Below are 115,343 nucleotides of genomic sequence, written 5' to 3' on the forward strand. Positions count from 1 at the left end.
GCGCGGCAAGCCCGCCGTGATCCGCTGCGACAACGGTCCTGAGTACATCAGTGGCGCGTTGCTGTCCTGGGCGCAGCGGCATGGCATCCGGGTCGAGCACATCCAGCCGGGCAAGCCGCAGCAGAACGCCTACGTTGAACGCTACAACCGCACCATCCGTTACGCCTGGCTCGCCCGAACCCTGTTCGACACCGTCGACCAGGTGCAGGACAAAGCCACCCGCTGGCTATGGACGTACAACCACGAGCGTCCGAATATGGCGCTCGGCGGCATCACGCCTGCCATGAAGTTGGCGATGGCCACTTAGCTCCACTTCTGGCGACCGCTAGAAGTGGGGGGATTACCGAGGCTCGCCGCCCTTCCGACGCTATTTCTCTGCCATTGGGGCGCGGGGCGGGGCACATCGAGATGTCGAGCAGCATGGCGCCCATCGCCCGTGGGCTGGGACTGCTGGAAGCCGAGGATGCCAAGCCGCATCGCGAGCCGCGTTCGGTCTCCGAGCTCGCGGAGGAGGCCAGCGACGAATGGGGAGTCGCTGTTCAAGCGGATTCCGGCTTGGCGAAAACACTCCACGTAACACTGGACCTGCTGCAGTGGATCAGGGAACGCGTGGCCGCCTTCGCCGAAGAGGCCCGGCTGCGCCCGGACCTCAACGAGCTGCTGCGTCGGCTGCGGCGCTTCAAGGCAGCGACCACGAAATTCGCCCGCCGGCTGCTGGCCGTGCGTCGCGCCGAGAAGCTGCACCACATGGCCGAGAACGCGTGGAACGACTTCGTTGCGAACAATCCCGAGCCCGGTCCGTCGTGGATGCAGGGGGACTGGAAGCAGCGGCGCGGGCGTCGGTTGAGCACCCTCGAAGCCCGAGTCACAGAGCTGGCCGATGCAAGGGCCAGGGTGAGCGCGGAGGAACAAGCGCTCTGCGAGAAAGAGGCGTTGGCCAGTGCGGCGCATCTGGAGGTGTGGAGCCGAGACATGCTCCAGCGCTATCCCTTGGCACTCGACATGGCGAATGAACCCGATGAGCCGCGTCCAAGCCCTGTCATCGTCGCACCTCCTGGGCCGGCCTACGTTCCCCGGCCGCCGCGCTTCCACTGAAACCAAAGAGCCCCGCAGTGCGGGGCTCAATGTTTATATGCTCTCGGTAGACTCAGTGAAGGGTCGGACGCTTCTTGCTGCGGACTGGGTCCAGGTGTGCGTCCTTGTTCTTCCGGCCCGCGCGCCATTCGTCTATCGATGGGAGCTCTCGAACAATGACAGCCTCGCGTGTGCGCACGGCCGGCGAGGGCCGAGGAGGAGCATGGTCCAACGATGAAGTGGCGTTGCTTCCGCCCGGGACGTTCTTCTGGCTGTAGACGATCAGTTCGCCAGCGGAGGCCCAGGCATTGCAAACATTTCGCTGGCGCGTGAGTGGCTCGTCCGAAAGGGTTTGGCTCATCAGCCCGGCGAGCAGTTGGCCAGCGATTTCGAGTTGTTTGGGATGGGTGGTCATGAAAACTCCTACGTGTGTGGGGAAGTCCTCATCCAACCAAGAATCGCCACTTCCGCAAGAGCTCGCTTCGAGCCGTATTTCACAAATTTGAATACGGGCGAAGATTTCAGCCTGCCTATGCCTATTTCTGACAAAGGAGCCGCCCCACCGAAGCGTCGGAACGGGGTTGACCCTGCTTGATGCGGGAAGGCGAGTGGGAAGGCGGACGGTGCAGGTGCCACTCCACTGGGGCTTGTCCAGGCCTCCAGCTATCGGAGACCAGCCCTAGTGCGAAGCCTTGAACCGCTGCCGTCCGCTTGGCTATGATCGGGTATCACGCGGGGTATCACAAAAGGTATCATTTTGGATCACCCGCCCCTGGGATAAGCTAGGAAAATCAATCGGTTGGCGCGAAGCGATTCTGTTCCCATCGCCCGCTCCATATCCGGCAGTGGCATCTGACGACCTTGTCCGCTGGGCCAGCGCGGATTGCTCGATATCCGATCCGTCCTAACTGAATTGCTTATCTTCTGGGCCGGTCGCTGCGCGATTGCGCTTACCCACTGACATGCAATTTCAGGGCGCAGCCCAGGCCTATTGCAGTCGATGGCAACGATTGGTTTTCAGCTGTCGGTTTTTAATCGCGGATCGGATGTTTTCGTCGGCTACAACCGATTGCTACGGTGCCACCGGACATAGCATTTAGTGTTTGGACCGGCATCGATTGCAGCACGCTTGGAGCGAATAACGCCAGTTGCGCGCTTCGCTATTTCCTTGCCCATGGTCAGGAACCTCCTGATTGAGCGGGTTCGCGGCGATGGGCATAGTGGCAGCCATCATCGAGCGAGCAGCATGACGACCACGCACCCTCAACTCATCGGCGCACTACTCAAGGGCATGCGACGCGCCGAATCCGCGCGTGCAGCCTCTATCGCGTATTGCGCCGGGTTGGCCGGGCAGATGAGTTCTGGTTATGGCACGCCGGACGATGCCGACAAGGTGCTGGAGATGTTCGCGCTGGACTCCGAGCAGATCCGCGAGCTGGGGCTGGTGGGCGTGGAAGAGCTGGGCGAGGCGGTCTGCCATGCCTGGTCCATCAACGCCGGCGAGCCGGATCGAGTGGATCAATGGTTTTCGGCACCCAGGGTCGAGTTCGTCGGCAAGCACTGCCGCGAACTGATCCGGGCCGGGCGCATCGGGCCGGTGCTGACCATGGCCCGCGAGCATGCCTTGTTGCGCCATCGCTGACCGCAGCCAGACTCGGGCGCGCCCTGCCGCTTTACGCTAGCCGGCGCAACGGCAATACTCGCTGACCCCTCCGACCTCAGTTTTGCCAATGCGCCAGGTTCCGCCCGCTTCACCCTCCGCCGCTGCCAAAGCCCAATTGCTGGAAGAGCTGCGCAAGCTCGAGCAGGAAGAAGCCCAGCTGAAGTATGCCCAGACGCTGGAAGCCTTCGACCAGGTGGTCGAGGTGCTGACCCAGTTTGGCAGCCGCTTCAATGCCAAGCAGAAGTCCCAGATCGCGTCGCTGGCGATGACCGGCAAATCCAAGGGGCCGTTGTCGTCCACGGGCGAAGTGGTGGCCAAATACTGGATTCCGCATTCCGGCGAGACCTGGTCCGGGCGCGGCCGTACACCGCGCGCGTTCAAGGCGTGGGAAGGCACCAGCTCCTACAAGGAATGGAAGGCCAATCATCCGGACAAGCGATTCCCGCTGTATCCGGGTTGAGTTTTTGCGTATTCAAGGTCTGGCTAAGGGCGCGGTGGTGTCCGGCGACCCACGGCCTTTGCGCACCGGGTTTTTATCGCCGTAAATGCCGCTGTATTCGAGCTGTTGCCGAATCATGTGATTGACGCTGGATGTGATCACGTTTGCCGATCTCGCCGCACTCTAGGCCTTAGACGGAAAGTTGCGCGTCCAGCTTGGTGCAGCGACGTGGTGGTTTGATACATTGCTGCGGTCAGCCAGCGGGTTTTTTGGATAGATGTACTCGAAGTGCGCGATTCCCGGGTGCGGTTGTTTCGAATTTTTGTCAATTCGTTGATTGGCTATCGATGATAACGATTGATGATTCGATACGTGTTGCGCCAGCCAGCATCGCCATATCAGTCGTTGATGCCAGACCACTGCCTCAAGCGCTTTAGCCGAAAAAGCAAAGCGAAGCGCTGTCTGCGATTGCGGCGTTGCCAGGAACGATTCTGCTTGCGCCGCGCTCGACGCGGATCTTGGGTGTTTCCAGCAGGGTTGTAATCGCACACGAAAAGCAGCGGCGGCGCTTGCATAGCGACAGCGCAGATCCGCTTCAAACAAAGCATCCAGCGCAAATGTCCAAGCAATAAAAAACCCGCTGCTCGCCGGAATTCCGGCAGGCAGCGGGTTTCGCTTATCGCTACAGGGCTACTGGTCGTTCTTGCACTCGAATACCGACACGCTGCGCGGCGGGGCCAGGAATTCGCTGGCGCCAGCTGGCATCATGTCCACTTCCAGGGCTTCGTCGGTCGAGAGTGCCAACTTCCAGTGCACCGGTTCGTCGGTCGAGGGCAGGGTGAAGGTCACGCCTTCGTGGTAGGCGTTGATGACGATCAACAAGGTGGCGTCGTTAGCCAGCTCCTTGACGCCGGAGGTCTGCGCCTTGCCTTCCAGCAGCAGTCCCACCGAGCGCGCGCCGGCGTCGGTCCAGTGCGCGTCGTCCATTTCGATCCCGCCCGGATTGAGCCAGGTGAGATCGCGCAGGCCCGCTTCTTCGTTGTACTGGCCGTTGAGGAAGCGGCCGCGCGACAGGATCGGATAGCGCTTGCGCAACTGCGTCAGCGCCTTGACGAAGTCGGTCAGGCGGCCATCGGTCGGGTCGTTTTCCCAATCCAGCCAGGTGATCTCGTTGTCCTGGCAATAGGTATTGTTGTTGCCGCCCTGCGACTGCGCACGCTCATCACCGGCGAGCATCATCGGCGTGCCCTGCGAGAGCAGCAGCGTGGCGAGCAGATTCTTCATCTGCCGCTCGCGGATCTGCAGCACGTCCGCATTGTCGGTGTCGCCTTCCTCGCCGTAATTGCAGGAGCCATCGTTGGACGAACCGTCGCGGTTGTCCTCGCCGTTGGCCATGTTGTGCTTTTCGTTGTAGCTCACCAGGTCGCGCAGGGTGAATCCATCGTGCGCGGTGATGAAGTTGACCGACGCCCACGGGCGACGACCGCGACGATCAAACAGATCGGCCGAGCCGGTAAAGCGCGTGGCGAATTCGGCGAGCTTGCCATCCTCGCCCTTCCAGAACTCGCGCGCGTTGTCGCGGAACTTGTCGTTCCATTCCGACCAGCCCGGCGGGAAGTGACCGACCTGGTAGCCGCCGGGGCCGCAGTCCCAGGGTTCGGCAATCAACTTGACCTCCGACAGCAGCGGATCCTGGTTGCACGCATCCAGGAAGCCGCCACGCTGATCGAAGCCGCTCGGCTCGCGCCCCAGGATCGTGGCCAGATCGAAGCGGAAGCCGTCCACATGCATCTCGCCGGCCCAGTAGCGCAGCGAATCGTTGACGAACTGGATCACCCGCGAATTACTCAAATTGAGCGTGTTACCAGTGCCGGTGTCGTTGATGTAGTAACGCTTGTCTTCGGCAAGGCGATAGTAGCTGGCGTTGTCAATGCCCTTGAACGACAGCGTCGGGCCCAGCTCACTGCCTTCGGCAGTGTGGTTGTAGACCACATCCAGGATCACTTCCAGGCCCTGCTTGTGCATGGCCTTGACCATGTCGCGGAATTCATCGCGATGCCCACTGGACAGGTAGCGCGACTTCAGCGCGAAGAAGCCGATGGTGTTGTAGCCCCAGTAATTGCGCAGGTCCTTGTCCAGCAGATGCTGGTCGTCTAGATACGCATGCACCGGCAACAGTTCGACTGCGGTGATGCCCAGGTCCTTGATGTATTGCAGTACCTGCGGCTGTGCCAGGCCGGCAAAGGTGCCACGCACGGCTTCGGGTACCTGCGGGTTGCGCATGGTGTAGCCACGCACATGGGTCTCGTAGATCACCGTCTCGTTCCACGGCGTGAGCAGGCGTGCGTCGTCTTCCCAGTCGTAGGTGTCTTCGACCACCACGCACTTGGGCATGAACGGTGCGCTATCGCGCTCGTCGAAGCTCAGGTCGCCGTCCGGGTGACCTACGGTGTAACCATAGAGTTCGTCCGCCCAGATCAGGTCGCCATCCATCTCGCGCGCATACGGGTCCATCAACAGCTTGTTGTGGTTGAAGCGGTGGCCTTCGGTTGGTTCATACGGGCCATGCACGCGGTAGCCGTAGCGCTGGCCGGGTTTGACGTCGGGCAGGTAGCCGTGCCAGATCTCGTTGGTGTACTCCGGAAGATCCACCCGCACTTCGGTGCCCTGTTCGTCGAACAGGCACAGCTCCACGCGCGTGGCATGCGCGGAAAACAATGCAAAATTGGTGCCCTGGCCATCGAAGACGGCGCCACGCGGAAACGGGCGTCCTTGGCGGATGCGGGAGGGGTTGGCGTAAGCCGCGCTTGCTGGACGTCGCATTGAGAGTCTCGGGTGCGCCGGCATGCCGGCATTGAGGGGACTCAAGCATTGCGGGTTCAGCTGTGCAAGACGCGTCACGACGACAGGGGGGCGGCGTGAGGGAGGTCGATACGGCGCGCGGCTGCCGATCATTCCTGGCGGTGGTGGCAAAACGAAGCATGCCGATGCGGGTGAGCTGACGCATTGAATCGAACGCATCTGGTGCGCTGCGTGTGCGATGGTCGCCAGACAACGCAGTACTGTGCAGCGCCTCTCCCGAAGCACGCATGCGCGTGCTTGAGCGCTGCGCAGCGGCCCTGCTAGCATCCAGCCGGTTGAAGCGACGCAGCGCACGCAGTCTCAGAGCTGCCTTGCTGGGTCGCTTCCGCTTCCCATTCTCGGGGCCGTCGCACACCCGTCGAATGCAACGTGCAGGGCAGGGATGCTGCCCGCCCGTGCAATCGACCGGCAGACCTACGGACTTGGGTCACTCCGTCATCAGACTCCGACCATGTCCAGGCCGCGCCGTACACCTGCCGCGATGAAAATCGCCATTCTTTCCCGCAACAGCAAGCTGTATTCGACCCGGCGGCTTATCGAGGCCGGGCGCAAGCGTGGCCACACCGTGCGCATCCTCGACCCGCTGCGCTGTTACATGCGCATCGCCGCCGACGGCTTCAGCCTGCACTACAAGGGCAAGCCGATCACCGGGTTCGACGCAGTGATCCCGCGCATCGGCGCATCGGTCACCCGCTATGCCACCGCCGTGTTGCGCCAGCTCGAATTCATGGGCACCTATACCCCCAACCCCTCCGACGCCATCCTGCGCTCGCGCGACAAGTTGCGCGCGCATCAGTTGCTGGCCGCGCAAGGCATCGACATGCCGGTGACCGTGTTCGGCGACAACCCGGACGACACCCAGGACCTGCTCTCCATGCTCGGCCCGCCGCCGCATGTGGTGAAGTTGAACGAGGGCGCGCAGGGCGCCGGGGTGATCCTCACCGAGAAGGCCAGCGCCTCGCGCGGCGTGGTCGAGGCGCTGCGCGGGCTCTACGCCAATTTCATCGTGCAGGAATTCATCGGCGAGGCCGAAGGCGCGGACCTGCGCTGCTTCGTGGTCGGTGACCAGGTCGTTGCCGCCATGCGCCGGCAGGCGGCCGAGGGCGACTTCCGTTCCAACCTGCATCTGGGCGGCAGCGCCGCGGTGGCCCAGGCGACCGAGCAGGAGCAGGAGGTCGCGGTCCGTTCCGCGCGTGCGCTGGGCCTGGCCGTGGCGGGCGTGGACCTGATCCGTTCCACGCGCGGGCCGCTGGTACTCGAGGTCAATTCGACACCCGGACTGGAGGGCGTGGAGGGGGTCTGCGAGGTGGACGTGGCGGCGGCGATCATCCAGCACCTGGAGCTGTCGGTCCGCTGATCGGGGCATCAGCTTTCTTATCGAAAATTTAACGAAAATCTAATCCTTTCCTCGCTAGCCTCACCCGACCGTAGCTCCGCTCTCGGCAGTGACGGTGATCGGGATGAACTTTTGGCCCAAGTGCGTTGTCGCACTTGGGCCTTTTTATGTGGCGGCTTGCTGCCCCCAGGCTTCGCGTCTACATTCGCTGATGTTAAATCGCTCAGGCACACAAGGAGGCGGCATGACAAGGCAAGTAAGCGTTAGATTGCTGCTTATTGTGGCCGGTCTCTTGAACAGCCCTGCCCATGCAGCGGTGGTCGATGTAGACAAGCGGTTCAAGCCGCAGGCGGAGCAGGTGCTGAGCGATCCGCACAAAGGCCAGAAGCACTCCGAGATCAGTCAGGGTGAGCGCGCTAAGGTGACAACGGCGCTCGATCGCATTGAGGCCGCGTTGGAGGCGCCGCCGGGTGTTACTGCCTTGCAGTCGAGCCAGGGCACAGCGTTGCAGAACGATCAGGAGCTCATCACCCAGATTTTGACCATGGCAGGCGAAGATGGTCGGCCAACCGCCGGCGCGCGCGTGCACCTGGTTCGCAGATCAGTACCAAGCAGTGTCTGAACGCCGCCGAGTGCCGCCCTCAGATGGCTGTGAGTCAACACAAAATTTCTCGGCGCCAGCGCCAAAAATTGCTTAACGAATGAGGTTCCAGTGCGAATTCTAGTAATCGAAGACAACAGCGATATCGCCGCCAATCTGGGCGACTATCTCGAAGACCGCGGTCACACGGTGGATTTTGCTGCCGATGGCGTGACCGGGCTGCATCTGGCCGTGGTGCATGAGTTCGACGCCATCGTGCTCGATCTCAACCTGCCTGGCATGGATGGCATCGAAGTGTGCCGCAAGCTGCGCAACGAAGCGCGCAAGCAGACCCCGGTGCTGATGCTCACCGCGCGCGATTCGCTGGACAACAAGCTGGCCGGTTTTGACTCCGGTGCGGACGACTATCTGATCAAGCCGTTTGCATTACAGGAAGTGGAAGTACGGCTCAATGCGCTGTCGCGTCGTGGCAAGGGCGTGCACACTCGCGTGCTGGAAACCGGCGATCTGGAATACAACCTGGACACGCTGGAAGTGCGTCGTCGCGGCAAGCTGCTGCAGCTCAACCCCACTGCGTTGAAGATCCTGCAGTCGCTGATGGAAGCCTCGCCGGCCGTGGTCACCCGCCAGGAGCTGGAAACCCGCGTCTGGGGCGAGGAGCTGCCGGATTCGGATTCGCTGCGCGTGCATATCCACGGCCTGCGCGCGGTGGTCGACAAGCCCTTCGACGTGCCGATGATCCAGACCCGTCACGGCATCGGTTATCGCATCGCCTCGCCCGATGCCTGAAAGCAATAACGGCGCGCGGCCCGCGCGCAAGCGCGGCCGCTACAGGCGGCGTCTGCGCAGTCGCATCATCCTGTCGTTCGTGTTGTTGGGCTTCTGCCTGACCACGCTGTTCGCCTTCGCCACCAACTGGGCGCGCTCGCGCGTGGAAAACCAGTTGGTCGAAGACGTGATGAACCGCAATATCGACGCCTTTGCGCAGCGCTTCTACTCCGACCCGCTGCGCAACCCCGACCTGCCGGTGCAGCAGATGCGCGGGCGCGTGGTCAAGAGCGACAAGTTCGACGCGCTGCGGCTGGAACAGCCGGAGTGGTACCAGCTGCCCGACGGCATCCACACCATTTCCGGCGTGGACGACAGCGGCAACGCGTATTCGTACAAGCTTGCGGTGCGCAAGACGCCGAGCGAGTGGTTTTTCCTCGCCTACGACATGACCCAGACGCTCAAGGGCGAGATCCAGCTCAAGCGCACGCTGATGCTCTCGGTGCTGGTGTTCAGCGGCTTTTCGCTGTTGATCGGCTGGTGGTCCGCCTCCAAGGTGATGCGCCCAGTGTCGGACCTGGCCGCGCGCCTGCGTGCCTACCGCGGCGGCACCAGCGAGCCCAAGCCGCTGGCCGCGCACTTCCCGGACGACGAAGTGGGTCAGCTCGCCGAAGCGCTGGACGATTACTCGGCCCGCCTCACCGAAGTAGTACAGCGCGACCGCGAATTCAACGCCGATGTCAGCCACGAATTGCGCACCCCGCTGGCGGTGATCCGCGGCGCCACCGAACTGCTGCTCACCAAGCCCAATCTCGACGAAAAGATGCTGCAGCGTCTGCAACGCATCCAGCGCGCCGAACTGCAGTGCAGCGACCTGATCGGCTCGCTGCTGCTGCTCTCGCGCAACGAGCGCGGGCAGGGCAGCAGCAATGTCGCCAAGGTGGCCGAACAGCTGATCGACGCCCACCGCGCCCAGCTCGGTGGCAAACCGCTGGAGCTGCTGCTGGAAGGCGAGCGCGACCTGGTCATCGACGCGCCCGAATCCGCTCTGTCGGTAGCACTGGGCAACCTGATCGGCAATGCGGTCAAGTACACCCAGGACGGCCAGGTGCGCGTGCGCGTGCTCGGCGATGCGGTGGAAGTGATCGACTCCGGCCCGGGCCTGAGCGAAGAGGACGCCGCCAAGCTGTTCCAGCGCGGTTACCGCGGCACCCACGCCGGCCACTCGCAAGGCGGCGGCATCGGCCTGTCGATCGTCAGCCGGCTGTGCGACCTCTACGGCTGGCGCGTCAGCGTGCGCCCAGGCCAGGAGCGCGGCGTCATCGCAACACTGGCGTTCCATCGCTAACCAACCACCCGCGCTTTTGTAGGAGCGCACTCGTGCGCGAGGGCTTTACCGACAATGCTTCACCCGGCGATTGATTGCAGTTCTGTAATCATGAAGCGCACCACCGTCCGCGACGGTCTCCCACCTTCTACCGCGTCCCTCGACCAGATCACAGACTGGCTTTCAGATCTTCCAGCGTGACGGCCAGCAGCATGGGATCCAGCGGGGAAGGTTCGAAGCCGATGCGCTCGTAAAACGCCTTGGCGTCCGCCGACAGTGCATGCACGAGCAGCCCGCGAATGCCAATGGTGTCGGCCGCATGCAGGATGCGCTTGCCAGCATCCTGCACAAGGGCGCGGCCAAACTCTCTGCCGTGCAGGGATTGGTCGACAGCAAGCCTGCCAAGCACCACCACGGGGATCGGATCCGGCATATTGCGACGGAAGCGGCCTGGCGTCGCGTCCATGGCGACCGCACTCGAGGCCAAGGCGTAATAGGCCACCACGCGTTCATCCTCGCAGGCAACGAAGGTCCGTGACGCACCGGTCGCCTGATTTTTCAGGGCGCGGCGCTTGAGCCAGTGGTCCAGGCTCTCCACGCCCGATGCGAACGGTTCGACCCGGTGATGTGCTGTCAGCGGTTCCGGCGCCGATACCGTCATGCCTTCTCCCAAGGAGCGGGGGTCTGCATCGTCTTGCGCAGGCGCGCGTTCGGCTGCGGCGGCATGTCCAGCCGTGCCAGAAAGGCGGCGTAGGCGTCCGGGCTGGCCGCGATAAGGGTCTGGTCCAGCAAGGCTTCCTCGGCAGCCGAGCGCGCCGCGTCCAGCACGAAATCGGTGCGGTTCTTCCCGCGCGCCTTGGCGGCCTGGTCGATCAGGTTGCGTTCCTCGGGCTTGATGCGGAGATTCAAGGTTTCGCGCTTGCCGGGCGTAGTGCTTGGCGTGGACATGGTGTTGCCTCCTGCAGGTCGATGTAGTGTAGCTCCTCCGTAATGTCGATGTCATTACGATGATGTGTCGCTCGTTCATTGCGAGGGCGCGCGCTCCACCGTCACCACCAATTCGCCCTCGCGCGCAGTGATCTGCAGCTTGCAGCCAACCGCAAACCCCAACTGCTCCAGCCAAATCCCGCGCAAGCGCACGCTGGGAATCCGCTGGCTGTGCGGCCGGCCGGGTTCGGCCTCGTAGAACGCATAACCCACCGTGCAGCGCGTGGGCGTGCGCGCCTTGCGGGGTGGGCGCGGCGGCAGATCGTCCACGCGGCGCTTGGGGCGATGGTCGAAGTCGAGGTTGTCCACATCGAACTTGGGCGACGGAACCAGCCGCACCGGCTGTGCATCGATCGCGTGCTCAGCTGGCTTGGCGGTACCGGTGCGTTTGGCAGTCGGTTTGGAGCGCTTGGCGGTTGAAGACCGGGCCCGGCTCATCGCCTCACCTCCGTCAGCACCACGGAGCGACGACGCCCACCAATCTGCAGTATCGATACATTTGCCATGACGACGCCTCCTTCGAAGAACAGGCACCGTCGCCGGCCGGCGACGGGATGTCGGGAGGTTAGAAACCGCTCATAGCCGGCGGGCGTATTCCTCCCGAAGGAGTGTTGTATTAGCCGCCCTCCCGACGCAGGCATCGCGTCGGCTTGCGCCTGCGAACAGGCACAAAAAACCCACCAGTTTGACGGAGGTGGGTACCGCTATGAGAGGAGTTTCTACGCTCCTTGAGGCAGAGGTTGCTACTGGTTGTTTGCAATGTCAATTGCAGGGAAGTAAATCAGGCGAAAGGTGACTTTCCTGATTCGGTATTCGAATGCATCATGCTATTAGTGGCGCATGCCACATGTACCGGCAGGCTTGCTGTGCAAGAGCATTGGATTCCATGCATTGCATCCAAACCATTTTTCACTGCCGGTAATGGTGGCCGGTTGGCTGTGGCTCATATCGAATGCGGGAGTGTCACACGTTAGTTCTCGATTCGATGTGTTTGAAGCGCCGCTCTATAAGTCGCATCCAGTCGTTGCGCGTGTTGCGCCAACTGGTCCGTATTGCCCTCATTGCTTGCCACATCATCGGCAATGGCCAGTCGTTGTGCGCGAGAGGTTTGTGCTGCAATCATCTGATCGGCAAGGGCTGACGTACTGCCGTCGCGCTGCATCAGGCGGGCGTGTTGAAGCGCAACCGGTACATCGACGACCAGGATGCGGTCGAGCCAGGGATAGGTCGCCCGTGCCCCTGCTTCAGCGAGTAATGGGATTGCCACGACGGCGTATGGGTGATTGGCCGCTTTCGCCGCGCGCTGCAATTCGGTGCGAATGGCAGGATGGGTGATCGCTTCGAGCGCCTTCCGCTCGGTTGGATTGGCGAAGACGATTTTGCGTAAGGCTTGCCGATCCAGCGTGCCATCCGGCAACAAAATGCCCTGGCCAAAGCGGTTCGTGATGGCATCGAGTATGGGACCAGGCGCCACCACCTGCCGCGCCACGATATCCGCATCGATCACCGGCACGCCCAGCTTCTCGAACTCGGCGGCCAGGGCGCTCTTGCCGGATGCGATGCCGCCGGTCAGGCCGACGATGAAGTCGCTCATCGCCGTGCCCGGGTCAACGCAGGCCTGCGAAGTGCAGGTAACCGTCGACTATATCGTTGCCCCAGAAGAACACCACCCAGCCGGCGATGGCCAGGTAGGGGCCGAACGGGATCGGGGTGGCACGGTCGCGGCCCTTGGCCACCAGCCAGATCGAGCCGAGGATGGCGCCGACCAGCGAGGAAATCAGGATGATCGGCAGGATGCCTTTCAGCCCACACCAGGCACCGAGCGCGGCCAGCAACTTGAAGTCGCCGTGGCCCATGCCTTCCTTGCCGGTGAGCTGCTTGAACAGCCACCACACCGTCCACAGCGAGACATAGCCCACCGCCGCGCCCAGCAGGGCAGGCTTGGCCGGCATGTAGAGGTTGTCCATCGAGCCGACCAGGCCCAGCCACATCAGCGGCAAGGTCAACTGGTCCGGCAGCAGCTTGTGGCGCAGGTCGATGCCCGACATCGCCACCAGGAAGCAGCTCAGCACAATCGCGCCGAAGCCCTGCCAGCCGAAGCCGAAGCGCCAGACGCTGGCAACGCATAGGATCGAGGTCAGCAACTCCACCAGCGGATACTGGAGGGAGATCGGCTTGCCGCTGTAGCGCGATTTGCCGCGCAGCATCAGCCAGCTGAAGAGCGGGATGTTCTCCCACCACTTGAGCTTGTCGCCGGTGACCGGGTCATGTGACGGCTCCACCACGATCCCTGGCGGCGGTGGCTCATAGATGTCCGGCAGCTCCAGGATCTCGCGCGCATCGCGCCGCCAATGCCACTCCATGCGCTTGGGCAAGCGCAGGATCACCACGTTCAGGAAGCTGCCGATCAGCAGTCCCAGTCCGGCCGCGGCGGGAAAGCCGAGACCGGGATGCTGGTCGAGAAATGCCATTACGTCTTAACCCACCACTGCGCCAAGTTTGAAGATCGGAAGATACATGCCGATGACCATGCCGCCTACGATGGTGCCGATGAATATCATGATCATAGGCTCAAGCAGGCTGCTCAGTGCATCGACGGCATTGTTGACTTCTTGCTCAAAGTATTCAGCGACCTTGAACAGCATGGCATCCAGCGCACCGGCCTCTTCGCCAATCGCAGTCATCTGAATCACCATGTGCGGAAAGAGGTTTACTTGCTTCATCGACAGATTGACAGGGTAGCCCACCGATACGTCGTCTCGCATCCGCAGGACTACTTCCTCGTAGACCTTGTTACCCGTCGCGCCTGCGACGATTCCCAGCGCTTCGACCAACGGAACGCCTGCCTTGAAGGTAACGGCGGTTGTTCGTGCGAATCGGGCAATCGAACTGTCGTGCATGATCTTGCCAATGACCGGCACCTTTAGAACTAGACGATCAAACAGGTGTTGCATTCGGGGTGAGCGCTTGTAGGCCATGGTCAGCCCTACCGCCGACCCAACGATCACCAGCAAGATTGGGAGCCACCAGGAAACCATGAATCGTGAAAGATTCACGATCATTTGGGTGAATGCAGGTAATTCCGCACCGAAGCTGGAGAATACTGTCTCGAACTGTGGTACCACCCAAATCAGCAATATGGAACTGACGATCAACGCTACTGCCATCACCATTGCAGGATAAAAGAGGGCTTTCTTGATCTTGCCCTTCAGTGCTTCGATATTTTCCTTATAGGTCGCCACAGTATCCAGCACGGTATCCAGCACGCCGGCGCTTTCGCCGGCACGGACCAGGTTGCGATAAAGCTCGTCAAACTGCACCGGATGTCTGCTAATCGCTTCATTGAGCGATGATCCGCCCTCGATGTCGGTACGGATTTCGCCAACCATCTTTCGCATGCGGGGATTTTTGGAGCCCTCGCCGATGATTTCCAGGGTGCCGACCATCGGGACACCGGATTTCATCATGGTCGCAATCTGGCGACTGAAAAATGCGATGTCCTTAGGTTTGATCGGCTTGCCGGTTGCGCCAAACAGCGGCTTGGGTTTTGTTTTGACAACAGTGGGATTGATCCCCCTGCGGCGGAGTTCGGCGCGCAGCATGTTTGCATTGCGAGCCAGCTCATCCCCCTTCATTTTGACGCCGCGCTTGTCTGTCCCCTCCCAGACGAAAGACGTCATCGCATTTACCCGATTGGCGGGTTTAGCCCCCTTCTTCACGGTACTGCCCAGTGCTGACATTGCCAAGTCTCCCCACGGCACCCCATGCCGGTGTATGTGATGATGATAGCGGGTCACGCACGTGCTGGCACGAGCAACGATATGCCGTCATCCTTCTCTTCAGTGCAAACCTTGCTGGCCATGCTCCGCCGCGTAAGCGTTGATTTCTTTGAGCATTGCGCGCAGAGCGGCGCCGCGTGATGCGCCCTCCAGCTCGCTTATTTGGGTGTACCGCGCGCGGCGCATAACATCCCAGAATGCGCCTTTGGCGGAATCGAGCTCACCCGCTCGGAGAAGAAGTTTCACATGAAATAGTGCAATGGTCGGATCCGGGCTCCGCGACCAGGCAACCCTTGTCTGTCTGAGAGCATCACGCCAGTCTCCCGCTTGGTCATGCGCAAGGGCTGCGTTGTAACGGAGGGACCATTTCGCTTGGGAGGACTCGCGCTGTCCCGTCGCCCGTGCAAGGACATCTTCGATCGTCTCGGCTATCACCGCCGAGGTGACGCGGCCGCAGCCATTACGTGCATGGATCTCCATGAGGTTGGAAATGGCGTAGGGCAGCACCGGATTGATGAAGGCTGGGGACTGACGTCCGGCTTGCCGCAGAAGTTCGGGATCGCTGTCGCTTTTCAGATGACAGTTCAGCACAGTGAGCTCCACCTTTCCAATCGTAGCAAGCGCAGGGTCCGCGTTGGCGGCCAACTGCTCGAAGACCCGATACGTATCTCCGATTAGCCCTGCCTGCATCGCCGCAAAACCGAAGGCGACGTGAGCTCGTGCCGAATTTGGGTGGGTTTCGATCGCTGTCAAACTGATGCCCAGTGAGGTCTGCCAGACCATGACCCTCTGCCATGTCTGGATGCTCAGCACCATGATGAATCCGCCGGCCAGGGTCCACCCCAGCATACGGACCTTCATCCCCGACTTGTCCAGGTGACGAAGCGCGGCTGCGGCGAGGTCGATGAGCATGAGCCAGAGGCCGAATTGAGGCAGGTAGTTGCGATGCTCATAGTAGAGCTCGATCGGCACGATGCTTGCTTCGACCGAGTGCGCCACCAGAAACCAGAACCAGCCGACGAACGTCGCCGGAAGGCGCTTGCGCACGCGCCAGGCAACCACACTGATCAGAATGAGCCCGGCGACCGAGAGCAGGGTCGACACTGGGCTGAGCAGGCTGCTTGAGATGGCGATATCGTCGTTATAAATGCCCATCGCCGGCGAGTAAGGAGCGACGAGCATGCGCAGGTACTGCCAGAGCACCCGTGGCTCGGTCAGCAGTCGCTCGGTAGGGGTCATGCCCCACTCAAGCATGGCAGCCTCAAGTGGCTGCCAGTAGTGGTGCAGTACCAGCGGGAGGGCCAGTAGCGGTACTGCGACGAATACCAGATAGAAACTTTTCAATACCCAGGGCCAGTCGCGCGGCTCCTGGAACCACCCGAGCTCGACCACCAGGCACAGCCCGATGAGCACTACGGCACTCTGTTTGCCCTGGATGCCTAGCAGGGTCAGCAGTGGAATGCCGAGGAATTGAAGTACCAGGGCTTGGGTTGCCTTAAGGCGCCCTGCCAGCATGCGGTTGCGGATGGTTGCGTAGAGTGTCACTCCCAATAAAGGGAATATGGCGGCGATTTCGCTCATGCGCTGCACGACATACAGCACCGTGCTGACATTTATCGGGTGCAGCAGCCAGAGGCTGCAGATCAGTGCGGCGATCAGCCCGGCATGACCTGCGAGGTTGCGATCGCGGGCAAGGAGGCGGCGGAACAAGACATAGGCGATCCAGGCGCATAACAAATGCCCGAGTAGATTGCCTAGCTTGAGGGAGGTGCTGGAGTCGCCGCCGATGGCGACATTCAATGCCAGGCTGGCCATGGCAAGCGAGCGATGGAGCAGCCAGTTACCGTTGCCGGCGGCCATGTCCCAGAAGCCGATCTGTCCCTGATGCCAGGATTGCACCAATAGCAGATGCTGCTGATCGTCCATCAGGAAAGGACCATTTAGCCCCGGCCAGTAAAGTATGGCGGTCAACAGCGTCATGCCGAGCAGCAAGATTGTCGGATTACGGGATATCTTGTCCATTGGCATTATTCTCGAGCAAAAAAAACCCCGGTTTCCCGGGGTTCTTTGTCAAAGCGTACCTATTACTGCTTAGTGCCCTGGCAGGAACCCGGACGGTACTTGGACTGCACGCTGCCACCGCAGGTCCAGTCGACCTGGAAGGTGGACGCATTCACCGTGCCTGTCAGGACGATATTACCGGTCGCGCCCGACACGGTGCTGACTGCGGTGATCACGCAGCCGCTGTTGCTGACACCGCTAACGTAGGTCGACGATTGGCTCTCGAGCACGCTGGTGCTGGGGCAGTTGCCGTTATTCGCAGCGACATACTCCGAAATGGTAGTGCGGCCCGACGACGCTGCCAGCACGACTTCCGAGACCTTGGCCTTCTTGGTGTAGTCTGAATAGGCCGGCAGCGCAATGGCGGCCAGGATGGCAATGATGGCGATCACGATCATCAGTTCGATCAGGGTGAAGCCCTGTGCATTCTTCTTCATGAGTTCAATCTCGGCTGGTTGGATAGGACGGATGAGCGCACGTGGATCTCCCTCGACTGTAGGTTGATCGTGGCATGCAGAATCACCACGTCTGGATTTATGCATGGACTGTGCCAACTCTTGCGTCGCTCGCCAGGGCGCGGTTTGGCTGGAGACACAACTAGCGGGCGGTGAGAACCGTCCGTCCGGGGGAGTCACAGAGTGACAAAAAATGTCAGCTGCCAAGCATTTTCAGGTCAGTGGTGCATCTGGTTCACACCACTTATGCTGTCGACGACCGGTGTACATCCGTTGGCACTGGCGTCATCTGCAGGCGTGGCGTGATGTATCGCGAAATATTACTGATTTTTTTTGTGACGTGTTCGACCATTGGCAGTCAGTTGCTCGTCAAACGCGGACTGGCGCAGGTGGCCGCGAGGACTCCGTCACCCGAAGGCTCAGCATGGCTGATCGCGGCAGTGCTTTCGCCCAGCGTAATCACCGCGGTGGCAATCCAGGGCATTGGCTTCATCGTCTGGATGCTAGTGGTCCGCCAGGTCAAACTGGGAGTGGCATTCGCGATCTCCGGGGCATTTTTCTATCTACTGCTCGCGTTGCTGAGTTGGCTGCTCTACGGCGAGCGCCTCGCACTGTGGCAATGGGTAGGACTGGTGCTGATCTCCGTGGGTGTGGCCTTGGTTTCCCTTAACGCACAGGGGGGGTGAGGTGGCGTCACTTGCACTCAGTCATGTCTTCGTCGTTCCGGCATATGGGGATTCGCCGCATTTGGAGGTGTGTCTGCGCTCGCTGAGTACGCAGTCCTCGCCATCGCCGATATGGATTAGTACCTCGACGCCGACGTCCGCTATCCGACAACTGGCGGATCGGTTCGGCGCGACCCTGGTTGAACATCACAGCGAGCGTCGTGGCATCGGCGTGGACTGGAATCTCGCGTTGACAGCCGTGCCGGCAGGTTGGGTGACGCTAGCGCACCAAGATGACGTCTATCTGCCTGACTTCGCCCGCGACACGAAAGCGGCGATGGAAGGTGCGCCGGACGCGTCGCTTATCATGACCGGCTATGGCGAACTGGTCGGGGAGTCTACGCGGCAGATCACCTCGATGCTTGTGGTCAAGCGGCTATTACAGGAGCTAGCGTTCTTCGGCCTGTCGGTTCGGCGCTCCAGGGCAGCAAAGCGACGTCTGCTCATGTTCGGGTGTGCGGTGCCGTGTCCATCGGTGACGATGCGCACTCCGCCAAGCTGGGGTGCTTTCAGGGAAGATTTACGCTTGAATCTCGATTGGGATGCCTGGACGCGGGCTGCGGATCAACCGGGAAGTTTCGTGCGGATCAAGCGTGTTTCGATGTTGCATCGTGTCCACGCAGAAAGTACGACGACCGATGGCGTGCTATCGGGCATGCGTGCCAAAGAGGATTTGATGATGTTCTGCCGCTTCTGGCCGCGCCCGATTGCCACCTTGTTGGCCTGGATCTATCGTCTTTCCTACAGTGCTGGGACGTGAGCGTGTCTGCAACGACTGTGTACGTCCAAACGGGCGAGGCGCGATTGGAGACGCTGCGATTGGCGATCGTGATTCCGTGTTACCGGGTCAAGGCGCACGTGCTGGACGTACTGGCAGCGATTCCGTCAGAGGTTGGGTCGATTTACGTGGTCGATGACCATTGCCCGGACGCGAGCGGCGACTTCGTGCAACAGAATTGTACCGATGACAGGGTCGTCGTCGTCCGCAATCCGGTGAACCTAGGAGTCGGGGGCGCCACCGTGGCTGGGTATCGTGCGGCGCTGGCAGGAGATGCCGATATCATCGTCAAGATGGATGGTGACGGCCAAATGGACCCGGCTGCTCTGCTGGAGCTTATCGGGCCGATCGTGAGAGGCGAGGCCGACTATTCCAAGGGAAACAGGTTCTATGATTTGACGCAAATCCGTCACATGCCCGCTGTCAGAATCGTGGGCAACACGGCCCTATCCTTTTTGACCAAGCTTTCGTCCGGGTACTGGGATATCTTCGATCCGACCAATGGCTATACGGCGGTGCACGCCAGCGTGCTTGCGCGCCTGCCATTGGACAAGATCAGTCGGCGGTACTTCTTCGAGAGCGACATGCTGTTCCGGTTGAATACCATTCGCGCGGTCGTGGTAGATGTCCCGATGGACGCGCGCTATGGAGACGAAGTCAGCAACCTCAGTATTCGGCGGATCGCCGTGGACTTCTCCATCCGCCATTTGCGAAGTTTCGGCAAGCGGATATTCTACAACTACTTCCTGCGGGACTTGTCGCTGGCCTCGCTTGAGCTCGTCGCTGGAATGGCATTTCTCGTGTCCGGTGCGTTGACCGGTGCATTTTTCTGGCTGCAATCAGCGCAAACGGGCTACTTCAGTTCAGCGGGCAGCGTCATGCTTGCGGCGATTCAGATCATCGTGGGCATCCAGCTGATTCTCGGATTTCTTGCCTACGACATCGCATCGGTTCCGGTGCGGCCATTACATGTCTTGCTGCGGGGAGCGGCATTGCGCCGGGAGGGACGGCATGAGTGAGTTCGGCGCTGCTTACACGGAGTATCAGGTAAACCGGAGTCGGCTCAGGAAGCTGGTGCGCAGAGCCTACTTGCGTAGTGCGCAGGCATTGTTGCGTGGGCCAACGCTGGACTTCGGGTGTGGCGTCGGCGAATTGCTGGAGCGTCTTCCCAATGGGTCGAGAGGGATGGAATACAACCAGGCGACTGTCCGCTATTGCCGTGAGCGTGGTCTGCCTGTGGATCACTACGATGGCGAGAGTGACGATTGGAGTCTTCGATTGTTGACCGGCGGCGCTCGTTTCGAGTCGATGGTGATCAGTCATGTGCTGGAGCACCTGGAGCAGCCGCGGGAGGTCTTACGAAAGCTCGCTGCCGCTGCTCGCCGGCTCGGTGTACGACGGATCCTAGTAGTGGTGCCGGGGCAGAAGGGATTCGCGTCCGATGCCACGCATCGGACTTTCGTCGATGCCGAGTTTCTCTCCCAGCCGGAATTGCTGGCAGATGCCGGATTTCGGTTAAGCCGACGGCGGTACTTTCCGGGCAATGTGCGCGTGCTGGGGGACTGGTTCCCCCACCACGAGTTGCAAGTGCTTTTCGTTGCCGACGCCTCAGATCCGTAGCGCCGAGGAGCGATCGGCTTTGCCGCCATTGTCGATACCTCACATTGGGCGGCACACTACTAATGCAGCCAATTGAAAAGGTCCACAAATCCATGAACACCGCTGTTACGACGAATCTAGTCGGTATCACGGGAATCGCTCGGCGCCTGGTGCAGGACGGTGCGATTGACGAATCCGCCGCTCGCGGCGCCATGGACCAGGCTGCGGCCGCCAAGATCCCGCTTCCTCAGTGGTTTGCCGAAAGAAAACTGGTATCGGCAGCGCAGCTGGCGGCGGCCAATGCCGTGGAATTCGGCATGCCGCTGATGGATGTGTCCGTGTTTGACGCAAGCCAGAACGCGGTCAAGCTGGTCAGCGAAGAGTTGCTCCAGAAGCATCAGGTGCTGCCGTTGTTCAAGCGCGGCAACCGGTTGTTCGTGGGGGTGAGCAACCCGACTCAGACCCGGGCACTGGACGACATCAAGTTCCATACCAATTTGGTGGTCGAGCCGATCCTGGTCGATGAGGATCAGATCCGTCGCACCCTGGAGCAGTGGCAGGCCAGCAATGCGTCGCTTGGCTCATCGCTCGGTGACGACGATGAGGGGATGGGCGACCTGGACGTGTCGGCCGGGGACGAGGACATGGGCGCCGGCGGGGATGCCGGGGTTGATGCCAAGGGCGACGACACGCCGGTGGTGAAGTTCGTCAACAAGGTGCTGGTGGATGCGATCCGGCGGGGAGCCTCCGACATCCATTTCGAGCCCTATGAGGACGACTACCGGGTGCGCTTGCGCATCGACGGGCTGCTGAAGAATGTGGCCAAGGCACCGGTAAAGCTGAACCAGCGCATCGCGGCGCGCCTGAAGGTGATGTCGCAGCTGGATATCGCCGAGAAGCGGGTGCCGCAGGACGGGCGCATCAAGCTCAACCTGTCCAAGACCAAGCAGATCGACTTCCGCGTGAGCACCTTGCCGACCCTGTTCGGGGAGAAGGTGGTGCTGCGTATCCTGGACGGCAGCGCGGCCAAGCTGGGCATCGAGAAGCTGGGCTACGAGGCGGACCAGCAGAAGTTGTTCCTGGAAGCGATCCACAAGCCGTACGGCATGGTGCTGGTGACCGGGCCGACCGGTTCGGGCAAGACGGTGTCGCTGTATACGGCGCTGGGCATCCTCAACGACGAGACGCGCAACATCTCCACTGCCGAGGACCCGGTCGAAATCCGTTTGCCTGGCGTCAACCAGGTGCAGCAGAACAACAAGCGCGGCATGACCTTCGCCGCGGCGTTGCGCTCGTTCCTGCGCCAGGATCCGGACATCATCATGGTCGGCGAAATCCGCGACCTGGAAACGGCCGAGATTGCGATCAAGGCCGCGCAGACCGGCCACATGGTGTTGTCCACGCTGCACACCAACGATGCGCCGCAGACCATTGCGCGTTTGATGAACATGGGCATTGCGCCGTACAACATCACCTCGTCGGTGACGCTGGTCATTGCGCAGCGTCTGGCGCGGCGCCTGTGCAACAACTGCAAGCGCAAATCGAGCCTGCCCGAGCATGCGTTGCTGGCGGAAGGGTTCACTGCAGAGCAGCTCGCTGCCGGGATCGAGCTGTACGAAGCGGTCGGTTGCGACGAGTGCACCGAAGGCTACAAGGGCCGTACCGGTATCTACCAGGTGATGCCGATGACCGACGAGATTGGTGCGATTGTGCTGGAAGGCGGCAATGCGATGCAGATTGCCGAGGCGGCGCAGAGTATCGGCATCCGCGACCTGCGCCAGTCGGCGTTGGTCAAGGCCGCGCACGGGGTAACTAGCCTGGCCGAGATCAATCGCGTAACCAAGGACTGAGGGCCGGGAATCGGGAATCGGGATTGGGGAATCGGAGAAGCTGGCTACAGCGGTAATCCTTTTCCCCCCAAGCTTTTGCTCGACGGTTTTGAGACTGGGCAAAGTTGCGAAGGCCAAAAAAACGGCGCTTCCTCGTAAGAGGAGCGCCGTTTTTACTAGGAGAACAGCATCCGCCCATGAATGCCGTCCTCTAAGGTCTTCGAGACGTAGAGGCCAGAACAGAGCAGTCAAAGCAATTAACCACGGTCAACCCGCTGTTACGATTCCCGATTCCCCAATCCCGACTCCCGGCCTTTTACTCCATCCCTAACTTCTTCAATTTATAACGCAAGGCCCGAAACGTGATGCCCAGCTGCGCAGCAGTCTTGGTCTTGTTCCAGCGGTTTTCTTCCAGCGCCTTCTGGATCGCGGCGCGCTCCAGTTGCTCGATGTAGGAGGGCAGGGCGGCCGAGGCGGGGTCGATGTCGACCACCGCTTCGCGGGGTTCGACGGCGGCGCTGCCGGGAGTGGCGGCCAGGCGGTGGCCGCCGTGGGCGGGCAGGCGCAGGTCGGTGGCACTGATCTGGTCGTCTTCGGCCAGGGCCAGGGCGCGTTCGAGGATGTTTTCCAGCTCGCGCACATTGCCCGGGAAGCCGTACTGGTCCAGCGCGTCGAGCGCGGACTGGGTCAGCAGCGGAATCGGCCGGCCGTGGCTATGTGCCAGGCGCGCGATGATGGCCGCGGCCAGTTGCGGCAGGTCGCCGCCGCGTTCGCGCAGCGGCGGCACACGCAGTTCGATGACGTTGATGCGGTAGTACAGGTCATGGCGGAAACGGCCGTCGGAGACCAGGTCGCCCAGGTTCTTGTGGGTGGCCGAGAGGATGCGCACGTCCACCAGCGACTCGCTGGAGGCGCCCACCGGGCGCACCGATTTTTCCTGGATCGCGCGCAGCAGCTTGACCTGCATCTGCAGCGGCAATTCGGCCACTTCGTCCAGGAACAGCGTGCCGCCATGCGCGGCCTGGAACAGGCCGGGCTTGTCGGCATGTGCGCCGGTGAAGCTGCCCTTCTTGTGGCCGAAGAATTCGCTTTCCATCAGTTCGGCGGGGATGGCGCCACAGTTGACCGGCACGAACGGGCCGGCCGCGCGTGCGCCTTGTTCGTGGATGGTGCGGGCGACCAGTTCCTTGCCCACGCCGGATTCGCCGACGATGTAGACCGGCGCCTGGCTGCGCGCGACCTTGCCGATGGTGGCGCGCAGGCTTTCCATTGCACTGGAGTCGCCGAGCAGGCGGCTGGCCTGTTCCGGCGGCGGCGGTGGCGGGGCAGGGCGGTCGCGGTTATTCAGTTCCAGCGCGTGCTTGACCAGGCCGCGCAGCACGCTGATGTCCACCGGCTTGCTGACGAAGTCGAAGGCGCCGGCCTTCAAGGCTTCCACCGCCAGGTCCATGCTGCCGAACGCGGTGATCATCGCCACCGGGGTCTGCGGATAGTGCTTGGCGATTTCGGTAACCAGCTCGATGCCGTTGCCGTCAGGCAACCGCATGTCAGTCAGGCACAGGTCGTAGGGATTGTTGGCCAGCAGCTCGCGCGCTTCGGCCAGGTTGGCGGCGGTGCTGATGCGCAGGCCCATCCGGCCCAGGGTGAGAACAAGCAGTTCGCGAATGTCACGCTCGTCATCGACAACCAGGGCACTTTTCGGTTCGTTCATGTGGCGCACGATAGCCCACGGCGATGACAGTCGACAATTGCCGGCCGAGTCCGGGCGTAACGATTCACGTGATCACACGATGGTGCGCGGGCTAAGCACGATGCGCAGCAGCTGGCCGCACGGACACGATCGCAGTGCCATTGCAGGAAGCTGCGCAACTGGCTTGCTCCAGGAGTGACGCGACGGTCCCGCTCATTTCCCGAGCAGGGTATTGGGCACCTGCAACAGGATCCGGAAACACGCACCGCCGCCGGGCACCGACACATAGTCCAGTTGCGCCTGGTTGGCGCGGCACAGCTCCTGGGCGATATACAGGCCCAGCCCGGTGCCGTGTTCGGAGGTGGTGTAGAACGGGCGGAAAAGCTGTGCGGCCACTGTCTCGGGGATGCCGGGGCCGCGGTCGACCACATCGATCACCGCCATGCGCTCCAGGCGTTCGACGCGCAGCTTCACCCGCGCCGGCTCGTCCATCCCCCGGCCGTACTTGAGCGCGTTATGCACCAGCGCGGTCAGGATCTGGTGCAGGTGCTTGGGGTCGACCAGGGCATGCACGGAAGGGCCTTGAATGCTCGCTTCCAGGATGTCGGTTTCCATCGACAGGGTCTGCCGGTACTCGACCACGAAGCGGCGCACGAACGCGGCCAGATCCAGGTTGTCCGGGCTTGCGCGTTCGCGCCGGGCCAACGCGAGCACGCTTTCGACGATGCCGTTGGTGCGCTGACATTGCTGGTGGATGATCTGCAGCAGGCGGCGGTCGGCATCGCCGATGTCCGGGGATTCTTCCAGCAGCTGCGAGGCGTAGCTGATCGCCGCCAGCGGGTTGCGGATCTCGTGCGCCAGGCTGGCCGAAAAGCGCCCCATCGCCGACAGGGTGAGCGATTCGGCGCGCCGCGACACCACGCTGGCATCGTCCAGAAACACCAGCACCAGGTCGCTGTCGGCGAGCAGCCGCACGAAGCGCGGCTGCACTTCCGGGCGATCGGCGCCCAGTTGCAGCGGGGCTTCTTCCTCGCGCCAGCCGCTGCGCCAGCGCTGCAGGCGGCGCGACAGTTCGGGCGTGAGCGCGGCCAGCGACAGGTCGACCGGCGCATTGCGCTGGTCGCCATCGCCGAGCAGCGCCAGCGCCGCCTCGTTGGCCAGGGTGATGCGGTTGTGGGTGTCGACCACCAGCACGCCGGTGCGCATGCGGCGGATGATCAGTTCGTTGATCTCGTAGAGGTTGGCGACCTGCGCGCCGCGTTCTTCGGCCAGTACCTGGTTGCGGCGCGCACGCGAGCCGATCTGTTCGCAGATGAAGGCCACCGCGACGTAGCTGGTGGCGAACATCGCCAGCTCCGCGACCGGGCGAGCGGCGCCGCCGCCTTCGAGCAGGGTCCACAGGTATTCCAGCACGATGGCGCCGCTGGCGAGCACCGCGATGCTCATGCCGTAGCGCAGGCGCAGCAGGATCGAGGCAGCGGCGACATTGAACAGCAGCATCATCGCGATGCCGGCGCTGGCGCCGGGCAGCGCATGCGTGGCCAGGGTCGCGGCGGCGATGTCGGCCAGCACCGAACAGAACACGGTGGTGGTCAAACGGCGCTCGCTGCGGCCCCAGAACAGCAGCGGGATCGCCACCGATAGATAGCCGATCGCCACGCCGGCCGCCAGGCGCGGGTAACGCGGCTCCGGGATCGCGTCGGACAGGGGGCTGAACACCAGGGCGGCGATCAGCCCGGCTACCAGCACCCGGTACAGCGAAAAGAAGTACAGCTCGCGCTGCGGCGCGGACTGGATCCGGTCGATAAGCGATGGGCTGGATGGCAAGCCGATTCCCCGCTGGAGCAAGCCGCGAGTATAGGCAGGTGCGCGGCCCGCGCAGCGCTTGCGCACAGTGCCGGGCTGCGTGCAAGCGGCGCAAACGGCGGGCCACCCGCGCCGACTTTTGCGCCGCACGGCGTGGTCGGCCACAATAGGCGGCCCGTTCGCGTCTCTTGACGTGCCGCTCAGGCGGTCTGCGTTGCACGCAGCGGTCGTTTCCTTTTCCCACGGTGACGCATGAATTTCCACGAATACCAGTCAAAACAGCTGCTTGCCGAGTACGGCATCCCCGTTCCGGCCGGCAAGGTCGCGGCGACCCCGGACGAAGCGGTTGAAGTCGCCAATTCCCTGGGCAAGGGCCCCTGGATGGTGAAGGCGCAGATCCACGCGGGCGGTCGCGGTAAGGCTGGCGGCGTCAAGTTCTGCAAGACCACCGACGACGTGAAGGCCGCAGCGGCCAAGATGCTCGGCACCAAGATGTCCACCTACCAGACCGCCGGCGTCGAGCTGCCGATCAACCTGGTGCTGGTGACCACCGCCGGCGAGATCGTCAAGGAGCTGTACCTGTCGATCCTGGTCGACCGCGGCACCAAGACCATCACCTATATCGCGTCCAGCGAGGGTGGCGTGGAGATCGAGCAGGTTGCCGCCGAGACGCCGGAGCTGATCCACTCGCTCAACGTCGATTTCGTCGAAGGCGTGCAGGGCTACCACGGCCGTGATTTCGGCTTCAAGCTCGGCCTGACCGCCAAGCAGGCCGGCCAGTTCGCCAGCATCATGGTCAACCTGTATCGCCTGTTCAACGAAAAGGATCTGGCGCTGGTTGAAATCAACCCGCTGGCGATCCTGGACGACGGCAACCTGTACGCGCTGGATGGCAAGTTCGACAGCGACGACAACGCCGCGTTCCGTCAGAAGCAACTGGTCGCCATGCGCGACAAGACGCAGGAAGACGAGACCGAAGTGACTGCGTCGGAGCTGGACATCAACTACGTCACCATGGACGGCAACATCGGTTGCATGGTCAACGGCGCAGGTCTGGCCATGGCCACCATGGACGTCATCAAGCTCAACGGCGGCGAGCCGGCGAACTTCCTGGACGTGGGCGGCGGCGCCAACAAACAGCGCGTCATCGAGGCGTTCAAGCTGATCCTGTCCTCGGACAAGGTCGAAGGCATCTTCGTCAACATCTTCGGCGGCATCGTCCGCTGCGACATGATTGCCGAGGGCATCATTGCCGCGGTCAAGGAAGTGGGCGTCAAGGTTCCGGTCGTGGTGCGCCTGGAAGGCACCAATGTGGAAGAAGGCAAGCAGCTGCTGCGCGACAGCGGCATGGCCATCATCCCGGCCGACAACATCAACGACGGTGCCAAGAAGGTCGTCGAAGCTGTCAAGAACGCCGCCTGATTCACGACACCGAAGGAACTATCCATGTCCGTTTTGATTAACAAGAACACCAAGGTGATCGTGCAGGGCTTCACCGGCCAGCAGGGCACCTTCCACGCCACTCAGATGATTGAGTACGGCACCCAGGTCGTCGGCGGCGTGACGCCGGGCAAGGGCGGCACCACGCATATCGACCTGCCGGTGTTCAACACCGTGGCCGATGCCGTCAAGGCCACCGGCGCAGACGCGTCGGTGATCTACGTGCCGCCGCCGTACGCGGCCGATGCGATCCTGGAAGCGGCTGCGGCCGGCATCAAGGTCATCGTCTGCATCACCGAAGGCATCCCGGTGCTGGACATGCTGCGCGTCAAGAACGTGCTGACCCGCTCGCATCCGGATACCGTGCTGATCGGGCCGAACTGCCCCGGCGTGATCACCCCGGGCGAGTGCAAGATCGGCATCATGCCGGGCCACATCCACAAGCCGGGCAAGATCGGCATCGTGTCGCGTTCGGGCACCCTGACCTATGAAGCGGTCAAGCAGACCACCGAAGTGGGCCTGGGCCAGAGCACCTGCATCGGTATCGGTGGCGACCCGATCAACGGCCTGAACTTCGTCGACTGCCTCAAGCTGTTCAACGAAGACCCGCAGACCGAAGGCATCATCATGGTCGGCGAAATCGGTGGCGACGCCGAGGAAGCCGGTGCCGAGTACATCAAGCAGTTCGTGAAGAAGCCGGTGGTCGGCTTCATCGCCGGTGCGTCGGCTCCGGCCGGCAAGCGCATGGGCCACGCCGGTGCGATCGCATCGGGCGGCAAGGGCACTGCCGAAGGCAAGTTCGCGGCGATGGAAGCTGCCGGCGTCAAGACCGTCCGTTCGCCGGGCGATCTGGGTGCGGCGATTGCTGCGCTGGTGAAGTAAGCACGCCGCGCGCGCAAGCGCGTAGCGTCGGAGAGGCCGCCTTCGGGCGGCCTTTTTTTTGGCTAGCCATTCGTGGCTAGCCACCAGTGGCAATGGCCGACGTGGCCATTGCCACTGGCCAATGGCTGGCTGGTGCCAGCGTCTTCGCAGGCCGCCGTTGCCTGTCGCGACTTGGCGGTGGATTCGATCGGCTTGCAGCGTTCGATTCAAAGCTCGTGCTGCTGCGCATTGTGCTCAAGCAGCAGGTCCACGAACGCGCGCACCTTTGCCGGCCGAAAGCGCGTTGCCGGGAACACGGCGTGGATGCCGCCGGACGGCAACTGCCACTGCGGCAGCACCTGCAGCAAGCGACCGGCAGCCAGATCGTCGGCGACCACATAATCGGGCAGCACCGAGATGCCTGCGCCCTGGCACACCGCCTCGCGCACGGCGAGGGTGGCGTCGAGAAAGATGCCCGGTTGCACGTCCACACTCTGCGGCGCATGCGTGGCGTGCGCGAATTGCCAGCGCTGGTGATCGCGTAAGGCAGTGTTCGCCACGAAGGGCAGGGTGGCGATGTCCTGCGGCGATGCGATTCGGGCCAGCTGCGCGGCCATCGCGGAAGGCGCGACCAGCAACTGTCGAAACGTGCCGATCTCGCGCGCCTGCAGGCTGCTTTCGGCCAGCCAGCCGACGCGGATCGCAAGCTCGATGTTGGCCGTCATCAGGTCCAGGGTCTGGTCGCTGAGGATTGCGTCGACCTTGCAGGCCGGATAGCGCCGGGTGAAGGCCGCGATCGCCGGCACCACCACGCGCACGCCGTAGTCCAGCGGGGCGGTGAGCCGGAGCAGGCCGGAGGGTTCGGCGGCGGTGTCGGTCAGGGCGTCGAAGGCGTCGTCGGTATCGCGCAGGATGGCCGCGCAGCGCTGGTAGAACGCCTGCCCGAGTTCGGTGGTGCGCACCTTGCGGGTCGTGCGCACCAATAACGAGGTGCGGCATTCGCGCTCCAGGCGGGCGACCTGCTGGCTCACCACCGCCTTGGTGATGCCCAGGCGCTCGGCGGCTGCCGTGAACGAGCCGGTGTCCACCACTGCGACGAAATAGGCAAGCCGGCGCAAATTGCCAAGGCCGCCTGGTCCGGTCTCGTTTCGATTGTGTGTCTTTGGCATACGGTATGTTTATGGCGGATGGATTTAAGAGTCAACGGCGTGAGCCTAGGATGCCTTCCTCGCCACCGGATGCCGCTGCCATGTCCACGACCCGCTGTGCGGCTGGTGCTATGGCGCCACCACCGTGGTGTCGGCGTTGCATGCACGGGCCGATGTCGCGCTGCAACTGCTGCCAGCCGGCCTGTTTCTGGGCGCTGGCGCCAGGGCGATGGACGACACGTTCGCCGGCTACGCCTGGTCCAACGATCAACGCATTGCGCAGCTGACCGGCCAGGTTTTCAGCGCTCAGTATCGGCAACACGTGCTCGGCGATCGTCAACAGCGCTTCGATAGCGGTCCGGCGACGTTGGCACTGACCGCGGTGGCACGTATCTATCCCTCGCGCGAATTGCAGCTGCTGGGGGCCATCCAGCGGGCGCGCTATGTCGAGGGTAACGATGTGACCGCGCTGGACACGCTGGTGGGCCTGCTGGAATCGCTTGGGCTGGAGCAGGCCGCAAAGCAGATCGCCGCGCCGGATGCGCAGCTGCTGGCGCTGACACAGGCGCGCATCGACCAGGCGCTGGCGCTGTTGCAGGAATTCGATGTGCGCGGCGTGCCGACGTTGGTTGCGCAGTCGTCTGGCAAGCGGTGGTTGCTGGATGTCGGGGCGGGTTATGGGAACCCCGATTTAGTCCTGCGGCAGTTGGATGCTTGGCATTAGGCGTCTGGGTGACTGGTTTCTCGCTATGGGGTTGGCTTTCTTGCAGCTGACCTTTCCCCACACACGTCTCCGGTGATTTGGCTGTTTTCCGCCGCACCCTTACCCCAACCATCGCCATCCCCAAAGGCCATAACCAATGCCAACCCGACGAGACGTCATCAAAACCCTGGCTGTTGCGAGTGTCGCGACCGCCATCCTTGGAGCGAACAACGCCATGGCTGCACAGACCACACTGACCTATCAACATTTCCCCGCCGGCGAACACGGGTTCTTCCGCGCCCCTGTACTGATTTCCGGCGCCCGCGATGCGGTGCTGATCGATGGCGGCTTTACGCTGCCCGACGGCAAGGCGTTGGCCGAGGCCATCGGTGCCAGCGGCAAGACGCTGACCACCATCTACATCAGCCAGAGCGACCCGGATTACTACTTCAGCCTGGCGCCGATCAAGGCTGCCTTCCCCAAGGCGCGCGTCATCGCCGCCTCTGCAACCATTGCCGCGATCAAGGGCAATGTTGAAAAGAAGCTGGCCACCTGGGGGCCGCAGCTGAAGGAAAACGGCCCGCAGCGCCTGGCCGACATCGTGCTGCCGGAGGCCTTCGACGACCACGCAATCACGCTGGAAGACCAAGCGCTGGAAATCGTCGAGGCCGATGGCCTGGCCAATCGGCGCTATGTGTGGGTGCCTGCGCTCAAGGCCATCGTCGGTGGCGTGCTGGTGTTCTCCGGCACGCATGTGTGGACCGCCGATACGCACGGTGCCGAAGGGCGTGCAGCCTGGCGCAAGACGCTGGACGGCATGGCGGCGCGTTCGCCGTCGGTGGTGGTGGCCGGCCATCTGGTGCCGGGTGCGCCCACCGATGCCTCGGCCATCGCCTACACGCGCGATTATCTGCTGGCCTTCGAGGAAGAGCTGGCCAGGCACAGCAACAGTGCCGACCTGATCAAGGCCATGACCGCGCGCTATCCCGATGCCGGCATGACGGTGGCATCGCAGATCGGCGCCAAGGTTGCCACCGGCGAGATGCAGTGGGGCTGATGCGATGACGATGCAGCCGGACATCATCCGCGCTGGCGACGTGCGCGCAGTGGACGAAAAACACTGAGACAGCAGTAGATCCCTGCATGCAGGTGCGCTTCTGGAATAATGCAGGCTTGGCGGCGACGCCGGTCTGCATCCCGGTCTCTTGCGGGATGCGGCGCAGCCACGCCTTCCCAGCTGCATTCGCATAGGCCTTCCAATGTCCCAGACGCTCCGCATCGCCATGGCCCAGTTCGACTTCCCGGTCGGTGCCGTGGCGCGCAATACCGATCGCATCATCGACTTCATCGCGGCAGCGCGCGATGAGTTCGATGCGGACATCGTGCTGTTTCCCGAGCTGGCGATCAGCGGTTACCCGCCGGAAGATCTGCTGCTGCGGCCCGGTTTTCTGGCCCATTGCGAGGAAGCGCTGGCGCGCATCGCCGCCAGCACGCGTGGGGTCGTGGCGGTGGTCGGCTGGCCGCAGAGTGCCGGCAGCGTGGTCTACAACGCGGCCAGCGTGTTGCGCGACGGGCGTATCGAGGCGACGTACCGCAAGCGCGAATTGCCCAATTACGCAGTATTCGACGAGCGCCGCTATTTCGACGTGGACCCGGATGGCGACAACTGCGTGGTCACGGTCAAGGGCGTGCAGGTGGGCGTGGTGATCTGCGAGGACCTGTGGTTTGTCGAGCCGTTGGCCAGGACCGTGCAGGCGGGCGCCGAGCTGGTGCTGGTGCCCAACGCCTCGCCCTACGAGCGCGGCAAGCATGCGCAGCGTGATGCCTTGCTGGCAGAGCGCACCCGCGAGAGCGGGGCGGCGATTGCCTATCTCAACGTGGTCGGCGGGCAGGATGCGCTGGTGTTCGACGGCGCGTCGGTGGTGGCCGATGGCGACGGCACCGTGCATCCGGCCGCCGCCGCGTTCGTCGATCAGTGGCTGGTGGTGGACTACGCTGCCGGCGAGCGCAGCTTCACTCCGGTGGTGTGGGTGGACGATGGCGACGAAAGCATGGATGCGCTGGCCTGGCGCGCCGTGGTGCGCGGCTTGCAGGACTACTGCCGCAAGAACGGCTTCAGCAAGGTCTGGCTGGGCCTGTCCGGCGGCATCGATTCGGCGCTGGTGCTGGCGATGGCGGTCGATGCGCTGGGTGGCGACAACGTCACCGCGGTGCGGCTGCCGTCGCGTTACACCGCCAACCTGTCCAACGATCTGGCCGACGAGCAATGCCGCGCGCTGGGCGTCAAGCTGGAAACCATTGCGATCGAGCCGGCGTTCGAAGGCCTGCTCGCCGCGCTGGGGCCGATGTTCGAAGGCACCCAGCCGGACATCACCGAAGAAAACCTGCAGTCGCGCAGCCGTGGGGTGATCCTGATGGCGCTGTCCAACAAGTTTGGCGGGCTGCTGCTGACCACCGGCAACAAGAGCGAGTACGCGGTGGGGTACGCCACCATCTACGGCGACATGTGCGGCGGCTATGCCCCGCTCAAGGACCTGTACAAGACCGAAGTGTTCGGCCTGGCCAAGTGGCGCAATACCGTGGGCGGGGCTCCGGTGATACCGCCGGCCGTGATTTCGCGCCCGCCCTCGGCCGAGTTGCGCGACAACCAGACCGACCAGGATTCGCTGCCGCCATACGATGTGCTGGACGGCATCCTGTACCGCTACGTCGACCAGGAGCAGTCGCGCGATGACATCGTCGCGGCCGGCTATGCCGCCGACACGGTCGAGCACGTGCTGCGGCTGGTGCGGCTCAACGAATGGAAGCGCCACCAGGCCGCGCCCGGGCCCAAGGTGTCGCGGCGCGCGTTCGGCCGCGAGCGGCGTTACCCGATCACCAATGGCTATTCCGGCCAGTAGCCCGAACGGCTATTGCGGTCGGTCGCCCGTCGCATCGGCTGCCGCTGCGGTGGCCGGTGCTTGGGCGAAGCGGGTGAGCAGGTCCAGAGTCGGCTTGGGCCGGGTCAGGTCGTACATCAGGCCGAAATGGCCTTCGGCGCCCTGGATGGTGGTCTGGTCCAGCAATTCGTAGACGTTTACCTCGGACACCACGTCGGCATAGTTGTCGCGCACGTTGCGCAGCAGCTGCGCCAGGCTGTCGTAGCAGCCGCGGTCGCCTTCCGCACCGCCGGTGGTGTTGCCGGTGTAGATCTCCGCACAGTTGAGCTCGTTGAAAAATACCGGGGTCTTGTAGGTCTGCGCTGCCGTGCGTAGTTGGCCCAGGTACAACGCGCTCCAGTAGCCGGCATCCTGGTGGAAGGCGTAATAGTGGAAGCTGATGTGGTCGAAATTGAAGCCGGCCGCCTTGGCCTTGGCCAGGAACCACAGCGAGCCATTGCGGTCGCCCGGGCAGCGTGCGTTGGCGCTGCGGTCGTCGCTGTTGCAGGCGGTGATGTTGATGGTGAAGCGCAGGCTGGCGCCCAGTTCGTTGGAGGCCTGGCGCATGCCCAGGTACATCGTGGTCATTGCCGCGATGCGCGCATCGGCCTCGGCGCGCACCAGATCCTGTTCGTTGCCGATCTCCCACACCTTGATGTCGGTCGCATAGCGGCGTGCCAGCTGGTAGCCGATCTCGCGCGACATCGGGTAGACCATCGGGCGCAGCGTGATGCCGTACTTGCGCGCCAGCGGGACCAGCGCATCCAGCGTTGCGTAATCGCGCGGGTCCACATCGAAGCGGTAGCTGCGCAGATTGCGTGCGGCCAGCAGTTGGAAGCGGGCCTCGGCCTGGGCCATGGAATAGCCGGGGCGATTGTCGTGGGCGTTGACGCCGTAGACGATGGGTGCCGCAGTGGCGGTCGTGGTCATCGCCGCCAGCAACAGGGCGAGCAGGAACGGGACGATGCAGCGGGACATGCGGCCTCCTGGGTAGGTGCCAGCGGGGAGTCGGATCTTCTTCGAGGTGCAGTATAGGCAGCGCGCAGGCGCGGTTCGGTGACCTAGTGCCAGGTCTGGCGAGGTGCGCGCAACGGCCGCACGCAGGCGCGCTCGGGCGGTGCGAGGAAGCGTGGGACGCGGGCACGTAATGCTGGATCGCCGATCTGTCGCTCGATCGGACCTGGCCATCCTCAGGTACCGCAAGCGCCTGCGGCAATCAGCCGCGACGTCGCCACAGGCGCGTTGCCGCATCCGTATTGCCGCAATAAAAAAGGGGCCTTGCGGCCCCTTTCTCATCACACCGGCGGCTGATCTCTCAGTCGCGGCTCATCTGTGCATTGCGCTGACCGGTGGCGGCGGACTTCTCGCCGGCGAACGGGTTGAGCTTGCGGATGGCCCACGGGTACTTGGGCCAATTGCCGGTCAGCCACGGATGCTGCGGGCTGTTGAGCTCCAGCACGCGGCGGGCGTCGGCGGCCAGGGTCTTGTTGCCCAGGTGGGTGTAGGCCTCGGCCAGCACCGCCACCGCGTCGTATTGGTAGGCGCTCTGCGGATAGGTTTCCAGCAGGTAGTTGGCACGACCGGCCGCCGACACCCAGGCATTGCGACGCAGGTAGTACAGCGCGTTGTCCAGTTCATGCTGGGCGAACACGTCGCGCAGCTCGATCATGCGCTTGCGTGCATCCGGCGCGTAGCGGCTGTTCGGGTAGCGGTCGGTGACGGTGTTGAAGTCGTTGTAGGCCTGCTGCGGCGAGGACAGGTCGCGACGGCTCGGATCCAGCGACCACACGCGGCGCAGGAACACCGTGTCGCGGTTGCTGTTGGCCAGCCCGCGCAGGTAATACAGATACGAGATGTTGCGATGGGTCGGGTAGGTCCGGATGAAGCGGTCGACGCTGGAGACGGTGTCGTCGTGTTTGCCGGCCTTGTACTGGGCGTAGGCGGTCTCGATCATCGCCTGCTCGGTGTACGGGCCGTACGGGTACTGGGCGATCAGGCGCTTGTAGCTGGCTTCGGCGCCGGCCCAGTTGCCTTTCTCCATCAGGCCGTGGCCCTTGCCGTAGAGCTGCTCGACCGGCATGCCCTCATCGGGATTCTTGTCCTTGGCGCCGCGGTGGCAGCCGGTGACGACGAACGCCATGACCAGCATGAGGGCAATCAGGCGCGCAGGCGCGGAAAACGTGGACCGTCGGATCATGGTCTGGGCAGGACGCATCAGGAAAACGAGAGCGCGATGATAGCCTAGTGGCCTGTCCGGCGACTGACTCCCGCCGCCCGGACCCCCAAATTCCCGCTTTTGCCTGAGTGCCTGTGTCCATGTCCGACCCATCTGCCGACCCCCTCGACCCGTCCATCCGCCAGGCCATCGTGCCCGACAACGCCGCTGGACGCCGTTTCGACGCGGTGCTGGCCGAGCTGTTCCCCGAATTCTCGCGCTCGCGGTTGTCGGAGTGGATCAAGTCCGGCGATGCGCTGCTGAACGGGGAAATGGCGCGCCCGCGCGATACCTTGCGCGGCGGCGAGAGCGTGCAGGTGCAGGTGGTGCTGGAAACCCAGACCCAGGCCGCGCCGCAGGACATCCCGCTGAGCGTGCTGTACGAAGACGACCAGGTGCTGGTGATCGACAAGCCGGCCGGGCTGGTGGTCCACCCGGGCGCCGGCAACCCGGACGGTACCCTGGTCAACGCCTTGCTGTTCCGCGACCCGGCGCTGGCGGCAGTGCCGCGCGCCGGCGTGGTGCACCGGCTGGACAAGGACACCAGCGGCGTGATGGTGGTGGCGCGCACCGTGCAGGCGCAGACCGCGCTGGTGGAACAGCTGTCCGCACGCGATGTGCATCGCCAGTACCTGGCGGTGGTGGTGGGCGCGCTGGTCTCCGGTGGCACCGCCAATGCGCCGATCGACCGCCATCCGCGTGATCGGCTGAAGATGGCGGTACGCGACGACGGCCGCGATGCGGTCACCCATTACCGCCTGCGCGAGCGTTTCCGCGCGCATACCGCGCTGGAATGCCGGCTGGAAACCGGGCGCACCCACCAGATCCGCGTGCACATGGCGCACCTGAAATCGCCGATCGTCGGCGACCCGCTGTACGGCGGCGCGCTCAAGCTGCCCAAGGGCGCCAGCGACGAACTGGTGCACGAGCTGCGTACCTTCAAGCGCCAGGCATTGCATGCCGAAACCCTGGAATTCCTGCACCCGGTCAGCGGCGAGCCGGTGCGCGCCAGCGCGCCGGTGCCGGCGGACCTGCAGCGTCTGATGACCGCGCTGCGTGAAGACAGTGCGCGCGCCGCCGAGCTGGCACGCCGCTGACATGGCCGCCGCCGCACCCTTCGTGCTGCCGGCCGACTGGCCGGCGCCGCCGCGCATCCATGCGCTGACCACGCTGCGCTACGGCCTGGGCGGCTCGCTGGCGCCGTTCGACACGCTCAACCTCGGCAACCGCCACAGTGCCGAGGGCGACGTGCCGGAGCAGGTGGAACGCAACCGGGCGCTGCTGGTCGAGGCGTTGGCACTGCCCGGCACCCCGCAATGGCTGCGTCAGGTTCATGGCGTGGAGGTGCTGCGCGTCGGTGCGCCCGGGCCTGCGCCTGGCGAGCGAGCGGGTGCTGCGGGCACTGCCGCCCCAACAGCGCAGGAGCCGGTCGCCGACGCAGCGGTGACCGCGGTGCCCGGCGTGGTCCTGGCCATCCTCACCGCCGACTGCCTGCCGGTCGTGCTCGCAGCCAGCGATGGCAGCGAAGTGGCTGCCGCGCATGCCGGGTGGCGCGGCCTGGCCGACGGCATGCTGGAGCGCAGCGTGGCGGCGATGCGCACGCCGCCACAGCAGGTGAGGGCCTGGTTGGGGCCGGCAGCGGGACCGCAGGTGTATGAAATCGGCGAAGACGTGTTCAACGCCTTCGTCGCGCACGATGCGCAGGCACACGCCGCGTTTGTTGCGACCCGCCCGGGGCATTGGCTGGTGGATCTGTATGCGTTGGCGCGTCAGCGCCTGCAGCGTGCCGGCGTACCGGCAAGTGCCATTCACGGCGGCGGGCTGTGCACCATTTCCGAGCCGCAACGCTTCTTCTCGCATCGGCGCGACCGCCGCAGCGGACGCATGGCCACGCTGGCCTGGATCGCGCCCTGAGCACGCCGTTGTTTGCGCAGGTGCTGGGGCCGGACGCGTTCGCGCAACTACCTGCGCCGGTGCGCGCGCTGCATTCGGTGCAGCAGCGGCAGACCTTCGCCGGCCGGGCAAGGATTCAACGCGGCACGCATGCGCTGGTCCCGCTACTGGCGTTGCTGAGCCGGCTGCCGCGCAGTGGCGAGGTGGAGGTCGAAGTGGAGTTTCTCACCGACGCGACGGGCGAGCGCTGGCATCGGCGGTTCGGCGGCTTGCCGATGTATTCGCGGCTGTGGCGCGATGGCAACCGCTTGCGCGAACATCTGGGCGCAGTGCGCTTTGAATTCGCGCTGCGCGCCGATGCGCAAGCGCTGTATTGGCAGGCCACCCGGGTGTGGGCATTGGGCTGGATTCGGTTGCCTGCGCGCTGGTTCGAGCAGGTGCGTTGCCGCGAGCATGCCGACGCCGGGCGTTACGGATTTCTGGTCGACGTGCACCTGCCGCTGGTCGGCCCGTTCATTCGCTACGAGGGCTGGCTTGAACCGCGTTGATCCACCGCTCGTTGAATCGTCTCAGCTGGAGTCGTCTCGGTTGGAGCCTGCTCACTCGAAGCCATCTCGTGTGGGACCGCCCGGCCTTAGGCCAGGTGCCGTGCCCGCGACCATCGTGTTCGATGGCGTGTGCCTGCTGTGCAATGGCTGGGTCATGTTCCTGCTGCGTCACGATCGACGCGGGCGTTATCGCTTCGCCGCACTGCAGGGCCAGGCCGGGCGCGCGCTGTTGCGGCAACACGGCCTGGATCCGGACGATCCGTTGTCGTTTCTGCTGGTGGATGCCAGCGGTGCGTGGACCGACAGCGATGCGATCGTGCGGGTGCTGGCCGGGTTGGGCGGCTTCTGGCAGCTGGCAACGGTGTTGCGCCTGGTGCCGCGTAGCGTACGTGACATCGGCTATCGCCTGATTGCCCGCAATCGCTATCGCTGGTTCGGTCGCACCGACCATTGCATGCTGCCGACGCCGGAGCAGCGCGCGCGGTTTCTCGACTAGCGCCGCAGCCCGACGTAGGAGCGCCCCTGGGCGCGATGGGGCGTTACCGGGAAAGCCTCATCGCGCCCAGGTGCGCTCCTACGGTGATTCCGTGTCGGCGGCTTACGCTGCGGCGTTTCCAAAATCTGCGCGCACTGCCTTCGGGTTGCCGTCGTGCGCGGCTTGCAGGCGGAAGATCGACACCGCATCGGCCAGTTCCACGGCCTGTTCTTCCAGGCTGCGTGCAGCGGCGGTAGCTTCTTCCACCAATGCCGCATTGCGTTGGGTGACTTCATCCAGTTGCGCGACGGTGCGGTTGACCTGCTCGATGCCGCTGGATTGCTCGGCGCTGGCAGCGGTGATCTCGCTCATGATGTCGGTGACGTGTTTGACCGAGCCGACGATCTCGCGCATGGTCGCGCCGGCGCGATGCACCAGGCCCGAGCCCAGCTCGACCTTGTCGGTGGAGTCGGCGATCAGCGTCTTGATTTCCTTGGCCGCATCGGCCGAGCGCCGCGCCAGGGCGCGCACTTCCGAGGCGACCACCGCAAAGCCGCGGCCCTGTTCGCCGGCGCGAGCGGCTTCCACCGCGGCGTTGAGCGCCAGGATATTGGTCTGGAAGGCGATGCCGTCGATGACGCCGATGATCTCGCCGATCTTGCGCGAGGCGGTGCTGATCTGCCCCATGGTGGCCACTACATCGTCCATCACCTGGCCGCCGTTCTGCGCGACTTCGCCGGTGCCCACCACCAGCCGATTGGCCTGCAGCGCGCTTTCGGCGTTCTGCTTCACGGTGGAGGTGAGTTCTTCCATGGAGCTGGCGGTTTCTTCCAGATTGGCCGCCTGTTGCTCGGTGCGCTCGGACAGGTCGGTGTTGCCGGCGGCGATTTCCACCGCCGCGCGGCGGATCGTGTCCGATGCGATCTGGATACCGCCGATGATCTCGGTCAGCCGGGTCACGGTCTGGTTGGTGTCGTCGCGCAGACGCGCAAAGATGCCGTGCGCATCGCCATCCACGCGCTGGGTGAGGTCGCCTTCGGCCAGTGCACCGATCACGCGCGCCAACGCGCCCAGGTGGGTCTCCACTGAGTCGTAGATGCGGTTGATGCCCTGGGCCAGCGACAGCAGCACGCCGTCCATGCCGTCGATCTGCATGCGCCGGCTGAAATCGCCGGCCGCGGCGGCATCGATGATCTGGATCAGCGCCTGCTCGGCGTTGACCTGCGCGGTGACATCCATCCACTGCGCGATGGTGCCCAGCTTGGTGCCGTCGGCGGCGATGATCGGGCTGTAGACGAAGTCGATCTGGCGGCCGAAGAACGGCGCGCGCACCGCCTTGGAGGCGGTCAACGCGCGCATGCGGTCGATCGCGGCCTGGCTGTCCGGATAGATGTCGCCGATGCTGCCGCCGACGAAACCTTCGGCATGGAAGCTGGGGCGGAAGCTCTGCACATCCGGCTCGATCAGCTTGAGCATCGCGAGCAGCTTGCGGTTGGCGAACAGCACCTGTCCGTCGTCGTCGGCGATGCGGATCATGGTGTCCAGGTCGTCCAGCGCCTTGATCACGAACTGGCCATGACGCAGGCCCTGTTCCATCACATCCAGGCGGATGGCCAGCTTGTCCTGGGTCGCCTGCAGGGCGTGCAGCAACGGCGCGAGTTCGCCGGAGGCTTTGCGCAGATCCAGACGCTGGAAGCGCCCGTCACCGATGGCCGTCACCGTGCCGACCGCCTGTTCCAGTTGCGCGACGTTGCGACGGCGCGACCACCACCACAGCCCGGCACTTGCCAAGCCCAGCACCAGCAGCGCCGGCAGCAAGCGGCCCAACCCGGCCCAGACACCGCCGGGCAGCAGCGTGGCGGCGTAGAGCGTGAGCAAGGCCAGCAGCCCGATCTGTGCAGCGGCAGGCAGCCATGTGGTCGTGGTGACACGCGCAAGGTTCCGGCCGAAAGGCGGGCGGGAGACGGCGGTGGCATCGGGTGAGGGCGACATAGGCTGAGTCCAACGGAGTGATTCGAAGTAGGGAGCGGCGTCCTGCACTGCATGGGCTGCTATGGGGTATCGGCGGCCGAGCCCGAATCATGACCGCGTGAAATCGCCGTTCGTCGGAATCTGTCGACCAGACCGCTGAAAATGCCGATGTAGTTGATTTGGAAGCGTTTTCAGTCTGGTTTAGTAAGTCGTGAGACCATAGTTTGCGACGTGATGGCGCTTTCCGGATTGTAAATTCCACGTGAAATATGAGGCGGCCTAAGAGTGGCTTATCCGAGCATCGCAGCCTTGGAACCCACGCCGTGCCGCATGGCCGTGACTCACCAGCCGCACCCTCCGTTTAGCGCGAAGAGGAGGCATCGAAGAGCAGGGAATGGAGAATGGAGAATCGGGAATCGGGAATGGGGAATGGGGAATCGAGCGCACCATCGATCCCGCCCACCGCTGGAAGGCGACAGGAAAGCGCTTTTCCAATTCCCGATTTCCCATTCCCGAATCCCGAATCCCCACAAAAAAAAACCGGCCATCTCACGATGACCGGTCTATCGATGCCTTACACGCTGACGCTGCGCCGGCTTACTTCGCCGGCTTGGCGCCCGCGTCGTCGGGCAGCGCCCAGGCGATCACGCTGTCGCCCGACTTGGTTTCCATGCGGTCGTGCCCACCCACGGCGGCCACGATGTACTGCTTGCCGTTGATGGTGTAGCTCAACGGAGCGGCCTGCGGGCCGGCCGGCACGCGGGTCTCCCAGACCTGCTTGCCGGTGCGGGTGTCGAAGCCGCGCATGAAATCGTCCAGGGTCGCGCCGATGAAGGTCACGCCGCCGGCAGTGGCCAACGAGCCGCTGTTGTTGGGCGTGCCGATCTCGAACTTGGTCTTGGACGGGATGCCCATCGGGCCCTGGTCGTAACCGGTGCCCAGCGGACGCCGCCAGATCACCTGCTGGGTGCGCAGGTCCACGCCGGAGATATAGCCCCACGGCGGTGCCACGCACGGCGTGTTGAGCGGCGACATCCACGGCTCCTTGCGGGCGCCGTAGGCCAGGCCCTTCTGCGCCATGTAGCCGGGCGTCTTGCTCTTGCCGTCGAACACCGACACCACGCCCAGCTCGTTCATCTTTTCGCGGGTATAGACCTGCAGGGTGTAGGGCAGGCGATTGCTGTTCATCACCATGATGCCGCGCTGCAGATCGACCGAGACGCCGCCCCAGTTGATGCCGCCGTGGTTGCCGGTGAAGGCCAGCGAGCCCTGCAGGGTCGGCGGGGTGAACATGCCTTCGTAGCGCAGCTGCTTGAACTGGATGCGGCAGGCCAGCTGGTCAAACGGGGTCATGCCCCAGGCGTCGGATTCGATGATGGTCTCGTACTCGCGGCTCGGCGCGCCCACGGTATTGGGCATGCCCGGCGAGATCGGCTGCGTGGCCGCAGTAAAGTCGCCGTGATCGGTACCTTGCGGCACGGCGATCTGCTTGACCGGCATGATCGGGGCGCCGGTGGCGCGGTCCAGCACGAACACCTGGCCGGACTTGGTGGCCTGGATCACCGCCGGACGGGTACCGCCGCCAGCGACCGGCCAGTCGACCAGGTTCGGCTGCGGGCCGATGTCGTAATCCCACAGGTCGTGGTTGACGGTGCGGAAGTGCCAACGCTCCTTGCCGGTGGCCGCATCCACGGCAACCAGCGAAGCGGTGTATTCCTCATCCTGCGGGGTGCGGCCCTTGCCGAAGAAATCGCCCGAGGCGTTACCGGTCGGCAGATAGACCAGGCCCAGCTCGTCGTCGGCGGACATCAGCGACCACACGTTCGGGGTCGAACGGGTGTAGGTCTGCCCGGCCGGCGGCTCGGCGGTAATCGCCGGGTTGCCCAGGTCCCAGGCCCAGCGCAGCTGGCCGGTGAGCGCATCGAAACCGCGCACCACGCCGGACGGCGCATCGCCTTCCTGGCCGTCGCGCACCTGGCCGGTGGGCTGGATCACTACACCGCGCATCACCACCGGCGGCGAAGTCGGGCCGACGAAGCCCGGCTTGGTGTTGCCGGTGCCAGCGTTGAGGTCGACAAAGCCGTTGGTGCCGAAGCTGGTGCACAGCTTGCCGGTCTGCGCGTCCAGCGCGCCAAGGCGGCCATCGACCATCGGCCAGAAGATCCGCGTCGGGCATTCGGCGGTGCCTTGCGGCGCCTGGTAGTACGACACGCCGCGGCAGGTGGTGGCGGCAACGCCGGCCATCGCCTTCGGGTTGGTCTGCGGGTCGAAGCGCCAGCGCTCCTTGCCGTTGGCCGCTTCCACCGCGATCACCTTCTGGGTCGGGGTGCAGATGTAGAGCAGCTCGCCGACCTTGAGCGGGGTGTTCTGGAAGGCGTAGCCCAGCTTGGAGCCGGCCGGCTTCAGATCGCCGGTATGGAATTCCCAGGCGACCTTCAGGTCCTTGGCGTTTTCCGGGGTGATCTGCGCACCGGGCGTGTAGTGGTTGGACAGGTTGGAGCCGGCGTATGAGGTCCAGTTGCTGGCATCGTGATTGGCCGCGACGTTGCCGTCCGGGCTGGGCACGTTGGAGCGGCTGAACGGCGTCGCGCTCTCGGCCGGCAGCTTGGAGGCATCGGCCAGTTCGACATTGCGCGGCACCAGCAACGGCCACAGGATCAGCGCCGCGCCCAGGATCGGCAGCACGCCGGTCACCAGGCCATAGCCCAGCCCCGACAGCGGCTGCATGCGGCGCCGTGCCACGCCCCAGAACGGCAGCAGCACCAGGCCCAGTACCGACATCCAGGCCAGACGCGGGATCAGGCCCCAGCCATCCAGGCCCACTTCCCACAGCGCCCAGGCGATGGTGGCGGCCAGCGTGGCGCCAAACAGCCACAGGCCGGCACGCTTGCCCAGCGCCAGCAACACGCCGGCCAGGAACAGGCCGATGCCCGCCAGCAGGTAATACCAGGAACCACCGACGGCGACCAGGCGGCCGCCCTCGTAGGCAAGCACCGCACCGAGCACGGCGATCACCACGGCATAGACCACCAGCAACCAGGTGCCTAGTCCACGTTTTGAGGATTGATCAGTCATTTTGAGATGTCAGGAAGGACCCAGGCACCGGCAGACGGTGGCGAGTCGTGGAGGGAGAAAGATCACAGGCTGGCAAAGGGCGGCCCTGATCTAACAAAAACGTCCTGAAACAAGAACGTCCGGATATGAACGCGCAGCCCCTCCCAGGGTCCTCAGCGCTACTCATGTGAATATTTTAGACCGCAACGACGCTCGTGTCCGTGACGGAATAAGAACCAGCGTTCCAGGCTGTGCGTCTGGAGCGTTGAAATTGCTCAAATCCGATAGCGCAGGAGCGTGGTGTGGGTGTCAGGCGGTCTTGGCGGCAATCGCGTGGGCCGATAAATGCGTGATCCCGCTGTAGCTCTATTTTGCTATTGACTCAACTGGTGAGTCGGGAATTCGGCATTCGGGAGTGGAGATTGGTGGAAGCCTGGATTTTTTCCACTTGGCGCGTTTCCACTTGTACGGGCAAACGTACCCTCATCCCCCTTCGGGCACCTTCTATCGATGGGAGAAGGGATGCGCCGCCAATACGCGGCGCATCTGTGTGCTAGTAGCGTGTGTGTGCGCAGGCAACGTGATGCTCGTAAAGCGCGAAAACCGGATTCAAATATCGGCCAGCGCCTGCAAATACCGCTGGCGCCAGTGGTTGATGTTGTTCTTGCGCAGATGATCCATCATCGCCCGCCAGCGCTCGATGCGCGTTGCCAACGGCATGCTTGCGGCGGTGGCGATCGCATCGGCCACGCCGTCGAGGTCGTGCGGATTGACCAGCAGCGCTTCCTTCATTTCATCGGCGGCACCGGCCAGCAACGACAGCACCAGCACGCCGGGATCCTGCGGATCCTGCGCTGCGACAAATTCCTTGGCGACCAGATTCATGCCATCGCGCAGCGGCGTGACCAGACCGACCGAGGCGGCGCGATAGAAACCGGTCAAGGTCGCATGGCTGAAGTTCTGATTGACGTAGCGTAGCGGCGTCCAATCCGGCTCGGCATGCCCGCCGTTGATATGGCCTGCGATCTGCTCAAGCTGCCCGCGCAACCGGCGATATTCGTTGACATCGCCGCGCGACACCGGCGCGATCTGCAGGTAGGTCAGGCTGCCGGACTGCTCCGGATAGCGCTCCAGATAGCGCTCGAATCCCTGGAAGCGTTCCGGCAGGCCTTTGGAATAATCCAGCCGGTCCACGCCGATCGCCAGTTGCCGGCCGCGCAGGCTTTCGCGCAGGTCGCGCACGGCCTGCTTGCCGACCGAGGCCTTGGCCTGGTTGGCGATCAACTCGGTATCGATCCCGATCGGGAAGGCCGCGGCACTGAAGCGACGCCCGCCTGGGCCCTCGACGATGTCGCCGTCCAGGATGCGGCCGCCGCCGAACAGGCGCACATAGGCCTTGAAGCGCTCGGCGTCGCGCTGGGTCTGGAAGCCGACCAGATCGTAGGCGTAGAACGTGCTGAACAGGCGCGCGTGATCTGGCATCGCCTGCATCAGGTCGGCCGAGGGCATCGGCACGTGCAGGAAGAAGCCCATCTTGCAGCCCACACCCAGCTCGCGCAGCATCGCGCCCAGTGGAATCATGTGGTAATCGTGGATCCACAGGGTGTCGCTGTCCTTCAACAACGGCGCCAGCTTTTCAGCGAAAAGCCGATTGACGCGCATGTAGCCTTCGCGAGTGGCGCGGTCGTAATCGACCAGGTCCAGGCGGAAGTGCAGCAGCGGCCACAGCGTGCGATTGGCAAAGCCGTTGTAGTACGAGTCGATGTCGCGCTTGTTGAGGTCCATCGTGACGAACTTGATGTCGCCTTCGGTCTGCTCGTGCATGCCGCCGCTGTCACCGCGCACGGTCTTGCCGCTCCAGCCGAACCACACACCACCGCGCTCCTTGAGCGCAGCCAACAAGCCCACCGCCAGGCCGCCGGCACGGTTTTCGCCGGGCACCGCAACGCGGTTGGATACCACCACCAAACGACTCATGACGCCTCCTGCCAGCTGCGCGACAAGCGCATCGCTGCAATGATCAAACCCACATGCGAATAGGTCTGGGGGAAATTCCCCCAGGCTTCGCCGTCTTCGAACGATAGATCCTCGGACAGCAAGCCGAGGTGATTGCGGCGCGAGAGGATGCGTTCGAACAATTCACGCGCCTCCTCCTTGCGACCGATCGCGGCCAGCGCGTCGATGTACCAGAACGTGCAGATGGTGAAGCTGGTTTCCGGCTCACCGAAGTCATCCGGTGCGATGTAGCGGTACAGCGCGTCGCCATGCTTGAGCACGAGGCCGACGGCTTCGACGGTGCGCACAAAGCGGCTGTCGTCGTTGGCGACGATGCCGATATCGGCCAGCAGCAACAGCGATGCATCCAGGCGATGACCGCCCAGCGTATCGGTGAAATGACCGCGTTCCTCGCTCCATGCCTCGCTCAGCACGCGCGCGCGGATGGTGTCGGCGCGCTCGCGCCAGTAGACGCTGCGCTCGGGTAGCACCAGCCGGTCGGCGATCTTGGACAGGCGATCGCAGGCAGCCCAGCACATCGCGGCGGTGTAGGTATGCACTTCGGCGCGGCCGCGGAATTCCCACAGGCCGGCATCGGGCACGTTGTGCAGCGCGAATGCGCGCTCGCCCAGCGGCTCCAGGCGGCGGAAGGTGTCCGCATCGCCTTGATCCTTCAGGCGCAGATCGAAGAACAGCTGCGTCGAAGCCAGCACCACGCTGCCATACACATCGTGCTGCTTCTGGATCCAGGCCAGGTTGCCGCGCCGTACCGGGCCCATGCTGCGATAGCCGTCCATCGTCTCGACTTCGTGCTCTTCCAGCTGCGATTCGAAACCGATGCCGTACAGCGGCTGCAGGGTGCCGTCGGCGGTGGCGATGTTGAAGATGTAGCCGATGAACTGCTCCATCGTGCGCGTGGCGCCCAGGCGATTCAGCGCACGCACCACGAACGCGGCATCGCGCAGCCAGCAATAGCGGTAATCCCAGTTGCGCGGGGTGTTGGGCGCCTCCGGGATCGAGGTGGTCATCGCTGCGATGATGGCGCCGCTGTCTTCGTACTGGCACAGCTTGAGCGTGATTGCGCTGCGGATCACCGCTTCCTGCCAGTCGAGCGGAATCGACAGATAGCGTACCCATTCGCGCCAGTATTCCTCGGTGCGTTCCTGCGCTTCCTGCACGTAACCGGTGAGCGAGCGGGTCAGCGATTCGTCCACCCCCAGCACCAGATTGACCGGGTGGCTGAGTACGAACGGCAGGCCGTCGCGCACGAAGCGCACCGGCACATCGGTGGTCAGGCGCAGCGTGAATTCGGGCAGCACCCAGCGGATGTGATTGCTGCCCCAGGTGGTTTCCGGGCTGCGGCCACCCCAGTCTGCCAGCGGGCGTGCGCGCACGATGATGCGCGGGTTGCCGGCGAGCGGGCGAATCTGCCGGATGATGCTGACGGGCCGATAGAAACGCCCGTTATTGCGCCAACGCGGCGCGAAGTCGATGACTTCCACTTCGCCGCCGTGGTGGTCGCGCAACACGGTGCGCAACACGGCGGTATTGGGCAGGTAGTGCTGCTCGCTGCTGGCGAAATCTTCCAGCTCCACGGCGAAGTCGCCGCCTTCGCCCTTGGGCGAGAGCAGCGAACAGAATGCCGGGTCGCCGTCGAAGGCCGGCAGGCAACTCCACACCACACGTGCCTGCCGATCGACCAACGCGCCGAAGCTGCAGTTGCCGATGACGCCCAGATCCAGGTTTGGCTCGGTCATGGAGTGCGAACGATCCTTTTGAAGAGAAGAGGGGAAGGCGCGCTGTGCTCAGGCCTGGCGCGCGTTGCGTTGCAGCCACGCATGCACGTCGGCGGTGCCGTCGACGCGAAAGCGCGCGCTGGTCTGGGCGCGATCGCCGACCAGCACGCTCCAGCCGCCGAGGCGATTGGCTGCTTCGAAACCGAATTCGTCGGTAAGGTCGTCGCCGACGAACACCGGCGTGCGGCCGGCGAATGCGCCCTGCTGCATCAGTTGTTCCACCGCCAGGCCCTTGTTGCTGCCTTCGGGGACGAATTCGACCACGTGGTCGCCCGGTTGCAGGCGGTACCCGGAAAGCTGGGCGATTTCCTGCTGCGCAAAGGCGAGCACGTCGGGGCCTGCCAGCGGCTGCGCGCGCCAATGCAGCGCGACGCTGACGCCCTTGTCCTCGACCAGCACACCAGGATGTCGATGCGTGAGTGCGGCGGCGCGTTGGTGCAGGCCATGCAGCCACTCGGAGGTGTCCTGCGGCATCGCCGCGCGTGCAGCGATATCGCTGCGAAGTTCGTGTCCGTGCAGGCCGGCGGCCGGGAGCAGCAGCGGCGCGAACAAGGCGTCCAGTTGCGACAGCGGTCGTCCGCTGACCAGTGCCACTGCGCCATGCAGGCGGTCACTTAACTGGCCGATGGCCGCGCGGACCTCGGGCAGGAGCCGCACAGCCTCGGGGCTGTCGGCAAAGTCGATGAGGGTACCGTCCACGTCCAGAAACAATGCGCAGGCATCGTCCAGCAATGGCGGCGACGGAAGGGGGGAGTGCACGTCTGCCATGGCGCTAGTGTGCGCAAGGCGATGTGATATTCAGGTTATGCAACAGCGGGGATTAGGGATTTGGGAGTGGGGATTGGCGATGCGCCGCCCTTGCCAATCCCTAATCCCAAATCCACCCATCCCGGCGTCAGAACGAGTAGCGCACCCGCCCGTACCAGTACGCGCCATTGCTGCCGATCGGCGAGAGCACGTCGTAGGGCAGGTTGCCGAAGTAGGCGATGTCGTCGATGGAGCGGTCCGAGTAGTTGTCGAGAATGTTCTGGCCGCCGATCGCCAGCGTCCATTGCGTGCCCAGGTGATACTCGGCTTCCAGGTCCAGCTGCCATTCCGCGCCGTAGGTCTGGCGTGGCACGAAGCCGCCGCCGAAGTCGAACACGCGCGTCGCGCTGCCATAGCGATTGACGCGGGTCTGCAGGTTCCAGTGCTCGTTGTTCCAGTTGGCGGCCAGCGCGGCGCGTGTACGTGGCGCCGCATCGGTGAGCGTGTTGCTCTCTTCAACACCGAACAGCACGTAGTCCGGGTCCAGCGCGAGCAACTGCGCCGGGGTGCCGATGACGTTCTTCAACTCGGTCTTGGCGTAGCTGTAGGTACCGGTCAGCAGCAGGTCGCCGCCGAAGGCGTACTGGCGCCAGTTGCCGACCAGCTCGGCGCCGCGGGTGCGCGTATCGGCGGCGTTGAGGAAGTAGCTGGCGCTCTGCACGCCGGCAACGGCGAAGTTCTGCTGCACGAAGTCGGTCAGCGTGGTGCCGGTGATGTCTTCGGACAGCGCGATGCGGTCGTCGATATCGATCTGGAAGAAGTCCAGCGACAGGTCGAAGTGATCGCCCAGCTGGCTGGTGAAGCCCAGGCTGTAATTGAGCGATTTTTCCGGCTTCAGATCGGTGGCGCCGAGCGCGCGTGCGATCGGGTTGTTGACCGACAGCAGGCGGCCCTGGGTCAGGCGGCCGGCGGCATCATAACCGGTGGACGTGGCTTCGTAGCCGATCTGGCTGAGGGAGGGCGCACGCACGTTGTTGGAGACCGCCCCGCGCAGCGCGAACGCCGGGGCGAAGGCATAGCGCGCGGCCAGCTTGCCGGTCCACTGGCTGCCGAAATCCTGGTAATGCTCGTAACGGCCGGCCAGGTCGGTGGAGAACTTGTCGCCGAACTGGCTGGACACGTTGGCATAGGCGCTGGCGACATTGCGCGACAGGTCGGCCTCGTCCTGCGGGGTCAGCCCGCCGCCGGCCTGCGAGCCGGTGGGGCGATCGGTGAACGGGCCGGCCGCATAGCTGGCCGGGTCGCCGGCATGGGTGCGGTATTGCTCGCGGCGGAACTCGGCACCGGTGCAGAAGGTGTGGGTGGCGCCGGCTGCATCGAACACGCGGGTCAGATCCAGGTTGCCCACGGTCTGCGCAACGGCGAAATCGCCGGTCTTGAAGCGCGTGGTGCTGCTCGGGCCGAGTGAGGCGTTGAGCGAATTGCGCAGCCGGTAGGTGAAGTCGTTGCGGCCGTAGTTGACGCTGGCGTCGTAGTCCCAGTCGCCGAGCTGCCCACGCCCGCCGGCGACGATCTGCAGATCGCGATTCTCGCCTTCGGAAATCGGGCGGTAGCCGTTGGGGTAGATCTCACGCCAGTTGGCGCTGCCATCCGGGTAACGGAAGTAATTGGCGCCTTCGGTGTCGCGCTGGTTGTAGGTGCCGAAGGCGTAGAACTCGCCGTTGGCGCTGAAGGGGACCTTGGTGTTGAGCCAGGCATTCAGGCCCTTGGTGGCGCCATCGCCGAGCACATAGTTGCGCCGGCCCGCCAGGGCCAGGTTGGCCGGGGTCTGTTCTTCGAACGATGGAATCTGGTCGAAGCCGGCCCGATTGGTCGCTTCGCGATTCTTCAGCTCCAGGCCGACCTTGAAGAAGCCGCCGTCATCGCCGAGCAGCGTGCCGACCTTGGCGCTGGCATAGCTGGTCTGGCCGTCGGTGACGCGGCGATTGATCGGCTCCACATCGGTGTTGTAGGCGCCGAAGCTGGCTTCCAGCTCGCCGCGCTCGGGGTTGTCGTCCAGGATCACGTTGATGACGCCGGCGATCGCGTCCGAGCCGTATTGCGCGCCGGCGCCGTCGCGCAGCACTTCGATGCGCTTGATCGCATTGATCGGGATGGAATTGAAATCCACCGGCGTGGTGCCCTTGCCGATCTTGCTGTCGGTATTGACCAGCGCCGAGGTATGCCGGCGCTTGCCGTTGACCAACACCAGCACCTGATCGGGCGAGAGCCCACGCAGCTGCGCGGCGCGGATATGGTCGGCGCCGCCGGAGTTGGACTGGCGCGGGAAGTTGAACGAGGGCAGCAATGCCTGCAGCGCGCTACCGAGCTCGCCATTGACCACGCCGGCCTTGCGGATGTCCTCGGCGGTGAGCACGTCCACCGGGACGGTCGATTCCAGCACGGTGCGGTCGCTGGCGCGGGTGCCGGTGACGATCACGGTGTCCAGCGTGGTGGCGCCGGTGGCGGCCTGCTGGGCCTGTGCATTGGCGCTCAACGCGGCAGCGACGGCCAGGCCGATGGCCGAAAGGGTGGGGCGGGTCATGTCTCTCTCCTGCAACAGCAACTGCGAACGCGCCGCGCGGTCGGCATCCGGCCGGGCAGGGCGCAAAGGGGTTCGGATCGTCCACATTCATCCGGATGGAGAGATATTATCGCGTTGTTCAGGCGCGTGCGAGATGGCACAGTGCGCGCACGCCGGCATCAGCTGATGCCGGCCCTGCATGAGCCCGCCCCTGATCCGTCGTAAACGTACCCGTTGTGGAGAAGTCGATGAAATTGCTGCCGTCCTGCCTGCTTGCCGCCATGCTGGCGCTGTCTGCCTGCGCCACCACCCCCGGCGGCGCGCCGGGCTCGACCACTGCCAGCCTGCAGGGCGATGCGGCGCGGCCGGCGACGGCGCGCGGTTGGGTGCGCAGCGAGCTGTACTTCGGCGTGGGCGAGGAGACCGGCCCGGCCGATCGCCCGCAGACCCGCACCATCGACGACACCCAATGGCGCGCGTTCCTGGACAAGGAAGTGACCCCGCGCTTCCCGGACGGCTTGACCGTGTTCGATGCCTACGGCCAGTGGCTGTTTCGCGGCGCCAAGGAGCCGAACCGGCTGGGCACCAAGGTGCTGGTGATCCTGCACGAGGACACCCCGCAGCGGCGCAACGACATCGAGGCGATCCGCCTGGCCTGGAAGCAGGCCACCGGGCACCAGTCGGTGTTGTGGTCGCGGCAGGCGGTGGAGGTGTCGTTCTGAGTGGCGCCGCTTGCCGCGGCCGCCGTACCTGCGGTGCGACCGCGGCGTGGGCAGCGGCACCGGCGAGTGCTGCGCGTGCGGTGCAATGATGCGCCGCATCCGTGCCTTTACAGCGGGCAGGTTCGTGCTGGGCGAGCTGCCAGACCGGGTGACCATGCGCCTTGAGGATCTGCGCCGGCTGCGTGTGCGCGCTGCCGGCGTGTGGCTGTCGACGGCGCTAGCCGGCCTGTCGTTCGCGGCGATGGCGCGCGACACCAGCGTGCAGGTGACGATCGATGCGCACACGCATGCCACCGCCACGCTGGTCGGCGAACGCCTGCATGTGGTGTTCACTCCGGGCGGCAAGGAGCAATGGCTCGACGCGACTGTGGACGACGGCGAAGGCGGTGCCGGCGTGGACAGCGACGACTACAACTTCGACGGACACCCGGATCTTGCGGTGTCGGCGATGCTCGGCCAGGTCAACGAGGCGGTGCTGGTATTTGTATTCGATCCGGCGCAACGGCGCTTTCGTGCGCTGACCGCGCCCACGCGCCCGGCAGTGCAGTGCGAGGGTTTCTTCAATCTGACGCCCGACAAGCAGCAGCGCAGCCTGACCAGCTCCTGCCGCAGCGGGCCGATGTGGTACACCGATGTGTATCGCTACGCGGCCGATGGGCGGTTGTATGTGGCCAGGACACAGCAGCCGATCGCCTCGCCCGACATCCAGACCTTGCTGGATCCAGGCAGCGACGATGGCATGCCGCTGTCGGTATGGCCGCGCTATGACGCGCGTGGCGTGCGGGTGTCCAGCGCGATCGGCACCACGCTGGACGCGCCGATGCCGGTGCAGTTGCACGTGCAGGTGGCGCGGCTGCCGCTGTACGCTACACCTTCGGCAACCAGCACCAAGCGCTATCTGGTGCAGGGCGATCGGGCCGATGCGCTGGATGTCAGCGCCGACGCCACGCGCGTGCAGGTGCGCTATCGCAGTGCCAACCGCGGCGATATCGTCGGCTGGATCGAGGTCGAGGCGGCGATGAAGTAGCGTGCGTCGCTACCTCAAGGCCGCCGCGCACAGGGCTGGCAGGCGCAGTCGCGGCGACACGCTCTGATCCACCGTGGCGCTGTCGCGCGTGATGAGCAGCGGCTACCATCGGCCGATCCCCACGCTTCCTGGCTCCCATGTCGGCCCCTTCCTCGCGTACTGCGGCATCGCCGCGCTGGTTCGTCGCCGGCGACCTCAATGGCTTCTTCGGCCTGGTCGTCGACAATCTCTCCATCCTCGGTTTCATTGCGATGGCACTGGTCGGGATGTTCCAGTTCCCGGCCGAGGTGGTGTTCGGGCGCATGTTTCCCGGCACCGCGTTTGGCGTGCTGGTGGGCAACCTGCTCTACACCTTGATGGCGCGGCGGCTTGCCGCACGCAGCGGGCGCGACGATGTCACCGCAATGCCGCTGGGCCTGGATGCGCCGACCAGCATCGGCATGGCGCTGTTGGTGCTGGGCCCGGCGTTCGTCGGCTTCAAGGCGCAGGGGCTGGACCCGCAGGCGGCCGCCATCGCCACCTGGAAACTCGGCATGGCCTCGCTGGTGGTGATGGGCCTGCTCAAGCTGGTGCTGTCGTTCGTCGGCGAGGCGGTCACGCGCGCGCTGCCGCGTGCGGCCTTGCTCGGTTCAATCGCCGGCATCGCGCTGGTGCTGATGGGCCTGTTGCCGCTGCTGGAAACCCTGCGTTCGCCGGTGGCCGGCTTCGTCACCCTGGGCCTGCTGTTGTACGTGCTGCTGGCCAAGGGCCGGCTGCCGACCAAGTTGCCTGGCGTGCTGGTGGCGTTCGTGATCGGCACTGCGTTGTATTACGGGCTGGGACTGGCGGGCCTGGGTGCGCCGGGCTTTGCGGTGCCTGCGTTCACGCCGCCGAAGATCGTGTTGCCGTTACCGAACCTGGGCTTCATCGACGGCCTGCCGGCCACCGTGGCGTATCTGCCGTTGCTCCTGCCGTTCGGCCTGTTGATGGTGGTGGGCGGCATCAATGTCAGCGAGAGCGCGCGCGCCGCAGGCGATGACTACCGCACCCGCGACATCCTGCTGGTGGAAGCCTTGGCGACGCTGGTCGCCGGCGTCTGCGGCGGGGTGGCGCAGACCACGCCGTACATCGGTCAGCCAGCCTACAAGCACATGGGCGCGCGCTCCGGTTACACGTTGCTGACCGGCCTGTTCGTCGGTATCGGCGGCATGCTCGGTGTGATCTCCGGGTTGGTGCAGTGGCTGCCGCTGGCGGTGCTGGCACCGATCATCGTGTACGTGTCGATCGACATCACCACGCAGGCGTTCCAGGCCACGCCCAGGCAGCATGCCGGCGCGATGGTGCTGGGCTTTCTGCCGTCGGTGGCGTACCTGCTGACCATCAAGGCGCCGGGCTGGATCCCGCCGGATCAGCTGATCGCACTCACCACCAAGCTCGATGGGCACGGCCTGCCGGAGTTGGCGGTGATCTTCGCGTTGGGCAATGGTTTCATCATCACCGCGATGCTGTGGATCGCCGCAGTGGCGGCGATGATCGATGGCCGGCTGCGACGCGGTGCGGTGTTCCTGCTGGTGGCCGCCGGGCTGACGCTGTTCGGCCTGATCCACTCGGTGGACCCGCGCGGCGGCATCTATCTGCCGTGGTCGCTGCACGGCCTGTCGCGCGTGATCAGCTGGCAGTTCGTCGGTGCCTATGTCGCGCTGGCGGTGACCTTGCTGCTGCTCTCGCTGCTGCCCGCACGCAAGGACGTAGTGCAATGAGATCCTGCTCGGGTGTATTGCGCGTGGTCATCGGTGGCGCGCTGTTGCTTGGCGCCAGCGGTGCCTGGGCGGCGTCGTTCGATTGCAAGCAGGCAGGCACGGCGGTCGAAAAACGGCTATGCGCGGTGCCGGCGCTGAGCAATCTGGATGACCAGTTGGACGAGTCCTATCGGGCGCTGCTGGACACCACGCCGCGCAACGCGGTCGCAGGCGTGCGTGATCAGCAACGCGCCTGGCTTCGGCAGCGCAATGCCTGCGCGCAGGACGCCAAGCCGGACGACTGCCTGCAACGCACAGTGGAGGCCAGGGCCGATGTGCTGGCCAAGTCGCTCGTTGCGCAGCAACAGGTGCTGGACCGCATCATCGCGGCGATTCCCGCCGCGCCTGCCGACGCCGCGCGCCAGTTGCAGGGCTACGACACGCCGCTGGCCTCGGCGTGGCTGGCGTATCTGCATCAGTTTGTCCCCGCCGCGGGCGTGGATGCGAAGCTGGCGAGTGCGCGGTTTGAAAGTGCACGCAAGGCGCTGCGCAAGGTCGACGACTTCGCCGCATCCTTGCTCGACGATGTGGATGGCATGCCCGCCATGCATGCGCAGGAACGCGTGCTGACATTGCTGCGGATGTGGATCGAACGCGACAACAGCGATCATCGTCCTTACGTGCACTGCTTCATCTTCGCCGCAGTGGGTGAGCCGGCGTATGAGGCATTCGGGTCGCTGTATGGCTCGACACGCGACGGGTTCGCGCCGATCTGCGAGCCGCCGGGCGGTCTGTTTGCATTGGCCAGCTGGAAGCAGCTGGATGCCGGCTTCGACGGATTGATCGAGGCCCTGAGCAAGGACGCAGGCACCATTCGCTACGCCAGTTACGCCGAGTGGAAAATCATCGCGCTACGCGCGTCGGTGTCGCCGTTGCTGTATCTGACACCGGCATTGCGCAAGCGCTACGGCGAGGATCCGGACAAGGCGATTGCCGCCTGGACTGGGGAAGACAGCGATTGGCCGGCGGCACAGCGCAAGGCCGTGCGCGCGTTGCTGCCGAAGGTACGCGCCGACACTGCCGCATGGCTGGTGCGCGAGAAGCGCCTGCCTGCGAAACAGGCCGAGCAGGCGGCCGCGGCGATCGTGGCGGCCTGGGTGAATGCGCGGCTGGATTTTGCGAGCTGAGAGCGGTGGGCACGCCTGCTCGCGGATTTCAGGCGGGTGGCGGTGTCGCTTGGTGCGGCAACGCGGTCGTCCTGGTCCGAGACCAGGCGATGTGGATGAGCCGAAGCCGAAGCCAAAGCCGAAGCCAAAGCCAAAGCCAAAGCCAAAGCCGAAGCCAAAGCCGAAGCCGAAGCCGAAGCCGAAGCCGAAGCCGAAGCCGAAGCCAAAGCATGCGATCTGCAAGTTTGCTGCCGGGCCCTTGCCCGCCCATCATCGCGGGACACGCCGCAAGTACGTCCTTGTAGGCTCCGGCGCGGCATCCATGCCGCTCAGGGTCCCGCGACGGTGAGCGGGCAAGGACCAGTTGAAATGGTCGGTACGCAAAGTAAGAGCAGTGCTGGGTGCGCCTTGTTCGATCGTGAAGCATCGGCTCCACGTCTGATGCGCACCGTACGACAGACGGCTTTTCAGATGAGCGCCGACCGACTGTCTGGTGCGGTGTCCTTGCCGGTTGCGGGACCGTGTGGCGGCATGGATGCCGCCACCGAGCCTCCAGGGACGGATTCACGGCGTGTCCCGCGAGCGGTGAGGGCGCCGCGCCTCTCGACTCATTGCTTGATTGCATCATCGCCGCACATCGATGGAACCACCGCGATCTCTCATGGTCACACCCTGGATGATGTCGATGTAAGGAGTTCCATGATGCAATCCAAGTCTTCGCGTTGGCCGTGGCTGCTGGCTGTGCCGGTGGTGGCCGGTGCCGCCTGGTGGCTATTCAGCGGGTCACCCACTGCGCCGGGCGCGTTGCCTGCGCCGATCAGCCAGACCGCCAGCGCCGTGGCCGCGGCGGTGACCCCCGCGCCGCCGGCACCGGCCGGGCCGCGGCATCCGGTGCAGCAGCCCTTGGCCGATGCCGCTGACGCCGCGATTCCTGCGCTGGCACAGAGCGATGCGGCTGCGTGGCAGGCCTTGCTGGAGCTGGTGCAGGACGATGGCGCCTTGTCGATCGTGCTGCGCAAGCACCTGATCGAACGGGTTGTGGTGATGATCGACAATCTCACCCAGCCCAGCATCAGCCGTCGCGCATCGGTGCTGCAGCCGGTGGCGGATGAATTTGCGGTGTCCGATGCCAACGGGAGTGTGGTGATCGATCAGGCCAATGCGGCGCGATATGCGCCTTACGTGGCGGCGTTCACCCAGGTGGATGCGCAGGCGCTGGTGCGCAGTTATGTGCGTTTCTATCCGCTGTTCCAGCAGGCGTATGCCGATCTGGGCGCGCCGGACCGCTACTTCAACGACCGCGTGATCGATGTGATCGATCACCTGCTGCGCACGCCCGATCCGGCACAGCCGATCAAGGTGCAGCGCGACGAGCGCGGCCGTTATCGTTTTGTCGATCCGGCGCTGGAGTCGTTGTCGGTCGGTCAAAAGGCGCTGCTGCGGTTGGGGCCTGCGCAAGCGACTGCAGTGAAGGCGCAGTTGCAGCGGATCCGCACGGCGTTGCTGCAGGGACGTTGAAGCGGCGTGTGGTGGCGCGAGGATAAGGCCGCCCGGTGCGGCCTTGCATGCATGGTTGCAGCTTCGCGCGGCATTCCGGCATGAAGCAACGGTTCGGCGGCACGCGCTACGCCACGTGCCGCCATTGCTTACGCCGCATCCAGTTCCGGATAGTGGCGGAAGATGCAGTTGGTATTGAACGCCACGCGTCGTTCGGATGTGAGATAGGCCGCGATGCGCGGGCGCGCGGCCACGCGTTGCTGCAAGGCCTTCAGGCCGGGAAGATCGGCCGATAGTGTCTTCATGCGCTTGGGGAACATGTAGTCCAGCCCGCTGATCAGCTGGAACAACGACAGGTCCACGTACGAATGCGCGCCCAGCACGTGCGTGCCGCCGGCCTGTTGCAGCACCTGCTCGAAGTAGCCCAGGAACTTGGGCAGGCGGTTGTCGCGCAGGTCCTTGGCACGCTTGGCTGCCTCGGCTTTCTGATCTTCGTAATACAGGCCGGTGGCGATCGGATGATGGCTGTCGTGCACCTCGGCCACCAGGTCGGTGATGGTCAGTTGCAGTTGCAATGCCTGGATGCGCTGCGCGTCCGAGTCCGGCACCAGTTGCAGTTGCGGCCCGATGACATGCAGGATTGCAGCGACCTGTGCAACCACCGTGTCGCCGGCCTTGAGGAAGGGCGGTGCGAACGGCTGCGCGCCGGCCTGGTGGCCTTCCAGAAAGGCATTCATCACTTCATCGCCTTCGACACGCGCCACGTCGATGTAGTCGGCGCCGGCGTCTTCCAGTGCGAGTCGGACGAATTCGCCGCGGCCTTGCAGGCCGGTCCAGTAATAGAGCTGATAGTGCATGCGCTGCTCCGCGATCGATGGCGTTACAGCGTAGAAACCGCGCGGCTAGGCGGGCGTGATCGAAGCGTCAGCGGGCTGTGACCCGATATCATCGTGCTGTTGCGCCAGTAGCCAGGCCAGCTTGCGCGCGCGCGGTTGCTGCTTGAGCTGCCACTCCGCGCGCGAGGCGGCGGCGCGGTCCACATACGGATGGCTGGCAAGCAGTTCCAACGGCGGATTTGCACGCGTGTAGCGCGCGCCGGTCCCGCGCTGATGCGCCTGGAAGCGCCGTTCCAGATCGTTGGTGATGCCGGCGTAATAGCTGCCGTTGCGACATAGCAGCAGATAGAGGTGCCAGGGCTTGGGTGCATCCATGGGTCCATTATCGCCATTGGCCTGGTGTCGTGCAGCGATGGTCTTGGCGAGCGCTGGGCACGGGTGGTCGACACGCTGCGGCGCGTGAGTGAATAACCACCTAAATATTGGTTATTTGACGCTCGCGGCCGCTGCAAACAGCATGCGCTACTGCGTTGCAGCGCCATGCATGCACTGCGGCCGGGTCGCCGTGCATGCATGGCGCTCGCCAATTCGCAAAAAATCTCCCCACGCTGCTGCACGACAGCCGACGCCACGAAAGGACGTACATGCCTGCGCGACACCGGACCCCTGCAAGGATCCTCGCTGCTTCGAGATGGTTGGCCAGGCCGCAGGTGCTGGCGTGGAGTCTGGTGTGGGCATGTGCGCCGGTGCTGGCCGATGAAGTGGGCGAGGCTGCTGCGACACCGGAGCACGCCGCGCAAACCCTGGGCGCGGTCACCGTGACCGCCACGCGTCGCGAAACCACCTTGCAGCAGGTGCCGGTGGCGGTATCGGTGTTGCAGGGCGAGACGCTGGAGCGCGAAAACCGCAACAGCGTGGCCGACCTGCCGGCGCTGGTGCCCAGCCTGAGCTTTCGCAACGGTGCCTCCAACAAGGACACCTCGTTGTTCCTGCGTGGCGTGGGCACCATTTCCACCTCGCCAGGCGTCGAGCCCAGCGTGGCGACGGTGATCGACGGCGTGGTGCTGGGGCGTCCGGGCCAGGCCACGTTGGATCTGCTCGATGTCGAGCGCATCGAAGTCCTGCGCGGGCCGCAGGGCACCTTGTTCGGCAAGAACGCCTCCGCCGGCGTGCTCAATATCGTCAGCAAGCCGGCGCCGGAGCTGTTCGGCGGCTATGTGGATTACTCGCACTTCGGTGGCGGCGACGAAGACCGCGTGCGTGCCAGCGTCGGCGGCACGCTGGTGCCGGAACTGCTCAAGGCCAGCGTTTCGGCATTGTGGGCCGAGTACGGCGGCAACGTGCGCAATGTGGCCGACGGCCAGACCGTCAACGGCTACCGGCGCGCCGGCGCGCGCTTGCGGCTGGACCTGAGCCCGAACCCGGATTTGAACGCGACGCTGCTCGCCGACTACCTGCAATCGCACAGCGACGCGCCCAGCGGTGTGGTGGTGGACAGTACGCGTGCCGACTTCGCCGCGGCGCTGGCACCGGTCATCGCCAGGGACGACAACCGGCAGATCAACAGCGATTACCGCACGTACCTGGACGACATCAACAAGGGCGCCTCGCTGCAGCTGGACCAGCAGCTCGGCGATGCGCTGCTGACCTCGATCAGCGCGTGGCGGCAGTGGGATAACACCCAGTTCCAGGATGGCGATCGTACTGCGCAACGCAGCGCGGCGTTTCCGTCCTCGCACGACCGTGGCGATCTGGGCTATACGCAGTATTCGCAGGAATTGCGCATCCAGACCCCGCGCGACCGTGCGGTGGAGGCGGTCGCCGGGCTGTATTACCTGCATGCGCGCAACGACGAAACCTACCGCCGCACGGTGACGACGCCCACCGCCAGCAACGTGGGCGTGGCCGATTACGCCACCCGCGCGGAAACCTATGCCGCCTTCGGCGAGGCCACCTGGCATTGGCGCCCGGATCTGCGCGCCCTGCTGGGCGCACGCCTTACCCGCGATACGCTCGACTACCGACATCAGCGCGTGTCCAGCTCCGTAACGTCAGTCACCGGTATCCAGCCGTCCACCGCAAGCAGCGGCAGCACCTCAGAAAACGGCGTGTCGGGCCGTACCGGCCTGCAATACGATTTCGATGCGCGGACCACCGGCTACCTGACCTATTCGCGCGGCTACAAGGGCCCGGCCTACAACGTATTCTTCAACATGCAGCAGCGCGATACGCCGGCGCTGAAGCCGGAAACCTCCAACGCCTGGGAACTGGGCCTGAAGGCGCGTGCGTTGGACGATCGCCTCAGTGCGAACGTGGCGCTGTTCCATATCGAATACGCCAACTATCAGGCCAACTTCTTCGACACCGTGGCCGGGCAGGTGGTGACGCGCCTGATCAACGCCGGGCAGGTGCGCACGCGGGGTCTGGAGCTGGATCTGGAGTATCGGCCCACCGAGCGGCTCAGCCTGGCCGCCTCGCTGGCCTATACGCAGGCGCGCATCCAGCGGTTTGCCTGCCCCGCGGCCGCGGCGGCCAACTGCAATGTCGACGGCAGGCCGTTGCCGTTTTCGCCGGACTGGAAGGGCAATCTGCGCGCCGGATATCGCCTGCCGCTGCGCGGCAGCCTGGCGCTGGAATTCAACGGCGACGTGAGCTGGCAGGACAGCGTGCAGTACGACCTCAGCCAGACCCCGCAAACCGTCCAGGGCCCGTATGCGATCTGGAACGCCAGCATTGCGCTGGCCGACGATGCGCATGGCTGGCGGGTGGCGGTGCTCGGTCGCAATCTCGGCGACCGCGCGTATGCGCCGCTATTGGCCAATGCCACCGGCAACGTGTACCGGCTGGTGCCGCGCGACGACCAGCGCTATGTCGGGCTGCAATTGCACAAGGATTTTTGACGATGCGTGTGATGGTTTTCGATATCGATTTGAACAATGCGGGTGTTACCCACGGTAGGCTGCAATGAGCGCCGCACGTCAGCTTTCGCTCGGGGCGTTTTTGATGGCCACTGGCCACCACGTGGCCGCATGGCGGCACCCGCAGGCCAGTGCCGACCCGCTGGTGTTCGACCACTACCGTGAGATGGTGCGCATTGCCGAGGCCGCCAGGTTCGATGCGGTGTTCGTCGCCGACAGCCTGGCTGCGGCCGGCGGGCCGGTGGCATCGCGGATGGCGCGCTCCAGCCTGTTCGAACCGCTCACGCTGCTGAGCGCGTTGGCGGTGGTGAGCGAGCGCATCGGCCTGATCGCCACCATGACCACCAGCTACAACGAGCCGTATCACGTGGCGCGCAAGTTCGCCTCGCTGGATCATCTGTCCGGTGGGCGTGCCGGCTGGAATCTGGTCACCTCCGATGCCGCCGACGAAGCATTGAACTTCAACCGCGACGCGCATTACGTGCATGCCGAGCGCTATGCGCGGGCGCGCGAATTCCAGCAGGTGGTCGCGGGGCTATGGGACAGCTGGGACGACGATGCCTTCATCGCCGATACCGCCGCCGGCGTGCACTACGATCCGGCGCGGTTGCATGTGCTGGACCATCGCGGCGCGCACTTCCAGGTCCGCGGCCCGCTCAACATCGCGCGTGCGCCGCAGGGGCATCCGGTGCTGGTGCAGGCCGGCTCGTCCGAGCCCGGGCGTGCGCTGGCTGCGGAAACTGCCGAGGTGGTGTTCACCGCGCAGTCGTCGCTGGCCAAGGCGCAGGCGTTCTATGCCGACATGAAGGGGCGGCTGGAACAGTTCGGGCGCGCGCGCGATGCGTTGAAGGTGATGCCGGGTGTGTTCATCGTGGTCGGGCAGAGCCAGGCCGAGGCGCAGGACAAGTTCGCGCAGTTCCAGGAGTTGGTGGAGCCGGAGGTCGGCATCGCGCTGCTGTCGCGCATGCTGGGCAACTTCGATCTGTCCGGCTATCCGCCCGATGGCCCGTTGCCGGAATTGCCGCTCACCGAAACCGGCCAGCGCAGCCGCCAGCAGTTGTTCACCGAGCTGGCCGGACAGGAGCAACTGAGCATTGCCCAGCTCGGCCGGCGTATCGCAGGTGGACGCGGGCACTACAGCCTGATCGGCACGCCGACACAGATTGCCGACGAGCTGCAGGCCTGGTTCGAAGGCGAGGCCGCGGACGGTTTCAATGTGCTGGTGCCGCATCTGCCCGGCGGCCTGGCCGATGTGGCCACGCAGGTGGTGCCCGAGCTGCAGCGGCGTGGACTGTTCCGGCGTGAATATGCAGGGCGCACCTTGCGCGATCATCTGGGGCTGGCACGCCCCGTCAATCGCTTCAGCGCACGCTGACTCACCGGATACCCTGATGACCTATCTCGCACATCCCGATCGTTACGACCGTATCGCCTACCGCCGTGTCGGCCGCAGCGGCCTTGTCCTGCCTGCGCTATCGCTGGGCCTGTGGCACAACTTCGGCGACAGCACGCCGATCGACACGCAGCGCGCATTGCTGCGGACCGCCTTCGACCTGGGCATCACCCATTTCGATCTGGCCAACAACTACGGCCCGCCGTATGGCAGCGCGGAACTCAACTTCGGCCGCCTGCTGCGTGAAGACTTCAAGCCGTATCGCGATGAATTGATCCTCTCCACCAAGGCCGGTTGGGACATGTGGCCGGGCCCGTACGGGCAGGGCGGCAGTTCGCGCAAGTACCTGCTGTCCAGCCTGGACCAGAGCCTGCAACGCCTGGGCGTGGACTACGTGGACATCTTCTACTCGCACCGCTTCGATGCGGACACGCCGCTGGAAGAGACCGCCGGTGCACTGGCCAGCGCGGTGCAGCAGGGCAAGGCGCTGTATGTGGGCGTGTCGTCGTACTCGGCGGCGCGCACGCGCGAAATCGCCGCGTTGTTGCGCGAGTGGAAGGTGCCGTTGCTGATCCATCAGCCGGCCTACAACCTGTTCAATCGCTGGGCCGAGCACGAATTGTTCGATGCAACCGAGGAGGTCGGCACCGGCGTCATTGCCTTCACGCCGCTGGCGCAGGGCCTGTTGACCGGCAAGTACCTCAATGGCGTGCCTGGCGATGCGCGGGTGAATCGTGCCGGTGGCGAGTCGCTGCGGCCGGAACATCTGTCCGAGGCCAACCTGCAGCGCGCACGCGGGCTGGATGCGATCGCGCAGCGGCGTGGGCAGAGCCTGGCGCAGCTGGCCTTGGCCTGGGTGCTGCGCGACCGGCGGGTGAGCTCGGCATTGCTGGGCGCCAGCCGTCCGGAGCAGTTGATCGAAAACGTCGCGGCCTTGCAGACGCCGGAGTTCAGTGCGGAAGAGCTGGCCGAGATTGAGCGCTTTGCGATCGAAGGTGGCGTGAACCTCTGGGAAAAACCGTCCACCGATTGGCAATGAGGAACACTCCGATGCGCTACCGTTTTTTGTTTGCTGCATTGCTGTTGTCCGGCATCGCGTGGCTGCAACCCGCAGCGGCGGCCGAGCCGGCGCAGCTGCGTATCGGCTATCAGAAAGCGGTGTCCAGCCTGGTGCTGGCCAAGCAGCATCGGTTGCTGGAGCAGCGCTTCCCGCGCACCAGAATCAGCTGGGTCGAGTTTCCGGCCGGCCCGCAGCTGCTGGAAGCCCTGAACGTGGGCAGCATCGACCTGGGCGGTGCGGGCGATATTCCGCCGCTGTTCGCGCAGGCCGCCGGTGCCGACCTGCTGTACGTGGGCTGGGTGCCGCCCACGCCCAAGGCCGAGACCATCCTGGTGCCGGCCAACAGCACGCTGCGGCGCGTGGCCGATCTCAAGGGCAAGCGGGTTGCGTTTCAGAAAGGCTCCAGCGCGCACAACCTGTTGTTGCGCCTGTTGGCCAAGTCCGGCCTGGGCATGCGCGACATCACGCCGTTGTATCTGTCGCCGGCCAATGCACGTGCGGCGTTTGCCGCCGGGCAGGTGGATGCCTGGGCGATCTGGGACCCGTGGTATTCGGCACTGACGCTGGATGGCAGCGCACGCCTGCTCGCCAATGGCGAAGGGCTGGGGCTGACCGGTGGGTTCTTCCTGTCCTCGCGCCGTTACGCCACCGCCTGGGGTCCGTTCTTGCAGCAAGTGATGGCGCAGCTCAACCAGGCCGATGGGCTATTGGAACGCGATCGTGCCGGCAGCATCAAGGTGCTGGCGCAGGTCAGCGGGCTGTCGCCTGCGGTGGTCGAGCGCACGCTGACGCACCGCCCGCCGGCCAGCGTGCAGCCGCTCAGCGCCGAGGTCATCAAGGCGCAGCAGGCCACTGCCGATCTGTTCTACGCGCAGCGCTTGTTGCCCAAACGCGTGCTGGTGGCGCCCGCGGTGTGGCGTGCGCCCGCGGTTGCCGCCGCGCAAGTGGCGGACAAGCAGGCGGCGGGCAAGTGATGCGCGCAAGCCGCAACACACTTGCAAACAGGAGCGCGCGCGCAAGTGGTGACGCGTGCCGAGTGACCCGGAGCGGGCAGATGCGTGCCGTTATTTCGCTGCATCGCCCCACCAGCAAGGCCGCGCGATGAGTCGCCGCTCGCAACGTTTAAGTAACGTGCTGGTGCCCTGGCTAATGCCGCTGGCCTTGCTGGTGGCCTGGCAGATCGCGGCCTCCGGCGGCTGGTTGCCGCAGCGCATTCTTCCCGCGCCGGACGCGGTGCTGCGTGCAGCCATCACGCTCGTGCAAACGGGCGAGTTGTGGCAACACCTGGCGATCAGCAGCTGGCGTGCGGCCGTGGGCCTGGCCATCGGCGGCAGCATCGGGTTTGCGTTGGGCCTGCTGACCGGCGTGTCGCGCGTGGCCGAGCGCCTGCTCGACAGCAGCTTGCAGATGCTGCGCAACGTGCCGCATCTGGCGCTGATTCCGCTGGTGATCCTGTGGTTCGGCATCGACGAGGGGGCCAAGCTGTTTCTGGTGGCGCTGGGCACGTTTTTCCCGATCTATCTCAATACCTACCACGGCATCCGCAGCGTGGACCCGGCCTTGATCGAGATGGCGCGCAATTACGGCTTGCGCGGGCCGCAGCTGTTTGTCGATGTGTTGTTGCCCGGCGCACTGCCGTCGATTCTGGTCGGCTTGCGCTTTGCGTTGGGGCTGATGTGGCTGACCCTGATCGTGGCCGAAACCATTTCCGCCAGTTCCGGTATCGGCTATCTGGCGACCAATGCGCGCGAGTTTCTGCAGACCGACATCGTGGTGGTCGCCATCGTGTTGTATGCACTGCTCGGCAAGCTGGCCGATCTGGCCGCACGCGGACTGGAAGCCTGGTGGCTGGGTTGGCATCCGGCGCTGCAACAGCGTGCGGAGCTGCGCCGATGAGCGCGACTGACACCGGCCTGACGCTGCGCTTGCGCGGCATCGGCAAGCGCTACGGCGACAGCGATGTGTTGCGCGGCATCGACCTGGACGTCGCACCCGGCGCGTGTGTGGCGGTGGTCGGGCGCAGCGGCTGCGGCAAGAGCACCTTGCTGCGGGTGATCGCCGGGCTTGAGGCGGCCGATACCGGCACCGTCGACAGCGGTCATGCTGCGCTGGCGGCGCAGCGCGATGCGGTGCGGCTGATGTTCCAGGACGCGCGGCTGCTGCCGTGGAAGCGCGTGATCGACAACGTGGCGCTGGGCCTGGGGCGTGCCGGGCGTGCGCAGGCACAGGCGGCGCTGGACGCGGTGGGGCTGGGCACGCGTGGCGGCGATTGGCCGGCGGCGCTGTCCGGCGGCCAGCGCCAGCGCGTGGCCCTGGCACGTGCGCTGGTGCATCGGCCGCGGCTGTTGTTGCTGGACGAACCGCTGGGCGCACTGGATGCGTTGACGCGCATCGAGATGCAGCAGTTGATCGTGCAGTTGTGGCGGCAGCATGGCTTTACCCTGGTGCTGGTCACGCATGACGTGGCCGAGGCGAGCGCGCTGGCCGATCGCATCGTGCTGATCGAGCACGGCCAGGTCGGCCTGGATCTGCCGGTGCCGGTGCCGCATCCGCGTGCCCCCGGCGCGCCGGCCCTGGCGGCAATCCAGGCGCAGGTGCTGGCGCGTCTGCTGGGGACCGCGCAGCTGCCGGCGTCGGCGGCCGTTGAAGGTGCAGAGGACGCAGAGGACGCAGAGGACGCCAAGGATGTCGATGCGGGGCAGGGCGGTGCGACGCACGCCACTGTGCCGCTGCGGCGGATTGTCTAGCGGGCGGATCGTCGGCCCGGGTCTGCCCAAGCCAATGCCAATGCGCAAAGCCAAAGCGCAAAGCAGACATCGCGCAGCCCCACAGCAGGCAGCGTGCACCTGCCTTGGTGCCCCGCATCTGCACCTGCGGCGCCCGCCACACCTTGAAACCCCGCACAGCAGCCGCATCTGCACGGTATCGCCGGCGTTGCCGGCCACCCGTTCAGAGGATTCCCCATGCGGATGGACAAGCTCACCTCGCGGTTCCAGCAGGCGCTGGCCGACGCGCAGTCGCTGGCCGTGGGCCGCGATCACAACATCATCGAGCCGGTGCACGTGCTCGCCGCATTGCTCGACCAGAGTGGCGGCAGCACGCGCCCGCTGCTGTCACAGGCCGGCGTCAACGTGCCGCTGCTGCGCGAGCGGCTGGGCGAGGCGCTGGACACGCTGCCCAAGGTCTCCGGGCAGGAGGGCAACCTGTCGATCGGCAACGACCTCAACCGCCTGCTCAACCAGACCGACAAATTGGCCCAGCAACATGGCGATGCCTTCATCGCCAGCGAGTGGTTCGTGCTGGCCGCCGCCGACGATGCCAGCCCGCTGGGCGTGGCCTTGCGTGCGGCCGGCGGCGACAAGAAGAAGATCGAAGCGGCCATCGACAAGCTGCGCGGCGGCGAGACCGTGCAATCGGAAAACGCCGAGGAACAACGCCAGGCGCTGGAAAAATACACCATCGACCTGACTGCACGTGCGGAGAGCGGCAAGCTCGATCCGGTGATCGGCCGCGACGAAGAGATCCGCCGCACCATTCAAGTGTTGCAGCGGCGCACCAAGAACAACCCGGTGCTGATCGGCGAACCCGGCGTGGGCAAGACCGCCATTGTCGAGGGCCTGGCCCAGCGCATCATCAACGGTGAAGTGCCCGAAGGCCTGCGCGGCAAGCGCGTGCTGTCGCTGGACATGGGCGCGCTGATCGCCGGCGCCAAGTTCCGCGGCGAGTTCGAAGAACGGCTCAAGGCGGTGCTCAGCGACCTGTCCAAGAACGAAGGTCAGATCATCCTGTTCATCGACGAGCTGCACACCATGGTCGGCGCCGGCAAGGCCGATGGCGCCATGGATGCCGGCAACATGCTCAAGCCGGCGCTGGCGCGTGGCGAGCTGCACTGCATCGGCGCGACCACGCTGGACGAATACCGCAAGTACATCGAGAAGGACGCCGCGCTGGAGCGGCGCTTCCAGAAGGTGTTCGTGGGCGAGCCGACGGTGGAGGACACCATCGCGATCCTGCGCGGCTTGAAGGAACGCTACGCGGTGCATCACGGCGTGGAGATCACCGACCCGGCCATCGTCGCCGCCGCCACGTTGTCCAACCGCTACATCACCGACCGCCAGTTGCCGGACAAGGCGATCGATTTGATGGACGAGGCGGCATCGCGCATCCGCATGGAGATCGACTCCAAGCCGGAGGAACTCGACCGCCTGGAGCGCCGGCTGATCCAGCTCAAGATCCAGCGCGAGATGCTGAAGAAGGAAAAGGACGACGCCTCGCGTCAGCGCCTGGCCGATCTGGAAACCGATATCGACAAGCTCGAACGCGAGTTTTACGACCTCAACGAGTTGTGGAAGTCCGAAAAGGCCGCGTTGCAGGGCACCACCAAGGTCAAGGAGCAGATCGAGCACGCCAAGCTGGAGCTGGAAGCCGCGCAACGGCGCCAGGACTACGCCAAGATGAGCGAGATCCAGTACGGCGTGCTGCCGCAGCTGGAAAAGCAGATGGCGCTGGCCAACGAGGTCGAACACCACGACTTCAAGCTGGTGCAGGACCGCGTCACCGCCGAGGAAATCGCCGAGGTGGTGTCGCGTTGGACCGGGATCCCGGTCAACAAGATGCTCGAAGGCGAACGCGACAAGCTGCTGCGCATGGAAGACGAGCTGCATCAGCGCGTGGTCGGCCAGAACGAGGCGATCAAGGTCGTCTCCGACGCGGTGCGGCGTTCGCGCGCCGGCCTGTCCGATCCCAATCGTCCAAGCGGCTCGTTCCTGTTCCTGGGCCCGACCGGCGTGGGCAAGACCGAGCTGTGCAAGGCGCTGGCGGACTTCCTGTTCGATAGCACCGAGGCGATGATCCGCATCGACATGAGCGAGTTCATGGAGAAGCATTCGGTGTCGCGCCTGATCGGTGCGCCCCCGGGCTATGTGGGCTACGAGGAAGGCGGCTACCTCACCGAGGCGGTGCGTCGGCGTCCGTATTCGCTGATGCTGCTGGACGAGGTGGAGAAGGCGCATGCCGATGTCTTCAACATCCTGCTGCAGGTGCTCGACGACGGCCGCCTCACCGATGGCCAGGGCCGCACGGTGGACTTCCGCAATACCGTCATCGTGATGACCTCCAACCTGGGGTCGCACCAGATCCAGGAGCTGTCCGGCGACGGCAGCGCCGAGGCCTACACGCAGATGAAGGCGGCGGTGATGGGTGTGGTGCAGGCGCATTTCCGCCCGGAGTTCATCAACCGGCTGGACGACATCGTGGTGTTCCATCCGCTGGACAAGGCGCAGATCAAGTCGATTGCGCGGATCCAGTTGCATGGGCTGGAAAAACGCCTGTCCGAGCGCGGCCTCAAGCTGGACCTGGACGATGCCGCGCTGGAATTGCTGGGCAATGTCGGTTTCGACCCGGTGTATGGCGCGCGCCCGCTCAAGCGCGCGATCCAGTCGCAGGTGGAGAATCCGCTGGCCCAGCAGATCCTGTCGGGCCACTACCTCGGTGGCGACACCGTGCGCGTGCGTGCCGAAGGTGGGCGCCTGGTGTTCACCAAGGGTTGATCGGTGGGTGGATCGTCCTGCAGGATGCGGGGGACACCCATCGGCGTCATGCGGTGGGTTCGGAGCGCGACGACACTGCCGCGCTCCACCTCCATCGAACGACTCATCTGGCAAGGAACTTCAGATGCGCCTTGTGTATGTTCCGATCTACATCAGTGTTGCCATGGGTTCGGCCGGTACCCTGCACGCGGGCGAAGCGCCGGATATCTCCGCCGCGCTCAAGGCCTATGGCGCTAGGGACTATGCGCGCTGTGCCGAAGTGATGGACGCAGTGCAGCGTGCCGTCAGCGAACTTCCGGACAATGGCGAACTCCTGCGTGCGGAATGCCTGGCCGCCGCGGGAAAGACCGACGAAGCCCTGCATTATCTCGATGTCCAAATTCCGCGCGGGCGGATCTCCCTCGATGATCTACGTAGCAAGGACCGGCCTGGCCTGAATCGGCTGCGGAAGACTGACGGGTGGCCCGCTCTGCTGGCGAGCGCCGAGCGCGTCAGTGCGCAGCAGCAGGCCACACTGAATCCGCAACTGCGTCAGGAGCTGCTCGCGCGCGTGGAGAAGGATCAGCAAGTGCGCAATGCGGCGATTGCCGCCGGGGGCAAGCCCGCCGACTGGGCATCCACTGCGCTGGTGGATCACGACAATACCGCATGGCTCAAGCAGGTCGTCGCGACCCAGGGTTGGCCGGGCCGGCGCTTGGTGGGCGAAGATGGCGCCAACGCAGCGTGGACCTTGGTGCAGCATGCCGACACCGATCCGGCGTTTCAGGCGCAGGCCCTGGCCCTGATGGAAGCGGCGCTTGCCAGGCACGATGTGGCGCCCGACGATGTTGCGCTGCTCACCGATCGTGTCCTGCGTGCGCAAGGGAAGCCTCAGCGCTACGGCACCCAATTCATGACCGATCCCGATGGCAGTAAGTCGTTGGCGCCTATCGAGGACCTGGCAGGTCTGGATGCGCGGCGTCGCAGCATGGGGTTACCTCCAATGGATCAGTACAAACGGATGTTGGAAGACGTCTACCATCGGCCGGTGCACTGATTGTTGGTGGTGAGAGCGGCGTCGCCTGCGTGCGCGGCATGCAGGCGGGTTTGCTGAAGGACCTGACGGCTGGCGATGTCGTCATAGCCGGCTTTCATGAGGCGCGGATTGGTGGCCGGGTATCGTCGGGCTCCTTGTCCAACAGCGAGCCGCGCCATGACCGATCCGCAGTGGAAGCCCGAAACCATCGCCGTGCACGGCGGCTATACGCCCGATCCCACCACGCGGGCGGTGGCGGTGCCGATCTACCAGACCGTCGCCTACGCATTCGACGATACCCAGCATGGCGCAGACCTGTTCGACCTCAAGGTGCAGGGCAATATCTACAGCCGCATCATGAATCCGACCAACGACGTGCTGGAGCGGCGCGTGGCTGCGCTGGAAGGCGGCATTGGCGCGTTGGCGCTGGCGTCGGGGCAGGCTGCGGTGACCTATGCGATCCAGACCATTGCCGAGGCCGGCGACAACATCGTCTCCTCCAGTGCGTTGTATGGCGGCACCTACAATCTGTTCGCGCATACCTTGCCGCAGTTCGGCATCAGCACGCGCTTTGCCGACTATCGCGATCCGCAGGCGTTTGCCGGCTTGATCGATGAACGTACCAAGGCGGTGTTCGTCGAGTCGATCGGCAACCCGCGCGGCAACATTACCGATATCGAGGCCGTGGCCGCGGTGGCGCATGCGCATGGCGTGCCGCTGATCGTGGACAACACCGTGGCCACGCCGTCGCTGCTGCGGCCGATCGATTTCGGCGCCGACATCGTGGTGCATTCGCTGACCAAGTATCTGGGCGGCCATGGCAACAGCCTCGGCGGGGCGATCGTGGACAGCGGGCGCTTCCCGTGGGCGGCGCACAAACAGCGGTTTCCACGCCTCAACGAGCCGGATGTGAGCTATCACGGCGTGGTGTATACCGAAGCGTTGGGCGATGCCGCGTACATCGGCCGTGCGCGCGTGGTGCCGCTGCGCAATACCGGCGCGGCGTTGTCGCCGTTCAATGCGTTCCTGATCCTGCAGGGCATCGAAACGCTACAGCTGCGGATGGAGCGCATCAACGCCAACACGCTGGCGATTGCAAGGTATCTGCAGCAGCACGCGCGGGTTGCCTGGGTCAATTACGCCGCGCTGCCGGATCATCCGGAGCATGCGTTGGCGCAGAAGTATCTGGGCGGGTATGGTTCGGGCGTGCTGACCTTCGGCCTGCCCGGCGGGCGCGCGGCCGGCGCGCGTTTTCTGGATGCGCTGCAGTTGTTCACGCGGTTGGTGAACATCGGCGATGCGAAGTCGTTGGCCACGCATCCGGCATCGACCACGCACCGTCAGCTGGGCCCGGCCGAACTGGAGCATGCCGGGGTCAGCGAAGACACCGTGCGGCTGTCGATCGGGATCGAGCACATCGACGATCTGCTGGCCGATCTGGAGCAGGCGCTGCAGGGGGCGTGAGGTTTGATAGCCGTGAACTGAGCAGGGGTGCGCTAAGGGACGAGCTAGCCCCTCTCCTGCGGAGGACGGGTAGCCCCTCTCCCGTCGGGGCGAGGAGGCACAGCTGGCGCGCCATGGGCGCGCGTGCCCTGGAGCGCCCGCGCCGCAAGCGCGGGCCGGGGCGCGGGAGTTGGGGTGAGGGTACGGGTTCTCCAGGCACCGCCAAGTACGCCGTCTGTCTCTGGCTTCGGTCAGGGCGTCAGCGCGGCCGGGGATCGGCTCTTCGGCTCGGCAGACATCCTGTCTGACTCGCCGTCGCGGCACATCCGTGTGCCGCTCTCCGCCAATCCCCGGCCACGCTGCCGCCTCGGCACGTTGTTGCCGCGACTTCGAGTTGCCGCGACTTCGAAAAGTGCTGAACGCGGTCATGACGAAGTTGCCCGAAGCCCCTCTCCCGTCGGGGGGAGGAGGCACAGCTGGCGCGCCATGGGCGCGCGTGCCTTGGAGCGCCCGCGCCGCAAGCGCGGGCCGGGGTGCGGAGCGGGGGTTGGGGTGAGGGTACGGGGGCGAAGCCCACTCGCATGTGCGAGATGACGCTCGGTGGCAGGCATGCGGCCATGCCGGCATCCCTTCGGGGAACCTTCTCCCGATGGGAGAAGGGATCGGGCCCCCCGGTGCGTGGCGACGTGTTGCGCTTGGCCGCTTGCCGCAGACCTCGGAGGCGCCCTGGGCCAATCCTGCTACCATGCGCGCCCCTGAGGTGACTACCGGAGTTGCGGTGGTTTAAACGGGAATCCGGTGCGCGGATCGCCTTGGCGAGCTGCAATGCCGGAGCTGCCCCCGCAACGGTGGGCGAGGTCAGATGCCGCAACACGCCACTGTGCAGTCGCATGGGAAGGCGCGGCATCGGAGGCGCAGGCCTCCACTCGCGAGCCCGGAGACCGGCCTGAGGGACTGAACCGGCACGCGGTGGGCGTGGCCTTGCTCGTCTGGCGCTGCGCGTTGGACGCCTGGCCCGTTGCTGCCTGCCGCCCCATTGCCCCCGCGCGGGTAGGCGCGGTTCCAGGAGCAGCAGTCGATGTCCGTTTCTTCCGTTTTGCCGCGTCGTACGGTGCTGGCCGTGGGGCTGTCGCTGTGCATGGCCACCCTGGCCCATGCCGAGGCCGCCATCGATCTCGACCAGGTCGTGGTCACTGCCTCGCGTACTGCGCAGACCCAGGACCAGACGCTGGCGCCGGTCACGGTGATCGACCGCGCGCAGATCGAGCGTCGCCAGGTGAATTCGCTGCAGGACCTGCTGCGTGGCGAAGCCGGGGTGGCGCTGGCCAACAACGGCGGCCCGGGCAAGCCGACCTCGCTGTTCCTGCGCGGCACCGAGTCCGACCAGGTGGTGGTGCTGATCGATGGCGTGCGCATCGGCTCGGCCACCTCGGGCGGGGCGGCGTTGCAGGATCTGCCGATCGAGCAGATCGAGCGCATCGAAATCGTGCGTGGTCCGTTCTCCAGCCTGTACGGTTCCGAGGCGCTGGGCGGGGTGATCCAGATCTTTACCCGGCGCCCGCAAGGCCGCTTCGTGCCCACCTTCAGCGCGGCGGCCGGCAGCGACAATGCGCGCCGCTATAGCGCGGGCGTGGCCGGGCGCAGTGAAGGCGATCTGAGCGAGCGCGGCGGCTGGTATTCGGCCAACGCGGTGCATGACGAAACCGATGGCATCAACGCGTATCTGGACACCAGCTCCAGCGACTACGACCCGGATCGCGATGGCTACCGCAACGATTCGCTGAGCATGCAGGGCGGCTGGCGCTTCAATCGCCAGTGGGACGCCGACGTGCATGCCTTGCGCGCGCAAAGCCGCAACGAATACGACGGCTCGGCCTTTGGCGGCAACCTGTCCAAGGGCGTGCAGCAGGCGGTCGGCGGCCGCGTGCGTTATGCGCCCACCGATGCGCTCAAGCTCACCGCCAGCGTCGGCAGCAGTTCCGACTTCAGCGATGCGTATTACGACGGTGCGTATGTGTCCACCTACGACACCCGCCGCAAGCAGGGCGCATTGCAGGCCGATATCGCTGCCGGCGCGGGCCTGTTCACGGTCGGCTTCGACTGGCAGCGTGACGCCATCGCCAGCAGCGACAATTACGATGCCGACAGCCGTATCGACCGCGCCGCATTCGCGCAGTGGCAACAGAGCTTCGGTGCGCAGTCGGTGCAGGCCAGCCTGCGTCGCAACGACAACAGCCAGTTCGGCGGCAAGACCACCGGCAGCCTGCTGTGGGGCTGGGATGTTGCCGAGCATCTGCGCCTGACCGCCAGCTACGGCACCGCGTTCAAGGCACCCACCTTCAACGAGTTGTATTACCCCGATTTCGGCAATCCGTTGCTGGGGCCGGAGACCTCCCGAAGCGCCGAGCTCGGCCTGCGCGGCGGCTACGACTGGGGCACCTGGATGCTGCGCGCGTTCCAGACCCGCATCGACGATCTGATCGCCTACGACGCGTCGTTGGTGGATGCGGCGCATCCGTTCGGGCAGCCGAACAATATCGACCGGGCGCGCATCCGCGGCGTGGAAGCCGGCTACGACACCGAGCTGGCCGGCTGGACCGTGCGCAGCGCCTTGACCTGGCTGCAGCCGCAGGCCGATGGCGAGGTCAACAACGGCAACTGGTTGCCGCGCCGCGCGCGGCAGAGCGGGCGCATCGATGCGGACCGCAGCTTCGGTGCATTCGGCGTCGGCGCGAGCCTGTTCGGGTCCGGCAAGCGGTTCGACGATCTGGCCAACACCGAGCGTCTGGCCGGATATGGTCTGCTGGATCTGCGCGTGAGCTATGCAGTGACTGCGGACTTGAAGGTGTCGCTCACCGCCAACAACATGTTCGATCGCCAGTACGAAACCGCACGCTGGTATGCGCAGCCGGGGCGCAATTACCTGCTGACCCTGCGTTATCAAGCCGCGCAGTAAGCGCGGTTGGTGCAAGAGCGCCCTGGCCGAGCGCATCGCGGCGGCGTCGGGGCCGACGGTGAGTGATGTGGCCACCGCGCAGGCCTTCGATGCGGAGATGCGCACGCGGATCGCGCATCACCGCAGCCAGCGTCCGTCGCACTGGCAGTGCGTGGAAGAACCGATCGCTTTGGCCGCGACCTTGCGGCGCTCGCCGCACCCGAGCGCTGCGTGCTGGTGGATTGCCTGACGCTGTGGCTGAGCAGCCTGCAGGGCGAGCCCGATGCCGGCGCCGTCAAGCGTGAGCGCGAGGCCCTGCTCGCCACCCTGCCGCAATTGCCTGGGCAGATCGTGCCGGTCAGCAACGAGGTGGGGCAGGGCAGCGTGCCGTTGGGCGAACTGACGCGTCGATTTGTCGATCAGGCCGGCCGGCTGCGCCAGGCATTGGCGCTACAGTGCGAGCCTGTGGTGCTGGTGGTGGCAGGTGTGCCGATGGTTCTGAAGGGAGAGGTGGTGTGACAAGCGATTGGATCCATGGTGCCTGCGCGGTGCCGGACGCGCGCGTGCGCGCGGCTGCGCTGGCGCGGCAGGAACAACTGACCAAGCCGCCCGGCGCGCTGGGCCGGCTGGAACAGCTGGCGGTGCAACTGGCGGCCTGGCAGCGCAACGAACACCCCACCGTGCAGCGGGTCTGGATCGCGGTGTATGCCGCCGACCACGGGGTCGTCGCCGAAGGCGTGTCTGCGTTTCCGCAGGCGGTCACCGGCGAGATGGTGCGCAATTTCGCCCGTGGTGGCGCCGCCATCGCGGTGCTTGCGCGCGAACTCGGTGCACGCCTGGAAGTGGTGAACCTGGGCGTGGTCAACGACCCGGGCGAGTTGCCGCGGGTGCGGCGTGCCTGGATCGCGCCGGCCAGCGCCAACATCTGCGAGCAGCCGGCGATGAGCTCCACCCAGTTGCGCGACGCACTCGCCGCAGGCGCCGAAAGCGTTGCGCAGGCAAGAAGTTGCGACACGCAGCTGTTTGTCGGCGGCGAAATGGGCATCGGCAACACCACTGCAGCCGCCGCGCTTGGCTGCGCGCTGCTCTCGCAGTTTCCGCAGGCCATGGCCGGCGCCGGTACCGGGCTGGATGCCGAAGGCATCGCGCACAAGGCGACCGTGATCACTCGCGCGCTGGCCCTGCATGCCGATGCCTCCACGCCGCTGGAGCGACTGCGGCGGCTAGGCGGTTTCGAGATTGCTGCCCTGGTCGGTGCCTATATCGCGGCCGCGCAGGCCGGTATTCCGGTGCTGGTCGATGGCTTCATCAGTACGGCCGCCGCGTTGGTCGCCACCCATCTCAATGGCGGCGTGCGCGAATGGCTGTTGTTCGGGCATCGTTCGCAGGAGCGCGGCCACGCCGCCTTGTTGCGCGCACTCGATGCCGAACCGCTGCTGCAGCTGGATCTACGCCTGGGCGAGGCCAGCGGCGCAGCGGTGGCGATTCCGCTGTTGCGCCATGCCTGCGCCTTGCACAACGGCATGGCCACCTTTGCCGAAGCCGGCGTGTCCGACGCATGAGTGCGTAGATCAGCGTGCTGCGCGACGGCGACACCGGTCAGCACAGCGACCGTGGCAGCTCGACGACCCGCTCATCGCACCGGGCTGGCAGCAACTGCGCGCGACCACCGCCGACCGCGCATGGGGCGCAGTGGTCGCCTCGACGCTGCGGCGCTGTGCCTTGTTCGTCATCGAGTTGGCAACTGCGCGTGCGCTGCCGCTGCAGCTGGATCCGCGGTTGCGCGGATACCCCTCAGCCGTTGGCAGGGCGTGCCGGTGGCCAAGATTGACCGCGCCGACAGCGCCACGCTGGGGCGCTTCCGGGCCCTGGCGCCGTAAGCGAGCTGACCCAACGGGGTATTCCTGGCAGGGCCGCACTGCCTATCGACGGTGACGTGCATCCGGCGCACTCGCCGCAGCCAGGCCGTTCAACGTGGACGCCTGCGGCGCGTTGTCTGCGCCCGGGCGCGCCACCGACACTGCGCAAGATCGGGACCGCAGGCGGTGCCGATCTGCGCGATGCTGGGGCCGCCCATCAGGAACCGCCCATGCCAGCAGCCACCTCGGTCGTCTTCAACCGCCAGCGCAGCGTCGAGCGCGTCGTCGCCCATCTGCAGGCCAGCATCCGCGCCGGCGAACCGCTGCCGGACCTGGCCGCATTGGCGGCAGTGGCGCAGCAATCGCCGCATCATTTTCATCGGGTCTATCGCGCACTGGCCGGCGAAACCCTGGGGCAGACCATCGCGCGGCTGCGCCTGAGTCATGCACTGCATCTGCTGGGCGAGCAGGCGACATCGGTCACCGAGGTGGCGCTGGCAGTGGGCTATCACACCCCGCAGGCGCTGGCACGCGCGTTTCGCACCGTGCTGCAGGCCAGCCCGAGCAGCTTGCGCAACGCGCCCGCCGAGCGCGCGCAGAAACTGCAGCAGCTGGCCAGGCCCTCGGTGCCGCCGCAGGTGTCCGGCGCGCCCCTGCAGGTGCTGGTGCAGGTGCTCGATCCGCTGGAAGTGGTGGTGTTGCGCCAGCGTGGCGCCTTCGACGACCTGGACCGTGGCTTCGGCCGCATCGCGGCCTGGGCCGAGCGCGCCGGTGCGATCGAACAACTGCAGGCCTTGATCGGCCTGCCGCTCAGCGACCACCGCGATGTGCCGGCAGATCGGCATCTATTCGAGTGCGGCATGGTCTTCGACGCTGCACTGTCGCCGCCGGCGCCGCTGCAACTGCGCCAGCTCGACGGCGGCGCGCATGCGGTGTTGCGACACATCGGTCGGTATGCCGGTATCGAAGACGCACTGGACCTTCTGCTCGCGCAATGGTTACCACACAGCGGCTACGTCTTGCGCGCCGCGCCGCTGCATTATCTTTACCTTGACGACCCAGAAGCAGTGGCAGAGGCAGAGTTGCGTGCAGATATCCGCGTGCCGGTCCAGCCTTCGACCGACGCCGTTGCCGCCGCCTGAGCCGTCACCGGCAGGAACACCATCTGCGGCGGCGGATGCATCAGGAACTGCTGGTGCGAAATATTCCAGGCATATGCGCCGGCCAGCGGGAAGGCGAGGCAGTCGCCCGGCGCCAGCGCGGCGACGTGCTGGTTGCGCGCCAGCACGTCCTTGGGTGTGCACAGCTGCCCGACCAGGGTGACCGGGGTGTCGCGCAGCACCGGGGCATGCGCGCCACGCAGCACACGGAAGGGGTGATCGTGCCCTTGCGCGGCCGGGGTGCGGAAGTGATGGGTGCCGCCGCGGGCGATCGCAAACCACGCACCGTGGCTGCGCTTGAGGTCCAGCACGTCCATCAGGTACCAGCCGCAGCTGGCGCTGACATAGCGGCCGGGTTCCAGCCGCAGGCGCAGCGCTTCGCCGTGTTCGCCCAGCAAGGCAGGCAGGCCGGCGCAGAATCCGGCCCAGTCGAACGACGATTCCGGCGCCAGATACTCCACGCCGAAGCCGCCACCGGCGTTCACCCGCAACGGGCCGAGCCCATAGGCCTGCCGCCACTGCTGCACGGTGCGCAGGTAGGCGGCGATCAGATGCAGCTGCGCGCCGGCATCGCGCTGGTGCGACATCAGGTGGAAATGGAAGCCCTCCAGCCGCAGCGAGGGGCTGGCCCGCAGGCGTTGCATCGCCGCATCCAGATCGTCCGGGTCCAGGCCGAACGGCGAGGGCTGCCCGCCCATCATCAGGCGCGTGCTCTGCGCGCCGGGCACGGCGATGTTCATGCGCAGGAACACCGGCACGCAGCGGCCGGCGTGCGCCGCGATCGCGGCCAGGCGTTCCAGTTCGCCCAGGCTTTCCACATGCACGGTGCAGTCGGGCAGTGCGGCGGCCTGGGCCAGTTCGGCATCGAGCTTGCCAGGGCCGCCGAACAATAACGCGGCCTGGGGTTGTTGCCGATGCAGCCAGGCCAGTTCGCCGCCGGAGGCCGCCTCGAAGCCATCCACGTGCGGTGCGAGCGTTTGCAGGATCGGCGGCTCCGCATTGGCCTTTGCCGCGTAGAACAACTCGCACGCGTCCGGCAGTTGCGCGCGCATCCATGCCGCATGCGCATCCAGGGCGGCCAGGTCGTAGACGTAGGCGCACAGCGGGCCATCGCTTTGGTCGCGGATGCCCGGCAATGCCTGCATCACTGCGTCCATATCGATGCGCAGGCTCATGCCGCCACCCGCCGTGCCGCTGCGATGCGTGGAATCGGATTGGGTAGCGCGGTGTAGTCTGACTGGCGATCGGCGCGTTGCCACAGCCGCGTGCCCAGGTTGTTCTTGCCAGGCAGCGGCGCGCCCTCGAGCAGGCCCTGCAGCGCGGCCTGCGTGCCATGGCGCTGCTGCCAGCGTGCGGCGAGCTCGCCCACGCACTGCCACAGGCGCGCGTCCAGCGCAGCATCGCCTTCGGTCAGATGGAAGATCGCCTCGGCCAGATTGTTGACCAGCGCGCAGTACGCCACACGATTCCAGCCCTGTTCCGGCGTGTAGTACAGCGATTGCCGCGCGCGTTCGCCCACGCCCTGCAAGCGCGTGGCGGGCCAGTGATGTGCGAGCAGCTTGGTGCCTTCCAGGTCGCGGATCCATACCCGTGTCGGCCAGCCATCGGCAAACCCGATCACGGTGTTCTGCAGGTGCGGCTCCAACGCAATGCCGTGCTGGAACAGGGCGCTCCACACGCCATCCAGCAGCAAGCCCGCATAGGCACGGAACCACAGCAGCGTGGTGGTATGACGATCCAGCTGCGCGACACTCAGTGCCTGCACGCTGGCCGCACACACGCTGTTGCCCTGCGCATCGCAGGTGAACAACGCGGCGGCCACCTGCGGTTGCCAACGCGCGCGTTGCGCGGCGGGCAGGGTCTGCCGGTACAGGATGCCGAAGCTCTCCGACAGGCCACGCGCCGCCAGCGGGTCGGCGTCGTGCAAGGCGGGATCGACCTGGGCGACCTCCAGCGAGGTGGCCGCAGGCTCCAGCATCACATCGAAGCCTGGCACCTGCACTGCCAGCGCACGCCAGCTCGGTGCCAGCAGCTCGGTGAGCGCGACCGCACTTTCCAGCTCGTACCAGGCGTTCTTGCGCACGCAGTTGGTCAAGCGCACATGCACCGAGCACTTGAGGAAATAGTCCAGTTCCGGGTGATACAGCGTGCGCACCGATGAGGTGGGCCGCAGTGCCTCGCCCAGCGCACCGACCGGCGCGATCAGGCCGCGCGCCTGCAGGGTGCGCAGCAACGGATCGTCGAGCAGACGCTGCGCTTCCCACGGATGGCAGGGATACAGGTCGTCGCTGCCGGAGAGCTGGCGCAGGCTCGCACGCACATCGCGGCCCTGCATGCGCAACAACCGTGGGTCGATGCGGAACCAGAACAACTGGAACGCGGCGCGCGCTTCCGGCGCGCAGGCCAGCACCTGCGCCAGATCGATGCCTTCGCGGCTCTTGGGCGTGGGATGCAGGGCATGCCCCCACAGCATCGATTGTTCGGCGTCGATCATCGCCTCGCCGGTCGGCGCGGTGCGGTGCGCCTGTCTCAATAACGCTGCGGTGATCGCCACGCTGTTGGCGCTTTGCGCGAGCAGTTCCGGATTGACCGCCTGCGTGCTGCCCAGCGCCTGCAGCAGGCAGCGCGCCAGGGCATGCGCGTCTAGGCTCTGCCATGGTTGGCCGGCACCCTTGAGGAAGGGAGTGGAGACAAAGCGGCAGCGGCCCAGGCGATCGGCATAGGCAATGCGCACGCACAGCGCACCGGCATCGCCCAGATCGATCCGCAGCCAGCGCTGCTCGGCCACGCGCGGGCCGGGGCGATCCAGTCCGCGATAATCGAAGTCCACTGCGCGCTGCGGAATCGCGAACTCGCGCAGATAGCAGTTCAACCAGCAACTGCAGGCCTGCGCGTCGGCCATGCTGTCGTACCAGGGGTCATGCATCGTGTGCGGCGACATCGGTCGATCTCCTAGAAGGGAAGCGCACCAGGACGGTGAGCGCAGCGGCCGCCGCAGCCAGCGCGGCAGCCAGGAAGGGGGTGGCAGGGCCGGCCGCCTGGGTCAGCGCGCCGGCAGCAGCACCGGCAAACACGCCGGCCCATTTGCCGCAGGCATCGAAGCGGCCGAACAGGCGCCCGGCGCCATGCCCGCTGGCGACCTGCGCCAGGCGGCGGTTGAGCCCACGCAGGCCGAACAACATGCCGAACCCGAACAGCAGCCGTGCTACTGCCAAGGCGATGGCGTCGTGCAGTAGCGCCTGCCACAGGCAGGCCAGCGCGAACAGCGCCAGGCCGGGCACCAGCCAGGCCTCGCCATCGCCGCGCCGCCACCACGGCAGCACCACCAGATAGACCAGGTGCGGCAGGCTGTAGAGCAGGCCGGCCAGCGCGTCGTGGCCGGCGCCGCGCGCCAGCGCATACGGGATGAAGTAGGGGAAGGTCACCACCATCGCGAAGCAGAACAGGAACTGCGCGATCAGCAATGCAGGCCACAGAGCGCTGGCTGTCGTGGCGGTCCGTGCTGACGCCGACAGCGACGCGGCAGCATCTGCGGAGCGCGCGGACTGCGCAGTGGGCGCGGTCGGCCGCGGCGCAGGCCGGTCGGCGGGCAGACGCCAGGTCAGCGCGAACGCCAGCAGCGGCAGCAGCGCAAGCGCGCGATACAGCGACTGCGCCGGGCCAAGCGCCACGGCCAGGCCCAGCAACGCAGGCGCGCTGACCATCGCCAGGCGCGCCGAGTACTGCGTCCAGTCGAGCGCGCGCGCCAGCGGACCGGCCTGCGGCTGGCTGGCCAGGTACGCATTGGCTGCCGCCAGCGAGCCGCCGCAGGTGCCTTGCACGATCAGGCCGATCACCAGCCAGCTCAGCGACGGCGCGAAGCCGGCAATCGCAAAGCCCAGCGCCAGCCCCAGTTGCGCACGCAGCAACGAGCGCTTGCGTCCATAGCGGTCGGCCAGGCGCCCCCAGGTGCCGGCCGTCAACGCAGTGCACAGCGTCGGCAACACGTACAGCACGCCGCTCCAGCCAACCGCCGCCGACGGTGCCAGCTCGGCCAGCACCTGCGGCAGAAACAGCGGCATGCCCAATGCGGTGAAGGCGGCCAGGTAATGCGCCGCCAGCACCGGGCCCAGGATGCGCTTCATCGCTGGGCACCCGCCTGCCGACGCGGCCTCTGCTGCGCGCCAGCGAAGGCGTCGCCGAAGGGGTTGGGCGCGCTATCGCCGTAGAACTTGTTGATGTCGCTCGCACCTGTGAGCTGTTTGCTGAGCAGGCTGCCGGCACTGAGCAGGTACTTCACCGGCAGCCGCGGTGCGGCCAGCAGGCGACGCGCGGGAGCGGTATCGATGCCGTCGAGGTCCAGCTGCGCCAGCGTCGATGTAAACTGCGTCTGCAGCTGCGCATACAGCGGCGCGCGCAAAGCGGGCTGCCATTCGGCCAGACCTTCCAGCACCGCCTGCAGGTCCAGTTGCAGCACGATGGTGCAGAACATCTGCGCCAGGGCGTGCGGGTCGTCCACCGCGATGCGCGCATCGTGCAGCGCGCCCAACGTATCCAGATCCGGCAGCTGTGTGCGCAACTGCGGCAGCGCGATGCGGGCGGCGTCGTTGTCCTTCATCAGCAGCCGCGTCGCCTGGCCATCGGCATACACCAGCACGCTGTTCTGCTGATTGGCTTCCAGCGCGATGCCATAGCGCAGCCACAGGCGCAGATGCACCGCCAGCATCAGCTCGGTGTACTCGCGCCACCAGCCGAGCACATCGCCCTGCGCAAAGCGCTCGGCCAGATGGATTGCCATTGGCCGGCCGTCCGGCAATAGCGCGCACAGCGCGGCCACCGGCACCAGCGTGGCGTCGTCCAGCGGTGGGTAACGCCGCAGCAGATAGGCCAGATGACGGGTCTGTCCCACGTGGCCGCCGTGCGATTCGTCCACGAACACGCAGCGGCCGCGCAGGGCCGGATCCAGCGCATCGATGCGCCGCAGTGCGCGCTCCAGCCAGTGGCCGTCGTACAGCGTGGAGGGCTTGATCAGGCGCAAATTGAGCGCGCCCAGCGTGCGCATCGGAATCGGCAGCTTGAGATGCAGTTGCGGATGCTGCAGCGGCACCAGCGTGCGCACCGACAGGGTGGGGCGCACCTCCAGCCAGGCCTGCGGCGCGCGCAGTGTGCCTGGCGGCAGTGCAAACCCGTCCTGCTCCAGCCGCGCCCACACCAGCGGATGCACCGGCCAGGCGACATGCGTGTCGGCCAGCGCAGACGGCAGGCCCAGCGTGGCGAAGTCCGGCCACAACTCGGCCGGCGTGGCGCTGGTGCAGCTGACCTGCGCACGCGGAACCGCCAGCCAGCGCAGCGCGAAGGTGGGGGCGAATTCCGGTGCGTAATCGCGCAGTTCTGAGGCATCCAGCCCGGCCTTGGCACGTGCGGTGGGATAGAACGGATGATCGCGATAGCTGGCCAGTTGATCGCAGCGATACGCACGCTCGGCTGCATCTGCATGCTGCAAGGCATTGAGCAGCGCAGGTGCCTGGGCATCAAAGGCCTGGCGCGCCAGGCCCAGGTGGGCGGCAGCGCACTCGGCTTCTTCGGCGTAGGCGCGATGCAGCTGTTGCGTCTCCACGTCCAGTTGCGTGCTGATGCGTTGCAGCCACGCCTGCGCACCGCGTTCGACATGCGCGCCATGGGCGCCCTGCACGATCCAGCTGTCGCCGCAGGCACCGATGTCCTGCAGATAGCCCTGCCGATGGATCGGCAACCACACCGTGCCAGCGGGCAGATGCGCGATGCGCCACCAGCCCTCCACCGGGCTGGGGTCGGTCCATGCCGCCAGCACGCCTGCCTCGGGTGTGGCGGCGCTGCCGCGCGAGGCGATCCCGCGCAGGTCCTCGCGCAGGCAGGCATCGATGATGCGGGTGGCGATGTAGCGCTGGTCGGCGGCGCTGCTCATGCGCGCAGCTCCGCGCCATCGATCCGCCATTGCAGTCCCGCTTCTGCATGCACCACCGCCTGTTGCAGCGCCTGTGCATCGCTGGCCACGGCGCTCAGCACACCCAGGTAATCCTTGTTGGAATGGCTCAGGCGGATGCGCTCGCCGGGCGCACGCATGCGCCGGTAGTGCACGTCGCTGTGCGCATCGTGATGGCGGCGGTCTTCGCTGGCGGTCACCAGCTCGCCGTCCTGCTCGGCCACGTAGTAACGCAGCAAGGCATGGGCGCGATCGCAGCGCAGCTGCGGCAGCGGCAGGCCAAGATGCGGCGCCAGCGCGGCGGTGAACCACTGCCTGCCGAACATGTCGTCGAGCAGGAATTCGCGGCGGTCGCCGATGCTGCGGTAGTTGATCTCCACCAGCACCGGGCCGTCATTGGTGAGGATGAATTCGCTATGGCACAGCCCGAAGCCGACACCAAAGCTGCGCAGCTGCTGCAGCGCCTGCGCAATCACCGGCGTGTCCACGCGGGCATCCCACTGCGCCTCGCATTCCACGAAGTGCGGCGGTGGCGACAAGCGCACCTTGAAGCCGCCCAGCGCCTGCAACGTATGGCCGTCGCCCAGCGTTTCCAGCGTAAACAGCGTGCCTTCCAGCATGCCTTCCAGCAGCACGGTGCGCTGCGGATGGCGCTGCCACACATCGTCCAGATAGGCCTGCAACTGCGCGGCATCTGCACAGTGGCGCACGTCCAGGCTGGCGACACCTTCGCGCGGTTTGGCCACCACCGGCCACGGAATGTCGGCCGGCAACGCGGCACCTGGCGCCAGCGTGCAGAACCACGGCGATGGCAAACCGTGTGCGCGCAGACGCTGACGCATTGCCGCCTTGTTCTTGGCCGCATAGCAGACCTGCCAGTCCTTGCCGGGCAGGCCAAGACCCGCTGCGACCAGCGCGGTGCTGGTCTGCAGATGATCGCTGTTGCTGAACACTGCGCGCGGTGACACGTCGGCGTCGTGCAGCACATCCAGCACGCCGAGTGGGTTGAACACATCGCATTCGATCACCCGTTGCGGCGCATGCGCGGGGTGCTCGCGGAAATGGCTGAGGTGATCGAGTCGGTGGTCGGTCAGCAGCCACACCGGCAGGCCGAGCGCATGCGCGGCCGGAAGAAACCCTTCGGTGATGGCCGGATGGCAGACATGGGTAAGGATCACCAACGGTGCAGCGGATGTGGCAGTCATGGCAGCTCTCGTTCAACAGGACGGTGGAAAAACCGGTACTGAAACGGGCTGCCTGGCGCCGCAGGGGCGTTGGGTGGCCTGCGATACGGTGATCGCATGCCGCATGCTGCGGCAGGGATGCGTGCCTCATGCACGCAGTCATATCTGCGGCGCGCGCCAGCGCGAGCGCCGTTGCCGTCAGGCGATCGACGCCCCTGTACGTCGGTCGCTACGGCAGGTGCCAGGTGGAAGGCTTAGAACGTGTACTCCAGCCCGGCGGTGACGGTGCGCGACGGTGCGGCCTGGCGGCCCCACGGGCTGGTATCCACGCCACGGAACCAGTACTGCCGATCGAACAGGTTGTTGATCGCCAGCGACGCGCTGAATTTTTGTCCATCGCGTTCGAACAGGGTATGGCTTACCTGCGTGTTCCACACCATGTAGGCCGGCAACTGACCCACCGAGGCGATCGCGTTCTCCTGCACGGTGTTCGCCGCATCGCTATAGGCCTTGCTGAAGTAGTAGCTCGACAGTGCAACAGTGGTGCGACCGAGCGTGTAGTTGCCGCCCAGCGTGATCTGATTGCGTGAGGTGTAAGGCACGCGAAAGCCGCGAAATGCGCCCGATTCCTGGCTCGCATCCAGATACGCATAGCCTGCATTGAGCGTGAGCGCACGCAGATTCTCCGGGCTCCATTGCAGTTCCAGCTCGCCGCCTTGATGGCGGGTCTTGCCGAGGTTGCGGAACACGCGCGTGGTGTTGTCCAGCTGGATCTGCTGATCGAAATCGATCAGATACGCACCGAGCTGGATGCGGGTGCGGTCGTTGGGCTGGTAGCGCGTGCCGGCTTCGTAGTTCCACGCCAGTTCGGCATCCAGATTGTTGCCGAAGATGATCTGGGTGACCTGCGGCGCACGCAGCGAGCGCTGCCCGTCCGCGTAGAAGAACCATTGCGCGTTGGCCTGGAAACCCACCGTCAACCCCGGCAATACATCGCGGGTCTGGTTGCGCGTACGCAGGCCGGTGGCGCGATTGAAATAGCGCGAATCCAGCCGCTCGTAGCGCAGGCCCGGGGTGATGGTCAGGCGTTCGTCGGGCAGGGTGATGGCATTGCTGACGTAGGCGGCCAGGGCGCGGTCTTCGAACTGCCAGTCACGCACGCTGGTGAACAGGCCATCGCGCAGGCGCAGATTGCCGACCAAAAAGTCGATGTCCTCGTGCACCGCGCGCACGCCGGCGGTCCACTGCTGACGCACGCCACTGGCATCGCCCATGCTCCAGCTCAGCCGCGGCTCGCTGCCGACCACGCGGAAGTCGCGCGGCGCGGTCTGGCGCAGTTGCGGCGGCAGGTCCGAACGCCAGGTTTCGGTGGCGGCCTGGCGCATGCCGACGATGAAGTTGCGGCTGCTGCGCGCGCTGAAGTTGGTCCAGGACAACCGAACATCCTTCAGCGGCCCCCAGTCTCCAAACAGCTGCTCATAACTCAGCGATGCGCGCGTGGTACGCCCATTGAAGCTATCCAGGGGGCGGGTGGACTGGCGCGGGTCGCGCCGGTAATCGTCGGGGCTGAGCGCGCCGGCCAGATCCATGTCGACCAGATAGCGCTGCACGCTGGCCTTGAGCAACTTGGTGTCGTCCAGCCACCACTCCGCACGCACGCGCAGATTGCTGATGTCGGTATCGCTGTGCGCGCGCCAGTACTCGCCGTAAGTGCGATTGGCATCGACCTGCAGGCCGAGGTTGTCGGTGAGGTAGCCGCCGCTGCTGAGCGCGCTGTCCTGCAGGAACTGGCCCTGGCCGCCGGCGGTGACCTTGTGCGCAAGCGTGGTACTCCACTCGCTGGGGATCTCCTTGCTGACCAGATTGATCACCCCGCCGACGTTGTTCGGCCCGTACTGCACGGCCGCGCCACCGCGCACGATATCGATGCGGTCGACCTGGTTCAGTCCCACCGGAAACAACGACAGGCTGGTCTGCCCGTACGGCGCCAGTGCCAGCGGAATGCCGTCTTCCAGCACCTGCACGCGGCCGCTGCGGCTTTCGTATAGGCCGCGCAGCATCAGCTGCGGCAACGCGCCGGTGCCGGTCTCGTCGAAGATCTTGATGCCCGGCACGCGCTGCAGGGCATCGTCCAGCGAGCGGTTGCCGCCATTGCGCAGTTGCTCGCGGTCGATCACCTGGCGGCTGCCGGCATAGCGCTGCACGTCGTCGGGCCTGGAACGCCCGAGCAGGCTGCCTTGCACCTGGATCGTGTCCAGCGCACGGATCGGCGTCTGCGCATCGGTGGCCGCCGCATCCGGCGACTCGGTGGCGAGCGCCAACGGCGGCAGAGTCCAGGTGGCCGCAGCGATGGCGATGGTCAGGGCGTGGAAACGGAACGTCGACATCTACGGCGTGCTCCTGCAGGCGGGTGGTGGAGTGGGTGCGGCGAAGCCGGCCAGGTGGCTGCGCAGTGCGCGTTGAATCAGCGCGCGGTCTTCGCCGGCCAGCAGCCAGCGCAGGTCCGGCTGTTGCAGCCAGTGCGCGCGTTGTGCGTCGGTGCGCGGATTGGGGCAGAACGGCACGTTGGCCGCAACGCAGTGCGCATGCAGTTGCAGCAGCAACTCCCACACCTGTGGATGGGTCGGTTGCGGGCCCAGGCCCAGATCCAGCGCAAGATCCAGTGCGCCTTCCATCACCAGTGCCACGCCGGGCAGCGCCAGCAGCTCGGGCACTGCCGCAATGCCGGCCGCACTTTCGATCATCGGCACGATGCGGATATCGCGATTGGCCTGCGCGATATACGTGGGCAGGTCGACATTGCCGAAGCCGGTGACGCGCCCGCCGGTGATGCCGCGCCGCCCCAGTGGCGGGAACCGTGCCGCGGCGATGGCATCGGCCAGTTGCGCGGCTGATTCGGCGCGTGGAATGACGATCCCGCGCGCGCCGGCATCCAGCACGCGGCCGATCAGTTTTTCGTCCACCTCCGGTACGCGCACCCAGGCCTCGCAGCCGGATAGCTCGCAGGCGCGGATGGCGTGTTCCAGTTCGTCCGGCGCGCGCAGCACATGTTCCAGATCGAGCACCACAAAGCCGTAGCCGATGCGGCCCAGCAGTTCGCACAACTGCACGCTTGGCACTGCATTGAGAACGCCAACCGCAAACGTCATGGATGAGGCCGCCAAGGAAACGGGCGCTCATCCTGCTCCGGATGGGAATGATTATCAAGTGGATTTGGTGGGCAGTTTTCGGTGCCCTGGTCGCAGTTCGATCAATGCACGGTTGCGAGCCGTTCCGCACTGAACCACCTGCGGGCAACAAAAAACCCGCAGGCGCCGCCGGCGGGTTTTCCTTTGGTGCAGCGCTGCGTCACCCCGCCTTGCGGTTACGACGCCGGTACGCGCAATGCCCGATACGGCGGGGTGGACATCACCATCTCGGCCAGCGAATAGGCCAGCTCGCGTTCGGCCAGCACCGCGCCGTCGGCACCGTGTTCGAGCAGGTGCTTGACCTCGGTGTCGCTGTGCGCGCGTGCCAGCAGCGTCAGCGACGGGTTGATTGCGCGCAGTTTGGCCAGCGCCTCGCCGGCTTCCAGCGGCTGAGGGATCGCAAGAATCGCGATCTTGGCGTGCTCCGGTCGCGCTTCGGCCAGCACGCGGTCGGCCGCCGCACTGCCGCGGATGCCGGGAATGCCGGCCGCATGCGCCTTGGCCACGTGGTCGCCGTTGTCGTCGATCACCAGCACCGGCACGCCGCGGCTGCGCAGTAATTGCGCCAGCGCACTGCCCACGCGGCCATAGCCGATCACGATCGCATGGCCGTCCAGCGGCAGCGGCGGGCCGGGCGGCAGTTCCGGCTCCACCTTGGCCGGGGCGTCCTGCGCCTGCCTGGCCTGCCAACGGTCCAGCCACGAGAACAGGAACGGGTTGGCGATGATCGACAGCAGCGCACCGGCCAGGATCAGGTCGCGCCCGGTTTCCGGCAGGATCGCCAGCTGCACGCCCAGCCCGGCCAGGATGAAGGAGAACTCGCCGATCTGCGCCAGGCTGGTGGAAATGGTGAGTGCGGTGCCGGTGGGGTGGCCGAACGCACGCACGATCACGAACGCGGCCAGCGACTTGCCCAGGGTCACGGTCAGGAACGTGGCCAGCACCTGCCACGGATGCTCGACCAGGATCATCGGGTCGAACAGCATGCCGACCGACACGAAGAACAACACCGCGAATGCATCGCGCAACGGCAGCGAATCGCTGGCGGCCTTGTGGCTGAGCTCGGATTCCTTCAGCAACATGCCGGCGAAGAACGCGCCCAGTGCGAACGACACCCCGAACAGCGTGGCCGACAGGAACGCCACGCCCAGCGCGATGCCGAGCACGGCCAGGGTGAACAGCTCGCGCGAGCCGGTGGCGGCGACCTTTTCCAGCGACCACGGAATCACCCGGCGTCCGACCACCAGCATCACCGCCACGAATGCCACCATCTTGAACAGCGTCAAGCCCAGCGCGGCCAGCAGCGAGGTGGACTCGCCCGCGTGCGCCGCAGCCGGCGCGGCGGTGCCCAGTACCTCGGCCAGCGCCGGCAACATCACCAGCGCGATCACCATCACCAGGTCTTCGACGATCAGCCAGCCCACCGCGATGCGGCCGCGCTGGGTTTCCAGCAGGCGGCGCTCTTCCAGTGCGCGCAGCAGCACCACGGTACTGGCCACCGACAGCGCCAGACCGAACACCAACCCATGCATCAACGGCCAGCCCATGCTCCAGGCCAGTGCCCAGCCGAGCAGCGTGGCGACCACGATCTGCGCCAACGCGCCCGGAATCGCGATCCATTTCACTTCCATCAGGTCGTCGAGCGAGAAGTGCAGGCCCACACCGAACATCAGCAGCATCACACCCAGCTCGGACAGCTGGTTGGCCATCGTCTGGTCGGCCACGAAGCCCGGTGTAAAGGGCCCGACGCAGACGCCGGCCAGCAGATAGCCGACCAGCGGCGAGAGTTTCACCTTCTGCGCGAGCGTGCCCAGCACGAAAGCGACCGCGAGGCCGACGGCGATGATGTCGATGAGGCTGGTGTCGTGATGCATTCCAATCCGTTGTGAGAGTGTCCGAGAGAGCGTCGCGGGCGCGACCAGCCAACGGCACTGCGCCGGGCATCGCCTGCGGGCATTGCGTAGTCATGGCTGGAGTCCGGCGCGGGGGGAACAGGACCGCGTTGCTGGTCCGGTTGGCCGGACGCCCATAGTACACAGCGCTTGATTAACGCGATGCGACACGCAGCGCATGCGCGCAGGCCGATACATGCGTCAGACGCTGCGCGTAAACCGCTGTGGCCCGCACGTGCGCGTGCGAGCTGCGACGCAGGGCGCAAGTCCGGCGCGCCGATTCAACATTGACGACACCGCTTCGCCCCTGCGCAAGGCCGCGGCGCGGCGCCGGCCGACAATCCGGGCTCCCAGTGGAGTGCCTGCGTTCTTCGGCAGGCCCACGCCCTCATTGCCCCCGTTGCGGGCGACGCCCTACGAGCCTGGCCATGCATCTCAGCGATTTGGCAACACCCCAGTTCCGGCACGATCCCTATCCGACTTACGCACGCCTGCGCGAGGAAGGCGCGTTGGTGCAGGTGGCGGACGGGCGGCTGATGTCCGGCCGCTACGCCGTGGTCGATCGCCTGCTCAGCGATCGCCGGGTCGGCCGCGACTATCTGCAAAGCATTCGGCTACGTTACGGCGAGGCGGCGGTGCACCTGCCGCTGTTTCAGGGCATGAGCCGCATGTTCCTGCTGCTCAACCCGCCGCTGCACACCCAGTTGCGCGGACTGATGACACAGGCCTTCGGTGCGCGGCAGATGGAGTCCATGCGCGAGGTAGCCAGCGATACCGCCGCCGGCTTGGTCGACGCTTTCCACGCACACGGCCACTGCGACCTGCTGACCGAGTTCGCGTTCCCGCTGCCGATCGCCATCATCTGCCGGATGCTGGACATCGATGCGGCCGATGTCACCGCGCTGAGTCACGCGACCAGCGCCCTGGCAAAAGTCTTCGATCCGATGATGACGGCGGAAGAATTGCAGGCGACCAGCGTTGCCTACGACCAGCTGGCGACGTATTTCCACGGCGTGATCGCGCAACGTCGCAGCGATGGCGGCGACGATCTGATCACGCGCTTCATCCAGGCCGAAGACAACGGCCGCCGCTTGAGCGATGAGGAGATCGTTTCCAATGTGATCCTGCTGTTCTTTGCCGGCCACGAAACCACCTCCAACATGATCTGCAATGCGCTGGTGGCCCTGCATCGGCATCCGCAGCAATTGCGCCTGCTGCAGGAAACGCCGAGCCTGCTGCCCAATGCGGTGCTCGAATGCATGCGCTACGACAGCTCGGTGCAGATCGCCACACGCACCGCGTTGCAGGAGTTCGAGATCGAGGGCGTGGCGGTTCCGCAGGGCGCCATGCTGTATCTGATGCTGGGCGCGGCCAATCACGACAGCCTGCAATTCACCGACCCGCAGCTGCTGGATATCCGCCGCCAGCAGGGCCGCGCGCTGTCCTTCGGTGGCGGCATCCATCACTGCCTGGGCAACCGGCTGGCCCTGATCGAAATGGAAGCCGCGCTGGCCTGCCTGCTTGCGCGTTTGCCGGGGCTGCGGCTGGAGCAGCTCGACGCGCTGAGCTGGAACGATCGCGCCAACCTGCGTGGTGTCGACGCGCTGCTCGCCTCCTGGTGAGCTGCGGCCAGGCAGCGCAGTGAGGTGCCTGGTCGGGACGACACCTCACTGTGGCAATCACTGCGCTGGCAATCACCCCGGCCGATGACGCACGGCTGCGGCACGCGAATCCAGGCCTACAACGACAAACACCGCCGATCACTCGGCGGTGTTTGCGTTGACGCATGCGCGGATCGGCAGGTCCGCTCTAAACCGCCGATCAGAACCGGTAGGTAACCCGGCCGTACCAATAACGCCCGTTGAAACCGAACGGTGACAGCGACGAATACTGCAGGCCGCCGGCGCGGTCGTCGTAGGCGGTGGTCAGCTGCGCCTTGGTGGGATACTGGTTGGTGAGGTTGTCCGCGCCCACGGTAAAGGTGAACGCGTTCCAGGTCTGGCTGGCGGCCAGGTTCAACAGCCAGCGCGCGTCGTAGGTCTGGTCCTGGCTGCCATCGGCCGGGTCGCTGATGCGCTTGATCGATCCGTAGCGGGTGGCGTTGAAGTTCAGCGCAAAGCCACCCAGCGTCCAGTCCGCCGCCGCCATGTACTTGGTGCGCGGGGTGGCATCGGTGAGCAGGCCCTGGCTGGCGCGCCCGAAGTTGGGGTTGGACAGTTCCAGGATCGTGGTCTTGTTGTAGTTGGCGCTGGCGCTGAGATTGAGCTTGCCGTAGCTGCCCAGGTCGGCGAGATAGCTGTTGATCCAGTCCACGCCACGGGTGCGGCTGGTGGCGCCGTTGACGAAGAACTGCACCGCGGCCACCTGGCCGATCGGCTGCGCCAGCTGCAGCTGGTCCGAATACAGGATCTGGTCCCAGATGCGGATCTGATAGACGTCCAGGCTGGAGGTGAAGTTGGCGGTCGGCTGCCACACGCCGCCCAGGCCGTAGTTGGTGGATTTCTCCGGGCTCAGCGGGCCGGCGCCCAGCGCCACCGCGACCGGGTCGGAGGTGCGGTAGGTACCGACCTGCACCAGCTCGCCGTTCTGGATCAGCGTCACCACCGAGGCGTAGTTCTGCTGGGCCAGCGACGGTGCGCGGAAGCCGTTGGAGATGGTGCCGCGCAGCGAGAAGGTGTCGCTGAAGGCGTAGCGCGCCGACAGCTTGCCCGAACGCGTGGAGCCGGCATCGCTGTAGTTTTCGTAACGCCCGGCGATGCCGCCGGACAGCTTGTCGGTGATGTCCGCTTCCAGGTTGGCGTAGACCGCATTGCTGTGGCGTCCGAACTTGCCGGCCACCGTCGGCTCCAGGCCGGAGAACACCTGTGCGCCGCCCGGATACGGCGCGCCGTCGTCGGGATTGATGGTATTGGGGTCGAAGAAGTACGACTCCGGCGAGCCGGCGGTGATCTGGTAGCGGTCCTGGCGATGCTCGGCACCGAAGGCCACATTCACCGGATACGCCAGGCCCCAGTCGAAGGACTTGTTGACGTCCAGGTTGATCGTGCCCTGTTCGGTTTCGAAGCCGCCGGAATTGAAGTTGGTCGGCGAGCTGCCGGTGGTGTAGTACAGGTTGGTGTTGATGCTGTTGAGGATATTGAAGTTCATGTCGTTCTTGCCGTAGGTGGCCGACACGTCCCAGTTCCATTCGCTCTCGGTGCTGCCCTTCAGGCCCAGCACCGCCGAGCGGTCGTTGGTGGGGTTGTAGATCTGCGGCAGGAAGCCGTTCGGGTAGATCGCCTGCACATTGCGCGCGGTGTTGTCGGCGGCGCGGTAATAGCCGTTGGAGGTGACCTCGCGCCGGCTCATGCTGAGGTGGCCGTACAGCTCCAGGTTCGGCGAGAACTCATAGCCGAAGGCGGCCAGCCCCTGGTAGAACTTGGAGGCCGGGTCGCCGTGGCGCTGGTAGGGCACACCGCCCGGATTGGGCGTGCCCGGCACGGTGGTGGCGCGGTTGGTGTTTTCGCCACGATTGGTGCTCATGGTGTTCTGGTAGTTCCAGGACAGCCGCACCCAGCCCGGTGCCGTATCGCCGCCGCTGCCGCCGAACGGCAGGCCGACCGAACCGTCGATGCCGTTCTGCTCGCCATCGCCCTTGTCCATGATGCCGCCATTGATCGACACGCTGTTGCTGCCGGTATCGGCGCCATGTTTGAGCACGATGTTGACCACGCCGGCGATCGCATCGGAGCCGTATTGCGCCGAGGCGCCATCACGCAGCACTTCGATGCGCGCGATGGCCGACATCGGCAGCGAGTTCAGATCGGCCGGCGCCGAACCGCGGCCGACGTAGGGGTTGTAGTTGATCAGCGAGGAGGTGTGATAGCGCTTTCCGTCGACCAGCACCAGCACCGCATCCGGCGACAGGCCGCGCAGCGTGGCCGGGCGCGCTGCATCGTTGCCGTCGGAGATCGCCGGGCGCGGGAAGTTCAGCGACGGCAGCAGCTTGCCCAGCGCGGTGGCGATGTCGGTTGCGCCGGTGGCCTGCAGCGACTGCTCGGTGATGATGTCGATCGGCGATTCGGATTCGGCCACCGTGCGGTCGCTGACGCGGGTACCGGTAACGATCAGGGTGTCCAGGGTCTTCTGCGGCTGGGCAGGCTGCGATTGCGCACTGGCAGCGAACGTACAGACGGTGAGTGCGACCGAGATCGCAAGCGAGAGTGCGTTGGAGGTGTGCATGGGAATGGAGACTCAAAGGGGATGGTGGACGCAGCGATGCGCTGCGCGCATTGCCGGGGGAAGACGACGGCGGACTGCGTGACCCGTGTCGCCTGCGCGCAGCGCGTGTGCGCTGGCAAGGCGACGTGCACAGCAAGACAGCAGACTGCGACGCAGCGTGTGCTGCGTGGCGCATCCTTGCGAAAGAAGGGGGGGGAACTCGCCCTTTCGCGACAATCGGAAAGGGCGAGCGATGCTGCGGGCGTGCTGCCTCGTCTCAGCGAGGCGGGACGAGGCGATCGACATGCCGGTCGCTGCCGACCGGCACGCGGCGATTTACCACTTGTAGCTCACGTTGGCGTACACCAGCGCACCGTTGAAACCGAACGGCGAGGCGCTGCTGTAGGGCAGGTAGGTGCGCGTGCCCAGGCCGGCTTCCTGACGGTCGGGATATTCGTTGAGCACGTTGTCGCCGCCGATGGTGAAGTTCCAGTCGTTCAACTTGTAGGACGCGGCCAGGTCCAGCGTCCACTTGGCCGCATAGGTCTGGTCGCTGCCGGCGTTGGTGCCGAAGGTGCTGAACTCGCCCCAGCGGGTGGCGGTGCCGGTGAACGACCAGTTGCCCGGCGACCAGGTGCCGCCCAGGAAGAACTTGTCGCGCGGCGTGCCTTCGGTGATGCGACCGAGTTCGGCGCGGCCGATGCGCACCGCGCCCGGATCGATCGCTTCCAGCGCTGCCGGGTTGTCAGCGACCCGTTCCACTTCGGTCTTGTTGTAGTTGTAGCCGGAGGTCAGCTCCGCGCTGCCGCCGTCCAGATTCCAGCGATAGGTGCCGACCGCATCCACGCCCTGGGTCTTGGTGTCCACCGCGTTGGTGAAGTAGCGCCCGCCACCGATGCCCGGGAAGCCATTGGCCTGCAGATAATTGCGCGCCGCATTGGAGGTGAGGTTTTCCGACAGCACGATGCGGTCATCGATATCGATGCGGTAGGCATCGACCGTGATGTACAGGTTTTCGATCGGCTGCAGCACCACGCCAAGTCCGTAGTTCTTGGATTCCTCGGCCTTCAACGGCTCGGCACCGAGTGCGATCGCGGCCGGGTTGTCGGTACGGAAGGTGCCGATCTCGAACGGGATCGCAGTGACCGTGCCATTGGGCTGGGCCACGTTGAGGAACTGGGTGGCGATCGACTGGAAGTTCTGCTGCTGCAACGACGGCGCACGGAAACCGGTGGAGGCGGTGGCGCGGACGGCCACCTTGTCGGTAAACGCGTAACGCAACGACAGCTTACCGGTGGCGGTATCGCCGAAATCGCTGTACTTCTCGTAGCGTCCGGCCAGACCGGCCGAAAGCTTTTCGGTCAGATCCGCTTCCAGGTCGACGTACGCCGAATGGCTGTTGCGGTTGTAGTAGCCGGCGTCGGAGAGTTTGAAGCCGGGAAACACCTGTGCGCCCGGAATCAGTGTGCCTGCCGCAGAGGGAATGCCGCCATTGGCCGAGGACGCCGCATCGCCGGGCGACTGGTTGAACTTCTCACCGCGCCATTCCGCACCGAAGGCCAGCGTGACCGGGTACGCCAGGCCCCAGTCGAGCGTCTTGGTGAAGTCGGCATTGAGCACGTTCTGGGTCACTTCCAGCGTGCCGGCATGGAAGTCGGTCGGGCTGGCCAGGCCCAGGCTGTTGTTCAAGCTGTTGCGCACATCGAAGGTGAGATTGTTCTGGCCGTAGTTGTAGCTCAGATCGATGTTCAGGCCGCCTTCGGTGGAGGTCTTCAAACCGCCCACCCAGGACACGTCCTTGCTGACGTTGTAGATCTGCGGCAGGAAGCCGTCCGGATAGATTTCCGGGCGGTTGCGGTTGTCGCCGGCAAAGCGGAAGTAGCCGTTGGACAGCACCTCGCGGCGGCTGACCATGCCGAACGAGTAGAAGGTCAGGTAATCGGTGGGGCTGTATTCGCCATTGAACGAGATGGCGCCCTGGTCAATGTCCGGGTCGCCGTAACGCTGCTCCACGCGGCCGGCGAACGGCAGTGCGCGGTTGGTCTGGTCCGAGTGCCCGGCCTGCGCGGCCAGGTGCACCTTGCCGGTGCCGGCGAAGCTGAAACCGGCATCGCCGGACAATTGATACTGCTCGCCGTCGCCGGCGCTGTATTTGCCGTAACGGCCATTGACGCTGCCGCCTTCACCGCTGCCCTTGAGCACGATATTGATCACGCCGGCGATGGCGTCAGAGCCGTACTGCGCCGAGGCACCGTCGCGCAGCACCTCGATGCGCTCCACTGCGGCGATCGGAATGGTGTTGAGGTCGGCCGGCGAGGAGCCGCGCCCCTGGGTGTCGTTGAGATTGATCAACGCAGTGCTGTGGTAGCGCTTGCCGTTGACCAGCACCAGCACCTGATCGGGCGACAGGCCGCGCAACTGCGCCGGGCGCACCGCGTCCGAGCCGTCGGAAATGGCCGGGCGGGGGAAATTCAACGAGGGGATCGCGCGTGACAGCGCGGTAGCCAGCTCGGTGGTGCCGGTCGATTCCAGTGCCTGTGGCGAGATGACGTCGATCGGCGATGCCGATTCGGCCACGGTGCGATCGGCCACGCGCGTGCCGGTCACGATCAAGGTATCGAGGGTTTTCTGGGTGGGAGCTTGTGACTGCGCGGATGCGCCTGAAGCGGAAAACGACAGTGCAAGAACAACGGCAACTGCGAGTGGACTGGTCTTGCAATTCATGCGGTGACAACTCCGAGTGGGGAACGGATGCATCGCAGGGGCCCCCTTCCCGGGCCGCGTCCGTTGCGGCAGCTGCGGTGCGTTCCCAACCATTAACCACGTGTAACCACATGTCAAATTTTGGTTACGTTGCGTCTGTAATTGTCATGCATGGCGTGCTACTGCCATCGTTGTCATCGTGCACCAAAGTGATGCGTTGTTTGCACCAGACCTGCGGTATCAGCGGCTTGCTTGCACCATCATGGACATCGATACCAGATATGAAACTTCTGCATCAGAACGTGATCTGCACCGCATCGGCACTGCGTTGCGCAGGACCATGGAACACCGCTTCGATGTTGTTGCCATCTGGATCCAGGGCAAACGCTGCGTAATAACTCGGGTGATACGGGCGCACGCCCGGCGCGCCGTTGTCGCGACCGCCGTGAGCGAGGGCGGCCTGATGGAACGCATGCACCATGGCGACATCGTGTGCCTGGAAGGCCAGATGGTGGCGGCCGGTAAGTACGCCTTGCGCCACCGTGTGGCGATCGGACACAAACAGCTCGTCGGCCCAGAAGAATCCCTCGCCTTCGCCACCGATTGGAATGCCCAGCACATCAAGTACGGCCTGGTAGAAACGTCGGCTTGCCGCCAGGTCGTGGATGACCAGATGCAGGTGATCGATCAGACGGCCGCGTGAGAGCTGCGCTGCGTCCATGTTGGGTGCTCCGGCAGGGTGGAAGCGCTGTTGATACCACCGCGGCCGCTGGCGGCTCTTCACGGCGCATCGATGCCTGCGTCTGGATGGCTGCATCAAAACGCCGCAAGCACAACGGGCAAAAACGCACACGCCCCGGCAAGCCGGGGCGTGTGGTCCGGCGTCAGGATGCAATCGTGCGGCGTGCGTCAGCAATAAATGCGTGGCAACACCGCAGCAGCTTGGATCACCGTGTTACCAGCGATAGTTGATGCGGCCGTACACGTAGGCTCCGTTGAAGCCGAACGGCGACAGGTTGCTGTACGGGAATTGCCCGCTGGTGGAGTTGGCGAAGTTGTTCTCGTCCGGGTATTCGTCCAGCAGGTTGTCCGCACCCAGAGTCAGCGTCCAGCGATCGATCTTGTAGCTGGCCGAGGCATCCACCACCCACTTGGCGCCGAAGGTCTGGTCGTTGATCGCCGCGGCCGGACGCGTGCTGTACTTGCCATAGCGCGTGGCACCCAGTGCCAGTGTCCAGTGCTCCAGGTTCCAGCTGCCGTTGACCAGGAACTTGTCGCGCGGGAAGCCTTCTTCGATGCGGCCGCGTTCGGTGCGGTCGATGCGCTCCAGGCTCAGTCCGTTGGCCGACAGCGCGGCCGGATTGGCGGCGACGCTGCGCACCTCGGTCTCCGAATAGTTGTAGCCGGCGGTCAGGTCCACGCTGCTGGCGGCCAGCTGCCAGCGGTAGCTGCCGACCACGTCCACACCGCGCGTGCGCGTATCCACCGCGTTGGTGAAGTAGCGCCCACCGTTGATGCCGAAGATGCCCTGCGCTTCAAGCAGATTACGCACACCAGTGCCGGTGAGGTTGGACGACAGCACGATGCGGTCGTCCACGTCGATCTGGTACGCATCCACGGTGAGGTAGAGCGCATCGGTCGGCTGCAACACCAGGCCCAGGCTGTAGGACAGCGAGGTCTCGGCATCCAACGGCTCAGACCCCAGCGCACGCGCGACGGTGCTGTCGGCGGGGAAGGTGCGGATCTCGAACGGGTTCGGATTGCCGGCAAGGAAGGTGGTGCTGGTGGACTGGAAATACTGCTGCGCCAGCGACGGCGCGCGGAAGCCCGACGCCACCGTGCCGCGCAGCGCGATCTTGTCGGTGAACGCATAGCGGCCGGACAACTTGCCCGAGGCCTGGCTGCCGAAATCGTTGAAGTCTTCGTAGCGGCCGGCCAGGCCGGCGGAGAACTTGTCGGTGAAATCGGCTTCCAGATCCGCATACAGCGCGTAGCTGTCACGCGAATACTGCCCGGACACACTCGGCGCAAATCCGCCGAAACCCTGCGCGCCACCGGCCAGCGTGCCGGCCTGGAAATACGAGCCCACTTCGCCCGGCGACTGGTTCCACTTCTCGTTGCGGTATTCGGCACCGAAGGCCACCGTCACCGGATACGCCAGGCCCCAGTCGAAGCCGCGCTTGACGTCCAGGTTGACGATGTTCTGCGTGGTCTCCAGCGCGCCATCATAAAAGGAGGTCGGCGAGGTCGGCCCCAGGCTCACGTTGAGCGTGTTGCGAGTGTGGAAATCGATCTTGTTGTAGCCATAGTTGTAGCTGGCATCCCAGTCCCAGCCGCTGGCCGTGGACCCGCGCACGCCGGCCACCAGCGAGCGGTCCTTGGCGTAGGTCTGGATTTCCGGCAGGAAGCCCTGCGGATACACCGACAGGATGTTCTGGCTGCTGCCCGGCGCGCGGAAGAACGCAAACGAGGTGATGTCGCGGTTGCTGGCGGTGGCGAAGGCGTAGCCGGTGATGCTGTCGCTGAAGGCGAACTCGGTGTTGGCCGACACCGCCTGCGCGTTGACGTCCGGGTCGCCGATCTTGAACGCCTTCTGGCCCACCGCCGGCTGCGATGCGCTGGGTGCACCGGCGTAAGCGCGCGCACGGTCGGTGGGGTCCTGCTGGTTGAGCTGGGCGGCCACATGCAGCCAGCCGCGCTCGTTGCCGTACGCCACGCCGGTGTCGCCGGACAGCTCGTAGTTGCTGCCGTCGCCGGCCGAGTACTGGCCGAAGCCGGCCTGCAGGCTGCCGCCCTTCTCCGCGCCCTTGAGCACGATGTTGACCACACCGGCAATGGCATCGGAGCCGTATTGCGCCGAGGCGCCGTCGCGCAGCACTTCCACGCGCGCGATCGCCGCCACCGGAATGGTGTTCAGATCCACCGCCGCCGCGCCGCGGCCGATGGTGCCGTTGAGGTTGAGCAGCGAGGAGGTGTGGCGGCGCTTGCCGTTGACCAGCACCAGCACCTGGTCCGGCGACAGGCCGCGCAGCTGTGCGGGGCGGATCGCGCTGGTGCCATCGCTCAGGGCCGGGCGCGGGAAGTTCAGCGACGGCAGCGCGCGGGCCAGCGCGGTGGCCAGCTCCGAGGTGCCGGTGGCCTGCAGCGACTCGGCGCTGATGATGTCGATCGGCGACTGCGACTCGGCCACGGTCCGGTCGGACACGCGGGTACCGGTGACGATGACGGTGTCCAGCGTATTGGCGGGCGCGCTGGCCGGCGTGGCGCTCTGGGCAAAGGCGGGGGAGGCGAGCAGCGCCGCAACCACGGCGGTTGCGAGCGAGGACAGCGGGTAATTCATGACAACTCCGAACGGGGGTCCAGGCAGGACCAGCAAGGCTGGGCGGGGTCTGGTCGCGGCGACGCGAAGGGAACGGCGGCCAGCCCGAAGGCGCTAATTATTCGTTAACGCTAGAATGGCGTCGCAGGAGTGCTGCTCATCTGCTCATTCCTTTTCGTTCTATCGGACTGTCCATCAATGATTTCCCTGCGCAACTTCTCCATGCGACGCGGCGAGCGTCTGCTGTTGTCCAACGTCGACCTGACCATGCATGCCGGCTACCGCGTCGGTGTGGTGGGCCGTAATGGCACCGGCAAGTCGAGCCTGTTCGCCGCGGTCAAGGGCGAGCTGGAGGCGGACAAGGGCGATGTCGACCTGCCCGGCAAGGTGCGCACCGCCAGCGTCTCGCAGGAAACCCCGTCGCTGCCGGATCCGGCGCTGTCGTTCGTGCTCGGTGGCGACATCGAGGTCTCCGCGATCCTGCAGGAAGAGGCCGCGGCCACTGCGCGCGAGGACTGGGAAGCGGTGGCCAATGCGCACCAGAAGATGGCCGAGCTGGGCGCCTACGACGCCGAGGCGCGTGCCGGCAAGCTGCTGCACGGCCTGGGCTTCCCGGCCGACACCCATCACCGCGCGGTGTCCTCGTTCTCCGGCGGCTGGCGCGTGCGCCTGAACCTGGCGCGCGCGCTGATGATGCCCAGCGACCTGCTGCTGCTGGACGAACCGACCAACCACCTGGACATGGATGCGGTGCTGTGGCTGGAGCAATGGCTGCTCAAGTATCCCGGCACTCTGCTGCTGATTTCGCATGACCGCGAGTTTCTCGACAACGTGGCCACGCATACGCTGCATCTGCACGGCGGCACCGCCAAGCTGTATGTCGGCGGCTACACCGATTTCGAGCGCCAGCGCATCGAGCACCTGCGCCAGCAGCAGATCGCCCACGCCAAGGAACAGGCCGAGCGCGCGCATCTGCAGAGCTTTATCGACCGCTTCAAGGCGCAGGCCAGCAAGGCCACCCAGGCGCAGAGCCGCATGAAGCGCCTGGCCAAGATGGCCGGCACCGAGGCGGTCCGTGCCGAGCGCGAATTCCGCATCCAGTTCGCCCAACCCAATCGGTTGCCGTTTTCGTTGATCCGCTTGAATCATCTGGATGCCGGGTATGCGGCTGCGCCGCGGGAGTCGGGAATCGGGAATGGGGAATCGCAAAAGCGCGGGTCCAGTGATGCGATTACCGTGCTTCACGATGTCGGGTTTGGGCTGGAGGCGGGTGACCGGATCGGGTTGCTGGGGCCGAATGGTGCGGGTAAGTCAACGCTGGTGAAGACGTTGGTGGGCGAGCTTGCGCCGCTGTCTGGCGAGCGCAGTGCGCATCCGGACCTGCGGATTGGCTACTTCGCCCAGCACACGGTCGAATCGCTGCACGAGGGCCAGTCGCCGATGGATCACTTCCGCGAGCTGTCGCCGGATGGCGCCAACCAGGCGTTCCGTGATTTCCTGGGCAAATGGAACTTCGCCGGCGACCGCGCCTTCGAAGTGGTGGATGGGTTCTCCGGCGGCGAGCGCGCGCGTCTGGCGCTGGCGCTGATCGCCTGGCAGCAGCCGAACGTGCTGCTGCTCGACGAACCGACCAACCATCTGGACCTGGAAATGCGCGAGGCACTGGCCGAAGCGCTGAGCGACTTCGAGGGGGCGATCGTGATGGTCTCGCATGACCGCCATCTGATCGGCCTGGTCTGCGACAGTTTCTGGCGCGTGGCCGATGGCGTGGTCGAGCCGTTCGATGGCGACCTGGACGAATACGCCGCCTGGCTGCGCAGCCGTCCGGCCGCCCAGGGCACCAAGCAGAAGATGGCCGAAGTGGCGCCGACACCGCCACCGCCGACCAAGCCGCTGCCGCCGAAGAAGGCCGTCAACCCACACAAGCTGGCCAGCGCCGAAAAGCGCGTCGGCGAACTGGAAGCGGCGTTGGCGGCGCTGGACCGCGAGCTCGCCAACCCGGGCAACTATGCCGACAGCGAGAAGATGGCGGTGCTGGGCCGCGACCGTGAGGCCACCGCGCAGCAGTTGGCGGCGGCCGAGGCGGCGTGGATGGAACTGCTGGACGGGGCGGACTGACAGCGCGCTTCTGGCTGCGCCGTGGCGGCACACCCAGCCGGAAGAACGTCACTGCGCCGGTATCGCGCCGCGCATGCCTCATCAAGGCGCGCGTGCGTCGCACCGCCCGATGTGGCAAGACCATCGCGGCCTATGCGGCACCGGCGTTGCCGATCCCTGCGACGGTCACGTCGTGCGATCAGCCTGCCCGCAGTCGTGCCAGTAACGACGTGCTGGCATAACCGTCTTGCGGCAACTGCTGGCTGCGCTGGAAGGCACGGATTCCCTGGCGAGTTCGCGCCCCCAGTGCACCGTCGACGCCGCCCACGTCGAAGCCTTTGTCGGTCAGCCGCTGCTGCAGCTCGGTGATATCTGCCACGCTATTGAGCGGCGGATCGTCTTTGGGCCAGGGCTGCTCGACCCCGGCTCCGCCCGCATAGCCATCGGCCAGCAGACCGACCGCCAGCGCATAGGCGGTGGAATTGTTGTAACGCAGAATGCTGCGGAAATTGTTGAACACCAGGAAAGCCGGGCCGCGATACCCGGTGGGCAAAAGCACCGATGCCTGTTCCTGGGCCAGTGCGGGCGCAATCGGCTTGCTGCCACACACCACACCCTGGCGCTGCCATTCGGCAACGGTTTTCCTGATCGTCATGTCGGCCTGCGCGTAGTCGAAGCCGCCTGACAGATGCACTTCCTGGCCCCAGGGAACAGCGCTGCTCCAGTTGCTCTGCTTGAGATAATTCGCGGCAGAGCCCAAGGCATCCGCACTGGAATTCCACACATCCCGTTTGTGGTCCCCATCGTCGTCGACGGCGTAGTCGCGATAAGTGCTCGGAATGAATTGCGTCTGTCCCATGGCGCCGGCCCACGAGCCTACAAACTGCGATCGGTCGACGCCTTTTTCCGTCTGCAGGATCTGCAACGCCGCAAGCAGTTGCGTATTGCCATAGCGGGTGCGCCGACCCTCATGCGCCAGCGTCGCCAGCGAACGGATCACGTAGCGGTCGCCGATCTGTTTGCCGTACTCGCTTTCCATGCTCCAGATGGCCGTCAGGATGCCCGGATCCACACCGTATTGCTGCTGCAACTTTTGAAAGAGGGCGCGCTGGCTGACCAGCAGTTGCTGTCCTTGCTGGATGGCGGACGGGGTGACACGGTCGTCGAGATAATCCCAGGGATAGCGGGTGAATTCGGGCTGCTGCTGATCTAGTGCCTGCACCGATGGATCGGGTGTGACGCCAGCGAATGCAGTGTCCAGCGTGGTTGTTTCAATGCCGGCAGCAAGCGCACGCTGGCGGAAGTCGACCAGCCATTGTTCGAAGCTGGGCGAGGGTGCGGCATCTTGTTGGGCAGCGGCGTTCGTCGCGGGAGGCGAGGTTGTTCCAGGGGCAGTGGCTTGCGCTGTCGCGTTGGCGGCAGCAACACCTGCGCCGATACAGAGCGAGAAACGAAGAAGATGCGAAGGCGTGATCATGGGTCCGCCCGATGCGGGATGGGAGCCCAATGTAGCCATCACTTTTTGGCAATAAAACTATTGCAGCTATTCGTTTTCATCACTTCTTTCATCTCTAAAACAGGCGGGCAACAACGAGTATGTCGGCGTGCCGCCTTCGGCGCGGGTCCAGAGGGAACAGGTGCCGCTGGACCGATCATGCGGAAATGGTTTGCGCTAGCCAGCGGTGAAAGCTGAGCGCGGCGGCGCCGGCCGTCCGCGAGCGCAGCCGCGTCAGCCAATAACGTCCAGCGTTGATCTGGATCGGAAACGGGCACACCAGGCGCCCGGCATCCAGGTCCTGGCGAAACATCGGCAATGGCAACAACGCCACGCCGGCACCGGCCGCCGCGGCACTTGCCAGGGTCAACGAGGAATCGAACATCGCCCCGCGTGCGGCGACTTCGGCCACGCCCGCGGCACGAAACCACTGCGGCCATTCGTCCAGGCGGTACGAGCGCAATAACGGCAGCTGGGCCAGATCGGCCGGCGTGCGCAGGCCGCGCGCCATGCTGGGCGCACACACCGGCGCGAACGGCGCCTCCATCAACGCCTCGGCAATCTGCCCCTGCCAGTCGCCATCGCCAAAGCGGATCGCCAGATCCAGGCCTTCGCCGGCCAGGTCGACGCGGTTGTTGTGAGTCGACAGGCGCAGCTCGATCTCCGGATGCGCCGCATGAAAGGCATCCACGCGCGGCAGCAGCCAGCCAGTGGCGAAGGTGCCGACCACGCCGACGCTGAGCACCTCGCGATAGCGCCCATCGGCAAAGCGCTCCAGGGTGGCTGCGATGCGGTCGAAGGCCTCGCCGAGCACCGGCGCCAGTGCCGCGCCTTCGTCGGTAAGCGCCACGCCGCGCGGCAGGCGGTGGAACAGGCTGCTGCCCAGCTGCTGCTCCAGCGCCTTGATCTGGTGGCTGAGGGCGGCCTGGCTGACGCACAGCTCGCTCGCCGCACGGGTCAGGTTCTGGTGGCGTGCGGCGGCCTCGAAGGCGCGCAAGGCGTTGAGCGGGAGGCGAGGGCGTGGCATGCGCAGAGATTAGTTTAATTCATGCCGGGGATCGAAACATCGCGATACTCCGGCGGCCGCCCCGGGCCGATACTGCAGGCTCTGATCGGGAGGCTGGTCCATGTTGAAGCGTCGACAATTCCTGTGCGCAACCGGCGCGAGTGTGCTGCTTGCGGCGTCCAGGCCCCTGCGGGCCGTCAGTCTGGTGGCGTCTGCAGCGGTTGAGTTGCGAGAGGCATGGGCCGGGATCGAGCGCAGTAGCGGCGGCCGCCTGGGCATCTGCCTGCTCGACAGCGCCACTGGCAGGCGCATCGGCCAGCGCGAGGACGAACGTTTTCCGATGTGCAGCACCTTCAAATTTGTATTGGCTGCGGCAGTATTGCAGCGGGTAGACCAGGGCAAGCTGACGCTGGCGCAACAGGTCAAGATCCGCTCCTCCGACATGCTCGAGCATGCCCCGGTCACCGAGCGCCATGTCGGCGGGTCGCTGAGCGTGGCCGAGCTGTGTCGGGCCACGATGATCCATAGCGACAACCCGGCCGCCAATCTGCTGTTTCCGCTGGTGGGCGAGCCGGCCGGACTGACCGCCTTCCTGCGCGGCATCGGCGATGCGCACACCCGCAGCGACCGCCACGAGCCGGAGATGAACCGGTTCGCCCTGGGCGACCCGCGCGACACCACCACCCCGGCGGCAATGGCCGCCACCTTGCGCACCCTGCTGCTGGGCAACGCGCTGCAGCCGGCCTCGCGCAAGCAGTTGACCGACTGGATGATCGACAACCGCACCGGCGATACCTGCCTGCGCGCCGGCCTGCCGCGCGGCTGGAAGATCGGCGACAAGACCGGCAGCAACGGCAGCGACACCCGCAACGACATCGCCATCCTGTGGCAGCCAGGACGCCAGGCGCCGCTGCTGCTGACCGCCTATCTCAATGGCGCAACGGTCGATGCTGCCGCGCGCGATGCAGCGCTCAAGGCTGTTGCGGCCGCGGTCGCGATGACGGGCGCGGGGTTCACCGACGACGCGTTCCAGCGCGAGTGGCGCGCGCTGACAGAGGTTGCGCCGCGCTGAGTTTTCTCAACCCGGCGCGCCGATCACCAGCGGCTCGTCTTGCTGCAGCCGCGCCGGCCCACCCATGGCCGGGTCGCTGATGCTGTCTGCGCCGGTTTCGATGCGCCCGGCAAGCCGCTGCGCTGCGCCGTCGTGCGTCACCCACAGGTCGTACCAGCCGCCGGTTGCTGCTGCCTGCCAACGGCGTCGTTCGGTGGCGCCGGGTGCAATGCCCAGGCGTTCGTGCGGTTGCGCGGTGGCATACGCGCCCGGCTGCAGCTCCACCTGCACCGCAGTGCTGCCGGCATTGCGCAGCGCTAGGGACACGGCCGCGCGATCGTTCGCATCCTGGGTGATCTCGGCCACCAATAACGGTGCGCCCAGATTTCCGCAATAGTGACGATGGAAGCCATTGGGGCCGATCAACCACAGGTCGTAACGGCCATCGTCGGTGGTCCACGTGGCGTCCACTGCTGCGCCGCTGCCTACGGTATAACGGCGCGGAATCGCCGCAAGATCGAAGCGGTTGTAGACGTGCAGGACCACCGCAGCACCCGCGTTGCACATGCGCAGCTTCACCTCGCCACGTTCAGGCAGATAAGCCAGTTCCACGCTGGGGCGATACGGCAGCGCCCGCGAACGGCGTGTCCCGAACGGCTGCTGCGGCGATTGCAACGTGGCCGGCAACGGCGGCAGTGCGTGTTCGCGCAGGGCTGCCGCGCGCGCTGCGGTGGCGCTGACATCGGGCAACGCCGCGACGAAGGGGCGCGCATCGGCATTGCGGAAATCGAATGCACCGGTGAGGTCACCACACACCGCGCGCCGCCACGGTGTGATCTCCGGCGCGGGCACGCCGAAGCGGCGTTCCAGCAGGCGCAACACCGAGGTGTGGTCGTACACCTGCGAATCCACCCAGCCGCCGCGGCTCCACGGCGAGATCACGTACAGCGGCACGCGCGGGCCCAGGCCATAGGGACGGCCGCGCAGCTCGGGCAGATCCACCTTCTGTTCGCCCGGTGCCGGGTGGCGATGGTAGTCGTCGTCGGTGGCGATACTGGATGCGCCCGCAAAGCCGCCGGCCGCGCGAGGGTCCGGCGACGGTGGCGCCGGCGGCGGCATGTGATCGAAAAAGCCGTCGTTCTCGTCGAACATCAACAACAGCGCGGTGCGGCTCCACACCTGCGGATCGGCGGTCAGCGCATCCAGCACGCGCGCGGTATAGGCCGCGCCCTGCGCAGGACTGGACGGATCCGGATGCTCGCTGCCGGCCGCATCGGCGATGACGAAACTCACCGATGGCAGGCGTCCGCCCAGCACATCGGCGCGTAATTGCTCCACACCGCGTGTGCTGACGCCACGTGCGTGCAGCTGCGCATCGTGCCCGGGCGCAGCACTGAAGGCCTGCCGGAATGGCGCAAAGCCGGCCAGCGGGTTGTCGGTGAAGTTGTCGCGCATGTCCTGATAGATCTGCCAGGACACGCCGGCGCGTTGAAGCTGCTCGACGTAGGTCGTCCAACGGTATGGCTCGGCAAAACCGCCAAGCTCCGGGAAATTGTCGTGCGAGTTGCCGATCACTGGCCCGCCGGCGCGCGCCTGCGGGTCGTTGCCGCCGCTCCATAGGAACACGCGATTGGAATTGGTGCCGGTCTGGATCGAGGCGTGGTACGCATCGCAGATGGTGAAGGCGTCGGCAAGCGCGTACTGGAACGGAATATCCGCGCGCCGGTAATAGCCCAGCGCGTGGTTGTGCTTGGCCGCGGCCCAGTGCCCGAGCCGGCCGTGATCCCAGGCGCGTTGCGCATCCACCCAGCTATGGGGCGTGCCTTGCACGCGCATGAAGCCGAATTGCGCTGCCGTATCCAGCGCAAACGGCGTCAGCCATTGGCGGCCGTCTTCGCTGGGTTGCAGCCACACCGCGCGCGCGGGCGCGCCCGGCAGCGGCGGCGCGGGAATGGGGAAACGATCGCCGAACCCGCGCACGCCGGGCAGGGCGCCGAAGTAATGATCGAAGGCGCGGTTTTCCTGCATCAGGATCACCACATGCTGCAGATCCTCAAGCGTGCCGGTGCGGCGATCCGGCGCGATGGCCGCAGCTCGCGCGATGCTGGGTGGCAACAGCGCGGCGGCGGCACCGGCAAGCCCGCTCTGCAGAACGCGGCGGCGGGGAAGGTCGATCATCGTGTCACCTGGTTGGCGCGCCTACCCTGTCGGCGCTGGAGCGGGCCGAGCGTACCCAATGTGTCAGCGCGTGTGTTCTGGTGCGTGCGTGCACAACCGCCAATGCCGTCCCTTTGCAGGTGCGCAGGAGACAATGCAGGGAGCGGATCGGGGGGGGGGCCTTTTCCCCGATCCGCCCCCACTGGAAATCCTAGCCCCTGTCGGCCGGCGGTGCGCCGTCTACGCTAGAGATCCAGCGTCAAGGTCAGCCCGACCGTGCGCGGCGCGCCGATGAACGCGCTATCGCTGCCGTCCACGCCTTCCAGATAGCGCTTGTCGGTGAGGTTGCTGACGTTGAGCGCCAGCTGCAGGCCCTTGAGCTGCGACGACAGCTGCGACAGTTCCACCCCAAGGTTGGCATCGAAGGTGGTCACGCCATCGAGTGCGGCACGGTTGGAGGCATCCAGGTAGCGCTTGCCCAGGTAGCGCCCGGACACGCCGAAGCGCCACGCCTGGCCGCGCCAGTCCGCCGACATCACCAAGGTGTTACGTGGTTGGCCGATCACCTGCGCGCCGGGGGTGATCTCCAGCGCGGTGTCGCGTGCGGCGTCGCCGCTGCCCAGGTAATCGGCCTTGTTGTAGGTATAGGCACCGTTGATGCGCCAGCCGTTGTCCCAGCCATAGCCGAGCGCTGCTTCCACGCCGCGCGCATGCACGCCGCCGAAGTTCTCGTACACGCCATCGGTTTCGCCCAGGTAGTCGATGCCGGTGACGAAGTTGGCCGGCACATAGACGATGCGGTTGTCGAAGCGGATGTCGTACAGCGTCACGCTGCCGGTCAACGGCCAGCGGCTCAGGCGCAGGCCGAGTTCGACGTTGTCGGCGGTTTCCGGTTGCACCCTGCTCAGCGCGACCGGGTCGGTTTCGCCCAGCACGCCGGAGGGAATCGCGGCGAAGTTCTGCGAATACCCGGCAAAGGCTTCCAGGCCCTGCACCGGGGTGGTCCAGGTCAGGCCGGCCGACAGCAGCGGGTCCGAATGCGAATCCGATTCCACATGCTGCGCATCGCCGATGCGGCGGTCGCGGGTCTGGTCGACGAAGAACTGCTTGACGCCCACACGCCAGGCGAAGGCGCCGTAGCGCATCACGTCCTCGACGTAATACATCTGCTCGTCGGTCTGGTAGTCGTCCTTGAACTGCACCCAGTACGGCTGATGATCGAAGCCGATGTTGGTGCCGACGTTGAGCAGGCGATGCCAGTCGCGGGTGACGCTACGGTCGTAACGTTCCAGCCACGCACCGGCGCGCACGGTGTTGTCGATGGCGCCGAGATCGGCGCGCCACTCCACATCGGCCATCGCGCCGGCGCGGTGGTTGTCGTAGTGGCTGTGCCGATACGACTGCACCGGCACCGAGCCGGCCGGATAGCAGGCCGGGTTGGATTCGGCCGGCACCGCATCGCTGCCGGCGCAGCCGGCCAGCATGGTCGCGGCTGCACCGCCGGGCGTGAGGTAATACAGCTTGCCCAGGTCGCTGCCGGCATACACGGTGTTGCCGCCACGCGCTTCGGATTCCGCGGCGCCGGCGCCGTCGTTGGTGACATCCACCAGATACGGCGGAATCCAGTCGCCACGGCCCTGCATGCGGTGCGCGTAGCCGGTCAGCGTGGTCTTGAAGCCATTGCCGCCATCGAAGGCGCCGCGCAGATAGCCGAAGGTGTTCTTGCGCAGCGCGCGCGAGCCGGAGCGATAGTTCTGGTCCAGGTACGGAATGCCGGTGAGCGTGCCGGTCAGCAGGTCGTGCTCGGGGTCGCGCGCGAACTGCTCGGGCGTCACGCTGGTGTATTCGGATTCGTCGGCATCGTCGTAGGACGCATAGCCGCTGAGCGTCCACTTGTCCAACACGCTGACGAACTTGCCAGCCAGGTGATCGCGGCTGGTATGGCCGCTGCCGTCGATCCAGTCGTCGTTGCGTGCCGACGAGCCGCTGACCCAGGCGCGCGTAGTGCCGCCGAGCACGCCGGTGTCGTAGCGCGCGTAATACTTGCGTGCCTGGTTGTCGCCGATGCCACCGATCACGCGCACGCGCTGCTCTTCCAGCGGGTCGCCGGTGAGATAGTTCAAGGTGCCGCCCAGTGCTTCGTTGGAGCGCGAGGCGATATCGGCGGTGCCCTGGCTGACTTCCACCGTTTCCAGATCCGGCATGTCGATGAAACGGTTGGCCTTGGAGCCGCCGCCATACGCCGAGCCGCCGTTGGGCACACCATCGATGGTGGTGCCGATCTGCTGGGTATCGCGATTGCTGACGAAGCCGCGCATGCTGATCTGCGTGCCCCAATCCGACGAGCCGAAGGCATCGGCTTCGGTCACCACCACGCCGGGCAGTTCGTTGAGCGCATCGTTGACGCTGCCCAGCACGAACTGGCGGTCCAGCATTTCCTTGCTGACATTGGTCTTGGAGTACGTCATCGCCTGGCCGACCACCTGCACCTGATCCAGCGTGGATACCTGCTCGCCAGCGCTGCCCGGTTCGGCCGCGGACGGGCCAGACGCTGCGCCATCGGGGGCTTGCTGTGCGTAAGCGGGCAGGGTGAGCGGAACCAGTAACAACACGAGCGTGGCCGGATGGCGCACGCGCGAGGAGGACGTCGAATCCATTGCAATCCAACAAGCGGGGAGGTCTGCAAAGACTGCCGCGCTTGCATTGCGTGATGATGACCGCGCAAAAGGTGTGGTCGGGATCACTGGATGGTTCTACGAAGCCCTTCCGCAAGGACGATTGCAGGCTAGCGCCGTCTGCATACTTTCGCGTTGGGTCGTTGAACGACATCTCCGAAACTGCGTGTCATACCGTGGGCTATTCATTCCAAGACAGGCGATGCGAGTCGTCGCGTCGTTGTAACGGTGGTCGAGTGCTTGGGTCAAAAGCTCAGGTCGTCGAGGGCGCGGTGCCCTCACCGCTTGCGGGACACGCCGTAAACCCGTCCCTGGGGGCTCGGTGGCGGCATCCATGCCGCCACACGGTCCCGCAACCGGCGAGGACACCGCACCAGGAAATTAGTCGGCTGCTTATTGAAAGCATTTCGCTCGGCTTGCAGTGGCAGACGAGACATTTCGATATTTCGTGTCGAAAGCCTGCCTGTTGCTCGGCTTGCGCGGGAACTGACCGGACGCAACGTGATTCGTACAACGCAAGCCATGCCCCCCTGCTCGCAGCTGCGCACACCGACCATCCAGACAGGTCCTTGTCCGCCCACCGTCGAGGGGCCTTGAGCGGCATGGATGCCGCGCCAGAGCCTCCATGGACGGATTCACGGCGTGTCCCGTGATGGTGGGCGGGCAAGGGCCCCGCGGCCAAGCCGCAGATCATCGGCTCTGCGACCAACGCCCGCGAAACAGGGGCGTTAGCCGCTCCTGGTGTGCGGCGGTGCTTCGGTCTGCTGCGTTTCCGGCATCAACTCCAGCGCCGATGGGGTGGTGCGCAGCATCGGGCGGAAGGAGATCGGGTGGGTGCGGCGGCGCGTGAAGCGCAGCAAGCGTGTCAGGGTAAATCCGGCCAGTGCCAGCAGCATCACCGCGAAATAGACCGGGAGTGCGGCAGGGCCGAATTTCTGCATCGCGCCACCGGCCAGGGCCGGACCGATCGCCGCGCCCACGCCATGCACCAATAGCAGACTGCTGCAGCCGGAGAGCAGATCTTCGCGCGGCAGGTAATCGAGCATGTGTGCCACCGCGAACGGATACAGCGAGAACGCCAACCCGCCGTACACGAAGAACAGCACGAACAACAGTTGGGTCTGTGCCTGCACCATCGGCACCGCGGCGGCGATTGCAATGCCGGCCGCCAGCATGCTGATCGTGACCAGGCCGATGCGCCGGTCATGGCCATCGCTGATGCGCCCGATCGGCCACTGCAGCACTGCACCGCCGATGATGGCGGTGAGCATGAACATCGCTACGCCGTCGGCATCCAGCCCGATGCGGTCGGCGTACACCGGCAACAAGCCCCAGAACGCCCCCATCGCCAGGCCCGACAATCCCGCGCCGATGGTCGCCACCGGCGCCAGTGCGTACAGCGTTTTCAGGCGCAGGCGCGAGACGTGCGGCACCTCGGGCGGAATCAGGCGCGTGGTCATCACCGGCATCACTGCCGCCCAGATCAGGATCGCCGTCAGCGTGAACATCGCCGGTGCGCCCGCATCGCCTGCGGTGAGCAGGATCTGGCCCAGCGCCAACGCCGACAGATTGATCGCCATGTACACCGAAAACACCCGGCTGCGCCGACGCGCGTCCGGCTCGGCGTTGAGCCAGCTTTCGATCACCGTGTACAGGCCTACCAATGCCGCGCCGGTGACCAAGCGTAGCAATCCCCAGCCCCAGGCGTTCAGCCAGATTGGATGCAGCAGCACCGCGATCGCCGCCAGCGCCGCGTAAAACGCGAATGCGCGGATATGCCCGATGCGCCGGATCAGCGGCGGTGCGAAGAAGGTGCCGAGAAAGAAGCCGGCGAAATACCCGGACATGATCAGGCCGAGCGCACGCGCATCGAAACCGGCCTGTCCACCGCGCACGGCAAGCAGGGTACCGAGCAGCCCGCTGCCGGTCAGCAGCAGGGCAACGCCCAGCAGTAAGGCAGTCAGCCGCAACATGGATGCGGTCCTCGTGGGGGAAGAGGCGCGTCGATCACCTGTTCGAGTGTAGCAGCCCGTGTCCTGCGGCTTGACCGAAGCCAGCTGGCTTGCGGCGTTCGATACCAAGTGGTTGGCTGTAGTTCGGCGCGAGGCCTGGATGTTCGACGTTCCGGATGACGGCCCCACCTGCCTGCGCAGTTCGCACGGGCACGCCGCCCCATCACTCGGTGCCCAGGCCGGCGACCGTCGGCATACGCGCGCACGCCCCCATGTCTTGCCGTCTGCCGATGGGAGCCGCGATGCCGGGCGCCCATCGGGCGCACGGGCGGGCACGCAGCGATCACCGATCGATGTCTCTCGCCGGCAACGCGTGCGCGCGTGGTCAAGCGCAGATGCACCACTGCACCTGCCTGCCCGCATCCGTCTAGAATCTGCGCCCCTGCATCGTCTTCAGCTGATCCTGCCATGCCCATCTACGGTTTCCAGTGCACCACCTGCGGCCACGCCTTCGACCGCCTGCAGAAGATGGCCGACCCCGATCCGCAGACCTGTCCGGCCTGCGCGGCGGCCACGATCAAGCGCCAGATCACCGCGCCGTCGTTCCGTCTGTCCGGTAGCGGCTGGTACGAAACAGACTTCAAGTCGGCGGGCGAGAAAAAGAAAAACCTCAGCGAGAGCAGCAGCGCCGGTGGCGATGCCAAGCCGGCAGCCGCCGCCGAGAGCAAGCCCGCGGCAAAGCCCGCGGCCGACCCTGCCTGAGCCGGGTCAGCGCGCCGCAACGACGGGTGGTGCCGGGCAGCGGTTGGCAGTGCTGAAGCCGCAACCCCCATCCGACCCGTAAGCGGAGCGCGTACCTGCTGCCTCAACGCGCCTCGAAGCGCGCCCGGCAGCCATCGTTGACCCACAGCGTCGCGCGGCGGTCGTCGTATCCCCAGCTGCGGCCTTCTTCGCAACGGGTGTCGGACAGCTGGCGGGTCAGCACCGGGCGACCATAGCGGCCATCCCAGCCGCAGGTACGCAGGCGGCGGTCGTCGCTGGCGCAGGTGATGGCGTAATCGTTGCGCGGGCGGTCGTCGCGGCCACCGTCGCCACCGTCACTCCGGTCCCAGCCGCCGCGTGCCTGCGCAAACTCGCCCCGGCAGCCGTCGTCCACCCAGATCCGGCCCCCGTCCTGGCGCCAGTTGCGGCCTTCCACGCAGGGCGTGTTGGACAGCTGGCGCACCAGTGTGGCCCGACGCCAGCCGGTGTCGCAGATCTTCTGGCGCTGGTCGTTGCTCTCGCAGCGCACCGTGCCGGCGACCCCGCCGCCGCCGGGGCCACCGTCGCCGCCCCAGCCGCCGCCGTTGCGGCCATCGACAAAGCGCCCGCGGCAGCCGTTGTCCACCCAGACCCGGCCGCGGTCGCTGCCCCAGTTGCGGCCTTCGATGCAGCGGGTGCCGGAGATGTTTTCGACCAGCACCGCGCGGCCGCGGAACGGCGTATCGCACTCGCGGCGACGGTTGTCGTTGCTGGAGCAGGTGATGCTGGGGCCGTTCCAGCCACGGTCCTGCGCGGCGGCCGGAGCGCTAGTCAGCAGGCCGGTCAGGGTGATCAGGCCGAAGCCGGAGAGCAGCAGGGCGGTGCGCAGGATCGTGGCGTCCTTGGTGCGGAAGGGTCTGGCGCCTATTCAGCCGGGCGCTGACTTAAGCGGCCATGAGCGCCTGCGCATTTGCTCCTGTCGCCCGCCGGCCCCAGAATATCCGGCTCTCCGGCGCCGTCCTGCGTCGGGTTTTCAGCGGAGCTTTCGATGCGTACCCACTTCTGCGGCCTGGTCGATGAGACCTTGATCGGCCAAACCGTCACTCTCGCCGGCTGGACCGACGTGGCCCGCAACCTGGGCGGGGTGTGCTTCATCGACCTGCGCGACCACGAAGGCATCGTGCAGGTGACGGTGGAACCGGTGGCCGGCGACGACGCCAGCGCAGAGCTGTTCAAGGTGGCCGCCAGCCTCGGCTACGAGGACGTGCTGCAGGTCGAAGGCGTGGTGCGCGCGCGTCACGCGGTCAACGACAAGCTGCGCACCGGCAAGGTGGAAGTGATCGCCACCCGCATCAGCATCCTCAACAAGGCTGCGCCGCTGCCGTTCCACGCGCATGAAAACCCGGGCGAGGAAACCCGCCTGAAGTACCGTTACCTGGATTTGCGCCGTCCGGAAATGCAGCGCATGCAGCGCACCCGCATCAAGCTGGTGCAGGCGCTGCGCCGGCACCTGGACGCACGCGATTTCCAGGACATCGAGACCCCGATCCTGACCAAGGCCACCCCGGAAGGCGCACGCGACTTCCTGGTGCCGGCGCGCATGCATCCGGGCGAGTTCTATGCGTTGCCGCAGAGCCCGCAGCTGTTCAAGCAGATCCTGATGGTGGCCGGCTTCGATCGCTATTACCAGATCGCGCGCTGCTTCCGTGACGAAGCGCTGCGCGCCGACCGCCAGCTGGAATTCACCCAGCTGGACATGGAATTTGCCTTCGTGCGCGAGCGCGACGTGCAGGATTTCGTCGAAGACATGATCCGCGCGATCTTCAAGGAAGTGGTGGACGTCGACCTGGCCGCGCAGTTCCCGCGCATGACCTGGGCCGAGGCGATGCGTCGCTATGGTTCGGACAAGCCGGACCTGCGCATCGCGCTGGAACTGGTCGACGTGGCCGAGCTGGTCAAGTCCAGCGAGTTCCCGGTGTTCACCGCCGCCGCCAACGATGCCGACGGCCGCGTGGCCGCGCTGCGCATCCCCGGTGGCGCCACGCTGAGCCGCAAGCAGATCGACGAATACGCCGCCCACGCCGCCAAGTACGGCGCCAAGGGCCTGGCCTACATCAAGCTGTCGGAGACCGGCGACGTCAGCTCGCCGATCGCCAAGTTCTTCGGCGAAGAGGCCTTCGCCGCACTGCTCAAGCACGTCGGTGCAACCAACGGCGACATCGTGTTCTTCGGCGCCGGCCGCTACAACACCGTGTCCGACTTTATGGGCGCACTGCGGTTGAAGGCCGGCAAGGAGTTCAACCTGATCGCCGATGGCTGGGCGCCGCTGTGGGTCACCGATTTCCCGATGTTCGAGTGGGACGAGGAGGCGCAGCGCTACGTGGCCCTGCATCACCCCTTCACCGCGCCGGCGGTGGACGACATCGCCGACCTGCGCGCCAACGCCCGCACCGCGGTGTCGCGCGGCTACGACATGGTGCTCAACGGCAACGAGATCGGCGGCGGTTCGATCCGTATCCACCGCCCGGACATGCAGAGCGCGGTGTTCGAACTGCTCGGCATCGGCGCCGAGGAAGCGCGCGCCAAGTTCGGCTTCCTGCTGGATGCGCTGAACTACGGCGCCCCGCCGCACGGCGGCATTGCCTTCGGCATCGACCGCATCGCTGCATTGATGGCGGGCACCGAGTCGATCCGCGACGTCATCCCGTTCCCCAAGACCACCGGCGCGCAGGATCTGATGACCGACGCCCCCTCGCCGATCCCCGCCGATCAGCTGGCCGAAGTGCACGTGCAGGTACGCCCCAAGCAGGCCTGACCTGCCACCAGACGGCCACGCCAGCGCGTGGCCGTGTTGCCGATACGCTGCCGTCAGCGCATCGGGTGAGTGACATGCCGTCAACGCGACGGCCTGCGACGAACTATCGGTATCCTCGTCGAAGCTGCGCATGGGCCGTAGCCCGCAACGCAGCGCTTGGACCTTTGGTGCACGTTCAATCGGCCATCCCGAGTCGCGCTAGCGTGCCGATGCGCAGTCACAGCAACGCACGCATCGCAGATGCTGCTCCGGTTCCCGGTTCCCGGTTCCCCATTCCCCATTCCCCATTCCCCATTCCCCATTCCCCGCTTGCAGCAACGAAGCCGCATGCGCGAAGCTGCCATGTCCCCCCGGCATGAGACGCCCGCATGACCCGCATCCGCCGCGCCACACCGGACGATGCCGAAGCCTTGTCGCTGCTGGCTGCGCAGACCTTCACCGAAACCTTCGGACATCTGTACCCGCCAGAGGATCTGCACGGCTTTCTGCAGGAGACCTATGCGGTCGAGCGCGCGCGCATCGT

The 115,343-nt window shown here is 65.6% G+C and carries 86 protein-coding genes, 2 pseudogenes and 1 riboswitch (1 of these 89 running past the window's edge); of the genes and pseudogenes, 47 read left to right on the forward strand and 41 right to left on the reverse strand.

The window, feature by feature from the left end:
- Both LL972_RS00005 and LL972_RS00010 read left to right on the forward strand, forming a co-directional pair.
- On the forward strand, positions 1-307 hold a 307-nt coding region (locus tag LL972_RS00005; protein WP_228325876.1), incomplete at its 5' end, for an integrase core domain-containing protein.
- Positions 229-1,095, forward strand: coding sequence for a hypothetical protein (locus LL972_RS00010; RefSeq protein ID WP_429002099.1), 867 nt, complete (start codon positions 229-231; stop codon positions 1,093-1,095). The genes LL972_RS00005 and LL972_RS00010, both read left to right, overlap by 79 nt.
- Before the next feature lie 52 nt (positions 1,096-1,147).
- Here LL972_RS00010 and LL972_RS00015 read toward each other — a convergent pair whose 3' ends face one another.
- Positions 1,148-1,489: a hypothetical protein gene (locus tag LL972_RS00015; protein WP_228325877.1), complete on the reverse strand. Its 342-nt coding sequence runs from the start codon at positions 1,487-1,489 to the stop codon at positions 1,148-1,150.
- A gap of 831 nt (positions 1,490-2,320) precedes the next feature.
- Here LL972_RS00015 and LL972_RS00020 point away from each other — a divergent pair.
- Together LL972_RS00020 and LL972_RS00025 are read left to right on the forward strand one after the other, a co-directional pair.
- Complete coding sequence (locus LL972_RS00020) at positions 2,321-2,716, forward strand: hypothetical protein (protein ID WP_228325878.1); 396 nt, start codon at positions 2,321-2,323, stop codon at positions 2,714-2,716.
- Positions 2,717-2,804: 88 nt separating this feature from the next.
- A complete protein-coding gene (locus tag LL972_RS00025) occupies positions 2,805-3,197 on the forward strand; it encodes an H-NS family nucleoid-associated regulatory protein (protein WP_023904915.1) in 393 nt (130 codons plus the stop codon).
- 669 nt (positions 3,198-3,866) lie between these two features.
- On the opposite strand, the gene glgX is transcribed toward LL972_RS00025, so the two are convergent.
- Positions 3,867-5,999, reverse strand: coding sequence for a glycogen debranching protein GlgX (glgX, locus tag LL972_RS00030; RefSeq protein ID WP_228325879.1), 2,133 nt, complete (start codon positions 5,997-5,999; stop codon positions 3,867-3,869).
- 490 nt (positions 6,000-6,489) lie between these two features.
- Here glgX and rimK point away from each other — a divergent pair, with 490 nt between their 5' ends.
- From rimK to LL972_RS00050, 4 genes are all read left to right on the forward strand, one after another.
- Entirely contained in the window at positions 6,490-7,395 is a 906-nt protein-coding gene (rimK, locus tag LL972_RS00035; protein WP_228325880.1) for a 30S ribosomal protein S6--L-glutamate ligase, read from the forward strand.
- Between the two features lie 223 nt (positions 7,396-7,618).
- Positions 7,619-7,996 (forward strand): hypothetical protein, encoded by a 378-nt coding sequence (locus LL972_RS00040; protein ID WP_228325881.1) that lies wholly within the window; start codon positions 7,619-7,621, stop codon positions 7,994-7,996.
- A gap of 90 nt (positions 7,997-8,086) precedes the next feature.
- Complete coding sequence (locus tag LL972_RS00045; protein ID WP_006448355.1) at positions 8,087-8,764, forward strand: response regulator transcription factor; 678 nt, start codon at positions 8,087-8,089, stop codon at positions 8,762-8,764.
- Positions 8,757-10,091: a sensor histidine kinase gene (locus tag LL972_RS00050; protein WP_228325882.1), complete on the forward strand. Its 1,335-nt coding sequence runs from the start codon at positions 8,757-8,759 to the stop codon at positions 10,089-10,091. The genes LL972_RS00045 and LL972_RS00050 overlap by 8 nt, the downstream gene beginning before the upstream one ends.
- Positions 10,092-10,239: 148 nt before the next feature.
- Here the strand turns inward: LL972_RS00050 and LL972_RS00055 are convergent, their stop codons facing one another.
- The 8 genes from LL972_RS00055 to LL972_RS00090 all read right to left on the reverse strand — a co-directional run bounded on the left by LL972_RS00055 (position 10,240) and on the right by LL972_RS00090 (position 17,334).
- Positions 10,240-10,731, reverse strand: coding sequence for a GNAT family N-acetyltransferase (locus tag LL972_RS00055; RefSeq protein WP_228325883.1), 492 nt, complete (start codon positions 10,729-10,731; stop codon positions 10,240-10,242).
- The gene (locus LL972_RS00060) at positions 10,728-11,018 is read right to left on the reverse strand and encodes a DUF1778 domain-containing protein (RefSeq protein ID WP_228325884.1); all 291 of its coding nucleotides are present in this window, start codon (positions 11,016-11,018) and stop codon (positions 10,728-10,730) included. The genes LL972_RS00055 and LL972_RS00060 overlap by 4 nt, the downstream gene beginning before the upstream one ends.
- Before the next feature lie 75 nt (positions 11,019-11,093).
- Complete coding sequence (locus LL972_RS00065) at positions 11,094-11,495, reverse strand: SymE family type I addiction module toxin (RefSeq protein WP_228325885.1); 402 nt, start codon at positions 11,493-11,495, stop codon at positions 11,094-11,096.
- 532 nt (positions 11,496-12,027) lie between these two features.
- Complete coding sequence (gene coaE / locus LL972_RS00070; protein ID WP_228325886.1) at positions 12,028-12,651, reverse strand: dephospho-CoA kinase; 624 nt, start codon at positions 12,649-12,651, stop codon at positions 12,028-12,030.
- Positions 12,652-12,664: 13 nt separating this feature from the next.
- Positions 12,665-13,528 carry a prepilin peptidase gene (locus tag LL972_RS00075; RefSeq protein ID WP_228325887.1) on the reverse strand — a complete coding sequence of 288 codons (864 nt, stop codon included), beginning with the start codon at positions 13,526-13,528 and terminating at the stop codon, positions 12,665-12,667.
- Between the two features lie 6 nt (positions 13,529-13,534).
- On the reverse strand, positions 13,535-14,797 hold the full coding sequence (locus LL972_RS00080) for a type II secretion system F family protein (protein ID WP_323134196.1): 1,263 nt from the start codon (positions 14,795-14,797) through the stop codon (positions 13,535-13,537).
- A gap of 99 nt (positions 14,798-14,896) precedes the next feature.
- Entirely contained in the window at positions 14,897-16,858 is a 1,962-nt protein-coding gene (locus LL972_RS00085; protein ID WP_228325888.1) for a hypothetical protein, read from the reverse strand.
- Positions 16,859-16,920: 62 nt separating this feature from the next.
- Positions 16,921-17,334 (reverse strand): pilin, encoded by a 414-nt coding sequence (locus tag LL972_RS00090; RefSeq protein WP_104567528.1) that lies wholly within the window; start codon positions 17,332-17,334, stop codon positions 16,921-16,923.
- 323 nt (positions 17,335-17,657) lie between these two features.
- Between LL972_RS00090 and LL972_RS00095 the strand changes: the two genes are divergently transcribed.
- The 5 genes from LL972_RS00095 (at position 17,658) to pilB (ending at position 22,304) form a co-directional block, all read left to right on the forward strand.
- Positions 17,658-18,038 (forward strand): SMR family transporter, encoded by a 381-nt coding sequence (locus tag LL972_RS00095; protein ID WP_104567527.1) that lies wholly within the window; start codon positions 17,658-17,660, stop codon positions 18,036-18,038.
- Position 18,039: 1 nt separating this feature from the next.
- Positions 18,040-18,837, forward strand: coding sequence for a glycosyltransferase (locus LL972_RS00100; protein WP_228325889.1), 798 nt, complete (start codon positions 18,040-18,042; stop codon positions 18,835-18,837).
- Between the two features lie 68 nt (positions 18,838-18,905).
- Positions 18,906-19,874, forward strand: coding sequence for a glycosyltransferase (locus LL972_RS00105; protein WP_429002100.1), 969 nt, complete (start codon positions 18,906-18,908; stop codon positions 19,872-19,874).
- The gene (locus LL972_RS00110) at positions 19,867-20,475 is read left to right on the forward strand and encodes a methionine biosynthesis protein MetW (protein WP_228325890.1); all 609 of its coding nucleotides are present in this window, start codon (positions 19,867-19,869) and stop codon (positions 20,473-20,475) included. Before LL972_RS00105 ends, LL972_RS00110 begins: the two co-directional genes overlap by 8 nt.
- Positions 20,476-20,567: 92 nt before the next feature.
- Positions 20,568-22,304, forward strand: coding sequence for a type IV-A pilus assembly ATPase PilB (pilB, locus tag LL972_RS00115; RefSeq protein WP_228325891.1), 1,737 nt, complete (start codon positions 20,568-20,570; stop codon positions 22,302-22,304).
- Between the two features lie 295 nt (positions 22,305-22,599).
- Here pilB and LL972_RS00120 read toward each other — a convergent pair whose 3' ends face one another.
- Together LL972_RS00120 and LL972_RS00125 are read right to left on the reverse strand one after the other, a co-directional pair.
- Positions 22,600-23,994 (reverse strand): sigma-54-dependent transcriptional regulator, encoded by a 1,395-nt coding sequence (locus tag LL972_RS00120; RefSeq protein WP_016901261.1) that lies wholly within the window; start codon positions 23,992-23,994, stop codon positions 22,600-22,602.
- Between the two features lie 192 nt (positions 23,995-24,186).
- Entirely contained in the window at positions 24,187-25,800 is a 1,614-nt protein-coding gene (locus LL972_RS00125; protein WP_228325892.1) for a sensor histidine kinase, read from the reverse strand.
- 231 nt (positions 25,801-26,031) lie between these two features.
- Between LL972_RS00125 and sucC the strand changes: the two genes are divergently transcribed.
- Both sucC and sucD read left to right on the forward strand, forming a co-directional pair.
- A complete protein-coding gene (gene sucC / locus LL972_RS00130) occupies positions 26,032-27,201 on the forward strand; it encodes an ADP-forming succinate--CoA ligase subunit beta (protein WP_016901264.1) in 1,170 nt (389 codons plus the stop codon).
- A 24-nt stretch (positions 27,202-27,225) separates the two neighbouring features.
- On the forward strand, positions 27,226-28,101 hold the full coding sequence (sucD, locus tag LL972_RS00135; RefSeq protein WP_047124757.1) for a succinate--CoA ligase subunit alpha: 876 nt from the start codon (positions 27,226-27,228) through the stop codon (positions 28,099-28,101).
- Positions 28,102-28,307: 206 nt separating this feature from the next.
- Here sucD and LL972_RS00140 read toward each other — a convergent pair whose 3' ends face one another.
- Positions 28,308-29,198 (reverse strand): LysR family transcriptional regulator, encoded by an 891-nt coding sequence (locus tag LL972_RS00140; RefSeq protein ID WP_228325893.1) that lies wholly within the window; start codon positions 29,196-29,198, stop codon positions 28,308-28,310.
- A gap of 178 nt (positions 29,199-29,376) precedes the next feature.
- Here LL972_RS00140 and LL972_RS00145 point away from each other — a divergent pair, with 178 nt between their 5' ends.
- From LL972_RS00145 to LL972_RS00155, 3 genes are all read left to right on the forward strand, one after another.
- On the forward strand, positions 29,377-29,952 hold the full coding sequence (locus LL972_RS00145) for a DsbA family protein (protein ID WP_228325894.1): 576 nt from the start codon (positions 29,377-29,379) through the stop codon (positions 29,950-29,952).
- 214 nt (positions 29,953-30,166) lie between these two features.
- Positions 30,167-30,988 carry an MBL fold metallo-hydrolase gene (locus LL972_RS00150; protein ID WP_228325895.1) on the forward strand — a complete coding sequence of 274 codons (822 nt, stop codon included), beginning with the start codon at positions 30,167-30,169 and terminating at the stop codon, positions 30,986-30,988.
- Positions 30,989-31,190: 202 nt separating this feature from the next.
- On the forward strand, positions 31,191-32,831 hold the full coding sequence (locus LL972_RS00155; protein WP_166763409.1) for an NAD+ synthase: 1,641 nt from the start codon (positions 31,191-31,193) through the stop codon (positions 32,829-32,831).
- Positions 32,832-32,840: 9 nt separating this feature from the next.
- On the opposite strand, the gene LL972_RS00160 is transcribed toward LL972_RS00155, so the two are convergent.
- Together LL972_RS00160 and LL972_RS00165 are read right to left on the reverse strand one after the other, a co-directional pair.
- Positions 32,841-33,827, reverse strand: coding sequence for a hypothetical protein (locus LL972_RS00160; protein WP_228325896.1), 987 nt, complete (start codon positions 33,825-33,827; stop codon positions 32,841-32,843).
- A 337-nt stretch (positions 33,828-34,164) separates the two neighbouring features.
- Positions 34,165-35,046 carry an outer membrane protein assembly factor BamD gene (locus LL972_RS00165; RefSeq protein WP_005992845.1) on the reverse strand — a complete coding sequence of 294 codons (882 nt, stop codon included), beginning with the start codon at positions 35,044-35,046 and terminating at the stop codon, positions 34,165-34,167.
- A gap of 119 nt (positions 35,047-35,165) precedes the next feature.
- Here LL972_RS00165 and rluD point away from each other — a divergent pair, with 119 nt between their 5' ends.
- The 4 genes from rluD (at position 35,166) to LL972_RS00185 (ending at position 38,001) form a co-directional block, all read left to right on the forward strand.
- Complete coding sequence (gene rluD / locus LL972_RS00170) at positions 35,166-36,161, forward strand: 23S rRNA pseudouridine(1911/1915/1917) synthase RluD (RefSeq protein WP_228325897.1); 996 nt, start codon at positions 35,166-35,168, stop codon at positions 36,159-36,161.
- Position 36,162: 1 nt separating this feature from the next.
- Positions 36,163-36,978, forward strand: a complete 816-nt coding sequence (gene pgeF, locus LL972_RS00175) for a peptidoglycan editing factor PgeF (RefSeq protein ID WP_228326013.1) — start codon at positions 36,163-36,165, stop codon at positions 36,976-36,978.
- A 20-nt stretch (positions 36,979-36,998) separates the two neighbouring features.
- Positions 36,999-37,505: a DUF4166 domain-containing protein gene (locus tag LL972_RS00180; RefSeq protein ID WP_228326014.1), complete on the forward strand. Its 507-nt coding sequence runs from the start codon at positions 36,999-37,001 to the stop codon at positions 37,503-37,505.
- Positions 37,506-37,575: 70 nt separating this feature from the next.
- Positions 37,576-38,001 carry a thiol-disulfide oxidoreductase DCC family protein gene (locus LL972_RS00185; RefSeq protein ID WP_228325898.1) on the forward strand — a complete coding sequence of 142 codons (426 nt, stop codon included), beginning with the start codon at positions 37,576-37,578 and terminating at the stop codon, positions 37,999-38,001.
- 102 nt (positions 38,002-38,103) lie between these two features.
- Here LL972_RS00185 and LL972_RS00190 read toward each other — a convergent pair whose 3' ends face one another.
- From LL972_RS00190 to LL972_RS00215, 6 genes are all read right to left on the reverse strand, one after another.
- Positions 38,104-39,972 carry a methyl-accepting chemotaxis protein gene (locus tag LL972_RS00190; protein WP_228325899.1) on the reverse strand — a complete coding sequence of 623 codons (1,869 nt, stop codon included), beginning with the start codon at positions 39,970-39,972 and terminating at the stop codon, positions 38,104-38,106.
- Positions 39,973-40,548: 576 nt separating this feature from the next.
- Positions 40,549-42,987, reverse strand: coding sequence for a glucose/quinate/shikimate family membrane-bound PQQ-dependent dehydrogenase (locus LL972_RS00195; protein WP_228326015.1), 2,439 nt, complete (start codon positions 42,985-42,987; stop codon positions 40,549-40,551).
- Between the two features lie 627 nt (positions 42,988-43,614).
- Positions 43,615-44,982, reverse strand: coding sequence for an alpha,alpha-trehalose-phosphate synthase (UDP-forming) (gene otsA, locus LL972_RS00200; RefSeq protein WP_104583636.1), 1,368 nt, complete (start codon positions 44,980-44,982; stop codon positions 43,615-43,617).
- The gene (locus tag LL972_RS00205; protein ID WP_228325900.1) at positions 44,979-46,757 is read right to left on the reverse strand and encodes a glycoside hydrolase family 15 protein; all 1,779 of its coding nucleotides are present in this window, start codon (positions 46,755-46,757) and stop codon (positions 44,979-44,981) included. The genes otsA and LL972_RS00205 overlap by 4 nt, the downstream gene beginning before the upstream one ends.
- Before the next feature lie 48 nt (positions 46,758-46,805).
- Positions 46,806-47,564 (reverse strand): trehalose-phosphatase, encoded by a 759-nt coding sequence (gene otsB / locus LL972_RS00210; RefSeq protein WP_102580636.1) that lies wholly within the window; start codon positions 47,562-47,564, stop codon positions 46,806-46,808.
- A gap of 127 nt (positions 47,565-47,691) precedes the next feature.
- Positions 47,692-50,127, reverse strand: a complete 2,436-nt coding sequence (locus LL972_RS00215) for a TonB-dependent receptor plug domain-containing protein (RefSeq protein ID WP_228325901.1) — start codon at positions 50,125-50,127, stop codon at positions 47,692-47,694.
- Positions 50,128-50,354: 227 nt separating this feature from the next.
- On the opposite strand from LL972_RS00215, the gene LL972_RS00220 reads away from it, so the two are divergent.
- The 5 genes from LL972_RS00220 (at position 50,355) to LL972_RS00240 (ending at position 56,257) form a co-directional block, all read left to right on the forward strand.
- A complete protein-coding gene (locus tag LL972_RS00220) occupies positions 50,355-50,828 on the forward strand; it encodes a DUF3574 domain-containing protein (RefSeq protein ID WP_205394006.1) in 474 nt (157 codons plus the stop codon).
- 154 nt (positions 50,829-50,982) lie between these two features.
- Complete coding sequence (locus LL972_RS00225) at positions 50,983-51,855, forward strand: XAC2610-related protein (protein WP_228326016.1); 873 nt, start codon at positions 50,983-50,985, stop codon at positions 51,853-51,855.
- 137 nt (positions 51,856-51,992) lie between these two features.
- Positions 51,993-53,594, forward strand: coding sequence for a hypothetical protein (locus LL972_RS00230; protein WP_228325902.1), 1,602 nt, complete (start codon positions 51,993-51,995; stop codon positions 53,592-53,594).
- Complete coding sequence (locus LL972_RS00235; protein WP_228325903.1) at positions 53,591-54,760, forward strand: lysozyme inhibitor LprI family protein; 1,170 nt, start codon at positions 53,591-53,593, stop codon at positions 54,758-54,760. Before LL972_RS00230 ends, LL972_RS00235 begins: the two co-directional genes overlap by 4 nt.
- A 681-nt stretch (positions 54,761-55,441) precedes the next feature.
- The gene (locus tag LL972_RS00240; protein WP_228325904.1) at positions 55,442-56,257 is read left to right on the forward strand and encodes a DUF3014 domain-containing protein; all 816 of its coding nucleotides are present in this window, start codon (positions 55,442-55,444) and stop codon (positions 56,255-56,257) included.
- 128 nt (positions 56,258-56,385) lie between these two features.
- On the opposite strand, the gene LL972_RS00245 is transcribed toward LL972_RS00240, so the two are convergent.
- Together LL972_RS00245 and LL972_RS00250 are read right to left on the reverse strand one after the other, a co-directional pair.
- Positions 56,386-57,093 (reverse strand): glutathione S-transferase family protein, encoded by a 708-nt coding sequence (locus tag LL972_RS00245; RefSeq protein WP_228325905.1) that lies wholly within the window; start codon positions 57,091-57,093, stop codon positions 56,386-56,388.
- Positions 57,094-57,138: 45 nt separating this feature from the next.
- Positions 57,139-57,447: a GIY-YIG nuclease family protein gene (locus tag LL972_RS00250; RefSeq protein ID WP_228325906.1), complete on the reverse strand. Its 309-nt coding sequence runs from the start codon at positions 57,445-57,447 to the stop codon at positions 57,139-57,141.
- 269 nt (positions 57,448-57,716) lie between these two features.
- Between LL972_RS00250 and LL972_RS00255 the strand changes: the two genes are divergently transcribed.
- The 14 genes and pseudogenes from LL972_RS00255 (at position 57,717) to LL972_RS00320 (ending at position 76,386) form a co-directional block, all read left to right on the forward strand.
- Positions 57,717-59,972, forward strand: a complete 2,256-nt coding sequence (locus LL972_RS00255) for a TonB-dependent receptor (RefSeq protein ID WP_228325907.1) — start codon at positions 57,717-57,719, stop codon at positions 59,970-59,972.
- Between the two features lie 64 nt (positions 59,973-60,036).
- Positions 60,037-61,365, forward strand: coding sequence for an LLM class flavin-dependent oxidoreductase (locus tag LL972_RS00260; RefSeq protein WP_228325908.1), 1,329 nt, complete (start codon positions 60,037-60,039; stop codon positions 61,363-61,365).
- Positions 61,366-61,381: 16 nt separating this feature from the next.
- Positions 61,382-62,422, forward strand: coding sequence for an L-glyceraldehyde 3-phosphate reductase (gene mgrA / locus LL972_RS00265; protein ID WP_228325909.1), 1,041 nt, complete (start codon positions 61,382-61,384; stop codon positions 62,420-62,422).
- 11 nt (positions 62,423-62,433) lie between these two features.
- A complete protein-coding gene (locus LL972_RS00270) occupies positions 62,434-63,417 on the forward strand; it encodes an aliphatic sulfonate ABC transporter substrate-binding protein (protein ID WP_228325910.1) in 984 nt (327 codons plus the stop codon).
- Positions 63,418-63,544: 127 nt separating this feature from the next.
- The gene (ssuC, locus tag LL972_RS00275; protein WP_228325911.1) at positions 63,545-64,339 is read left to right on the forward strand and encodes an aliphatic sulfonate ABC transporter permease SsuC; all 795 of its coding nucleotides are present in this window, start codon (positions 63,545-63,547) and stop codon (positions 64,337-64,339) included.
- Positions 64,336-65,190, forward strand: a complete 855-nt coding sequence (locus LL972_RS00280) for an ATP-binding cassette domain-containing protein (RefSeq protein WP_228325912.1) — start codon at positions 64,336-64,338, stop codon at positions 65,188-65,190. Before ssuC ends, LL972_RS00280 begins: the two co-directional genes overlap by 4 nt.
- A 216-nt stretch (positions 65,191-65,406) precedes the next feature.
- On the forward strand, positions 65,407-67,992 hold the full coding sequence (gene clpB, locus LL972_RS00285; protein WP_228325913.1) for an ATP-dependent chaperone ClpB: 2,586 nt from the start codon (positions 65,407-65,409) through the stop codon (positions 67,990-67,992).
- A 124-nt stretch (positions 67,993-68,116) separates the two neighbouring features.
- Entirely contained in the window at positions 68,117-69,028 is a 912-nt protein-coding gene (locus LL972_RS00290; protein ID WP_228325914.1) for a DUF6624 domain-containing protein, read from the forward strand.
- Positions 69,029-69,184: 156 nt separating this feature from the next.
- Entirely contained in the window at positions 69,185-70,471 is a 1,287-nt protein-coding gene (locus tag LL972_RS00295; protein ID WP_228325915.1) for an O-acetylhomoserine aminocarboxypropyltransferase/cysteine synthase family protein, read from the forward strand.
- A gap of 720 nt (positions 70,472-71,191) precedes the next feature.
- Positions 71,192-71,414, forward strand: a riboswitch (cobalamin riboswitch).
- 114 nt (positions 71,415-71,528) lie between these two features.
- Positions 71,529-73,406, forward strand: coding sequence for a TonB-dependent vitamin B12 receptor (btuB, locus tag LL972_RS00300; protein WP_228325916.1), 1,878 nt, complete (start codon positions 71,529-71,531; stop codon positions 73,404-73,406).
- Positions 73,390-73,904, forward strand: a pseudogene (gene cobU, locus LL972_RS00305) (bifunctional adenosylcobinamide kinase/adenosylcobinamide-phosphate guanylyltransferase). Before btuB ends, cobU begins: the two are co-directional and overlap by 17 nt.
- A complete protein-coding gene (gene cobT, locus LL972_RS00310; protein ID WP_228325917.1) occupies positions 73,901-74,947 on the forward strand; it encodes a nicotinate-nucleotide--dimethylbenzimidazole phosphoribosyltransferase in 1,047 nt (348 codons plus the stop codon). The pseudogene cobU and the gene cobT overlap by 4 nt, the downstream one beginning before the upstream one ends.
- A gap of 8 nt (positions 74,948-74,955) precedes the next feature.
- Positions 74,956-75,253 (forward strand): annotated as a pseudogene (locus LL972_RS00315) (histidine phosphatase family protein); the annotation flags it as partial.
- Positions 75,254-75,474: 221 nt separating this feature from the next.
- The gene (locus LL972_RS00320) at positions 75,475-76,386 is read left to right on the forward strand and encodes an AraC family transcriptional regulator (RefSeq protein WP_228325918.1); all 912 of its coding nucleotides are present in this window, start codon (positions 75,475-75,477) and stop codon (positions 76,384-76,386) included.
- Here the strand turns inward: LL972_RS00320 and LL972_RS00325 are convergent.
- The 8 genes from LL972_RS00325 to ybaL all read right to left on the reverse strand — a co-directional run bounded on the left by LL972_RS00325 (position 76,290) and on the right by ybaL (position 88,591).
- Positions 76,290-77,579 (reverse strand): type III PLP-dependent enzyme, encoded by a 1,290-nt coding sequence (locus LL972_RS00325; protein WP_228325919.1) that lies wholly within the window; start codon positions 77,577-77,579, stop codon positions 76,290-76,292. The two genes, LL972_RS00320 and LL972_RS00325, sit on opposite strands and share 97 nt — an antisense overlap.
- Positions 77,576-79,345: an IucA/IucC family protein gene (locus tag LL972_RS00330; RefSeq protein ID WP_228325920.1), complete on the reverse strand. Its 1,770-nt coding sequence runs from the start codon at positions 79,343-79,345 to the stop codon at positions 77,576-77,578. The genes LL972_RS00325 and LL972_RS00330 overlap by 4 nt, the downstream gene beginning before the upstream one ends.
- On the reverse strand, positions 79,323-80,528 hold the full coding sequence (locus tag LL972_RS00335; RefSeq protein ID WP_228325921.1) for an MFS transporter: 1,206 nt from the start codon (positions 80,526-80,528) through the stop codon (positions 79,323-79,325). Before LL972_RS00335 ends, LL972_RS00330 begins: the two co-directional genes overlap by 23 nt.
- On the reverse strand, positions 80,525-82,327 hold the full coding sequence (locus LL972_RS00340) for an IucA/IucC family protein (RefSeq protein WP_228325922.1): 1,803 nt from the start codon (positions 82,325-82,327) through the stop codon (positions 80,525-80,527). Before LL972_RS00340 ends, LL972_RS00335 begins: the two co-directional genes overlap by 4 nt.
- Positions 82,324-83,550, reverse strand: coding sequence for an ATP-grasp domain-containing protein (locus LL972_RS00345; RefSeq protein WP_228325923.1), 1,227 nt, complete (start codon positions 83,548-83,550; stop codon positions 82,324-82,326). Before LL972_RS00345 ends, LL972_RS00340 begins: the two co-directional genes overlap by 4 nt.
- A gap of 233 nt (positions 83,551-83,783) precedes the next feature.
- Positions 83,784-85,916: a TonB-dependent receptor family protein gene (locus tag LL972_RS00350; RefSeq protein WP_228325924.1), complete on the reverse strand. Its 2,133-nt coding sequence runs from the start codon at positions 85,914-85,916 to the stop codon at positions 83,784-83,786.
- The gene (locus LL972_RS00355) at positions 85,917-86,678 is read right to left on the reverse strand and encodes an HpcH/HpaI aldolase family protein (RefSeq protein WP_228325925.1); all 762 of its coding nucleotides are present in this window, start codon (positions 86,676-86,678) and stop codon (positions 85,917-85,919) included.
- Positions 86,679-86,893: 215 nt separating this feature from the next.
- Positions 86,894-88,591: a YbaL family putative K(+) efflux transporter gene (gene ybaL, locus LL972_RS00360; RefSeq protein WP_228325926.1), complete on the reverse strand. Its 1,698-nt coding sequence runs from the start codon at positions 88,589-88,591 to the stop codon at positions 86,894-86,896.
- A 446-nt stretch (positions 88,592-89,037) separates the two neighbouring features.
- Here ybaL and LL972_RS00365 point away from each other — a divergent pair, with 446 nt between their 5' ends.
- Positions 89,038-90,231 carry a cytochrome P450 gene (locus LL972_RS00365; protein WP_228325927.1) on the forward strand — a complete coding sequence of 398 codons (1,194 nt, stop codon included), beginning with the start codon at positions 89,038-89,040 and terminating at the stop codon, positions 90,229-90,231.
- 199 nt (positions 90,232-90,430) lie between these two features.
- Here the strand turns inward: LL972_RS00365 and LL972_RS00370 are convergent, their stop codons facing one another.
- The 4 genes from LL972_RS00370 to LL972_RS00385 form a co-directional block, all read right to left on the reverse strand.
- Positions 90,431-92,830 carry a TonB-dependent receptor plug domain-containing protein gene (locus tag LL972_RS00370; protein ID WP_228325928.1) on the reverse strand — a complete coding sequence of 800 codons (2,400 nt, stop codon included), beginning with the start codon at positions 92,828-92,830 and terminating at the stop codon, positions 90,431-90,433.
- 315 nt (positions 92,831-93,145) lie between these two features.
- Positions 93,146-95,533, reverse strand: a complete 2,388-nt coding sequence (locus tag LL972_RS00375; protein WP_228325929.1) for a TonB-dependent receptor plug domain-containing protein — start codon at positions 95,531-95,533, stop codon at positions 93,146-93,148.
- A gap of 274 nt (positions 95,534-95,807) precedes the next feature.
- Positions 95,808-96,233: a VOC family protein gene (locus LL972_RS00380; RefSeq protein WP_228325930.1), complete on the reverse strand. Its 426-nt coding sequence runs from the start codon at positions 96,231-96,233 to the stop codon at positions 95,808-95,810.
- A gap of 234 nt (positions 96,234-96,467) precedes the next feature.
- The gene (locus LL972_RS00385) at positions 96,468-98,852 is read right to left on the reverse strand and encodes a TonB-dependent receptor plug domain-containing protein (protein WP_228325931.1); all 2,385 of its coding nucleotides are present in this window, start codon (positions 98,850-98,852) and stop codon (positions 96,468-96,470) included.
- A 177-nt stretch (positions 98,853-99,029) separates the two neighbouring features.
- Between LL972_RS00385 and LL972_RS00390 the strand changes: the two genes are divergently transcribed.
- Positions 99,030-100,949, forward strand: coding sequence for an ABC-F family ATP-binding cassette domain-containing protein (locus tag LL972_RS00390; protein WP_228325932.1), 1,920 nt, complete (start codon positions 99,030-99,032; stop codon positions 100,947-100,949).
- A 178-nt stretch (positions 100,950-101,127) separates the two neighbouring features.
- On the opposite strand, the gene LL972_RS00395 is transcribed toward LL972_RS00390, so the two are convergent.
- Both LL972_RS00395 and ampR read right to left on the reverse strand, forming a co-directional pair.
- Positions 101,128-102,405 carry a lytic murein transglycosylase gene (locus tag LL972_RS00395; protein WP_228325933.1) on the reverse strand — a complete coding sequence of 426 codons (1,278 nt, stop codon included), beginning with the start codon at positions 102,403-102,405 and terminating at the stop codon, positions 101,128-101,130.
- A 175-nt stretch (positions 102,406-102,580) separates the two neighbouring features.
- Positions 102,581-103,450, reverse strand: a complete 870-nt coding sequence (gene ampR / locus LL972_RS00400; protein WP_228325934.1) for a LysR family transcriptional regulator AmpR — start codon at positions 103,448-103,450, stop codon at positions 102,581-102,583.
- Positions 103,451-103,550: 100 nt separating this feature from the next.
- On the opposite strand from ampR, the gene bla reads away from it, so the two are divergent.
- Positions 103,551-104,501: a class A beta-lactamase gene (bla, locus tag LL972_RS00405; RefSeq protein ID WP_228325935.1), complete on the forward strand. Its 951-nt coding sequence runs from the start codon at positions 103,551-103,553 to the stop codon at positions 104,499-104,501.
- Between the two features lie 6 nt (positions 104,502-104,507).
- Here bla and LL972_RS00410 read toward each other — a convergent pair whose 3' ends face one another.
- From LL972_RS00410 to LL972_RS00420, 3 genes are all read right to left on the reverse strand, one after another.
- On the reverse strand, positions 104,508-106,658 hold the full coding sequence (locus tag LL972_RS00410; RefSeq protein WP_228325936.1) for a phosphocholine-specific phospholipase C: 2,151 nt from the start codon (positions 106,656-106,658) through the stop codon (positions 104,508-104,510).
- Between the two features lie 224 nt (positions 106,659-106,882).
- A complete protein-coding gene (locus LL972_RS00415) occupies positions 106,883-109,294 on the reverse strand; it encodes a TonB-dependent receptor domain-containing protein (protein WP_228325937.1) in 2,412 nt (803 codons plus the stop codon).
- A 746-nt stretch (positions 109,295-110,040) separates the two neighbouring features.
- Complete coding sequence (locus tag LL972_RS00420) at positions 110,041-111,285, reverse strand: MFS transporter (protein WP_228325938.1); 1,245 nt, start codon at positions 111,283-111,285, stop codon at positions 110,041-110,043.
- Between the two features lie 447 nt (positions 111,286-111,732).
- On the opposite strand from LL972_RS00420, the gene LL972_RS00425 reads away from it, so the two are divergent.
- Positions 111,733-112,026: an FmdB family zinc ribbon protein gene (locus LL972_RS00425; RefSeq protein WP_104583599.1), complete on the forward strand. Its 294-nt coding sequence runs from the start codon at positions 111,733-111,735 to the stop codon at positions 112,024-112,026.
- 103 nt (positions 112,027-112,129) lie between these two features.
- Here LL972_RS00425 and LL972_RS00430 read toward each other — a convergent pair whose 3' ends face one another.
- Entirely contained in the window at positions 112,130-112,897 is a 768-nt protein-coding gene (locus LL972_RS00430; protein WP_228326017.1) for a DUF3011 domain-containing protein, read from the reverse strand.
- 156 nt (positions 112,898-113,053) lie between these two features.
- Between LL972_RS00430 and aspS the strand changes: the two genes are divergently transcribed.
- Positions 113,054-114,820: an aspartate--tRNA ligase gene (aspS, locus tag LL972_RS00435; protein WP_228325939.1), complete on the forward strand. Its 1,767-nt coding sequence runs from the start codon at positions 113,054-113,056 to the stop codon at positions 114,818-114,820.
- A gap of 368 nt (positions 114,821-115,188) precedes the next feature.
- Positions 115,189-115,343 carry the 5' end (the start) of a GNAT family N-acetyltransferase gene (locus LL972_RS00440; RefSeq protein WP_228325940.1) on the forward strand. It continues 373 nt past the right edge of the window, so the window shows 155 of its 528 coding nt (coding positions 1-155); the start codon lies at positions 115,189-115,191; its stop codon lies off the right edge, out of view.

The organism is Xanthomonas campestris pv. asclepiadis, from assembly GCF_020784175.1.
Taxonomy (GTDB): domain Bacteria; phylum Pseudomonadota; class Gammaproteobacteria; order Xanthomonadales; family Xanthomonadaceae; genus Xanthomonas; species Xanthomonas campestris_D.

Excerpts from the sequence above, each read along its gene's own strand:
- LL972_RS00010 (WP_429002099.1), top strand. The coding sequence starts at position 229 with ATGGACGTACAACCACGAGCGTCCGAATATGGCGCTCGGCGGCATCAC.
- LL972_RS00015 (WP_228325877.1), bottom strand. The coding sequence starts at position 1,489 with ATGACCACCCATCCCAAACAACTCGAAATCGCTGGCCAACTGCTCGCC.
- LL972_RS00020 (WP_228325878.1), top strand. The coding sequence starts at position 2,321 with ATGACGACCACGCACCCTCAACTCATCGGCGCACTACTCAAGGGCATG.
- LL972_RS00025 (WP_023904915.1), top strand. The coding sequence starts at position 2,805 with ATGCGCCAGGTTCCGCCCGCTTCACCCTCCGCCGCTGCCAAAGCCCAA.
- glgX (WP_228325879.1), bottom strand. The coding sequence starts at position 5,999 with ATGCGACGTCCAGCAAGCGCGGCTTACGCCAACCCCTCCCGCATCCGC.
- rimK (WP_228325880.1), top strand. The coding sequence starts at position 6,490 with ATGTCCAGGCCGCGCCGTACACCTGCCGCGATGAAAATCGCCATTCTT.
- LL972_RS00040 (WP_228325881.1), top strand. The coding sequence starts at position 7,619 with ATGACAAGGCAAGTAAGCGTTAGATTGCTGCTTATTGTGGCCGGTCTC.
- LL972_RS00050 (WP_228325882.1), top strand. The coding sequence starts at position 8,757 with ATGCCTGAAAGCAATAACGGCGCGCGGCCCGCGCGCAAGCGCGGCCGC.
- LL972_RS00055 (WP_228325883.1), bottom strand. The coding sequence starts at position 10,731 with ATGACGGTATCGGCGCCGGAACCGCTGACAGCACATCACCGGGTCGAA.
- LL972_RS00060 (WP_228325884.1), bottom strand. The coding sequence starts at position 11,018 with ATGTCCACGCCAAGCACTACGCCCGGCAAGCGCGAAACCTTGAATCTC.
- LL972_RS00065 (WP_228325885.1), bottom strand. The coding sequence starts at position 11,495 with ATGAGCCGGGCCCGGTCTTCAACCGCCAAGCGCTCCAAACCGACTGCC.
- coaE (WP_228325886.1), bottom strand. The coding sequence starts at position 12,651 with ATGAGCGACTTCATCGTCGGCCTGACCGGCGGCATCGCATCCGGCAAG.
- LL972_RS00075 (WP_228325887.1), bottom strand. The coding sequence starts at position 13,528 with ATGGCATTTCTCGACCAGCATCCCGGTCTCGGCTTTCCCGCCGCGGCC.
- LL972_RS00080 (WP_323134196.1), bottom strand. The coding sequence starts at position 14,797 with ATGTCAGCACTGGGCAGTACCGTGAAGAAGGGGGCTAAACCCGCCAAT.
- LL972_RS00085 (WP_228325888.1), bottom strand. The coding sequence starts at position 16,858 with ATGGACAAGATATCCCGTAATCCGACAATCTTGCTGCTCGGCATGACG.
- LL972_RS00090 (WP_104567528.1), bottom strand. The coding sequence starts at position 17,334 with ATGAAGAAGAATGCACAGGGCTTCACCCTGATCGAACTGATGATCGTG.
- LL972_RS00095 (WP_104567527.1), top strand. The coding sequence starts at position 17,658 with ATGTATCGCGAAATATTACTGATTTTTTTTGTGACGTGTTCGACCATT.
- LL972_RS00110 (WP_228325890.1), top strand. The coding sequence starts at position 19,867 with ATGAGTGAGTTCGGCGCTGCTTACACGGAGTATCAGGTAAACCGGAGT.
- pilB (WP_228325891.1), top strand. The coding sequence starts at position 20,568 with ATGAACACCGCTGTTACGACGAATCTAGTCGGTATCACGGGAATCGCT.
- LL972_RS00120 (WP_016901261.1), bottom strand. The coding sequence starts at position 23,994 with ATGAACGAACCGAAAAGTGCCCTGGTTGTCGATGACGAGCGTGACATT.
- sucC (WP_016901264.1), top strand. The coding sequence starts at position 26,032 with ATGAATTTCCACGAATACCAGTCAAAACAGCTGCTTGCCGAGTACGGC.
- sucD (WP_047124757.1), top strand. The coding sequence starts at position 27,226 with ATGTCCGTTTTGATTAACAAGAACACCAAGGTGATCGTGCAGGGCTTC.
- LL972_RS00150 (WP_228325895.1), top strand. The coding sequence starts at position 30,167 with ATGGCTGCACAGACCACACTGACCTATCAACATTTCCCCGCCGGCGAA.
- LL972_RS00155 (WP_166763409.1), top strand. The coding sequence starts at position 31,191 with ATGTCCCAGACGCTCCGCATCGCCATGGCCCAGTTCGACTTCCCGGTC.
- LL972_RS00160 (WP_228325896.1), bottom strand. The coding sequence starts at position 33,827 with ATGTCCCGCTGCATCGTCCCGTTCCTGCTCGCCCTGTTGCTGGCGGCG.
- LL972_RS00165 (WP_005992845.1), bottom strand. The coding sequence starts at position 35,046 with ATGATCCGACGGTCCACGTTTTCCGCGCCTGCGCGCCTGATTGCCCTC.
- rluD (WP_228325897.1), top strand. The coding sequence starts at position 35,166 with ATGTCCGACCCATCTGCCGACCCCCTCGACCCGTCCATCCGCCAGGCC.
- pgeF (WP_228326013.1), top strand. The coding sequence starts at position 36,163 with ATGGCCGCCGCCGCACCCTTCGTGCTGCCGGCCGACTGGCCGGCGCCG.
- LL972_RS00190 (WP_228325899.1), bottom strand. The coding sequence starts at position 39,972 with ATGTCGCCCTCACCCGATGCCACCGCCGTCTCCCGCCCGCCTTTCGGC.
- otsA (WP_104583636.1), bottom strand. The coding sequence starts at position 44,982 with ATGAGTCGTTTGGTGGTGGTATCCAACCGCGTTGCGGTGCCCGGCGAA.
- LL972_RS00205 (WP_228325900.1), bottom strand. The coding sequence starts at position 46,757 with ATGACCGAGCCAAACCTGGATCTGGGCGTCATCGGCAACTGCAGCTTC.
- otsB (WP_102580636.1), bottom strand. The coding sequence starts at position 47,564 with ATGGCAGACGTGCACTCCCCCCTTCCGTCGCCGCCATTGCTGGACGAT.
- LL972_RS00215 (WP_228325901.1), bottom strand. The coding sequence starts at position 50,127 with ATGACCCGCCCCACCCTTTCGGCCATCGGCCTGGCCGTCGCTGCCGCG.
- LL972_RS00220 (WP_205394006.1), top strand. The coding sequence starts at position 50,355 with ATGAAATTGCTGCCGTCCTGCCTGCTTGCCGCCATGCTGGCGCTGTCT.
- LL972_RS00225 (WP_228326016.1), top strand. The coding sequence starts at position 50,983 with ATGCGCCTTGAGGATCTGCGCCGGCTGCGTGTGCGCGCTGCCGGCGTG.
- LL972_RS00230 (WP_228325902.1), top strand. The coding sequence starts at position 51,993 with ATGTCGGCCCCTTCCTCGCGTACTGCGGCATCGCCGCGCTGGTTCGTC.
- LL972_RS00235 (WP_228325903.1), top strand. The coding sequence starts at position 53,591 with ATGAGATCCTGCTCGGGTGTATTGCGCGTGGTCATCGGTGGCGCGCTG.
- LL972_RS00240 (WP_228325904.1), top strand. The coding sequence starts at position 55,442 with ATGCAATCCAAGTCTTCGCGTTGGCCGTGGCTGCTGGCTGTGCCGGTG.
- LL972_RS00245 (WP_228325905.1), bottom strand. The coding sequence starts at position 57,093 with ATGCACTATCAGCTCTATTACTGGACCGGCCTGCAAGGCCGCGGCGAA.
- LL972_RS00250 (WP_228325906.1), bottom strand. The coding sequence starts at position 57,447 with ATGGATGCACCCAAGCCCTGGCACCTCTATCTGCTGCTATGTCGCAAC.
- LL972_RS00255 (WP_228325907.1), top strand. The coding sequence starts at position 57,717 with ATGCCTGCGCGACACCGGACCCCTGCAAGGATCCTCGCTGCTTCGAGA.
- LL972_RS00260 (WP_228325908.1), top strand. The coding sequence starts at position 60,037 with ATGAGCGCCGCACGTCAGCTTTCGCTCGGGGCGTTTTTGATGGCCACT.
- mgrA (WP_228325909.1), top strand. The coding sequence starts at position 61,382 with ATGACCTATCTCGCACATCCCGATCGTTACGACCGTATCGCCTACCGC.
- LL972_RS00270 (WP_228325910.1), top strand. The coding sequence starts at position 62,434 with ATGCGCTACCGTTTTTTGTTTGCTGCATTGCTGTTGTCCGGCATCGCG.
- ssuC (WP_228325911.1), top strand. The coding sequence starts at position 63,545 with ATGAGTCGCCGCTCGCAACGTTTAAGTAACGTGCTGGTGCCCTGGCTA.
- LL972_RS00280 (WP_228325912.1), top strand. The coding sequence starts at position 64,336 with ATGAGCGCGACTGACACCGGCCTGACGCTGCGCTTGCGCGGCATCGGC.
- clpB (WP_228325913.1), top strand. The coding sequence starts at position 65,407 with ATGCGGATGGACAAGCTCACCTCGCGGTTCCAGCAGGCGCTGGCCGAC.
- LL972_RS00290 (WP_228325914.1), top strand. The coding sequence starts at position 68,117 with ATGCGCCTTGTGTATGTTCCGATCTACATCAGTGTTGCCATGGGTTCG.
- LL972_RS00295 (WP_228325915.1), top strand. The coding sequence starts at position 69,185 with ATGACCGATCCGCAGTGGAAGCCCGAAACCATCGCCGTGCACGGCGGC.
- btuB (WP_228325916.1), top strand. The coding sequence starts at position 71,529 with ATGTCCGTTTCTTCCGTTTTGCCGCGTCGTACGGTGCTGGCCGTGGGG.
- LL972_RS00320 (WP_228325918.1), top strand. The coding sequence starts at position 75,475 with ATGCCAGCAGCCACCTCGGTCGTCTTCAACCGCCAGCGCAGCGTCGAG.
- LL972_RS00325 (WP_228325919.1), bottom strand. The coding sequence starts at position 77,579 with ATGAGCCTGCGCATCGATATGGACGCAGTGATGCAGGCATTGCCGGGC.
- LL972_RS00330 (WP_228325920.1), bottom strand. The coding sequence starts at position 79,345 with ATGTCGCCGCACACGATGCATGACCCCTGGTACGACAGCATGGCCGAC.
- LL972_RS00335 (WP_228325921.1), bottom strand. The coding sequence starts at position 80,528 with ATGAAGCGCATCCTGGGCCCGGTGCTGGCGGCGCATTACCTGGCCGCC.
- LL972_RS00340 (WP_228325922.1), bottom strand. The coding sequence starts at position 82,327 with ATGAGCAGCGCCGCCGACCAGCGCTACATCGCCACCCGCATCATCGAT.
- LL972_RS00345 (WP_228325923.1), bottom strand. The coding sequence starts at position 83,550 with ATGACTGCCACATCCGCTGCACCGTTGGTGATCCTTACCCATGTCTGC.
- LL972_RS00350 (WP_228325924.1), bottom strand. The coding sequence starts at position 85,916 with ATGTCGACGTTCCGTTTCCACGCCCTGACCATCGCCATCGCTGCGGCC.
- LL972_RS00355 (WP_228325925.1), bottom strand. The coding sequence starts at position 86,678 with ATGACGTTTGCGGTTGGCGTTCTCAATGCAGTGCCAAGCGTGCAGTTG.
- ybaL (WP_228325926.1), bottom strand. The coding sequence starts at position 88,591 with ATGCATCACGACACCAGCCTCATCGACATCATCGCCGTCGGCCTCGCG.
- LL972_RS00365 (WP_228325927.1), top strand. The coding sequence starts at position 89,038 with ATGCATCTCAGCGATTTGGCAACACCCCAGTTCCGGCACGATCCCTAT.
- LL972_RS00370 (WP_228325928.1), bottom strand. The coding sequence starts at position 92,830 with ATGCACACCTCCAACGCACTCTCGCTTGCGATCTCGGTCGCACTCACC.
- LL972_RS00375 (WP_228325929.1), bottom strand. The coding sequence starts at position 95,533 with ATGAATTGCAAGACCAGTCCACTCGCAGTTGCCGTTGTTCTTGCACTG.
- LL972_RS00380 (WP_228325930.1), bottom strand. The coding sequence starts at position 96,233 with ATGGACGCAGCGCAGCTCTCACGCGGCCGTCTGATCGATCACCTGCAT.
- LL972_RS00385 (WP_228325931.1), bottom strand. The coding sequence starts at position 98,852 with ATGAATTACCCGCTGTCCTCGCTCGCAACCGCCGTGGTTGCGGCGCTG.
- LL972_RS00390 (WP_228325932.1), top strand. The coding sequence starts at position 99,030 with ATGATTTCCCTGCGCAACTTCTCCATGCGACGCGGCGAGCGTCTGCTG.
- LL972_RS00395 (WP_228325933.1), bottom strand. The coding sequence starts at position 102,405 with ATGATCACGCCTTCGCATCTTCTTCGTTTCTCGCTCTGTATCGGCGCA.
- ampR (WP_228325934.1), bottom strand. The coding sequence starts at position 103,450 with ATGCCACGCCCTCGCCTCCCGCTCAACGCCTTGCGCGCCTTCGAGGCC.
- bla (WP_228325935.1), top strand. The coding sequence starts at position 103,551 with ATGTTGAAGCGTCGACAATTCCTGTGCGCAACCGGCGCGAGTGTGCTG.
- LL972_RS00410 (WP_228325936.1), bottom strand. The coding sequence starts at position 106,658 with ATGATCGACCTTCCCCGCCGCCGCGTTCTGCAGAGCGGGCTTGCCGGT.
- LL972_RS00415 (WP_228325937.1), bottom strand. The coding sequence starts at position 109,294 with ATGGATTCGACGTCCTCCTCGCGCGTGCGCCATCCGGCCACGCTCGTG.
- LL972_RS00420 (WP_228325938.1), bottom strand. The coding sequence starts at position 111,285 with ATGTTGCGGCTGACTGCCTTACTGCTGGGCGTTGCCCTGCTGCTGACC.
- LL972_RS00425 (WP_104583599.1), top strand. The coding sequence starts at position 111,733 with ATGCCCATCTACGGTTTCCAGTGCACCACCTGCGGCCACGCCTTCGAC.
- aspS (WP_228325939.1), top strand. The coding sequence starts at position 113,054 with ATGCGTACCCACTTCTGCGGCCTGGTCGATGAGACCTTGATCGGCCAA.